Annotated in this window: 100 protein-coding genes and 1 riboswitch; of the genes, 59 read left to right on the plus strand and 41 right to left on the minus strand. The window is 60.3% G+C overall.

What is annotated here, in order from left to right:
• Positions 1–409: 409 nt before the first annotated feature.
• From RYC18_RS18535 to pilG, 6 genes are read right to left on the minus strand one after another with little or no spacing between them, the layout of a single operon-like run.
• Positions 410–880 carry a chemotaxis protein CheW gene (locus tag RYC18_RS18535; protein WP_002551743.1) on the minus strand — a complete coding sequence of 157 codons (471 nt, stop codon included), beginning with the start codon at positions 878–880 and terminating at the stop codon, positions 410–412.
• Positions 873–6,833 carry an Hpt domain-containing protein gene (locus tag RYC18_RS18540; RefSeq protein ID WP_316886584.1) on the minus strand — a complete coding sequence of 1,987 codons (5,961 nt, stop codon included), beginning with the start codon at positions 6,831–6,833 and terminating at the stop codon, positions 873–875. The genes RYC18_RS18535 and RYC18_RS18540 overlap by 8 nt, the downstream gene beginning before the upstream one ends.
• A 47-nt stretch (positions 6,834–6,880) precedes the next feature.
• Positions 6,881–8,923: a methyl-accepting chemotaxis protein gene (locus RYC18_RS18545; protein ID WP_002551741.1), complete on the minus strand. Its 2,043-nt coding sequence runs from the start codon at positions 8,921–8,923 to the stop codon at positions 6,881–6,883.
• Positions 8,924–8,971: 48 nt separating this feature from the next.
• The gene (locus RYC18_RS18550) at positions 8,972–9,511 is read right to left on the minus strand and encodes a chemotaxis protein CheW (RefSeq protein WP_002551740.1); all 540 of its coding nucleotides are present in this window, start codon (positions 9,509–9,511) and stop codon (positions 8,972–8,974) included.
• A gap of 14 nt (positions 9,512–9,525) precedes the next feature.
• Positions 9,526–9,891, minus strand: a complete 366-nt coding sequence (gene pilH / locus RYC18_RS18555) for a twitching motility response regulator PilH (protein WP_002551739.1) — start codon at positions 9,889–9,891, stop codon at positions 9,526–9,528.
• Between the two features lie 46 nt (positions 9,892–9,937).
• Positions 9,938–10,348 carry a twitching motility response regulator PilG gene (gene pilG, locus RYC18_RS18560; protein ID WP_002551738.1) on the minus strand — a complete coding sequence of 137 codons (411 nt, stop codon included), beginning with the start codon at positions 10,346–10,348 and terminating at the stop codon, positions 9,938–9,940.
• A 244-nt stretch (positions 10,349–10,592) separates the two neighbouring features.
• Between pilG and gshB the strand changes: the two genes are divergently transcribed.
• The 7 genes from gshB to RYC18_RS18595 all read left to right on the plus strand — a co-directional run bounded on the left by gshB (position 10,593) and on the right by RYC18_RS18595 (position 16,596).
• Entirely contained in the window at positions 10,593–11,552 is a 960-nt protein-coding gene (gshB, locus tag RYC18_RS18565; RefSeq protein ID WP_005743059.1) for a glutathione synthase, read from the plus strand.
• 156 nt (positions 11,553–11,708) lie between these two features.
• Positions 11,709–12,611, plus strand: a complete 903-nt coding sequence (locus RYC18_RS18570; RefSeq protein ID WP_016982509.1) for an energy transducer TonB — start codon at positions 11,709–11,711, stop codon at positions 12,609–12,611.
• Between the two features lie 75 nt (positions 12,612–12,686).
• Positions 12,687–13,259 (plus strand): YqgE/AlgH family protein, encoded by a 573-nt coding sequence (locus tag RYC18_RS18575; protein WP_002551735.1) that lies wholly within the window; start codon positions 12,687–12,689, stop codon positions 13,257–13,259.
• The gene (gene ruvX, locus RYC18_RS18580) at positions 13,259–13,699 is read left to right on the plus strand and encodes a Holliday junction resolvase RuvX (RefSeq protein WP_002551734.1); all 441 of its coding nucleotides are present in this window, start codon (positions 13,259–13,261) and stop codon (positions 13,697–13,699) included. Before RYC18_RS18575 ends, ruvX begins: the two co-directional genes overlap by 1 nt.
• A 99-nt stretch (positions 13,700–13,798) precedes the next feature.
• The gene (gene pyrR, locus RYC18_RS18585) at positions 13,799–14,311 is read left to right on the plus strand and encodes a bifunctional pyr operon transcriptional regulator/uracil phosphoribosyltransferase PyrR (RefSeq protein WP_002551733.1); all 513 of its coding nucleotides are present in this window, start codon (positions 13,799–13,801) and stop codon (positions 14,309–14,311) included.
• A 12-nt stretch (positions 14,312–14,323) separates the two neighbouring features.
• Positions 14,324–15,328, plus strand: coding sequence for an aspartate carbamoyltransferase catalytic subunit (locus tag RYC18_RS18590; protein ID WP_004666454.1), 1,005 nt, complete (start codon positions 14,324–14,326; stop codon positions 15,326–15,328).
• The gene (locus tag RYC18_RS18595) at positions 15,325–16,596 is read left to right on the plus strand and encodes a dihydroorotase (protein WP_316886585.1); all 1,272 of its coding nucleotides are present in this window, start codon (positions 15,325–15,327) and stop codon (positions 16,594–16,596) included. The genes RYC18_RS18590 and RYC18_RS18595 overlap by 4 nt, the downstream gene beginning before the upstream one ends.
• A 193-nt stretch (positions 16,597–16,789) precedes the next feature.
• On the opposite strand, the gene RYC18_RS18600 is transcribed toward RYC18_RS18595, so the two are convergent.
• Positions 16,790–17,194 (minus strand): NINE protein, encoded by a 405-nt coding sequence (locus RYC18_RS18600; protein ID WP_004666455.1) that lies wholly within the window; start codon positions 17,192–17,194, stop codon positions 16,790–16,792.
• Positions 17,195–17,444: 250 nt separating this feature from the next.
• On the opposite strand from RYC18_RS18600, the gene RYC18_RS18605 reads away from it, so the two are divergent.
• The gene (locus RYC18_RS18605) at positions 17,445–18,122 is read left to right on the plus strand and encodes a C40 family peptidase (protein WP_002551729.1); all 678 of its coding nucleotides are present in this window, start codon (positions 17,445–17,447) and stop codon (positions 18,120–18,122) included.
• Positions 18,123–18,216: 94 nt separating this feature from the next.
• Here the strand turns inward: RYC18_RS18605 and RYC18_RS18610 are convergent, their stop codons facing one another.
• Positions 18,217–19,251 carry a type IV pilus twitching motility protein PilT gene (locus tag RYC18_RS18610; RefSeq protein ID WP_002551728.1) on the minus strand — a complete coding sequence of 345 codons (1,035 nt, stop codon included), beginning with the start codon at positions 19,249–19,251 and terminating at the stop codon, positions 18,217–18,219.
• A gap of 55 nt (positions 19,252–19,306) precedes the next feature.
• Here RYC18_RS18610 and RYC18_RS18615 point away from each other — a divergent pair, with 55 nt between their 5' ends.
• The 8 genes from RYC18_RS18615 to RYC18_RS18650 all read left to right on the plus strand — a co-directional run bounded on the left by RYC18_RS18615 (position 19,307) and on the right by RYC18_RS18650 (position 25,581).
• Positions 19,307–19,993 (plus strand): YggS family pyridoxal phosphate-dependent enzyme, encoded by a 687-nt coding sequence (locus tag RYC18_RS18615; protein WP_005731051.1) that lies wholly within the window; start codon positions 19,307–19,309, stop codon positions 19,991–19,993.
• Between the two features lie 22 nt (positions 19,994–20,015).
• Positions 20,016–20,834 carry a pyrroline-5-carboxylate reductase gene (gene proC / locus RYC18_RS18620; protein ID WP_004654392.1) on the plus strand — a complete coding sequence of 273 codons (819 nt, stop codon included), beginning with the start codon at positions 20,016–20,018 and terminating at the stop codon, positions 20,832–20,834.
• A gap of 25 nt (positions 20,835–20,859) precedes the next feature.
• Complete coding sequence (locus RYC18_RS18625) at positions 20,860–21,450, plus strand: YggT family protein (RefSeq protein ID WP_057431881.1); 591 nt, start codon at positions 20,860–20,862, stop codon at positions 21,448–21,450.
• Between the two features lie 192 nt (positions 21,451–21,642).
• The gene (locus RYC18_RS18630) at positions 21,643–22,782 is read left to right on the plus strand and encodes a homoserine O-succinyltransferase MetX (RefSeq protein ID WP_002551724.1); all 1,140 of its coding nucleotides are present in this window, start codon (positions 21,643–21,645) and stop codon (positions 22,780–22,782) included.
• A gap of 7 nt (positions 22,783–22,789) precedes the next feature.
• Positions 22,790–23,410 carry a methionine biosynthesis protein MetW gene (gene metW, locus RYC18_RS18635; RefSeq protein ID WP_002551723.1) on the plus strand — a complete coding sequence of 207 codons (621 nt, stop codon included), beginning with the start codon at positions 22,790–22,792 and terminating at the stop codon, positions 23,408–23,410.
• A gap of 33 nt (positions 23,411–23,443) precedes the next feature.
• A complete protein-coding gene (gene rdgB / locus RYC18_RS18640; protein WP_316886586.1) occupies positions 23,444–24,037 on the plus strand; it encodes an RdgB/HAM1 family non-canonical purine NTP pyrophosphatase in 594 nt (197 codons plus the stop codon).
• The gene (hemW, locus tag RYC18_RS18645; protein WP_003366127.1) at positions 24,034–25,248 is read left to right on the plus strand and encodes a radical SAM family heme chaperone HemW; all 1,215 of its coding nucleotides are present in this window, start codon (positions 24,034–24,036) and stop codon (positions 25,246–25,248) included. The genes rdgB and hemW overlap by 4 nt, the downstream gene beginning before the upstream one ends.
• 9 nt (positions 25,249–25,257) lie before the next feature.
• Complete coding sequence (locus RYC18_RS18650; RefSeq protein WP_002551720.1) at positions 25,258–25,581, plus strand: DUF3392 domain-containing protein; 324 nt, start codon at positions 25,258–25,260, stop codon at positions 25,579–25,581.
• Positions 25,582–25,650: 69 nt separating this feature from the next.
• Here the strand turns inward: RYC18_RS18650 and ilvD are convergent, their stop codons facing one another.
• Positions 25,651–27,498 carry a dihydroxy-acid dehydratase gene (gene ilvD / locus RYC18_RS18655; protein WP_003422455.1) on the minus strand — a complete coding sequence of 616 codons (1,848 nt, stop codon included), beginning with the start codon at positions 27,496–27,498 and terminating at the stop codon, positions 25,651–25,653.
• 325 nt (positions 27,499–27,823) lie between these two features.
• On the opposite strand from ilvD, the gene alaC reads away from it, so the two are divergent.
• The 7 genes from alaC (at position 27,824) to otnI (ending at position 35,133) form a co-directional block, all read left to right on the plus strand.
• Complete coding sequence (alaC, locus tag RYC18_RS18660) at positions 27,824–29,032, plus strand: alanine transaminase (protein ID WP_002551718.1); 1,209 nt, start codon at positions 27,824–27,826, stop codon at positions 29,030–29,032.
• A gap of 173 nt (positions 29,033–29,205) precedes the next feature.
• Positions 29,206–29,661, plus strand: coding sequence for a YkgJ family cysteine cluster protein (locus tag RYC18_RS18665; protein WP_003422458.1), 456 nt, complete (start codon positions 29,206–29,208; stop codon positions 29,659–29,661).
• A gap of 227 nt (positions 29,662–29,888) precedes the next feature.
• Positions 29,889–30,794: an L-threonate dehydrogenase gene (gene ltnD, locus RYC18_RS18670; protein ID WP_005778759.1), complete on the plus strand. Its 906-nt coding sequence runs from the start codon at positions 29,889–29,891 to the stop codon at positions 30,792–30,794.
• A gap of 10 nt (positions 30,795–30,804) precedes the next feature.
• A complete protein-coding gene (gene otnK, locus RYC18_RS18675; RefSeq protein WP_005778757.1) occupies positions 30,805–32,094 on the plus strand; it encodes a 3-oxo-tetronate kinase in 1,290 nt (429 codons plus the stop codon).
• On the plus strand, positions 32,094–32,732 hold the full coding sequence (locus RYC18_RS18680; RefSeq protein WP_005778755.1) for an aldolase: 639 nt from the start codon (positions 32,094–32,096) through the stop codon (positions 32,730–32,732). The genes otnK and RYC18_RS18680 overlap by 1 nt, the downstream gene beginning before the upstream one ends.
• A 135-nt stretch (positions 32,733–32,867) precedes the next feature.
• A complete protein-coding gene (locus RYC18_RS18685) occupies positions 32,868–34,325 on the plus strand; it encodes an SLC13 family permease (protein ID WP_005743069.1) in 1,458 nt (485 codons plus the stop codon).
• A 22-nt stretch (positions 34,326–34,347) separates the two neighbouring features.
• Positions 34,348–35,133 carry a 2-oxo-tetronate isomerase gene (gene otnI, locus RYC18_RS18690; RefSeq protein WP_005743070.1) on the plus strand — a complete coding sequence of 262 codons (786 nt, stop codon included), beginning with the start codon at positions 34,348–34,350 and terminating at the stop codon, positions 35,131–35,133.
• Positions 35,134–35,282: 149 nt separating this feature from the next.
• Here the strand turns inward: otnI and RYC18_RS18695 are convergent, their stop codons facing one another.
• Positions 35,283–35,678, minus strand: a complete 396-nt coding sequence (locus RYC18_RS18695) for an acyl-CoA thioesterase (protein WP_005778753.1) — start codon at positions 35,676–35,678, stop codon at positions 35,283–35,285.
• A 220-nt stretch (positions 35,679–35,898) separates the two neighbouring features.
• Positions 35,899–36,009, plus strand: a riboswitch (S-adenosyl-L-homocysteine riboswitch).
• Between the two features lie 23 nt (positions 36,010–36,032).
• On the opposite strand from RYC18_RS18695, the gene ahcY reads away from it, so the two are divergent.
• The 3 genes from ahcY (at position 36,033) to RYC18_RS18710 (ending at position 40,669) form a co-directional block, all read left to right on the plus strand.
• Complete coding sequence (gene ahcY / locus RYC18_RS18700; protein ID WP_316886587.1) at positions 36,033–37,442, plus strand: adenosylhomocysteinase; 1,410 nt, start codon at positions 36,033–36,035, stop codon at positions 37,440–37,442.
• 192 nt (positions 37,443–37,634) lie between these two features.
• Positions 37,635–38,480: a methylenetetrahydrofolate reductase [NAD(P)H] gene (gene metF, locus RYC18_RS18705; protein ID WP_003346344.1), complete on the plus strand. Its 846-nt coding sequence runs from the start codon at positions 37,635–37,637 to the stop codon at positions 38,478–38,480.
• A 311-nt stretch (positions 38,481–38,791) separates the two neighbouring features.
• Positions 38,792–40,669: a DEAD/DEAH box helicase gene (locus RYC18_RS18710; protein WP_316886588.1), complete on the plus strand. Its 1,878-nt coding sequence runs from the start codon at positions 38,792–38,794 to the stop codon at positions 40,667–40,669.
• Between the two features lie 646 nt (positions 40,670–41,315).
• Here the strand turns inward: RYC18_RS18710 and RYC18_RS18715 are convergent.
• The 3 genes from RYC18_RS18715 to RYC18_RS18725 form a co-directional block, all read right to left on the minus strand.
• A complete protein-coding gene (locus tag RYC18_RS18715; protein ID WP_002551707.1) occupies positions 41,316–41,894 on the minus strand; it encodes a YceI family protein in 579 nt (192 codons plus the stop codon).
• A gap of 27 nt (positions 41,895–41,921) precedes the next feature.
• A complete protein-coding gene (locus tag RYC18_RS18720; RefSeq protein WP_002551706.1) occupies positions 41,922–42,470 on the minus strand; it encodes a cytochrome b in 549 nt (182 codons plus the stop codon).
• Between the two features lie 356 nt (positions 42,471–42,826).
• Positions 42,827–44,686: a flavin monoamine oxidase family protein gene (locus RYC18_RS18725; protein WP_316886589.1), complete on the minus strand. Its 1,860-nt coding sequence runs from the start codon at positions 44,684–44,686 to the stop codon at positions 42,827–42,829.
• A gap of 209 nt (positions 44,687–44,895) precedes the next feature.
• Here RYC18_RS18725 and RYC18_RS18730 point away from each other — a divergent pair, with 209 nt between their 5' ends.
• Both RYC18_RS18730 and RYC18_RS18735 read left to right on the plus strand, forming a co-directional pair.
• On the plus strand, positions 44,896–46,302 hold the full coding sequence (locus RYC18_RS18730) for an adenosylmethionine--8-amino-7-oxononanoate transaminase (RefSeq protein ID WP_316886590.1): 1,407 nt from the start codon (positions 44,896–44,898) through the stop codon (positions 46,300–46,302).
• 142 nt (positions 46,303–46,444) lie between these two features.
• Complete coding sequence (locus RYC18_RS18735; RefSeq protein ID WP_005743076.1) at positions 46,445–47,164, plus strand: 16S rRNA (uracil(1498)-N(3))-methyltransferase; 720 nt, start codon at positions 46,445–46,447, stop codon at positions 47,162–47,164.
• Between the two features lie 21 nt (positions 47,165–47,185).
• Here the strand turns inward: RYC18_RS18735 and trhA are convergent, their stop codons facing one another.
• Complete coding sequence (trhA, locus tag RYC18_RS18740) at positions 47,186–47,800, minus strand: PAQR family membrane homeostasis protein TrhA (RefSeq protein ID WP_002551702.1); 615 nt, start codon at positions 47,798–47,800, stop codon at positions 47,186–47,188.
• Positions 47,801–47,954: 154 nt separating this feature from the next.
• On the opposite strand from trhA, the gene RYC18_RS18745 reads away from it, so the two are divergent.
• Positions 47,955–48,881 (plus strand): LysR substrate-binding domain-containing protein, encoded by a 927-nt coding sequence (locus tag RYC18_RS18745; protein WP_005778741.1) that lies wholly within the window; start codon positions 47,955–47,957, stop codon positions 48,879–48,881.
• Between the two features lie 10 nt (positions 48,882–48,891).
• Here the strand turns inward: RYC18_RS18745 and madM are convergent, their stop codons facing one another.
• The 9 genes from madM to mdcA all read right to left on the minus strand — a co-directional run bounded on the left by madM (position 48,892) and on the right by mdcA (position 56,213).
• Positions 48,892–49,656, minus strand: a complete 765-nt coding sequence (gene madM / locus RYC18_RS18750; RefSeq protein ID WP_004666470.1) for a malonate transporter subunit MadM — start codon at positions 49,654–49,656, stop codon at positions 48,892–48,894.
• 1 nt (position 49,657) lies between these two features.
• The gene (madL, locus tag RYC18_RS18755) at positions 49,658–50,086 is read right to left on the minus strand and encodes a malonate transporter subunit MadL (protein ID WP_002551699.1); all 429 of its coding nucleotides are present in this window, start codon (positions 50,084–50,086) and stop codon (positions 49,658–49,660) included.
• Positions 50,087–50,155: 69 nt separating this feature from the next.
• A complete protein-coding gene (gene mdcH / locus RYC18_RS18760) occupies positions 50,156–51,091 on the minus strand; it encodes a malonate decarboxylase subunit epsilon (RefSeq protein WP_005778739.1) in 936 nt (311 codons plus the stop codon).
• Entirely contained in the window at positions 51,088–51,726 is a 639-nt protein-coding gene (locus RYC18_RS18765) for a malonate decarboxylase holo-ACP synthase (RefSeq protein ID WP_005743079.1), read from the minus strand. The genes mdcH and RYC18_RS18765 overlap by 4 nt, the downstream gene beginning before the upstream one ends.
• A complete protein-coding gene (gene mdcE, locus RYC18_RS18770; protein ID WP_117140333.1) occupies positions 51,720–52,520 on the minus strand; it encodes a biotin-independent malonate decarboxylase subunit gamma in 801 nt (266 codons plus the stop codon). The genes RYC18_RS18765 and mdcE overlap by 7 nt, the downstream gene beginning before the upstream one ends.
• On the minus strand, positions 52,517–53,368 hold the full coding sequence (locus RYC18_RS18775) for a biotin-independent malonate decarboxylase subunit beta (RefSeq protein ID WP_005743081.1): 852 nt from the start codon (positions 53,366–53,368) through the stop codon (positions 52,517–52,519). Before RYC18_RS18775 ends, mdcE begins: the two co-directional genes overlap by 4 nt.
• A complete protein-coding gene (locus RYC18_RS18780; protein WP_004654333.1) occupies positions 53,361–53,660 on the minus strand; it encodes a malonate decarboxylase subunit delta in 300 nt (99 codons plus the stop codon). The genes RYC18_RS18775 and RYC18_RS18780 overlap by 8 nt, the downstream gene beginning before the upstream one ends.
• Before the next feature lies 1 nt (position 53,661).
• Positions 53,662–54,537: a triphosphoribosyl-dephospho-CoA synthase gene (locus RYC18_RS18785; protein WP_005743083.1), complete on the minus strand. Its 876-nt coding sequence runs from the start codon at positions 54,535–54,537 to the stop codon at positions 53,662–53,664.
• A complete protein-coding gene (gene mdcA, locus RYC18_RS18790; RefSeq protein ID WP_316886591.1) occupies positions 54,537–56,213 on the minus strand; it encodes a malonate decarboxylase subunit alpha in 1,677 nt (558 codons plus the stop codon). Before mdcA ends, RYC18_RS18785 begins: the two co-directional genes overlap by 1 nt.
• 262 nt (positions 56,214–56,475) lie before the next feature.
• On the opposite strand from mdcA, the gene RYC18_RS18795 reads away from it, so the two are divergent.
• The gene (locus tag RYC18_RS18795) at positions 56,476–56,868 is read left to right on the plus strand and encodes a PAAR domain-containing protein (RefSeq protein ID WP_005743086.1); all 393 of its coding nucleotides are present in this window, start codon (positions 56,476–56,478) and stop codon (positions 56,866–56,868) included.
• Between the two features lie 221 nt (positions 56,869–57,089).
• Here RYC18_RS18795 and RYC18_RS18800 read toward each other — a convergent pair whose 3' ends face one another.
• Positions 57,090–57,869 (minus strand): ParA family protein, encoded by a 780-nt coding sequence (locus RYC18_RS18800; RefSeq protein WP_004654324.1) that lies wholly within the window; start codon positions 57,867–57,869, stop codon positions 57,090–57,092.
• A 308-nt stretch (positions 57,870–58,177) separates the two neighbouring features.
• Here RYC18_RS18800 and RYC18_RS18805 point away from each other — a divergent pair, with 308 nt between their 5' ends.
• The 19 genes from RYC18_RS18805 to RYC18_RS18895 are packed head-to-tail and all read left to right on the plus strand — an operon-like array spanning position 58,178 to position 75,099.
• On the plus strand, positions 58,178–58,897 hold the full coding sequence (locus RYC18_RS18805; RefSeq protein WP_002551689.1) for a beta-ketoacyl synthase chain length factor: 720 nt from the start codon (positions 58,178–58,180) through the stop codon (positions 58,895–58,897).
• Positions 58,873–59,685: a lysophospholipid acyltransferase family protein gene (locus tag RYC18_RS18810; RefSeq protein ID WP_054994611.1), complete on the plus strand. Its 813-nt coding sequence runs from the start codon at positions 58,873–58,875 to the stop codon at positions 59,683–59,685. Before RYC18_RS18805 ends, RYC18_RS18810 begins: the two co-directional genes overlap by 25 nt.
• Positions 59,660–59,920: a phosphopantetheine-binding protein gene (locus RYC18_RS18815; protein ID WP_002551687.1), complete on the plus strand. Its 261-nt coding sequence runs from the start codon at positions 59,660–59,662 to the stop codon at positions 59,918–59,920. Before RYC18_RS18810 ends, RYC18_RS18815 begins: the two co-directional genes overlap by 26 nt.
• A gap of 9 nt (positions 59,921–59,929) precedes the next feature.
• Complete coding sequence (locus RYC18_RS18820; RefSeq protein ID WP_005752598.1) at positions 59,930–60,184, plus strand: acyl carrier protein; 255 nt, start codon at positions 59,930–59,932, stop codon at positions 60,182–60,184.
• Positions 60,181–60,726, plus strand: a complete 546-nt coding sequence (locus RYC18_RS18825) for a membrane protein (RefSeq protein ID WP_004654313.1) — start codon at positions 60,181–60,183, stop codon at positions 60,724–60,726. The genes RYC18_RS18820 and RYC18_RS18825 overlap by 4 nt, the downstream gene beginning before the upstream one ends.
• A gap of 10 nt (positions 60,727–60,736) precedes the next feature.
• Positions 60,737–62,419 carry an AMP-binding protein gene (locus RYC18_RS18830; RefSeq protein WP_316886592.1) on the plus strand — a complete coding sequence of 561 codons (1,683 nt, stop codon included), beginning with the start codon at positions 60,737–60,739 and terminating at the stop codon, positions 62,417–62,419.
• Complete coding sequence (locus RYC18_RS18835; protein WP_316886593.1) at positions 62,412–63,146, plus strand: glycosyltransferase family 2 protein; 735 nt, start codon at positions 62,412–62,414, stop codon at positions 63,144–63,146. Before RYC18_RS18830 ends, RYC18_RS18835 begins: the two co-directional genes overlap by 8 nt.
• Positions 63,143–64,090: a glycosyl transferase gene (locus RYC18_RS18840; RefSeq protein WP_316886594.1), complete on the plus strand. Its 948-nt coding sequence runs from the start codon at positions 63,143–63,145 to the stop codon at positions 64,088–64,090. Before RYC18_RS18835 ends, RYC18_RS18840 begins: the two co-directional genes overlap by 4 nt.
• On the plus strand, positions 64,074–65,618 hold the full coding sequence (locus tag RYC18_RS18845) for an aromatic amino acid ammonia-lyase (protein ID WP_316886595.1): 1,545 nt from the start codon (positions 64,074–64,076) through the stop codon (positions 65,616–65,618). The genes RYC18_RS18840 and RYC18_RS18845 overlap by 17 nt, the downstream gene beginning before the upstream one ends.
• On the plus strand, positions 65,608–66,033 hold the full coding sequence (locus tag RYC18_RS18850) for an acyl-CoA thioesterase (protein ID WP_002551680.1): 426 nt from the start codon (positions 65,608–65,610) through the stop codon (positions 66,031–66,033). Before RYC18_RS18845 ends, RYC18_RS18850 begins: the two co-directional genes overlap by 11 nt.
• On the plus strand, positions 66,030–66,644 hold the full coding sequence (locus tag RYC18_RS18855) for an outer membrane lipoprotein carrier protein LolA (RefSeq protein WP_005778722.1): 615 nt from the start codon (positions 66,030–66,032) through the stop codon (positions 66,642–66,644). Before RYC18_RS18850 ends, RYC18_RS18855 begins: the two co-directional genes overlap by 4 nt.
• Positions 66,628–68,991, plus strand: coding sequence for an MMPL family transporter (locus RYC18_RS18860; RefSeq protein ID WP_162882941.1), 2,364 nt, complete (start codon positions 66,628–66,630; stop codon positions 68,989–68,991). The genes RYC18_RS18855 and RYC18_RS18860 overlap by 17 nt, the downstream gene beginning before the upstream one ends.
• A gap of 54 nt (positions 68,992–69,045) precedes the next feature.
• Positions 69,046–70,293 (plus strand): NAD(P)/FAD-dependent oxidoreductase, encoded by a 1,248-nt coding sequence (locus tag RYC18_RS18865; protein ID WP_316886596.1) that lies wholly within the window; start codon positions 69,046–69,048, stop codon positions 70,291–70,293.
• A complete protein-coding gene (locus RYC18_RS18870) occupies positions 70,290–71,024 on the plus strand; it encodes a class I SAM-dependent methyltransferase (protein ID WP_016980628.1) in 735 nt (244 codons plus the stop codon). Before RYC18_RS18865 ends, RYC18_RS18870 begins: the two co-directional genes overlap by 4 nt.
• Positions 71,021–71,503: a hypothetical protein gene (locus tag RYC18_RS18875; RefSeq protein WP_057424268.1), complete on the plus strand. Its 483-nt coding sequence runs from the start codon at positions 71,021–71,023 to the stop codon at positions 71,501–71,503. Before RYC18_RS18870 ends, RYC18_RS18875 begins: the two co-directional genes overlap by 4 nt.
• Entirely contained in the window at positions 71,500–72,696 is a 1,197-nt protein-coding gene (locus RYC18_RS18880; RefSeq protein WP_316886597.1) for a beta-ketoacyl-[acyl-carrier-protein] synthase family protein, read from the plus strand. The genes RYC18_RS18875 and RYC18_RS18880 overlap by 4 nt, the downstream gene beginning before the upstream one ends.
• Positions 72,693–73,148, plus strand: a complete 456-nt coding sequence (locus tag RYC18_RS18885; protein WP_002551673.1) for a hotdog family protein — start codon at positions 72,693–72,695, stop codon at positions 73,146–73,148. Before RYC18_RS18880 ends, RYC18_RS18885 begins: the two co-directional genes overlap by 4 nt.
• Entirely contained in the window at positions 73,145–73,873 is a 729-nt protein-coding gene (gene fabG / locus RYC18_RS18890; RefSeq protein WP_057403619.1) for a 3-oxoacyl-ACP reductase FabG, read from the plus strand. The genes RYC18_RS18885 and fabG overlap by 4 nt, the downstream gene beginning before the upstream one ends.
• The gene (locus tag RYC18_RS18895) at positions 73,873–75,099 is read left to right on the plus strand and encodes a beta-ketoacyl-ACP synthase (RefSeq protein WP_316886598.1); all 1,227 of its coding nucleotides are present in this window, start codon (positions 73,873–73,875) and stop codon (positions 75,097–75,099) included. The genes fabG and RYC18_RS18895 overlap by 1 nt, the downstream gene beginning before the upstream one ends.
• A gap of 155 nt (positions 75,100–75,254) precedes the next feature.
• Here RYC18_RS18895 and RYC18_RS18900 read toward each other — a convergent pair whose 3' ends face one another.
• Positions 75,255–76,148, minus strand: a complete 894-nt coding sequence (locus RYC18_RS18900) for a LysR family transcriptional regulator (protein WP_005731006.1) — start codon at positions 76,146–76,148, stop codon at positions 75,255–75,257.
• Positions 76,149–76,264: 116 nt separating this feature from the next.
• Between RYC18_RS18900 and RYC18_RS18905 the strand changes: the two genes are divergently transcribed.
• The 4 genes from RYC18_RS18905 to RYC18_RS18920 all read left to right on the plus strand — a co-directional run bounded on the left by RYC18_RS18905 (position 76,265) and on the right by RYC18_RS18920 (position 81,437).
• Complete coding sequence (locus RYC18_RS18905; protein WP_316886599.1) at positions 76,265–77,521, plus strand: MFS transporter; 1,257 nt, start codon at positions 76,265–76,267, stop codon at positions 77,519–77,521.
• A 241-nt stretch (positions 77,522–77,762) separates the two neighbouring features.
• The gene (locus tag RYC18_RS18910; protein ID WP_004654277.1) at positions 77,763–79,112 is read left to right on the plus strand and encodes a gluconate:H+ symporter; all 1,350 of its coding nucleotides are present in this window, start codon (positions 77,763–77,765) and stop codon (positions 79,110–79,112) included.
• Positions 79,113–79,973, plus strand: coding sequence for a MurR/RpiR family transcriptional regulator (locus RYC18_RS18915; protein ID WP_005752558.1), 861 nt, complete (start codon positions 79,113–79,115; stop codon positions 79,971–79,973).
• A gap of 3 nt (positions 79,974–79,976) precedes the next feature.
• A complete protein-coding gene (locus tag RYC18_RS18920) occupies positions 79,977–81,437 on the plus strand; it encodes a D-aminoacylase (protein WP_316886600.1) in 1,461 nt (486 codons plus the stop codon).
• A 75-nt stretch (positions 81,438–81,512) separates the two neighbouring features.
• Here the strand turns inward: RYC18_RS18920 and hemE are convergent, their stop codons facing one another.
• From hemE to RYC18_RS18985, 13 genes are all read right to left on the minus strand, one after another.
• Positions 81,513–82,577 carry a uroporphyrinogen decarboxylase gene (gene hemE, locus RYC18_RS18925; RefSeq protein WP_004666485.1) on the minus strand — a complete coding sequence of 355 codons (1,065 nt, stop codon included), beginning with the start codon at positions 82,575–82,577 and terminating at the stop codon, positions 81,513–81,515.
• Between the two features lie 142 nt (positions 82,578–82,719).
• Complete coding sequence (locus tag RYC18_RS18930) at positions 82,720–85,932, minus strand: dermonecrotic toxin domain-containing protein (RefSeq protein WP_117140321.1); 3,213 nt, start codon at positions 85,930–85,932, stop codon at positions 82,720–82,722.
• Between the two features lie 328 nt (positions 85,933–86,260).
• Positions 86,261–87,808, minus strand: a complete 1,548-nt coding sequence (locus RYC18_RS18935) for an amidase family protein (protein ID WP_316886601.1) — start codon at positions 87,806–87,808, stop codon at positions 86,261–86,263.
• 165 nt (positions 87,809–87,973) lie between these two features.
• A complete protein-coding gene (locus tag RYC18_RS18940; protein ID WP_002551661.1) occupies positions 87,974–89,392 on the minus strand; it encodes an FAD-dependent oxidoreductase in 1,419 nt (472 codons plus the stop codon).
• 122 nt (positions 89,393–89,514) lie between these two features.
• Complete coding sequence (gltB, locus tag RYC18_RS18945) at positions 89,515–93,960, minus strand: glutamate synthase large subunit (protein ID WP_005743114.1); 4,446 nt, start codon at positions 93,958–93,960, stop codon at positions 89,515–89,517.
• 360 nt (positions 93,961–94,320) lie between these two features.
• Positions 94,321–95,940 carry an SPOR domain-containing protein gene (locus RYC18_RS18950; RefSeq protein ID WP_005778690.1) on the minus strand — a complete coding sequence of 540 codons (1,620 nt, stop codon included), beginning with the start codon at positions 95,938–95,940 and terminating at the stop codon, positions 94,321–94,323.
• Between the two features lie 10 nt (positions 95,941–95,950).
• On the minus strand, positions 95,951–97,054 hold the full coding sequence (aroB, locus tag RYC18_RS18955; RefSeq protein WP_002551658.1) for a 3-dehydroquinate synthase: 1,104 nt from the start codon (positions 97,052–97,054) through the stop codon (positions 95,951–95,953).
• A gap of 115 nt (positions 97,055–97,169) precedes the next feature.
• Entirely contained in the window at positions 97,170–97,688 is a 519-nt protein-coding gene (gene aroK / locus RYC18_RS18960; RefSeq protein ID WP_002551657.1) for a shikimate kinase AroK, read from the minus strand.
• A gap of 4 nt (positions 97,689–97,692) precedes the next feature.
• Positions 97,693–99,798, minus strand: a complete 2,106-nt coding sequence (pilQ, locus tag RYC18_RS18965) for a type IV pilus secretin PilQ (RefSeq protein WP_005743117.1) — start codon at positions 99,796–99,798, stop codon at positions 97,693–97,695.
• Between the two features lie 47 nt (positions 99,799–99,845).
• Positions 99,846–100,373, minus strand: a complete 528-nt coding sequence (pilP, locus tag RYC18_RS18970) for a type 4a pilus biogenesis lipoprotein PilP (RefSeq protein ID WP_002551655.1) — start codon at positions 100,371–100,373, stop codon at positions 99,846–99,848.
• Positions 100,370–100,993: a type 4a pilus biogenesis protein PilO gene (pilO, locus tag RYC18_RS18975; RefSeq protein WP_002551654.1), complete on the minus strand. Its 624-nt coding sequence runs from the start codon at positions 100,991–100,993 to the stop codon at positions 100,370–100,372. Before pilO ends, pilP begins: the two co-directional genes overlap by 4 nt.
• Positions 100,990–101,589 carry a PilN domain-containing protein gene (locus RYC18_RS18980; protein ID WP_004654254.1) on the minus strand — a complete coding sequence of 200 codons (600 nt, stop codon included), beginning with the start codon at positions 101,587–101,589 and terminating at the stop codon, positions 100,990–100,992. The genes pilO and RYC18_RS18980 overlap by 4 nt, the downstream gene beginning before the upstream one ends.
• Positions 101,589–102,653, minus strand: coding sequence for a pilus assembly protein PilM (locus RYC18_RS18985; protein ID WP_002551652.1), 1,065 nt, complete (start codon positions 102,651–102,653; stop codon positions 101,589–101,591). Before RYC18_RS18985 ends, RYC18_RS18980 begins: the two co-directional genes overlap by 1 nt.
• 209 nt (positions 102,654–102,862) lie before the next feature.
• Here RYC18_RS18985 and RYC18_RS18990 point away from each other — a divergent pair, with 209 nt between their 5' ends.
• Positions 102,863–105,304 carry a penicillin-binding protein 1A gene (locus RYC18_RS18990; RefSeq protein WP_373561872.1) on the plus strand — a complete coding sequence of 814 codons (2,442 nt, stop codon included), beginning with the start codon at positions 102,863–102,865 and terminating at the stop codon, positions 105,302–105,304.
• A gap of 290 nt (positions 105,305–105,594) precedes the next feature.
• Here RYC18_RS18990 and RYC18_RS18995 read toward each other — a convergent pair whose 3' ends face one another.
• The 3 genes from RYC18_RS18995 to rpmE form a co-directional block, all read right to left on the minus strand.
• A complete protein-coding gene (locus tag RYC18_RS18995; protein ID WP_002551650.1) occupies positions 105,595–106,863 on the minus strand; it encodes a malic enzyme-like NAD(P)-binding protein in 1,269 nt (422 codons plus the stop codon).
• Between the two features lie 183 nt (positions 106,864–107,046).
• Complete coding sequence (locus RYC18_RS19000) at positions 107,047–107,850, minus strand: thermonuclease family protein (RefSeq protein ID WP_316886602.1); 804 nt, start codon at positions 107,848–107,850, stop codon at positions 107,047–107,049.
• A gap of 13 nt (positions 107,851–107,863) precedes the next feature.
• On the minus strand, positions 107,864–108,085 hold the full coding sequence (gene rpmE, locus RYC18_RS19005; RefSeq protein ID WP_002551648.1) for a 50S ribosomal protein L31: 222 nt from the start codon (positions 108,083–108,085) through the stop codon (positions 107,864–107,866).
• Between the two features lie 169 nt (positions 108,086–108,254).
• On the opposite strand from rpmE, the gene RYC18_RS19010 reads away from it, so the two are divergent.
• The 5 genes from RYC18_RS19010 (at position 108,255) to hslU (ending at position 115,316) form a co-directional block, all read left to right on the plus strand.
• On the plus strand, positions 108,255–110,474 hold the full coding sequence (locus RYC18_RS19010; protein WP_005752528.1) for a primosomal protein N': 2,220 nt from the start codon (positions 108,255–108,257) through the stop codon (positions 110,472–110,474).
• 97 nt (positions 110,475–110,571) lie between these two features.
• Positions 110,572–112,308 (plus strand): arginine--tRNA ligase, encoded by a 1,737-nt coding sequence (gene argS / locus RYC18_RS19015; RefSeq protein ID WP_010194656.1) that lies wholly within the window; start codon positions 110,572–110,574, stop codon positions 112,306–112,308.
• Position 112,309: 1 nt separating this feature from the next.
• A complete protein-coding gene (locus RYC18_RS19020; RefSeq protein ID WP_002551645.1) occupies positions 112,310–113,005 on the plus strand; it encodes an SPOR domain-containing protein in 696 nt (231 codons plus the stop codon).
• Between the two features lie 376 nt (positions 113,006–113,381).
• Positions 113,382–113,912 (plus strand): ATP-dependent protease subunit HslV, encoded by a 531-nt coding sequence (gene hslV, locus RYC18_RS19025; protein ID WP_002551644.1) that lies wholly within the window; start codon positions 113,382–113,384, stop codon positions 113,910–113,912.
• Positions 113,913–113,978: 66 nt separating this feature from the next.
• Complete coding sequence (gene hslU, locus RYC18_RS19030) at positions 113,979–115,316, plus strand: ATP-dependent protease ATPase subunit HslU (protein WP_002551643.1); 1,338 nt, start codon at positions 113,979–113,981, stop codon at positions 115,314–115,316.
• Positions 115,317–115,343: the final 27 nt, after the last annotated feature.

Raw genomic sequence — 115,343 nt, forward strand, 5'->3', positions numbered from 1 at the left:
AGATCTGTGATGCGGAGCGTCACGCACGGCATTCCCACGCTGGAGCGTGCGGAACGATAATCCTGTAACTATCGTGCGGCGGTCCGCGTCGCATGCAGTTCTGGACGCTCTGCGTCCGATCCTGACTGTGCGGTGCGGCGCAGATTTGTGACGCGGAGCATCACACCCGGCATTCCCACGCTGGAGCGTGCGGAACGATAATCCTGTAACTATCGTGCGGCACTCCGCGTCGCATGCCGTTCTGGACGCTCTGCGTCCGATCCCGACTGTGCGGCGCGGCGCAGATTTGTGACGCGGAGCGTCACGCCGGCATTCCCACGCTGGAGCGTGCGGAACGATCACCTCAACTATGACTATCGTGCGACGCTCCGCGTCGCATGCCGCTCTCGACGCTCTGCGTCCTCTTTACCTATGACAGCCCTGCATCCACCAGCCACTGCTCCAGCCCTTCCAGGTCGGGGATGCGCGCGACGGTTTCGCCGATCTGTACGGCAGCCAGCTCCAGTTCGGCCAGTGGGACGTCGACGTAGCTCAACTGGCTGTCGACTTTGCACGAGCGCGGAATGCCTTGGGTGAGCAACGCGATGAACCTGACGTCGTTACGCCCGCCCAGTGCATTGAGCACTACAATCCGGGCCCGGCCACCCACGCGGGTGCGGCCTCCGCAGGCGGCTTCGAAACTGAGCAACGGCAAGGTCAGCTCGCGCCAGCTGATCGGTCCCAGATACCACTCGGGAGCGCCCGGCTCTGCGCTGCAGTCCTGGTAGTCGATCAACTCGGCGACCGCGACGTTGGGCAGCAGCAAATGCCGGTCACTCAACGGCAGCAGCAGGCCGGTCAGGCTGGTCAGGCGACTGGTCTGGAACGTACCTTCAGACATGCACCTGACTCCAGTAAGCAATACTCTCCAGCAACACGGTTTCCTGATAAGGCTTGCTCAGGTACTCGTTGACGCCCACCGCCATGGCCCGATCCCGGTGCTTCTGGCCCGAGCGGGAAGTGATCATGATGATGGGCAGTTCCTTGAGCTGTTCGTCCTGGCGGATCTGGCTGGCTACTTCAAAGCCGTCCATGCGCGGCATTTCGATATCCAGCAGCATGATGTCAGGCGTGTGCTCCTGCAACAGGGTCATGGCGTCAATCCCGTCCTTGGCGGTCAGCACATGCATGCCGTGGCGCTCAAGCAATCGGCTGGTGACTTTGCGTACCGTCACCGAATCGTCCACCACCATCACCAGCAACGGCCTGGCGTGCTCGGCTTCGTGGTAGACAGGCGCCAACCCTCTGAAAGGCAAGCCCTGCAAGGTACGAATCTGCGCCATCAAGTCGAGAATCAGGACCACACGCCCATCACCCAGAATAGTCGCACCGGAAATGCCCTGCACCCTTGAGAACTGCGTACCAAGGCTCTTGACCACAATTTCGCGTGAACCTGCCAGCGCATCGACCTGCACCGCCACCCACTGATCCTGCAAATGCACCAGCAATACAGGCAGCGGCTGCAATTGCCCGGCCAGTCTGGGCGGGCTGCTGCCCAGCAATTCGCCCAGATAGCGCAGCTCGTAACTGCGTCCGCCATATTGATAGCGCGGCGGGGTGGTCTGGTAATAGCCGTCCAGCTCATTGGCCATGACACGCACGATGCCATCGACGGTATTGAGCGGTACCGCATACTGTTCTTCGCCGCACGTCACCATCAACGCCCGGTTGACCGACACCGAAATCGGCAGCCGGATACGGAAGCGCGTGCCCTTGCCAGGCACCGAGTCGATGACCATCGAGCCGCCCAGTTGTTTGACCTCGGCATGCACCACATCCATCCCGACGCCACGTCCGGAAATCTGGGTGATGATCTCGCTGGTGGAAAACCCCGCCTGCAGAATGAACGGCAAAACCTCATGGTCGGACAGATCGGCATCCGGATGGATCATGCCGCGTTTGATGGCCTTGCGGCGCACGGCCGCCAGGTCGACACCCGAGCCGTCATCGCTCAACTCGATCACCATATCGCCGCCTTCGTACATCAGCTCAAGGCTGATATGGCCCTGCTCCGGCTTACCGGCAGCGATGCGTTTTTCGGTGCTTTCCAGGCCATGATCAACAGCGTTGCGCAGCATGTGCTCCAGCGGCGCGACCATCCTTTCCAACACATTTCGGTCCATTTCACCGTCGGCATTGCCGACCTCGAAATGGACCTTCTTGTGCAGTTCCGAGGCAACCTGGCGCACCACGCGACGCAAACGCGGCACCAGGCGTTCGAACGGCACCATGCGCGTACGCATCAGGCCTTCCTGCAACTGGGTGTTGACCCTGGCCTGTTGCGACAGCAGCGTTTCAGCGTCGCGGGCCCGCGCACCGAGGGTTTCCTTGAGGTCCATCAGGTCGGAGGCAGACTCGAAAAGCGCACGCGACAACTGTTGCAACTGCGAATGGCGGTCCATTTCCAGCGGGTCGAATTCCTCATAACCCAGCCGCTCGGCCTGAACCTGCTCGCGACTGAGAATACGGCCTTGGGTTTCCATATCCAGGCGACGCAATTGATCGCGCATCCGCTCGATAGTGGTTTCAACTTCCAGCAGCGCGACCTGCGAATCCAGAATCTGCTGTTCGATCCGCCCACGGAAAATAGACGTTTCACCGGCCAGGTTGACCAGGTCTTCCAGTTGCTCGGCGGGCACCTTGACCATTTCCGGCCCACTGCGCTCGACCTCGCCGTCAGCAGCAGGCGCGACGGCCACCACGGACTCAGAAGCGACTTCAAAGGCTTGCGCAACCACCGGCTCGCCCACCGGTTGATCGCTGGCCAGTCTGCGGATGCTTTCAATCAGCAGCGAGGCATCAGGCAGCGGCTTTTCGTTACGCACTGCGTCGAGCATATCGGCCAGTACATCGTGACCGCTCTGCAACAGGCTGATCGTCAATGGCGCAGGCTGCAGGTTGCCGGCAGAAAGCCCTTCATAAAGCGTTTCCAGCTCGTGGGCCAGATCGCCTATCGGGGCGATTTCGACCATCCGCGCGCCGCCCTTGAGGGTGTGCAGGTCACGCAACAGGTTTTCGACTTCCAGCAGGTTGTGCGGATCAGCCTGCCAGCGGGCCAGTGCCGCGCCCGAGCTTTCGATAATGTCGAAACCCTCCTCAAGGAAGACTTCACGCAGCTCGGTGTCATGTTCAGGAGGATCTTCGCTGGCCGCTGGCGGTGCCTGCACATCAGACCCTGAGCTCTCGAGCGTGCGGCAGCGGCCCAGCGCTTCGATCAAGGCCGAGGGGTCACTGAGCGCTTCCTGCCGATACAACTGCTCCAGCAGAATCGCCAGGTGGTCGTGACTCTCATGCAGCAGCTCGGCCAGCGCTGGCGAATGGTTGAAGCGCCGGTCGATCAAGCCTTCGTAGAGGTTTTCCAGTTCGTGGGCAAGGTCGCCCACCTCGGCCACCTCGGCCATCCGCGCGCCGCCCTTGAGGGTGTGCAGGTCGCGCTGCAGTGAGGCCAGCGGCGCGGAGTTTTCCGGATCAGCCAGCCAGCGCTGTAATGCCTGACCGGCGCTGTCGAGGATATCGACAGCTTCTTCCAGAAATATCTCGACGATCTCGTCGTCAGGGCCAGCAGTTTCAGCATGCTCAGCCTCACTGGCCAATTGCTCGGTGGCCGCGTTGAGTTCGGTAACGCTCAGGGTCCGATGGCCATCGCTCTTGACCAGACCGGTCGCCGAAGGGTCCAGCGCCTGATCCAGCAACTGGTTCAAGGCTCGCACGCACTCGGGACGTGGTTCGACGTCCTGACCGGCAGCCACCTGATCAAGCATATTGATCAACGCTTCGTGGGCGCTCTCTGCTGCATCGAAAAAGCGTTCGCTGACCGCCAGGCTGCTTTCCTCGACCGCCCCGTATAGGTCGAGCAAGGCTTCGCAGAGCTCATCGACCTGCGGCAGATCGGCCAGATGCGCGCCATGCCCCAGCGTAGTCAGTTCATCGAGCAACGCGCTCAGCTCCTGACGTTCGCCCGGGTGCTGACGCCAGCGCCGCAACAGGTTTTCCGCGTCCAGCACGATATCCATGCCTTCGGCCAGAAAGCCGGCAAGCAGCGTGGGATTACGCTTGATCCGTAGGCCACTGTCCGACTCGCGCAGCACCACAGTGAGCCGCTCGTTGAGTAGCGCCAGGGCCGCTTCGATCAGCTGCGCAGCACCCGCAATGGCTGCCAGCGGGGTTGTGTCGAGTTGCTTGAGCCCGTCGTGCAACAACGGTTCTGCGCTGCGCAGCAGAGCGAGTTCGGGCGCGCCGATGTCGATAAGGTTGGCTTTGTATTCACGCACCAACTGGTCGAGCGGGCTGGCCAGTTCGGCAATCGGCAACACACCGGCCATGTGCGCGCTGCCTTTGAGGGTGTGCAGCGCACGCAGCACTGCGTCGCTGATTGAAGGCGATGCCGATTGTTCGGCGTTGTCGAGGAAGCGACCCAGGGTATTCAGATGCCCGAGCGCTTCCTGACGGAAAATTTCCAGCAATTGCGGATCAAGCGCTTCGACCGGCACAGATTCACCGGTTGCGGGCAGTGCCGGCAGCTCAAGTCCATTGGCCAGCGCATGGGCACGGGCCGCCAGCAGGTCGACATCGTTACGCTGGCGCTGCGCATCCTCGGCGAAATCGCGAATCACCGACGGCAGCAGCGTCAGCACTTCGCTCATCAATTGCTGAACTTCAAGACCCGCCAGCACATCGCCTTCCAGCACCCGGTTGAGCAGGTTCTCCACCGACCAGGCCAGTTCGCTGAGAATCAGCGCACGCACCATCCGGCCGCTGCCCTTGAGGGTATGAAACGCCCGGCGCACTTCGGTCAGTGCGGTGCTGTCCCAATGGCCGCCGCTGCCCAGCGAGGCAAACCAGCGCGGCAGATACTCGCGCAATGCGTCGAGCACCTCGTCTGCCTCTTCCAGAAAGACTTCGCGCAACTCGTCGTCCACCGCCTCTTCGTCTGCCGAGGGCGGCAACAGGCTGGTGGGCACGTTGCGGGCAGGCGGATTGACTGCCGACACCGGGCTGGCGAGGACCTGGGCAATGGTTTGCGCAGGGCTGACCAGCGCCTTGCGATCATCCAGTTCCAGCAACTCATCCTGGGTGATGATTTCTTCCAGCAGCGGCACTTCAAGGGTGTCGGCAGCGGGCGTATAGCCCAACCGCGCCAGGCTTTGCTGAGCCATGTCGAGGACCTGATCACCCGGCGCTTCATGGTCTTCGAGCATGCGCTCCAGGTAATACTCGATGCCAGTAATTGTATCGGCCAGGCAATCGAGCTGAACCCAGCTGGGACGGGTTTCGTCCACCAGCAGGTGTTCCTGAATGTATTCGTTGCAGGCGGCCAGCAGGCTGGCAGCACGGGCCAGCGGGATCATCGCCAGCGCACCGCGAACCTGCACGATCAGCGCGCAAAGCGGGTCGAGCCGCTGGCGGTCCCACTCACCGTCGATGTAATCGAGGATCACGTCCTTGGCCTGCTGCAACACCGTGCGGGCTTCGCGAATCACCAGTTGATGAATTTGCGTCAGGTCAGTGGTCGGCAGGCGGCTTTCTTCACGGCTGGTCTGTTCGTTGCTCCCGGCCATGCCCGCGAGGGTCGATTCGACGTAGAGCAAGGCGCCCGCGACATCCATCAGCGCGCCGTCGCTGGGCTCGCGCTGCCCCTGCGCCAGCCCCAGAACGACAGAAAGCTGATCGATGATCACCTTGCGCGGCTGGCCGAAGCCAAGCACTGCAAGGGTATCGGCGATCTGCCGCAGCGGCGGCAGCAGCGCGTTGAGTTCACTGACATGCTGGCGGTCACCGCGCACGAACACGTCAAGCCGTTCCTTGACCCGGACCAGCCCTTCGCACAGGGCTACGATTACCGAGCGCATGGCGTCGCGGTCCGGCCCGGCCATGCGTGCGCGTTCTTCATTGACCACATCGTTGCCGGGCAAGGCATCGGCCAGCGCGTACTGGTCTTTGAGGTCGAGCATCTTCGGTGCCAGGCTGTCGGACTTGGCGATGTAGAACAGCAGGCTTTTCAGCAGCTCTTCGGGGGCCGGCTGATTGATGCCGGTCACGCCCTGCTCGGCCAGCCGCTTGAGTTCCTTGTCGGCATCCTTCAGCAGGCTGCGCAGGGCCGGGCTGTTGGTGAAGTTGCCGTTGAGCATGGTTTCGACCAGCGCCGAGGCGATTCGCCAGAGCGGACCGAGCGGCGCGTCCTCGCATAACTGCTCCAGCCGGGCAAACACCTTGGCCATGTAACCGAGCTGGGTCTGAACACCCTGCTCGCGCATCAGGCCCGCCAGCGCCGCCTGCAAGGTCTGACGCAGCTTGCGCAGCAGGTTGGGCAATTCAGGGGTATTGCGCCGCGCCAGTTCCTGGTCATCGAGCGCAGGAACGACGACCAGTTGCGGGGCGAACAGGCTGGTTTCCGAGAGCAGACTTTCGCCCCGCGCACTGCGCAGGTCATTGAGCAACGGCAACACCACCAACGGCAGGTCCCGGCGCGCAGAGTGGATACGTTCCAGATAAACCGGCAACTGACTCATGGCCTGAATCAGCAGTTGCTCGGACTCCACCGGATGGCTGACACGGTTCTGCTGGACTGCCAGCGCCAGTTGCTCGATTTCCTCGGCCAGCAACGCCGCGCCGTAAAACTCGATCATCTGCAGGCTGCCGTGAACCTGATGCACCAGGTTCAGACATTCGGCCATCGCCGCGCTGTTGGCCGGGTCTTCAATGAAGGCATCCAGCTCGTTGCGGGCCTGGCGCAGCGTTTCGGCGATTTCGCCCTTAAGCCATTCAAGGGCCACGTAATCGTGACGATCAGCCATGACGAGTACCGCCTGTTACCCAATCAAGGTTGTTCATTGGTTGTACATCATCCGGCTTTCTTCGATGACGGCAGGGCAAAACCCGATACCGAGCGCCGCATTTCGCTGGCCATTTTTGCCAGATTGCCGATGCTTTCGGCCGTGGCCGAGGTGCCCGAGGTGGTCTGCGAGGTGGTCTGCTGAATGACAGTCATGATCTGTGAAATCTGACCGGCCGACTCGGCCTGCTGGTGAGCGGCATCGGTGATACTTTCGATCAGTTCGGCCAGCACTCGGGAAACACCTTCGATTTCGCCCAGCGCCACCCCGGCGTCCTGCGCCAGTCGTGCGCCGCGTACCACCTCGCTGGTGGTCTGCTCCATGGAGATGACCGCCTCGTTGGTGTCGTTCTGAATGGCCCGCACCAGCGTTTCGATCTGCTTGGTGGCAGACGACGAGCGCTCGGCCAGCCGCTGTACTTCGTCAGCCACCACGGCAAAGCCACGTCCGGCATCACCGGCCATCGAAGCCTGAATGGCCGCGTTGAGGGCCAGAATATTAGTCTGATCGGCAATATCGTCGATCAGACTGACAATATCGCCGATTTCCTGAGAAGACTCACCCAGGCGCTTAATACGCTTGGACGTGTCCTGAATCTGTTCGCGAATGTTGTCCATGCCGTGGATGGTGTTGTGTACGACCTCGTTGCCCTTGTTGGCAATCGCTACGGAGCGCTCTGCCACCGCCGAGGATTCCGATGCATTGGTCGATACCTGATCGATGGACGCTGCCATGTCGTTGATTGCCGTCGAAGCCGCGCTGATCTGCAGCGCCTGATGCTCGGAGGCGGCAGACAATTGCATGGCCGTGGCCTGCGTTTCGGTAACGGCAGCAGCAACCTGTTCGGCCGTCAGGTTGATGGTCACCACCAGCTCGCGCAACTGGTCGATGGAATAATTGATGGAATCGGCAATCGCGCCGGTGAAATCTTCGGTCACCGAGGCCGTCACCGTCAGATCACCGTCAGCGAGGTTTTCGATCTCGTCCAGCAAACGCATGATCGCGGTCTGGTTACGCTCGCTCTTCTGTGCGGTTTCGCGCAACTGGCGGTTGGTCTCGCGGACCATGACCAGACCGATAAGGATGATCGACATCAGCGCCAGCAAGCCCAGTACATAGCCACCGATGGTATTCACAGTACGGCGCTTGGCCATGTTTTCCAGGCTGTTGGTGAGTACCGAGGTTTCATCCAGCAGGGTCTGTGAGGTGTTGAAAATGTTTCCGGACGCCTCACGCACCTGATACAGCTCGGGCGAGGTTTCAAGAATCTCGTCCACCGAGCCGGACACAAACTCGAACAGCTCGGCAATTTCCGCCAACCGTGCACGGGCATCGCGGTCTTCGACCTGGGAGATTCGCAGCGTGGCGTTGCCCTCCAGCATGCCGTTGAGCACACGACCAAACTGGCTGGCGTCGCGGCCAAACGCATCGGCTGCCTGCACCGCTGTTTCGTCACCGGCCAGCACGGTATTGACCGAGCCGAGGATTCGTTCTGCGAGCAGCGCCTGACGCTGCGCAACCACCACCTGCGCAGCCGGCGCACGGCTTTGCAGAAGGCTTTCCACGACTTTTTCGTATTCGGCCTGCAATTGCGGGATGGTTTCGGCCAGTGTCGCAGCCACCTGATGCAGCGACAAAACCGTCTGTTCGCTGGCCAGAATCACATCGGTACTTTTGCGCAGCCCTTCCCAGTCGCGCTGAACGGTGCGCAATTCGTCGCGTATCAGATCAGGAGCCGCAGGCAGCCCGGTGGCCGGATCGCCTTTTCTCAGGTAGCCCCAGCGCACGTCGAAATCGTTGCGCGCATCGGCCAGCAGCTTGAACGCCTGGGTTTTACCGGCGGCCGCTTCGGTGGCGTTTTTCGCGATGCGCTGGGATAACACGCGTAGCTCACCAGCATGCCCGATGTACTGTTTGTCGTAGTTCGATTGAGTGTTGAGATAGGCGAAGTTGGCGAACAGCAACATGATGAAAACGATGAGCGCGACAAACAGCAGAATAATCTGCGTCCGGCTACGCGCGCCTTCCCTTGATCTGCCTGTATTACTCATTAATCAGGCCCCCGCCTGGATCAATTGTGAAACAAAACAAACCAGAGCCTAAGATGCCAGGTCCATGAAGTCTGCAGACTGCACCAGCGCCCACGGACTGAATATCTGCCACGCCTGCTCGCGAATGAACTGCCCGCGCAAGAACGGCGCGATACCTTGATCGATGTCTTGTGATGTCTGGGGTATGAGGCTCAACTGACTGAAACGTTGCATGCCGAACACCTCATCGACCAGCAGACCGGCGAACACATCGTTGTGCTCGACAACCAGCACCCGGCGCTGTTTGCGCGCGGGGGTCAGTTCGTGGCCGAAAAACCCGCATAAATCCATGAGTGGTAACAATCGGCCGCGCAGATTGGCGATACCCGCCACCCAGAACTTCACGCCCGGCATCACTGCATGATGAGGCTCGTGAAGGATTTCGGCGATTTCGCCGATAGGTGCCACGAAGCGCTGCTCACCCATCCGGAAACCGATGCCGACCCAATCCTGCTGATGAGCTTCCTGCAGCGGCAGGCCCGCCGCCAGCGAACGACAGCGTCGATCCATATCAAGAAGCAGTTCAAAGGCGGTACGTGGCTCGGCCATGGCGATTCCGGCAATCAGCCGGCCAGCACCGCATTCAGGGTTTTCATCAGGGTTTCTTCATCCACCGGTTTGGTCAGGTAATCCCGCGCGCCCTGGCGTTTGCCCCAGACCTTGTCGGTCTCCTGATCCTTGGTGGTGATCATGATCACCGGGATCATGTTGGTGTCGGCATCCTTGGTCAGCTGACGCGTAGCCTGAAAGCCGTTGAGCCCGGGCATGACGATGTCCATCAGCACTGCATCGGGTTTTTCCTGACGGGCCAGAGCCACGCCATCAGCGCCATTTTCGGCCTTGAGCACTTCATGACCGTGCTTTTCCAGCATGCCGGTGAGTTTGTACATTTCAGTCGGCGAGTCATCGACGATCAATATTCGAGCCATGGGTGTTCCCCGTCAGGTTACGAGCGTGCCACATCGGGCGCGGGCGTCATGATATGTGTTGTTCTGCTGCGACGAAGCCCGGCACATGAGCCTTGATCGCGCTGAGCAGTTCTTCCTTGCTGAAAGGCTTTGTCAAAAACTGATCGGAACCGACAATCCGCCCCTTGGCCTTGTCGAACAGACCGTCCTTGGAGGACAGCATGATGACCGGCGTGGACTTGAATGCGCGGTTGTTCTTGATCAGCGCACACGTCTGATAACCGTCCAGACGCGGCATCATGATATCTACGAATATGATTCGTGGGTGGTTATCGGCAATCTTGGCCAGCGCGTCGAAACCGTCTATCGCAGTGATGACTTCACAACCTGCGTTTTTAAGCAGTGTTTCGGCGGTGCGGCGAATGGTCTTCGAGTCATCGATGACCATGACTTTCAAGGCGGAGGCGTGTTGTTCCATAGCTGCTCTTCCATCGCCGCAGCGAATTTTTGCGCATTCTGCGAGGCACTGGGAGCCTGACGGTATCGCTTCATTGATCCCCAAGGATCGAAAACCGGATGCCGAGCCTTTTTAGCATACTCTCCAGACTCAATCCATAAAGCGCACCGTGGCGGGCCTGCCCCTTGACCCGGAGCAAACGGAACGCCACCCTGATGCCAATTTTACGGCCGTTGCGGCCCTTACCGATCAGAGGATATTGCCCATGAGCGTTCGCCTAGGGATTGTCATGGACCCCATTGAGCGCATTTCCTATAAAAAGGACAGCTCGCTGGCCATGCTGCTTGCCGCCCAGGAACGCGGTTGGTCACTGTTCTATATGGAACAGAAAGACCTGTATCAGAACGCCGGCCAGGCCCGCGCGCGCATGAAGCCGCTCAAGGTGTTTGCCGATCCGGCCAAATGGTTCGAGTTCGAAGCCGAAGTCGACGCAGGTCTCGACGACCTGGACGTGATCCTGATGCGCAAGGACCCGCCGTTCGACATGGAATTCGTCTACGCCACCTACCTGCTGGAGCAGGCCGAGCGCGCTGGCGTGCTGGTCGTCAACAAGCCGCAGAGCCTGCGTGACTGCAACGAGAAGCTGTTCGCCACGCTGTTCCCCCAATGCACCCCGCCGACTCTGGTCAGCCGCCGCGCCGACATCATTCGCGAATTCGCCGAAAAGCACGGCGACGTCATCCTCAAGCCGTTGGACGGCATGGGCGGCGCGTCGATCTTCCGCCATCGGGCGGGCGATCCGAACCTGTCGGTGATCCTTGAAACCCTGACCGCTCATGGCACACAGCAAATCATGGCGCAGGGCTACCTGCCCGCCATCAAGGACGGCGACAAGCGCATCCTGATGGTCGATGGCGAACCAGTCCCGTATTGCCTGGCGCGCATCCCTGCCGCAGGTGAAACACGTGGCAACCTGGCCGCAGGCGGGCGTGGCGAAGCCCGTCCGCTGAGCGACAAGGACCGCTGGATCGCCGAGCAGATCGGCCCCACCCTGCGCGAAAAAGGCCTGTTGTTCGTCGGCCTCGACGTGATCGGTGAGCACCTGACCGAAATCAACGTCACCAGCCCGACCTGCATCCGCGAAATCGACAATGCTTTCGGCACCAATATTGGTGGCCTTTTAATGGATGCGATCGATAAGAAGCTGCAGGCGCGCAAGGGCTGATCAACGACTGACGCCGCTGGCCACGGATCAAACCGTGCGCCGCGGCGTCCCTTCGTCTGATCCGCAACAGAGCTTCGCCGTACATTGCGTTATCATGCGCCACCTGTAACACGACACGGATTTTGACATGCAGGCTGACGAGATGCTGAACCGCCAATGACATCCATGGCCAGAAACGACCTTCCCCTCGAACTCGCCAATGTGGGTGTGCGTCCTGCCGATCGCCTGGGCTTCACCATGATGATCGCGGCGCTGATCCACCTCGCGGTGATCCTTGGCGTGGGTTTCACTTATGTAAAGCCGGAGCAGATCTCGCAGACCCTGGAAATCACCCTCGCTACGTTCAAAAGTGAAGAAAAGCCTAAACAGGCGGATTTCCTGGCACAGGACGATCAGCAGGGCAGTGGCACGCTGGACAAGGCCGAAACGCTCAAGACCACCGAGCTGGCGCCGTATCAGGACACCAAGGTCAACAAGGTTACCCCGCCTCCGGCCAGCAAGCCGGTGGTCAAGCAGGAAGCGCCAAAGACTGCCGTCGCGACCACTGCGCCCAGCCAGCAGAAAACCGTCGCCAAGCGCGATGAAGTCAAGCCCGAGCCAACCACCAAGGCCGCACCGACCTTTGACAGCTCGGAGCTGAGCAATGAAATTGCCAGCCTGGAAGCCGAACTGTCGACCGAGCAGCAGCTTTACGCCAAGCGTCCGAAGATCCACCGCCTCAATGCGGCCTCGACCATGCGCGACAAAGGTGCCTGGTACAAGGACGACTGGCGCAAGAAGGTCGAGCGGGTCGGAAACCTGAACTATCCTGAGGAAGCACGGCGCAAGCAGATCTACGGCAATTTGCGACTTCTTGTGTCAATCAATCGCGACGGCTCGTTGTATGAAGTGCTGGTGCTTGAATCATCAGGGCAACCTTTGCTGGATCAGGCAGCACAACGAATCGTGCGTCTGGCGGCACCTTTTGCGCCGTTCACCGGCGATCTGGCCGACATCGACAGGCTGGAGATCATCCGCACCTGGAAATTTGCACGCGGCGACAAGCTGTCGAGTAATTGAATTTTTTGCAAACTGACACTCGACACGTACAAGTGTCAGTTGTCAGGCGCGCAAGGCAACGCCAAACTAGGACTCATGAAAAAAGTCTCCCCGAGTTATCTAAAGCACCAGTTCCTGATCGCCATGCCGCACATGCACGACGAGAACTTTGCTCAGACCTTGACCTACGTTGTCGAGCACAACGCCAATGGCGCAATGGGGCTGGTGATCAACCGCCCGCAAAGCCTGACCCTGGCGGATGTACTCGAACAACTGCGACCGGAGCTTCCTGCGCCCAAACGCTGCCAGGAAATCGCCATACATTCGGGTGGCCCGGTGCAGACAGATCGCGGCTTTGTCCTGCATCCCAGTGGCCAGACGTTTCAAGCCACAGTCAATCTTCCCGGCGGGATTTCGCTGTCGACCTCACAGGACGTGCTGTTTTCCATCGCCGATGGCTACGGGCCTGATCAAAATGTGATCACCCTCGGCTACGCAGGGTGGGACGCAGGCCAACTGGATGCGGAAATGGCCGATAATGCCTGGCTGACCTGCTCGTTTGACCCGGCCATCCTGTTCGATGTCGACAGCGAGCAACGCCTGGATGCGGCAGCCAGACGCCTGGGCATCAATCTCAACCTCATATCGACCCAGGCAGGACACGCTTGATGGCCGCTTTACGGCTGCTGCTGGGGATTGATTACGGCACCAAACAGATCGGCGTTGCGGTCGGTCAGGCCATTACCGGTCAGGCACGTGAACTCTGTACGCTCAAGGCGCAGAATGGCGTGCCGGACTGGGACAAGGTTCAGGCACTGATCAACGAATGGAAACCTGACGCCATCGTGGTCGGCCTGCCGTTGAACATGGACGGCACGCCCAGCGACATGAGCGCGCGCGCGGAAAAGTTTTCGCGCAAGCTCAACGGCCGCTTTGGTGTAACCGTCTACACCCATGATGAACGCCTGACCACCTTCGAAGCCAAGGGCGAGCGCATGGCTCGCGGCGGCCAGAAAGGCAGCTACCGTGATAATCCGGTGGATGCCATTGCTGCTGCGCTTCTTCTGCAAGGCTGGCTGGACGAGCACCCCGAGCTGTTGAATGTGTGACTTTTTCTGCCTTTATCGCTTCGAGATACCCGGATTCCACGTTATCGCTTGAGCATTGCGCCACGGACCGACGCTGCCCGAGCCTCTGAAGGAGCAACCATGAGCCTGCCCGATCCCGCCGAATTGATTCGTCAGATGGCCACTGACCTGAACGCTCACCTGAGCAAGCGCGGCATCAGCGATCCTCGTTTCATTGGTATCCGCACGGGCGGTGTATGGGTTGCCCAGGCGCTGCTCAAGGCACTGAACAACCCCGCTCCGCTCGGCACCCTGGACGTTTCTTTCTATCGCGATGACTTCAGCCAGAACGGCCTGCACCCTCAAGTGCGACCTTCGGACCTGCCGTTCGAAATAGAAGGGCAGCATCTGGTGCTGATCGACGACGTGCTGATGAGTGGCCGTACCGTCCGCGCCGCCCTCAATGAACTGTTCGACTACGGCCGCCCGGCCAGCGTTACGCTGGTCTGCCTGCTGGACCTGGACGCCGGTGAACTGCCGATCCGCCCGAATGTGGTTGGCGCGACTCTGTCGCTGGCACCCGATGAACGCATCAAGCTGTCCGGCCCCGAGCCGCTGGCGCTCGAACTTCAAGACCTCTCCACCGCCCTTTAAGAGTCCATTGCGATGACGCCTCTCGACGCCAAGCGCCCACTGCAGCTCAACCACCAGGGCCAGCTGCGCCATTTTCTGTCTCTGGACGGCCTGCCCCGCGAGCTGCTTACCGAAATTCTCGACACCGCTGACTCGTTCCTTGAAGTTGGCGCGCGGGCGGTGAAAAAAGTCCCGCTGTTGCGCGGCAAGACGGTGTGCAACGTGTTCTTCGAGAACTCCACCCGTACCCGCACCACCTTTGAACTGGCTGCGCAGCGGCTGTCGGCCGACGTGATCACGCTGAACGTCTCGACCTCGTCCACCAGCAAGGGCGAAACGCTGTTCGATACCTTGCGCAACCTTGAGGCGATGGCCGCCGACATGTTCGTTGTGCGTCACGCAGATTCGGGCGCTGCGCACTTCATCGCCGAACACGTATGCCCGGATGTCGCGATCATCAACGGCGGCGATGGCCGCCACGCACACCCGACACAGGGCATGCTCGACATGCTGACGATTCGTCGGCACAAGGGCGGCTTTGAAAACCTGTCGGTGGCCATCGTTGGAGACATCCTGCATTCACGGGTAGCGCGCTCCAACATGCTCGCGCTCCAGGCGCTCGGCTGCCCGGACATCCGCGTGATAGGGCCGAAAACCCTGCTGCCGGTCGGCGTCGAACAATATGGGGTGAAGGTCTACACCGACCTCAACGAAGGTTTGAAGGACGTGGACGTGGTCATCATGCTGCGCCTGCAACGCGAACGCATGACCGGTGGGTTGCTGCCCAGCGAAGGCGAGTTCTACCGTCTGTTCGGCCTGACCACCGCGCGCCTTGCGGCCGCGAAGCCGGATGCGATTGTCATGCACCCCGGCCCGATCAACCGCGGCGTGGAGATCGAATCGGCAGTGGCCGACGGCGCGCATTCGGTGATTCTCAATCAAGTGACCTACGGCATCGCAATCCGCATGGCAGTGCTGTCCATGGCCATGAGCGGGCAAAACGCACAACGTCAATTCGAACAGGAGAACGCCCAGTGAAGCTCAGCATCCTCGGCGCTCGCGTCATCGACCCGGTCAGCGGGATGGATCAGGTTACCGACGTGCATGTTGAAGCAGGCAAGCTCACCGCTATCGGTGCCGCCCCGGAGGGTTTCGAGCCCACCCAGATCATCGATGCTGCCGGACTGGTCGCAGCACCCGGTCTGGTCGACCTCAACGTGTCCCTGCGCGAGCCGGGCTACAGCCGCAAAGGCAGCATCGCCAGCGAAACCCGCGCGGCGGTGGCAGGCGGCGTGACCAGCCTGTGCTGCCCGCCGCAGACCAAACCGGTGCTCGACACCTCGGCGGTGGCCGAACTGATTCTGGACCGCGCCCGTGAAGCCGGTTTCAGCAAGGTGTTTCCTGTCGGCGCACTGAGCAAGGGCCTGGAAGGCGAACAACTGGCAGAGCTGATCGCCCTGCGCGACGCTGGCTGCGTGGCGTTCGGCAACGGTCTGAGCAGCTTCAGCAACACCCGTACGCTGTGCCGGGCGCTGGAATATGCGGCCACCTTCGACCTGACGGTGATTTTCAATTCGCAGGATCGTGATCTGGCCGAAGGCGGTCTGGCGCACGATGGCGCGACGGCGGCGTTTCTGGGTCTGGCGGGCATCCCCGAGACGGCCGAGACAGTGGCGCTGGCTCGCGACCTGTTGCTGGTCGAGCAAAGCGGTGTGCGCGCGCACTTCAGCCAGTTGACCAGTGCGCGTGGTGCGGCGCTGATTGCCCAGGCGCAGGCACGTGGTCTGCCAGTGACAGCGGATGTGGCGTTGTATCAGTTGATTCTGACTGACGAGGCGCTGATCGACTTCTCCAGCCTCTATCACGTCCAGCCACCGCTGCGCACCCGCGCCGATCGCGATGGCCTGCGTGAGGCAGTGAAGTCGGGTGTCATACAGGCGATTTCCAGCCATCACCAGCCACATGAGCGTGACGCCAAGCTGGCGCCATTCGGTGCCACGGAACCGGGAATCAGCAGCGTTGAGCTGCTGCTGCCGCTGGCCATGACGCTGGTGGATGACGGCCTGCTCGACCTGCCGACCCTGATCGCCCGCCTGAGCAGCGGCCCTGCCGCCGCCTTGCGCCTGCCAGCCGGCAAGCTCAGCGCAGGAGCGCCAGCGGATATCGTGCTGTTAGACCCTGCCGCCTCGACGGTTGCGGGCGAGACCTGGCTGTCAAAAGGCGAGAACTGCCCCTTCATCGGCCACTGCCTGCCCGGCTCGGTACGCTATACGCTGGTGGATGGACGGATCAGCTACAGCCGTTGAGGCACTACGCTCAGACCAACGAAGGATAGCGAGACCTCTGTAGGAGCGGACCGGGCGACGCTTCGCTTGTCCGCGAAGACAGTGTGTCAGTCGATGTATTCTCGGCGATCATAAAGCCCCCTTCGCGAACAAGTTCGCTCCCACGCCCTGCGGGCAGAAGCCCTGACGCTCTGCGTCCGCCGCTGAGCAAGCCTCACCCGCGCTGGGCGTTCTTCATCGAGATCTGGTCATTCAGGGTCCAGAAGTCATACAGAATCCCCAAGAGAAACAACCCGCCCGTGCACAGGTAGATAATGCCGGTGATCCACTTGCCCTGATACATGCGGTGTACACCAAACAGGCCCAGGAAGGTCAGCAGGATCCACGCCAGGCTGTAATCGGTGGAACCCGAGGTAAAGCGCAGGTCGGCTTCGCGGTCCATCGAAGGGATCAGAAACAGGTCAATCAGCCAGCCGATACCAAACAGACCGAACGTGAAGAACCAGAGGGTCCCGGTCACCGGCTTGCCGTAGTAAAAGCGATGCGCCCCCAGGAACCCGAAAATCCACATCAGGTAGCCCATGACCTTGCTGTGCGTGTCCGAACGATAGGCGTTCATTTTTACCCTCTTTGCGCTGATAGAAAAAAATACATAACAAATTTGTGACTTGGTTTCCCTCTTCCGACGTATGGCACACGAGGCGGTTTTATGCCGCCAAGCCCTTGTCGTTAAAGGGATTAGCAAGAAAAAAGAAAGAGTCTGTCGCATAAAACGCAATGATACCAGTGTGATGCGCTCGACAAATGGGGTCAGATTTTCCGAAAAAGCTGTTATAAAGTTGCGCGCTGACCACTACGAGCCCTGCCGAATGCGTCCTTTTTTCAAGACATGGCTAACCATTTGCCTTTTTATGCCACTGGCCGCCCACGCCACCAATCGTGAGCAACAACTTCCTGCGAGCTTCACGGGCTACACCGCCAAAAGTCACTCTTCACCGGCACTCGCGACTCGCAATGCACCTCAGGAAGCCACACCAGTATCCGTTCACCCCAAAAATGCCCGCGCCTCCAAGCCGGTTTCACGCAAGAACGCCAGCAAGGCCACCTTGCAGGCGTCGGCTGCTGTACCTGCCAAGCAGGGCAATGCCGTCGTGAAACGCGCCTTGCAGGCTGTCGGTACGCCTTACCGCTGGGGCGGCACCACGCCCGGCAAGGGACTGGACTGCAGCGGGCTGGTCAAATATGCCTACACGGATGTCCGTGAGGTCGACCTGCCACGCACCTCCAATGCCATGGCCCAGGGTCATGGTCAGACGGTGGATCGCAAGGATCTGAAACCCGGTGACCTGCTGTTCTTCAATATCAAGAGCCGCAACATCAACCACGTCGCCATTTACCTGGGCGACAACAAGTTCGTTCATGCGCCGCGCCGTGGCAAGGCGGTAACTGTCGATACGCTGAACAAACCGTATTGGAACAGTCACTACAAGATCGCCAAGCGCGTTCTGCCAAAACAGCCCGGCCAGATGCGTGTGGTTCAGCGCTGATACTGGCGTGAATCCGCAGTCCGCAAGCTGCATCTGAAAAAGGGGTCTTGAACGCGTTCAAGACCCCTTTTTCGTTCCTGCAGCCTCCCTGCGATCAGAAGTTATCCGGCACCTTGGCACGTTCGCGCGCGCTTTCGCGGGTGATCAGCCCCTTCTTCACCAGATCGGCCAGGCACATGTCCAGCGTCTGCATACCCAGCGAACCGCCGGTCTGGATAGACGAATACATCTGCGCCACCTTGTCCTCGCGAATCAGGTTACGGATGGCCGGGGTGCCCATCATGATTTCATGCGCTGCCACGCGTCCGCCGCCGACCTTCTTGAGCAGCGCCTGCGAAACCACGGCGTGCAATGACTCGGAGAGCATCGAGCGAATCATCGATTTTTCCTGCGCCGGAAACACATCGACGATCCGGTCGATGGTCTTGGCTGCTGACGTGGTGTGCAGCGTGCCGAATACCAAGTGGCCGGTTTCAGCGGCGGTGAGCGCCAGGCGAATGGTCTCCAGGTCACGCATCTCACCGACCAAAATCACGTCCGGGTCTTCACGCAACGCCGAGCGCAGCGCCTCCGAGAAGCCCAGTGTGTCGCGGTGCACCTCGCGCTGGTTGACCAGGCACTTCTTCGACTCGTGAACGAATTCGATCGGGTCCTCGATGGTCAGGATGTGGTGATGCTTGTTGCAATTGAGGTAGTCAATCATCGCCGCCAGCGTCGTCGACTTGCCTGAGCCGGTCGGCCCGGTGACCAGAATCAGGCCGCGTGCCACGTCGGTAATCTTCCGAAACACACTGCCCATCCCCAAGTCTTCCATGCTCAGGATTTTCGAGGGAATGGTACGAAACACCGCGCCTGCGCCGCGATTCTGGTTGAAAGCGTTGACCCGAAACCGCGCCACGCCCGGCACTTCGAAAGAAAAGTCGGTTTCCAGCCGTTCTTCGAAGTCCTGCCGTTGCTTGTCGTTCATGATGTCGTAGATCAGCGCCTTGACCTCTTTGGCGTCCAGCGGGGGCAGGTTGATACGCCGCACATCGCCGTCGACGCGGATCATCGGTGGCAGACCTGCAGAGAGGTGCAAGTCCGACGCGCCCTGTTTGGCACTGAAGGCCAGCAGCTCGGTAATATCCATACAGCTCCTCAATCACATAGAATGCCGCAGACTTTAGCCCTGCTGGCGCAAATCAATGTCCACGATAGCAGCGAACATTTCAACGCTCGAACAACGAATTCGCGACGCAGCCCTCGCCGCCAACCGCGAACCGGCGTCCGTCGGCCTGCTGGCGGTGAGCAAAACCAAGCCCGCCGGCGACTTGCGTGAAGCTTACACCGCAGGCTTGCGCAACTTTGGCGAAAATTATTTACAGGAAGCATTGGGCAAACAGCTCGAACTGAGCGACCTGCCCTTGTGCTGGCACTTCATCGGCCCCATTCAATCGAACAAGACGCGCGCTATCGCCGAGAACTTCGCCTGGGTACATTCCGTGGACCGCCTGAAAATCGCCCAACGCCTGTCCGAGCAACGCCCCGAGGCGCTTGAACCACTGAACATCTGCATTCAGGTGAACGTCAGTGGCGAAGCCAGCAAGTCGGGCTGCACGCCTCAGGACCTGCCGGCACTGGCCGCCGCCATCATCGCCCTGCCGCGACTGAAGCTGCGCGGCCTCATGGCGATCCCCGAGCCCACAGACGACCCTGCGGCTCAGCATGCCTCGTTCGCCGCTGTGCGCACGTTGCAGGAGCAATTGAACCTGGCGCTCGACACACTTTCCATGGGCATGAGCCACGACCTGGAAGCCGCCATTGCACAAGGCGCAACCTGGGTGCGTATCGGCACAGCTCTCTTTGGCGCCCGCGACTATGGTCAGCCATAACCTTCCCCATAAGGACCCCTTCATGAGCAAGACTCGTATTGCCTTCGTCGGTGCCGGAAACATGGCTGCCAGCCTGATCGGCGGCCTGCGCGCCCAAGGCGTGGACGCGGCACTGATCTGTGCCAGCGCGCCGGGTGCCGAAACCCGCGAACGCATCGCCAACGATCATGGCATCCAGGTATTTGCCGACAACGCCGAGGCGATCAAGGGCGCAGATGTCGTGGTGCTGGCGGTCAAGCCGCAGATGATGAAAAACGTCTGCCAAGCGTTGAAGTCCAGCCTTGAAGCCAATCAGTTGATTGTTTCGGTCGCAGCCGGCATTACCTGCGCCAGCCTGACTCAATGGCTTGGCGATCAGCCGGTGGTGCGCTGCATGCCCAATACCCCATCACTGCTGCGTCAGGGTGCCAGCGGGCTGTATGCGACCGACAAGGTCACTGCCGAACAACGCGAGCAGGCCGAGCAACTGCTGTCGGCCGTCGGTGTGGCAGTCTGGGTCGAGCAGGAAAAACACATGGACGCTGTAACAGCGGTGTCCGGCAGTGGCCCTGCGTACTTCTTTTTGATGATGGAAGCGATGACCGCGGCAGGTGTAAAACTGGGCCTGCCGGAAGACATCGCGAAAAAGCTGACCCTGCAAACCGCACTGGGCTCGGCACTGATCGCGACCGGCAGTGATGTGGGTGCGGGCGAGCTGCGTCGTCGTGTCACCTCGCCGGGCGGGACCACCGAGGCGGCCATCAAGGCATTTCAGGCAGGCGGCTTCGAAGCACTGGTGGAAACGGCACTGACTGCCGCAGATCACCGTGCAGCCGAGCTGGCGGAGCAACTGGGCAAATAATTTTCGGGTTTTCTGGAGCAGATCGATGATCGGATTGAACACCGCTGCAATTTACGTCCTGCAAACGCTTGGCAGTCTTTACCTGCTGATCGTGCTGTTGCGCTTTGTGCTGCAACTGGTGCGGGCCAATTTCTACAACCCGCTGTGCCAGTTCATCGTGCGCGCCACCCAGCCGCTGCTCAAACCGCTGCGGCGCATCATCCCCAGCCTGGGCGGGCTGGACATGTCTTCGCTGGTACTGGCGATCGTCGTGCAGATGATCCTGATGGCCCTGACCCTGCTGCTGATGTTCGGCACCACGGGCGATCCGCTGCACCTGCTGCTCTGGTCGATCATCGGCGTCACCGCACTGTTCCTGAAGATATTCTTCTTTGCCCTGATCATCAGCGTGATTCTGTCGTGGGTAGCACCGGGTAGCAGCAACCCCGGCGCAGAGCTGGTCAACCAGATCTGTGAACCTGCCCTGGCACCGTTCCGCAGGATCGTCCCGAACCTGGGCGGGCTGGATATCTCGCCGATCCTGGCGTTTCTGGTGCTCAAGCTGCTGGACATGCTGGTCATCAACAACCTCGCCGCCATGAGCGGCATGCCGGATGTGCTGCGGTTGCTGATGTAAGCACTCTTGTTCCACGCTGGAGCGTGAGGAACGATAACCTCAACTATCGTGCGACGCTCCGCGTCGCATGCCGTTCTGAACGCTCTGCGTCCTGTCCCGAGGTGCAGCTGATTTGTGCCTCACAACATCGCTTATTGCCGCTGCACCCCGCGGTCTTTAGACTTACGCCTCATTTATGCGAGAGCAGGGTCGATGCCCACGGTATTCCCTCACGATTCTGTCGGACTGGTCACACCGCAAACGGCGCATTTCAGCGAGCCTCTGGCGCTGGCCTGTGGTCGTTCGTTGCCAGCCTATGACCTGATTTACGAAACCTACGGTCAACTCAACGCCGCACGCAGCAATGCCGTGCTGATCTGTCATGCGCTGTCCGGGCACCACCATGCCGCAGGCTTCCACAGTGCCGATGACCGCAAACCCGGTTGGTGGGACAGCTGTATCGGTCCCGGCAAGCCTATCGACACCAACACGTTCTTCGTCGTCAGCCTTAACAATCTGGGCGGCTGCAATGGCTCCACCGGGCCTAGCAGCATTGACCCGGACACCGGCAAGCCGTTCGGTGCCAATTTCCCGGTGGTGACCGTGGAAGACTGGGTCAACAGTCAGGCCCGGCTGGCGGATCTGCTCGGCATCGACACGTGGGCAGCGGTCATTGGCGGCAGTCTGGGTGGCATGCAGGCGCTGCAATGGACCATCAGCTACCCGGATCGCGTGCGCCACTGCCTGGCGATCGCCTCGGCGCCCAAGCTGTCGGCACAGAACATCGCGTTCAACGAGGTAGCACGTCAGGCCATTCTCACCGACCCTGAATTCCACGGTGGCTCGTTTCAGGAGCGCGGAGTGATCCCCAAACGCGGCCTGATGCTGGCACGGATGGTCGGGCACATCACCTACCTGTCGGATGACTCGATGGGCGAGAAATTCGGCCGTGGTCTGAAGAGCGAAAAACTCAACTACGACTTCCACAGCGTCGAGTTTCAGGTCGAAAGCTATCTGCGCTATCAGGGTGAAGAGTTTTCCGGGCGTTTCGACGCCAATACCTACCTGTTGATGACCAAAGCGCTGGATTACTTCGACCCTGCCGCCAACTTCAACGACGATCTGGCCAAGACCTTCGCCAATGCCACCGCCAAATTCTGCGTGATGTCGTTTACTACAGACTGGCGCTTCTCGCCGGCCCGCTCGCGGGAACTGGTTGACGCACTGATGGCCGCGCGCAAGGACGTCTGCTATCTGGAAATCGACGCACCTCAAGGCCACGACGCCTTTCTGATCCCGATTCCGCGCTACTTGCAGGCTTTCGGTAATTACATGAACCGAATTTCGTTGTGAGGACGTCATGAGAGCCGATCTGGAAATCATTCAGGAATGGATTCCCGCGGGCAGCCGCGTGCTCGACCTTGGCTGCGGTGACGGCGAATTGCTGACCTGGCTGCGTGACCACAAGCAGGTCACCGGTTACGGACTGGAAAACGACGCTGCCAACATTGCCGAGTGTGTCGCCAAGGGCATCAACGTCATCGAGCAGGACCTCGACAAAGGGCTGGGCAACTTTGCCAGCAACAGCTTCGATGTCGTGGTCATGACCCAGGCCCTGCAAGCTGTGCATTACCCGGACCGAATCCTCGACGAGATGCTGCGCGTCGGGCGTCAGTGCATCATCACCTTTCCGAACTTCGGTCACTGGCGCTGCCGCTGGTATCTGGCGAGCAAGGGCCGCATGCCGGTGTCCGAATTCCTGCCGTATACCTGGTACAACACGCCGAACATCCACTTCTGCACCTTCGGCGATTTCGAAGAACTGTGCCGTGAACGCGATGCAAAGGTGCTCGACAGGCTGGCCGTCGATCAACAGCATCGCCACGGCTGGGCTAGCAAACTCTGGCCCAACCTGCTCGGTGAAATCGGCATCTACCGGGTCACCAGCCCAGGGCTGACGGACCACAGGATTGCCGTTTAACCGACCGTTTTCAAGCACCACGACAGGCCAACCATGAACCTCACACAACTCGTACTGGCCAGCCACAATGGCGGCAAACTCAAGGAACTCCAGGCCATGCTCGGCGGCAGCGTAACGCTGCGCTCGGTCAGTGAGTTCAGCCTGGTAGAGCCGGTAGAAACCGGCCTGTCATTCGTCGAGAATGCAATCCTCAAGGCACGCAACGCCGCGCGTCTGTCCGGCCTGCCTGCGCTGGCCGACGACTCGGGGCTGGCGGTGGACTTTCTCGACGGTGCGCCGGGTATCTATTCCGCACGCTACGCCGAGGGCAAGGGCGATGCCGCCAACAACGCCAAGCTGCTGGAAGCGCTCAAAGACGTGCCGGACGAGCAGCGTGGCGCACAATTTGTCTGCGTATTGGCACTGGTGCGTCACGCCGACGACCCGCTGCCGATTCTGTGTGAAGGCCTGTGGCATGGGCGCATCCTGCACGCAGCCAGCGGCGAACACGGTTTTGGCTACGATCCGCTGTTTTGGGTACCGGAGCGCAATTGCTCCAGCGCCGAACTCGGCCCGAGCGAGAAAAACCAGCTCAGCCATCGCGCTCGCGCCATGGTCCTGTTGCGGCAACGCCTGGGTCTGCAATGACCCACGATTCGCCTGCGCAGCCGCTGTTTCTCGGCGAGAGCGGTTTCTCGTCAGAAAGCCCACGCCCTGCGCTGCCGCACCTGCCACCGCTGTCGCTGTACATCCATATTCCGTGGTGCGTGCGCAAATGCCCGTACTGCGACTTCAACTCGCACACTGCCAGCCCGGTGCTGCCGGAACAGGAATACGTCGACGCCCTGCTCGCCGACCTGGACCTGGACCTGCCGCACGTCTACGGCCGCGAGCTGCAATCGATCTTCTTTGGTGGCGGTACGCCGAGCCTGTTCAGCGCCGATGCGCTGGGGCGCCTGCTGCAAGGCGTCGAACAGCGCATCCGCTTTGCCAGCGATATCGAGATCACGCTGGAAGCCAACCCCGGCACCTTCGAGCAGGTCAAGTTCAGCGCCTATCGCGGCCTGGGCATCAATCGACTGTCGATCGGCATTCAGAGCTTTCAGGAATCCAAACTCAAGGCGCTGGGCCGCATTCACAATGGCGACGAAGCAATTCGTGCCGCCGATATGGCGCGTCAGGCTGGTTTCGACAACTTCAACCTGGACCTGATGCACGGCCTGCCGGATCAGTCCCAGGACGAGGCGCTGGCCGATCTGCGCCAGGCCATTGCCCTCGCGCCGACCCACCTGTCCTGGTATCAACTGACCCTGGAGCCCAACACGGTGTTCTGGAATCAGCCACCGGTGCTGCCCGAAGACGACATTCTTTGGGACATTCAGGAAACCGGACAGCAGTTGCTGGCCACTCATGGCTACGCGCAGTACGAAGTGTCAGCTTATGCACAGCCCGGAAAACCGGCGCGGCATAACCTCAACTATTGGGCGTTCGGTGATTTCATCGGCATCGGCGCAGGTGCACACGGCAAGCTGAGCCACCCGGACGGGCGCATCATGCGCACCTGGAAAACCCGGCTGCCCAAGGATTACCTGAACCCGGACAAGCCGTTTCAGGCCGGTTCCAAGCTGTTGCCGCTGGATGAATTGCCGTTCGAATTCCTGATGAACGCACTGCGACTGACAAATGGTGTGGACGCTGCGTTATTTCGCGAAAGAACCGGTCTAAGCCTCGATTCGCTGGCCGAGGCGCGTCGACAGGCTGAACAAAAGGGGTTGCTGCACCAGGACCCGACACGCCTGATCGCCACGCCACAAGGCCAGCTGTTCCTCAACGACCTGCTGCAATACTTTCTGATCTAAGGACCCTGCATGGATTTCGTACTCGATTTGCTCGCCACCGTCTCGCGCTGGAGCCGCAGCAATCTCTCGGAAATCGCGCTCGCGCTGGTGGGCTGCCTGCTGGTGCTGTTCGGCTCGGACATCAAAGGCTGGCTGGAACAGCGAATCAGCGGCATTACCGGTGCCCTGCGCATCCCGCTCATCGCCCTGCTGTGCGCCGTGGGCAGCGGCGCGGCGCTGATCTATGCCACGCCTTGGGTAGTGCGCGGCCTGAGCCAGTTCAACAACTACAGCCTGGCACCGGTGCTGTTGGTGGTGCTGGTGCTGATCGGGGTAATTGCGGACCGCAAGTAAGCGCTGCTTTTTCAAACGCAGCAAAAAGCCCGGCATCTCTGCCGGGCTTTTTAGTGTTGCCGATGCAGATCAAGGCACCAGTTTGTCCAGCAACGCCTTGTCACGCACCGCGCCCTTGTCAGCGCTGGTCGCCAGCAGGGCGTAGGCCTTGAGGGCGGTGGTCACTTTGCGTGGACGCGACTCGACAGGTTTCCAGCCTTTCTTGTCCTGTTCGGCGCGGCGCTCGGCCATTTCCGCATCGTCGATCAGCAGGTTGATCGAGCGGTTGGGGATGTCGATCAGCACTTTGTCGCCATCGCGCACCAGACCGATCGCTCCGCCTGCCGCCGCTTCCGGTGAGGCGTGACCGATGGACAGGCCGGACGTACCGCCCGAGAAGCGGCCGTCAGTCAGCAGTGCGCAATCCTTGCCCAGCCCTTTGGACTTCAGGTACGACGTCGGGTAGAGCATTTCCTGCATGCCCGGACCGCCTTTCGGGCCTTCGTAACGGATGATGACGATATCGCCAGCCTTCACTTCGTCAGCAAGAATCCCGCGTACTGCGCTGTCTTGGCTTTCGAAGATTTTGGCGTTGCCTTCGAAAACGTGAATCGACTCGTCGACACCGGCAGTTTTCACTACGCAGCCATCCAGCGCGATGTTGCCGTACAACACGGCCAGGCCGCCTTCTTGCGAATAAGCGTGCTCTACGCTGCGGATGCAGCCGTTTTCACGGTCATCATCCAGACTGTCCCAACGGGTCGACTGGCTGAACGCGGTCTGCGTCGGGATGCCCGCCGGGCCTGCCTTGAAGAAGGTGTGCACGGCCTCGTCGTCAGTCTGGGTGATGTCCCATTTGGCGATGCCTTCGGCCAGGGTCTTGCTGTGCACGGTCGGCAGGTCGGTGTGCAGCAGGCCGCCACGGGCCAGCTCGCCAAGGATGCTGAAGATCCCGCCAGCGCGATGCACGTCTTCCATGTGGTACTTCTGGATGTTCGGCGCGACCTTGCACAGCTGTGGCACCTTGCGCGACAGACGGTCGATGTGGCGCAGGTCGAAATCGATCTCGGCTTCCTGAGCGGCGGCCAGCAAGTGCAGGATGGTGTTGGTCGAGCCGCCCATGGCGATGTCCAGCGTCATGGCGTTTTCGAACGCCTTGAAGTTGGCGATGTTGCGCGGCAACACCGAATCGTCGTTTTCCTTGTAGTACTGACGGCACAGGTCAACGATGGTGCGGCCAGCCTGCAGGAACAGTTGCTCGCGGTCGCTGTGGGTGGCGAGAGCCGAGCCATTGCCCGGCAACGCCAGGCCCAGTGCTTCGGTCAGGCAGTTCATCGAGTTGGCGGTGAACATGCCGGAACACGACCCGCAGGTCGGACAGGCGCTGCGCTCGTACTCGGCGACTTTTTCGTCACTGGCGGTCGAGTCAGCAGCGATGACCATCGCATCGACCAGATCCAGGCCGTGGCTGGCCAGTTTGGTCTTGCCCGCTTCCATTGGCCCGCCGGAGACGAAGATCACCGGAATGTTCAGGCGCAACGACGCCATCAGCATGCCCGGGGTGATCTTGTCGCAGTTGGAAATGCACACGATGGCGTCGGCGCAATGCGCATTGACCATGTACTCGACGGAGTCGGCAATGATCTCGCGGCTCGGCAGCGAATAGAGCATCCCGTCGTGGCCCATGGCGATGCCATCGTCGACCGCAATGGTGTTGAATTCCTTGGCCACGCCACCGGCGCGCTCGACTTCACGCGCGACCAGCTGGCCCATGTCCTTGAGGTGGACGTGGCCGGGTACGAACTGGGTGAAGGAGTTGGCGATGGCGATGATCGGTTTTTTGAAGTCTTCGTCCTTCATGCCCGTGGCGCGCCACAGGGCACGGGCGCCGGCCATGTTGCGGCCGTGGGTGGACGTTTTCGAGCGGTAATCAGGCATTGAAACACTCCGGCAAAAATAAGGCTGATCAGGAAGGGAGTGAGCTTCTATTGACGTCGCGAACGAGCGGCAGTGACCGCAGGCAGCGAAGAAACCGAACACCACGGGATCACCGTGTATTCGGCCTGAGCTCATAAACCCGCCGGGGATGACTGGCGATGAATAGCGCCGATTCTACACCGCCGGGTGGTTTGGTGGGGTCCGAATATCGCCATCGGTGCCGCGCTGGACAAAATGCTATCAGGGCATTTATCTTCCTCGGCAGGCCGCCTCATGTGGCCACGTCGCTCGGACGGTTCCGGGCGCTTACGTTTGCGAGATACTCATGGCTGACCAAGGTTCGCCGCGCCGCTTTGCGCGCATCGATCGACTCCCCCCTTATGTGTTCAACATCACCGCCGAGCTGAAAATGGCTGCTCGTCGTCGTGGTGAGGACATTATCGACCTGAGCATGGGCAACCCCGACGGGGCCACACCGCCGCACATTGTCGAAAAACTGATCACCGTCGCCCAGCGCGAAGACACCCACGGTTACTCCACCTCGCGGGGCATTCCGCGCCTGCGCCGGGCCATTTCCAACTGGTACAAGAAGCGCTACGAGGTCGACATCGACCCTGAAAGCGAAGCGATCGTGACCATTGGTTCCAAGGAAGGCCTGGCCCACCTGATGCTCGCCACGCTGGATCAGGGCGACACGGTGCTGGTGCCCAACCCCAGTTACCCGATCCACATCTACGGTGCCGTGATTGCCGGCGCCCAGGTGCGATCGGTGCCGCTGGTGCCAGGCGTGGACTTCTTCGACGAGCTGGAAAAAGCCATTCGCGGCTCGATTCCCAAGCCGAAGATGATGATTCTGGGCTTCCCGTCCAACCCGACTGCGCAATGTGTGGAGCTGGATTTCTTCGAGCGCGTGGTGGCGCTGGCCAAACAGTACGACGTGCTGGTGGTGCATGACCTGGCGTACGCCGACATCGTCTACGATGGCTGGAAAGCCCCGTCGATCATGCAGGTGCCCGGCGCCAAGGACATTGCCGTGGAGTTCTTCACCTTGTCCAAGAGCTACAACATGGCAGGCTGGCGGATTGGCTTCATGGTCGGCAACCCCGAACTGGTGAATGCACTGGCGCGGATCAAGAGTTACCACGACTACGGCACCTTCACGCCACTGCAGGTGGCGGCGATTGCCGCGCTGGAAGGCGATCAGCAGTGCGTGCTCGACATTGCCGAGCAGTATCGCCAGCGCCGCAACGTACTGGTCAAAGGCCTGCACGAACTGGGCTGGATGGTCGAAAACCCCAAGGCGTCGATGTACGTCTGGGCGAAGATTCCCGAAGCCTACGCGCATCTGGGCTCGCTGGAGTTCGCCAAGAAGCTGCTGGCCGAAGCCAAGGTGTGTGTCTCGCCGGGCATCGGTTTCGGTGAGTACGGCGACGATCACGTGCGCTTCGCGCTGATCGAGAATCAGGACCGCATCCGTCAGGCCGTGCGCGGCATCCGCAGCATGTTCAGGGCTGACGACAAGCTCAAGTCCTGAGTTCCTTCTGAGACACCGCGCCTGCTGACCGACTGCGCTCGGCAGGCGTGGACGCTGCAACCAACCCCCTCTCCACACCTGACCGACAGTCGCCTCGGCAATTTTTGATTTCTGCAAATCGCTGCAGACCGGTATGATCGCGCGCCCCGATACACCCGGAAGCCTGACCTAAAATGAAACCCACCTTGATCGCCGCCGCAGAACTCGATCGTATCGACACCTGGGCCAAATACTCCAGCCACATGTGCGGGGGCTGCGTGTCCAGTTGCTGCACGTTGCCGGTAGAAGTGAAGATCAAGGACCTGATTCGCATCGGCATCGTCGATGAGTTCGAGCGCGGCGACCCGGCGAAGAACATCGCCAAACGTCTGCAGAAAGAAGGCATCGTCGAGCGTTACAACCAGAAGTCGGAAATCTTCACGTTGCAGCGCATGAGCAACAACGACTGCCTGTATCTGGACCGTAAAAGCCGCCTGTGCACCATCTATGACAAGCGCCCGGACACCTGCCGCAACCACCCGAAAATCGGGCCGCGCCCAGGTTATTGCGCGTACAAACCCAAAGAAGTCGTGCGTCAGGAAAGCGGCTCACTGAGAAACGCCACCAGCGCGCCAGTGCCGAAGTTCTGACCCCTTGAAGGGCTGCGCAACGCGCAGAATATCGGCTCACATCAATCAAGCCCCGCACAGGGGCTTTTTTGTGGGCGATGGAAAAAGCCTATCGATGTTAATTTTTGTGAAAAATAAAAATACTTCACATTATTTACTCATTGATTCACTATCCGATTCACAGATCAGAACAATAACGCTCGAATGCCAGCGACACAGGCATCGGCACTGACTTTGAGGATTACTGCATGACCAGCAAAAACGTTGGCGTTATCGGCCTGGGTGCGATGGGTCTGGGCATTGCCCGCTCGTTGCTGCGTAGCGGCTTCACTGTGCATGCCTGCGATGTGCGCAGCAGCGTGACCGAAGCGTTTGCCCAGGAAGGCGGCGTTGCCTGCCAATCCCCAGCCAGCATGGCCGCTGCCTGCGATGTGATCATTACCGTCGTGGTCAATGCCGAGCAGACCGAAACCGTCCTGTTTGGTGAAAACGGCGCGGTCGCGGCGCTGCGTCCGGGCAGTCTGGTCATCGGTTGCGCCACTGTCGCACCGACCTTCGCCGTCGAACTGGGCGAGCGTCTGGCCGCACAGAACCTGCTGTACCTCGATGCACCGATCTCCGGCGGCGCCGCCAAGGCCGCCGCTGGCCAGATGACCATGATGACCTCCGGCCCGGCCGAGTCTTACGCCAAGGCCGAAGCCATCCTCAATGGCATGGCCGGCAAGGTCTATCGCCTGGGTGACGTCCACGGGCTGGGCTCGAAAGTCAAAATCATCAATCAGTTGCTCGCTGGCGTACACATCGCCGCCAGCGCCGAAGCCATGGCCCTCGGCCTGCGTGAAGGCGTCGATGCTGACGCGCTGTACGAAGTGATCACCAACAGTGCCGGTAACTCGTGGATGTTCGAAAACCGCGTGCCGCACATCCTCAATGCCGATTACACGCCGCTGTCGGCTGTGGATATCTTCGTCAAAGACCTCGGCCTGGTACTGGATACCGCACGCAGCAGCAAATTCCCGCTGCCGCTGTCGGCCACCGCACACCAGATGTTCATGCAGGCCTCCAGCGCCGGTTTCGGCCGCGAGGATGACTCGGCGGTGATCAAGATTTTCCCGGGCATCGAGTTGCCGAAAGCCAAGCCAGAAAAAGCCTGAGGAGCGACTGATGAGCCTGAACAACGCTCGCCCGCTGCTGGGCTGCATTGCCGATGACTTCACCGGCGCGACCGACCTTGCCAACATGCTGGTGCGCGGCGGTATGCGCACCGTGCAGAGCATCGGCATCCCCAGCGCCGAAATGGCTGCCGGCCTGGACGCCGACGCGATTGTCATCGCCCTGAAATCGCGTACCACACCAAGCGCCGACGCGGTGGCTGAATCCCTCGCTGCGCTGGAATGGCTGCGCGAGCGCGGCTGCGAGCAGATCTTCTTCAAATACTGCTCGACCTTCGATTCCACCGCCGCGGGTAACATCGGCCAGGTCAGCGAAGCACTGCTGGAGCAACTGGACAGCGACTTCACCCTCGCCTGCCCGGCCTTCCCGGAAAATGGCCGCACGATTTTCCGTGGACATCTGTTCGTACAGGACCAGTTACTCAGCGAATCGGGCATGCAGAACCACCCGCTGACGCCCATGACCGACGCCAATCTGGTGCGTGTGCTGCAAGCGCAGACCCGCCACAAGGTCGGCCTGTTGCGCTATGACAGCATTGCCCAGGGCGTCGAAGGCGTGCGCAACAGAATTGCCGAGCTGCGCGCCGAAGGTGTGAGCATGGCGATCGCCGATGCCCTGTCGGATGCCGATCTGTACACCTTGGGCGAAGCCTGCGCCGACTTGCCGCTGCTGACCGGTGGCTCGGGTCTGGCGCTGGGCCTGCCGGGTAACTTTCGCAAGGCAGGCAAGCTGCGCGATATCGATGCCGCCAAACAGGTCGCCATCAGTGGCGGCGAAGTGGTGTTGGCGGGCAGCGCTTCGGTTGCCACCAATGGCCAGGTCGCGGCCTGGCTGGAAGACAATCGCCCTGCACTGCGCATCAATCCGCTGGATCTGGCCGCAGGCAAGCCGGTGGTCGAGCAGGCGCTGGCCTTTGCCAGAGACGCCGGGCAGACCGTATTGATCTACGCCACCAGCACGCCGGATGAAGTCAAAGCCGTGCAGAAAGAGCTGGGTGTTGAACGCTCCGGTGCAATGGTCGAAGCCGCGTTGGGCGAGATCGCCAAAGGGCTGCTGAACGCTGGTGTGCGCCGCTTTGTGGTCGCCGGTGGCGAAACCTCCGGTGCCGTGGTTCAGGCGCTGGGCGTGCAACTGTTGCAGATCGGCGCACAGATTGATCCGGGCGTTCCGGCCACGGTGAGCAGCGGCGCACAACCGCTGGCTCTGGCCCTCAAATCCGGCAATTTCGGTGCGCGCGACTTCTTCGCCAAGGCGCTCAAGCAACTGGCGGGGGCGGCTTGATGATCGACGAAAACGCATTGCGTCAGGAAATCTGCGACGTCGGCCGTCTGCTGTATGGCCGTGGCTATACGGTGGGCAGCGCCGGCAACATCAGCGCACGACTCGACGACGGCTGGCTGATTACCCCGACCGACGCCTGCCTGGGCCGCATGGACCCGGCCGATATCGCCAAGGTCAATCTGGCCGGTGAATGGGTGTCCGGCAGCAAGCCGTCCAAGACCCTGGCCCTGCACCGCGAAGTCTACGACCGCAACCCGCAGGTCGGCGGCGTGGTGCATACGCACTCGACGCATCTGGTCGCCCTGACCCTGGCCGGAGTGTGGCAGGAGGACGACATTCTGCCGCCGCTGACGCCGTATCAGGTCATGAAGGTCGGGCATATCCCGCTGATCCCTTACGAGCGTCCGGGCTCGCCGAAAGTCGCCGAGCGCGTGGCGGAGCTGGCCAACAGCGTGCGCGGCGTGATGCTCGAGCGGCTCGGCCCGGTGGTCTGGGAAAGTTCGGTGGCCAAGGCCTGCTACGCACTGGAAGAGCTGGAAGAAACAGCGCGTCTGTGGCTGATGAGCAATCCCAAACCTGCGCCGCTGGACCCGGCGGCGCTTGAAGAACTGCGTCAGGTGTTCGGCGCGAAGTGGTAACGGACACACATTGATCGGGGGGCGCGCTGCGCCTCCCGGACGAAAAACAATAACAACAGGAATCGAGAGCATGACTCACCCCTATCCCGCTGTTTCGTTGTTCCTCTTTACCACCATCGACCGGAGTGCACGGGCATGACGCCGCTCATGTTGATGATCGTGGCCGGTGCGGGCATCGCACTGCTGTTGTTCCTGGTGCTCAAGTACAAATTCCAGCCCTTTGTCGCCCTGATGCTGGTCAGCATTATCGTGGCGCTGGTCGCCGGTGTTAAACCGGCCGATCTGGTTACCACCATTGAAGGCGGCATGGGCAAGACCCTTGGCCACATCGCGATCATCATCGCTTTGGGCGCGATGATCGGACGCATCATCGAGCTGTCCGGCGGGGCCGAGGCGCTGGCCAAAACCCTGATCAACCGCTTCGGTAACAGACGCACGCCACTGGCGCTGACCGTTGCAGGCTTCATGGTCGGTATTCCGGTGTTCTTCGAAGTCGGCGTGATCATCCTCATGCCGTTGGCATACGGTGTGGCACGGGCGGCACGCAAGCCGCTGCTGATCTTCGCGCTGCCAATGTGTGCAGCCTTGCTTGCCGTGCACGCGTTCCTGCCGCCGCATCCCGGCGCGGTAGCCGCTGCCAGCCAGTTGGGCGCGGACCTTGGCCGGGTGCTGATGCTGGGCATTCCGATCGTTGCTGTACTGTGCATGATCGGCTATTTCGTCGCGGGGCGCATGACCCGCAAGACCTACCCGATGACCGACGATATTCGCGCCGAAGTCTACGGCCCGCACGTTACCAACGAAGACCTGGAAGCCTGGGCGCGCAACGATTATTCCGCTGTGCGTGAAGCCACTGAAACCAGAACAATGGGCATCGAAGAAAGCGCCAGCAGCCTGGCGAGCAAACTGCCGCCAGCGCCTGCACCGGGTTTCGGGCTGATCATCGCGCTCATTCTGTTGCCGATCGTGCTGATTCTGATGGGCACCCTGGCCACCACCATGCTGCCAGCCACGTCCACGCTGCGTGCAGTGCTGACCGTTCTCGGTGCGCCGCTTGTGGCATTGCTGATCGATACCCTGCTGTGCGCCTGGCTGTTGGGCTCGCGTCGTGGCTGGAGCCGCACTCAGGTGTCCGATGTGATCGGCTCGGCCTTGCCGGGTGTGGCGATGGTGATCCTGATTGCCGGCGCCGGTGGCGTATTCGGCAAGGTGCTGGTCGACACCGGCATTGGTGCAGTGGTCTCCGAGGCGCTGCGTAACACCGGTCTGCCGGTACTCGCGCTGGGCTTCCTGCTGACCCTGCTGCTGCGCGCTGTTCAGGGTTCGACCACCGTTGCACTGGTGACCACTGCAGGCATTCTCAGCCCGCTGATCGCAACGCTGGACCTGAGCGCCAACCACCTGGCTCTATTGTGCCTGGCGATGGGCGGTGGCGGTCTGGCCATGTCGCACATCAATGATGCCGGTTACTGGATGTTCACCAAGCTGGCAGGCCTCAACGTCGCCGACGGCTTGCGCACCTGGACCGTACTGGTCACGCTGCTCGGCACACTGGGCTTCGTGATCACCCTGCTGCTTTGGCCATTCGTCTGACCCTTTGAAGACTGGAGTTAACATGCCTCGTTTTGCCGCCAACCTCAGCATGCTGTACCCGCAGCATGACTTTCTTGAGCGCTTTGCCGCAGCCGCTGCCGATGGTTTCGGCGCGGTCGAGTACCTGTTCCCCTACGCCTACAGCACTCAGGAACTCAAGCAGCGCCTGAGCGACAACGGTCTGGTGCAGGCGCTGTTCAACGCCCCGCCAGGCGACTGGGAGGCAGGCGAGCGAGGCATTGCCACGCTGCCGGGCCGTGAAGCGGAATTTCGCAGCGGTATCGAGCAGGCGTTGGAATATGCGCAGGTGCTGGGCAATGACCGAGTGCATGTCATGGCTGGCTTGCTGGCCGATGAAAGCTTGCGTGAGCGTCATCAGGCGGTCTATCTGGAAAACCTCGCGTTCGCGGCTGAGCAAGCCAAGGGCGCAGGCGTCACGATTCTGATCGAGCCGATCAACACCCGCGACATGCCGGGCTTCTTCCTCAATCGTCAGGATCAGGCACAGGACATCTGCAAGCTGGTGGGTGCCGACAACCTGAAGGTGCAGTTCGACTGCTACCACTGCCAGATCGTCGAAGGTGACCTGACCAGCAAGCTGCGTCGCGACTTTGCGGGCATTGGTCATATTCAGATCGCCGGGGTACCGGATCGCCATGAGCCGGACTTGGGCGAACTGAACTACGAGCACCTGTTCAACGTCATCGACGAGCTGGGCTACAGCGGCTGGATCGGCTGCGAATACCGCCCCAAAGGCGATACCAGCGTGGGTCTGGCGTGGTTGCGCAAGCTACAAGCCAAGAGCTGAAAAACGCGGGATAGACGACGCGGAGCGTGAGGAACGATCACTCTGTAACTGTCGTGCCCAGGCACGCCAGGCTTGCGCAAGAACACTATCGTGCGACGCTCCGCGTCGCATGCCGTTCTGGACGCTCTGCGTCCGATCTTGAAGAGGTATCAGTCCTCTAAGTCGAACTGGTCCTTTATATAGCGGATTTCAGTCCGGCCATGCGGCGCTGGCTGGCCGTCTTCGTCGAGGTTGACGAAGACGATCTTGTCGACAGTCAAAATGCTTTTGCGGGTTATCTTGTTGCGCACCTGGCACTTGAGGGTGATCGAGGTGCGGCCGAATTCTGTGGCGGTGATGCCTAGCTCAATGATGTCGCCCTGACGCGAGGCGCTGACAAAGTTGATTTCAGAGATGTACTTGGTCACCACCCGCTGATTACCCAGTTGAACGATCGCGTAGATCGCCGCTTCTTCATCGATCCAGCGCAGCAGGCTACCGCCGAACAACGTGCCGTTGGGGTTGAGGTCTTCGGGCTTGACCCACTTGCGGGTGTGGAAATTCATGTTCACTCCTGAGCGTCTGGCCGGTAGAGACGTGCATGATGGCAGAGCCGACGGCCCGCGCCCATGCCTGTGTCATACCGAATGTGCATCGACTCGATTACAGACAGATGGCAATTGTATGGCCCTTAAACCGACAGAAAGCCTTGGGAAGAATCGCGAGCGCAGCTATACTGCCCAACGTTTCAAAACGGTCATCCACGCTTGATACCGTTCCCGCCACCTGTCCGAGGGGCGCTGCAGCAGGTTTTCCCTGTCAGGCTCGGATGGGGCGTTGTTTGCCAGGACGATCCTCGACCGGCAAACCTTAAACGCACAACGGCGCCCATTCGCATTTTTATGGAATGGAGACTCTCAATGAGTGCTGTAATCACGCCCGCAGAATTTAATGACTACAAGGTTGCCGACATTTCCCTGGCCGCCTGGGGTCGTCGCGAAACCATCATTGCCGAATCCGAAATGCCTGCCCTGATGGGTCTGCGCCGCAAATACGCCGGTGACCAGCCGCTCAAGGGCGCGAAAATTCTCGGCTGCATCCACATGACCATTCAGACCGCCGTGCTGATCGAAACCCTGGTTGCCCTGGGTGCCGAAGTTCGCTGGTCGTCGTGCAACATTTTCTCCACTCAGGACCAGGCCGCCGCTGCCATTGCCGCTGCCGGCATTCCTGTGTTCGCCTGGAAGGGCGAAACCGAAGAAGAATACGAGTGGTGCATCGAGCAGACCATCCTCAAGGATGGCCAGCCATGGGACGCCAACATGATTCTCGACGACGGCGGCGACCTGACCGAGATCATCCACAAGAAATACCCGGCGATGCTGGACAAGATCCACGGCGTTACCGAAGAAACCACCACGGGTGTTCACCGCCTGCTGGACATGCTGGCCAAGGGCGAGCTGAAAATCCCGGCCATCAACGTCAACGACTCGGTGACCAAGAGCAAGAACGACAACAAGTACGGCTGCCGTCACAGCCTGAACGACGCCATCAAGCGCGGCACCGACCACTTGCTGTCCGGCAAGCAGGCACTGGTGATCGGCTACGGTGACGTGGGCAAGGGCTCGGCTCAGTCGCTGCGTCAGGAAGGCATGATCGTCAAAGTGACCGAAGTCGACCCGATCTGCGCCATGCAGGCCTGCATGGACGGTTTCGAGCTGGTTTCGCCGTTCATCGACGGTGAGAACGACGGCACCGAAGCGAGCATCGACAAGGCACTGTTGGGCAAGATCGACCTGATCGTGACCACCACCGGTAACGTCAACGTTTGTGATTCGAACATGCTCAAGGCGCTGAAAAAGCGCGCTGTGGTGTGCAACATCGGTCACTTCGACAACGAAATCGACACCGCTTTCATGCGCAAGAACTGGGCATGGGAAGAAGTGAAGCCACAGGTTCACAAGATCCATCGTACCGGCCCAGGCTCGTTCGACGCACAGAACGACGACTACCTGATCCTGCTGGCCGAAGGCCGTCTGGTAAACCTGGGTAACGCCACTGGCCACCCAAGCCGCATCATGGATGGCTCGTTCGCCAACCAGGTTCTGGCGCAGATCTTCCTCTTCGAGCAGAAGTACGCTGACCTGACACCGGCCAAAAAGGCCGAGCGTCTGACCGTTGAAGTGCTGCCGAAGAAACTCGACGAAGAAGTGGCCCTGGAAATGGTCCGCGGCTTCGGCGGCGTTGTGACCAAGCTGACCAAGACCCAGGCCGATTACATCGGCGTGACCGTCGAAGGTCCGTTCAAGCCGCACGCTTATCGCTACTGATTGATCTTCTGTGAAGAGTGCGCGGCGTTCCTGACGCCTCTCACTCTCTCAGTTGGCAATTATCTGTGGGAGCGGACTTGTCCGCGAAGGGGCCTGTGCATTCAATCAAGATGCAGCGTCTGAAATAAAGCCTTCGCGGACAAGTCCGCTCCTACAAAGTATGTGTTCGTTTCTATATCGAGATCGGCCTCCATGAGCCAAGAACGCCGCTTCAGCTTCGAGTTCTTTCCTACCAAGACCGACGCTGGACATGAAAAGCTGCTGACCGTTGCTCGTCAGCTCGCTACGTACAACCCCGATTTTTTCTCCTGCACCTATGGTGCCGGTGGCTCGACCCGCGACCGCACGCTCAATACCGTGCTGCAGCTGGAAAACGAGATCAAAGTCCCTGCTGCGCCGCATTTGTCCTGCGTGGGCGACAGCAAGGACGACCTGCGCAACCTGTTGGCGCAGTACAAGGATGCGGGCATCAAACGCATCGTGGCACTGCGCGGCGACCTGCCTTCCGGCATGGGTATGGCCAGCGGTGAGTTGCGTCACGCCAATGACCTGGTGAGCTTCATTCGCCAGGAAAGCGGCAGCCATTTCCACATCGAAGTCGCCGCCTACCCGGAAATGCATCCGCAGGCGCGCAACTTCGAGGACGACCTCAAGCACTTCGTCAACAAGGCCAACGCCGGCGCCGACAGTGCAATCACGCAGTACTTCTTCAACGCCGACAGCTATTTCAACTTCGTCGAGCGGGTCGAGAAAATGGGCGTCAGCATTCCGATCGTGCCGGGCATCATGCCGATCACCAACTACAGCAAGCTGGCGCGTTTCTCGGATGCCTGCGGTGCGGAAATCCCGCGCTGGATCCGTAAACAGCTGGAAGCCTACGGCGATGACGTGCAAAGCATCCAGGCGTTTGGCGAAGAAGTCATCACGCAGATGTGCGAACGACTGCTGCAAGGCGGCGCCCCCGGTCTGCATTTCTACACGCTGAACCAGGCAGAACCGAGCCTGGCGGTGTGGAACAACCTGCAACTGCCACGCTGAAAACGGCTGCGGCACCGCGGTCCGACCGGTAATTTCCGGGGGATCGCGGCCTCATACACCGTTGGGCAGCAGGAAAGCGGCGTATTGCGCTCGCTCTGTTATACTCCAGCCTTCCCGCCAGGCTTACGCCCGGACGCCCGGTCTTGCAATCGTCATCCGTTCACGCCAACAGCGCAATTTTCATCAAGCGCAGGCGTCACGGAATGCACTGAAGACCCGGCAGGACCGGACGGGATCGCGTTGTCTTTACACGCCATTCGCGCCAGGCAAGACATCCCTTGAGCTTAAGCTCCAACAGAACAGGATTACTCATGTCCTTTGCTTCCCTCGGTCTCTCCGAGGCTTTAGTCCGCGCCATCGAGGCAGCGGGCTATACCCAGCCTACCCCCGTGCAACAGCGGGCCATTCCCGCCGTGTTGCAAGGTCGCGACCTGATGGTTGCGGCACAGACCGGTACTGGTAAAACCGGTGGTTTCGCCCTCCCTATTCTGGAGCGGCTGTTTCCCAATGGTGTTCCGGACAAATCCCAGCGTCACGGCCCGCGTCAACCACGCGTTCTGGTCCTGACCCCGACCCGCGAACTGGCCGCACAAGTGCACGAGAGCTTCAAGCTCTATGCCCGCGACCTGAAGTTCGTCAGCGCCTGCATCTTCGGTGGCGTCGGCATGAACCCTCAGGTTCAGGCCATGTCCCGTGGCGTGGACGTCCTGGTGGCCTGCCCCGGCCGCCTGCTCGACCTGGCCGGTCAAGGCAGTGTCGATTTGTCCCACGTCGAAATCCTGGTGCTCGATGAAGCAGACCGGATGCTCGACATGGGCTTCGTCCATGACGTCAAGAAGGTCCTCGCGCGGCTGCCGGCCAAGCGCCAGAACCTGCTGTTCTCGGCTACCTTCTCCAATGACATCACGTCGTTGGCCGGCAAGCTGCTGCACAACCCAGAGCGCATCGAAGTCACGCCGCCGAACACCACGGTCGAGCGTATCGAGCAACGGGTTTTCCGCCTTGCCGCCAACCACAAGCGTTCACTGCTGGCGCACCTGATTACCGTCGGTGCCTGGGAACAGGTGCTGGTCTTCACCCGCACCAAGCACGGCGCCAACCGTCTGGCCGAGTACTTGGACAAGCACGGCCTTGCGGCGGTCGCGATCCACGGCAACAAGAGCCAGAACGCACGTACCAAGGCACTGGCCGACTTCAAGGCAGGTGATGTACGCATCATGGTCGCGACCGATATCGCCGCACGCGGCCTGGATATCGACCAGCTGCCGCATGTCGTCAACTTCGAGCTGCCAAACGTCGATGAAGACTACGTTCACCGTATCGGTCGTACCGGCCGGGCCGGTCGTTCGGGCGAAGCCATTTCCCTGGTTGCGCCGGACGAAGAGAAGCTGCTCAAAAGCATTGAGCGCATGACTAAACAGAAGATCGCCGATGGCGACCTGATGGGCTTCGACATCACCGCAGTCGAGGCTGAAAAACCGGAAGTGCGTGAGCGTCCGGATGTTCGCAACTCTCGTGGTGCACGTCCTGCCGGCGACAAGAACAACGGCGGTCGTCGCGACAAGGGCAAGGACAAAGGCAAGGAAAAACCTGCCACTGCAGCCGCCACTGGCGAACGCCCTGCAAGGCAGCCACGCGAAAAAAAACCTCGTGAGGGCACGCCTCGCAGCGAACAGCGTGCATCGCAGCCATCCATACCGCGCCCGGCAGCCGATCGTGCGCCGGACGAGTTCCGCGACGACGAAGTAGACAACTTCGGCAATCGTGCTGACTACGTCAGCCCTTATCAGGGCAAAGGCCAGAACCGTGGTCGTCGCCCTGCTGCCGCGCCTGGTGCAGCACCGGCTGCTGGCGGCGCAGCTCGCCCAGCCAATTCGGGTCGACCTGCGGGCGGCGCTCGTAACGGTTCCGGTACTAGCGCGCCAAAGCGCAACGGTTCGGGTTCGTCGGCTCCGCGTTCGCGTGATGGCCAGCCGCGCGGTCGTCGCCCGGCACGTGAAGATCAGCCCTTGCCGCGTGAAGGTCAGGAGCCAGCCGTGCGTGCCCCGCGCGACGGTCAGCCTCAGCCGAAGATCGTGCACAAGGAATCCAAGATCGACCGTTTCCCGTCTGCCGAGCAACTGGACCAGTTGCCAACACGCCCACGCGGTGAAAAACCGGCCCTGCTGACCCGCAATCGCGACAGCTGATAGCCACGCAACACTAAAAACGCCCCGACCTGCTCGGGGCGTTTTTGTTTGTGGCCCTGGAGGATGTTGATCATCGCTCCCACGCTCCGCGTGGTAGCGCAGTTCTGGACGCTCTGCGCCCTCTTTGTGGCGCTCCGCGTCACACAAGGGCTCTGCGATGTCAGTTAAATATATTCCAGACTCAAGCCCCCTTTTCGCCCCTCGGCGACCTACTTTGATGGGGCCAAAGTAGGCAAACCCCCTCGCTCCTGTTTCCGGCCCGACTTCGTCGGGTTCCTTCGCCCTGTCACTGATCCGGGGGCCCGCCGCAACGGGCCATCCATGGCCCGGTGCGGCTTGCTCGGCGTCCTGCCGAGCATCCCCCGGATCAGCGTCAGGACTCAGCCGTCACTAAGGTCGCAATCTGAGTCGTCAGTGCCATTGTGATAAAAAAGCGCTTTATCCATCTCCACGCTCTGCGTGGTAGCGCAGTCCTGGACGCTCCGCGTCCGATCTTGAGACGGCAGCGCGGCGCCGATCTGTGACGCAGTGCGTCACGAACTGCATGTCAACGCAGAGCATTGGCACGATAGACATCTCAGGAAGTTTCATCGCACCAACAAAAACGCCGACCCAAGGGTCGGCGTTTTTTCGATCAAGCGTGCAATTACTTCTTCTGTACGCCTTCGAAGCTGATGTCCAGATCCAGCGTCTGCGACGTCGGGCCTGGGCCCTTGATGCCGAAGTCGTTCAGGTTCAGCGTCGAAGTACCGTTGAAGCCGGCACGGTAGCCGCCCCACGGATCCTTGCCTTCGCCGTTGAAGGTTGCCTTGATGACGATTGGCTTGGTCACGCCGTGCAGGGTCAGGTCGCCAGTGACGTCAGCCGTTTTCTCGCCAGTCGATTTGACTGCGGTGGAAACGAATTTGGCTTCCGGGTATTTGGCAACGTCCAGGAAATCCTTGCTGGAGATGTGTTTGTCGCGCTCGGCGTGGTTGGTGAACAGGCTGGCGGTTTTCAGCTCGACATTGATTTTGCTGGCTTCAGGCTTGGCAGCGTCGAAGCTGAACGTGCCGTCCCAGTCCTTGAAGGTACCGTGAATGAAGCTGTAGCCCAGGTGGCTGATCTTGAAGTCAACGAATGCGTGTTGACCTTCCTTGTCGATAACGTAGTCGGCGGCCATGGCCTGGCCAGCAGACAACAGTGCGGTACCCAGAGCCAGAGCGGCGAGAGACTTCTTCAACATGCTTTTATTCCCGTTTTGGTTGAACAATCAATTACGACCCAGCATGCGCTTGAGGGTCACATCGCGATCGATGAAGTGGTGTTTCAATGCAGCAAGACCATGGAGCCCCGCGAATATCACGATGACCCAGGCCAGATACAGGTGAATCCAGCCCGCCGTTTCTGCCTGATCAGGAAGGCCCGAAACCAGCGCGGGCACATCGAACAGGCCGAATACCGGAATCCCCACGCCGTCGGCGGTGGAAATGAGATACCCGGCGAACATCACGGCAAACAGTGCGACGTACAAAAACAGATGGCCGAATGCAGCACCGATGCGCGTCAACTTACTGTAGCTGGTCAACGGCGGCGGTGGCGGACTGAGCAGACGCCAGACCACGCGGATCAGCATGATCGCAAACAGCGTGATGCCGATGCTCTTGTGCAGATCAGGGCCCGCCTTGCGCCACGTATCGTAGTAATCCAGCCCGACCATCCACAGCCCCAGCGCAAACATTCCAAACACGACAGCAGCCACACCCCAGTGCAGCACCATGCTGACCAGACCGTAGCGAGAGGATGAATTACGTAGCTGCATTACCAGTACCTTGTCAGAAGTGTTACCAGACTAGCTTTTTATCTATCGAATGAAAGCGCAAAATTTCGCTCGGACGTATCGAACAATACGATAGGTCTGCTTGACCTTTCGTAAGCCGGTTCTGCTGGTTACACCAACACCTGATAGGCTTTACAGCATCTCAGGCTGTCCTCGCTGCGGCAGCATCTCGATAATTTGTCGTCAGTAATACTTTGCAATGACCATCGGCCGTTCGATACCGATGAACGGCATGATCCGCTCAGATATCCCCAGCCCACACAGACAGAACGAATTCAGCGCGCATAAAAAAAGGACGCGGCATACACCGCGTCCTCTTTCGCTCAGCTATTGCCCGGTCAGTTGTTAACGTCTGCGGGCGCTGTTTCAGCAGGGGTTTTGGCAGGAGCCGGTTTGCTCTGAGCCTTTTTCGCAGCTTCCTTTTTTGCTGCTTCTTTCTTCGCCGCTTCTTTTTTGGCGGCTTCCTTGCTCTGCGGCTTTTTCTCAGGCTCAGCCTTGGTCGCCGGTTTCTTCGCAGGCTCGGCTTTTACCGGCGGCTTGGCAGGCTGGACAACCGGCGCAACCACGGGTGCTGGCGCGGCAACAGGTGCTGGAGCTGCAGCCGGTTCCGGGGCCTTCTCTACCGGAGCAGGTGCCGGGGCCGGTTCTTCACCACCACCAAACATGCGCGAGAAGAAGCCTGGCTTGTCGGCCTGCGGCTTGGCAGGTTCAGCCGGTTTGTCGGACGAACCACCGAACAGGTTGCTGAAGAAATTGCCTTCGGACTTCTGCGAAGCCGGGGCCGGTGCTTTCGGCGGTGCAACCTTGACCGGTTCGAACGACTTGCCAGCCGCCAGATCCTGTACTTGACCGGCCGCACGCTGACCGCTGCGCAAGGCACCTTCCAGAGTGCCGGGGTACAAGGTGTCGGTGTGCTCGCCAGCGAAGGCTACACGCAGAATCGGCCGCTCCCACAGACGCCAGTATTTACTGATCTGACCGGGGCCGAACGCCAGGTAGGAACCACCCGTGGACGGGTCGACGCTGTAACGGCGGATTTCATAGCCGGTGTAAGCGCCACGTGCTTCAGGGTAGAACGCATGCAGACGGATCAATACCTGATCAACCATCTGCTTGTCGCCGAAGGCCTGCATGATGCGTGCGTTGTCGCCGGACAGGTTGATCACCACGTTGGCGCCGCCCTTGAGCGCGGGCTCTACCCACAACATGCCCAGACCGGTGTTGCTGAACACTTCACCGGACATGCGTGCCTTGCTGTCCCAGACCGGGGTCTTGAACTTGAGCATGATCTGGTCGCGCCAGCCGTAGTTGGTGCTCTTGATCGCGCCCATGTGCTGAGCGTCCAGCGCAGGCGTCATCTGGATCTTGCCCAGCGAGCGCAGCGGTACGGCCATGACCACGTAATCTGCGGTGTAGCTGGTTGCGCCAGCCTTGACGGTGACCTTGTCCTTCTCCTGAACGACTGCCGTCACCGGCGAGTTGGTCTTGACGGTCTTGAGCTGCTTGACGAACGCCTGGGTCAGCACCGCACTGCCACCGGGCAGGCGCGCAGCACGCAAGTCACGCTCGTCGACCGAGCGATAAACCCGCGATTGCTGGGCAAGGTACAGCAGCGACAGGCGCGAAGGCTCGTCGTAGCGGGTGCGGATCTGCTGGTTGATCAACTGACGCGCCGTGGCAGGCAGGTTCAGACGGTCCAGCCAGTTGGCGACGTTGATCTGGTCCAGCGCGAACAAGGTGCTGTTGGACGCCGGGTTTTCCGGGTCGTCAACCGAGCGCGCAAGGTTGTCCAGCGTGTCGTTGTAGCGCTTGATGGCTTCGGCGGTCGCAGGCTGTTTGACGGCCAGGTCAGCCTGAGTGAAGTACACTCCGTCGATCAGGTAGCTGGGCGTGCGAACAAATTCAGGCGCGGGCACGGTAGTCAGCTTGAAGCTGTCCAGGTAGCGGTTCAGCACAGGCTGAGCCTTGGTGTTGCCGATCCACTCGCTGGTCGCCAGACCGGAACGTCCGCCCAGGCTGGGCTTGGCTTCCAGTAGCGTCACCTGCCAGCCTTTGGCCTGCAGTTCATAGGCAGCGGTCAAGCCTGCCAGACCACCACCGACGACAATGGCGGTTCGTTGTTTTTCATCGGCGAGCGTAGAAACGCTGACCAAACCTGCCACTATCAGCGCACAGGCGCGCAGCCACCCAGAAAGCATTCGGCGAACTCCAGAAAACATAGGGAAGATTGGGCAAGTCAGCCCGGCATATCGACTTGCTGCGCAGGATACGCGAGCCATCAAATAGCCGCCAGCAATGTCCATCAGCTGTTAAAACTGCATCAAAGGTTGTTCCGCAGCCGGGCATTGCATAGGCTTGCGCGATTGTTCGTCCTCGCATCAGGCGAGTCGCTACCCGGAGATTGAAAATGGGCCTCAATGACCAGTGGATGCAACGTGACCTGAAGGTCCTGTGGCACCCCTGCACCCAGATGAAAGACCACGAAAATCTGCCGTTGATACCGATCAAGCGCGGTGAAGGCGTATGGCTTGAAGACTTCGAAGGCAAGCGTTATCTGGACGCTGTCAGCTCCTGGTGGGTCAACGTTTTCGGACACGCCAACCCGCGCATCAACCAGCGCATCAAGGATCAGGTCGACCAACTGGAGCACGTGATTCTTGCCGGTTTCAGTCATCAGCCGGTCATCGAGCTGTCCGAACGGCTGGTCAAACTGACCCCTGAAGGCCTCAACCGCTGCTTCTACGCCGACAATGGCTCATCGTGCATTGAAGTCGCGCTGAAGATGAGCTTTCACTACTGGCTCAATCGCGGCCAGCCGGACAAGAAACGCTTCGTCACCCTGACCAACAGCTACCACGGCGAGACCATGGCGGCGATGTCGGTCGGTGACGTACCGCTGTTCACCGAAACCTACAAGGCGCTGCTGCTCGACACCATCAAGGTGCCGAGCCCCGACTGCTATCACCGCCCGGAAGGCATGAGCTGGGAAGAGCATTCGCGCAACATGTTCGCCGCCATGGAGCAGACCCTCGCCGAACACCACGCCAGCGTTGCGGCAGTGATCGTCGAACCGCTGATTCAGGGCGCAGGCGGCATGCGCATGTATCACCCGGTCTACCTCAAGCTGCTGCGCGACGCCTGCGACCGCTATGGCGTGCACCTGATCCACGATGAAATCGCCGTAGGTTTCGGCCGCACCGGAACCATGTTCGCCTGTGAACAAGCGGGTATCCGTCCGGATTTCCTCTGCCTGTCCAAGGCACTGACCGGTGGCTACCTGCCGCTGGCGGCCTGCCTGACCACCGATGATGTGTACGACGCGTTCTACGACGACTACCCAACGCTGCGCGCGTTTATGCACTCACACAGTTACACCGGCAACCCGCTGGCCTGTGCGGCGGCGCTGGCGACACTGGATATCTTCGAGCAGGACAACGTCATCGAAAACAACAAGGCACTGGCGCAGCGTATGGCGACAGCCACGGCGCATCTGGTGGACCATCCACATGTGGCGGAAGTGCGTCAGACCGGCATGGCCATCGCTATCGAAATGGTTCAGGACAAAGCCAACAAGACCGCCTACCCGTGGCAGGAACGGCGTGGCATGAAGGTCTTTCAGCATGCGCTGGAGCGCGGTGCATTGCTGCGACCACTGGGCAGTGTGGTGTATTTTCTGCCGCCGTACGTGATTACCCCGGAGCAGATCGACTTTCTGGCCGAGGTGGCCACCGAGGGCATTGATATCGCTACGCGCAGCAGTGTCAGTGTTGCCGTGCGCGAGAACTTTCATCCGGATTTCAGGGATCCGGGCTAGGGCTGGAATTTGCGGCGCCGCGACTGACGCCTTCGCGGACAAGTCCGCTCCCACGAGCGGACCGGGCAACACCGCATTAATGTGGGAGCGGACTTGTCCGCGAAAGGGCCATCACAAAACAACACCGGAACCGAGACACACCATGAGACTCTCCCGCTTTTTTACTGAAGCGCCGCTTAGCCTGGGCGAGCACGAACTGCCCGAGGCCCAGGCGCATTACATCAGCCGCGTGCTGCGCATGACCGAAGGTGACGCGCTGCAACTGTTCGACGGATCGGGCCAGGAGTTTCGCGGCACCTTGCTGGAAGTCGGCAAGAAGCGCGTGCATGTGCAACTGACCGAAAGCTTTGCCGGGCAAGTCGAGTCAGGGCTGCGTATTCATCTGGGCCAGGGCCTGTCGCGTGGTGAACGCATGGACTGGGCTATTCAGAAGGCTACCGAGCTGGGCGTCAGCGAAATTACCCCGATTGTCAGCGAGCGCTGTGAGGTGCGTCTCAAGGACGAGCGCGCCGAGAAGCGCCAGGCGCATTGGCAACAGATCGCTATCAGCGCCTGCGAGCAGTGCGGTCGCTCGGTGGTGCCGGTGATTCATGCGCCGATGCCGCTGGCCGAGTGGATCAAGCATACCGAGGCCGACCTGAAACTGGTCCTGCACCCGGTGGCCGAGCCGCTGACCAGCCATGACAAGCCAGCCAGCCTGGCCTTCCTGATTGGTCCGGAAGGCGGCTTGAACGACGCAGAAGTCGATCAGGCGCAAGCCGCTGGATTCCACGCCGCGCGCCTCGGCCCGCGCGTTCTGCGCACTGAAACCGCCCCGGTGGTCGCGCTCAGCGTGGCGCAACAGCTGTGGGGCGATTTCTGACTACTGATGCTCGTCCCCTCCTCACAGCACATAAAAACAAATCGCCACGAAGTGCATCAAACTGCCGCCGATGACGAACAGGTGCCAGATGCCGTGAAAGTGGCGGATCTGGTCGTAGGCGAAGAACAGAATGCCGACGGTGTAAAGCACGCCGCCGCCGGCCAGCCAGATGAAGCCCGCCAGGCCGAGCGCAGCAATCAGTGGTTTGACCGCCACGAGGACGATCCAGCCCATCACGGCGTAGATCACGATGGACATGATTCGCGCTTCAGAGCGGGGTTTTATCTCCTGCACAATGCCGATCAGCGCCAGCCCCCAGACGATACCGAACAGGGTCCAGCCCCACGCGCCGCGCAATGTCACAAGACAGAACGGCGTGTAGCTGCCCGCAATCATCAGGTAGATCGAAAAGTGATCGACCTTCTGCATGATCGATTTCGAACGGCCCTTGACGCTGTGGTAGATCGTCGAAACGCTGTACAGCGTGACCAGACAGGCGCCATAGATCGCAATGCTGACCACCTTCCAGACATCGCCGTGCAGACTCGCCATCACCAATAGCCAGATTGCGCCGACACCTGCCAGTACTGCACCCACCAGGTGGGACCAGGCGTTGAATTTTTCTCCGTAATACATCCGCTCAATACCCTCTTGTGGCAAAACACTGGGAGCAGAGGCTCGCGGTTATTGAAACAAATCGCAACACCCTGTTTCAGTGACGGATATTTTAAGCAGCTATCGGCGCACGACTTGTGCACAATCAGCGCACATCAATAACCAGCGCCACGACATGCAGATCGATGACGAACTGACGCTCAAGAAACTGGAAATATTCCTGGCCTTCATGCGCACCGGCAATCTGGCGCGGGCGGCGGAGGAGTTGCAGACCAGCAACGTCAGCGTGCACCGCGCCATTCACTCGTTGGAAAGCGCCCTGCGTTGCCCGCTGTTCAAACACGAAGGCCGCAACCTTACGCCGCTGGAAAGCGCGTATGTGCTGGAAGAGCGTGCGCAGAAGCTGGTGCAGGATGTGCTCGCCACCGTAGAGCTGACCCGTCAGGCGGCAGGCTTTTCGGCGGCACGCTTCCGCCTTGGGGCTTTGTATTCACTGACCGTCAAGACGGTGCCGCAGCTGATCATGGGCCTGAAAATCCGCCGCAGCGAGCTGAATATCGATCTGATTCTGGGTTCGAACATGGACCTGCTGTACAAGCTCAAGAACATGGAAGTCGACGCCATGCTGGTGTCGCTGGATGAAAGCACCCATGACCCGGACTGCGAGCAGTTGGCGTTGTTTTCCGACGATATCTTCCTGGCTGTGCCCACCGACTCGCCGTTTGCCGAGCACAGCGAGGTGGATCTCAGCGACCTGCGTGAAGCGACATTTATCACCCTCACCCAAGGCTTTGCCACTCATCGCGATGGCATACGGGTGTTTCAGCAGGCCGGGTTCGAGCCCAAAGTGGCGATGCAGGTCAATGACATCTTCACCCTGCTGAGCATGGTCAGTTCCGGCGTCGGCTATGCGCTGCTGCCGGGGCGCATAGCCGCAGTGTATGAAAACCGCGTGCGGCTGATTCCATTGCAGAGCCGCTACCGGATGCAGCAACACATCGGCATGGTCTTTCTCAAGTCCAAAGAGCGAGACCCTAACCTGCTGGCGCTGCTGGCCGAGTGTCGGATGTATGCGAATCGCCTGCTGGAGCAGGCGACCTGATCGAAGGGATCTAACCGACGATTGCGCGCACGATGAAATACAGCACCGACGGCCCCAGCAGACAGCCCAGTCCGGTATGAAAAGTGGCGGTCAGCGCACCATAAGGCACCAGACGCCGATCCGTTGCCGCCAGCCCTGCGGTAACGCCGCTGACAGTACCCGCCAGACCACCGAAAACCATCGCCGAACGCGGGTTGTCCAGCCCCATCCAGCGCGCCGCCATGGGCGTACCGACCATCACCAGAATCGCCTTGATCAGGCCGGTGGCAATCGACAGGGCCATCACGTCGGAGGTCGCACCCAACGCAGCACCGGTCACCGGGCCGACGATGTAGGTCACAGCACCCGCGCCAATGGTGGTCATGCTGATTGCATCGCGGTAGCCAAACACCCAGGCAATGCTCGCGCCCACGATAAACGGCAGAATCGTGCCCAACAGCAAGGCAATTGCTCCGATCAGCCCGGCCTTGCGTGCTTCGGTGGCCTGCACTTCAAAGGCAGTCGCCACGATGGCGAAGTCACGCAGCATCGCCCCGCCCATCAGGCCGATGCCTGAGAACAGCGCCATATCGGCAAGCCCCTTCTGGCCGCCGGTCAACGTGCCGCCGACCCAGGCCAGAATCAGCCCGATGACAATCGCGATGGCCGAGCCATGCACCCGGCCGAAGGTCAGGCGCTTTGAAAGCACCACCGAGACCCACATGATGATACCGACGAAGGCAAATGCGGTGATCAGGCCGTTGTGTTCAAGTCCTTTCTCGATGAGGTCCCACATATCAGCGACCTCCAGCCGGGGCTATTTCAGGCTTGATCACAGGCGTCAGCAGCGGCTCTTCCTTGGGTAAAGGCTCGCCGCGATTGGTGCGGCTGATCACTGCGATGGTGCAGGCGCAGAGCACCACTGAACCGACAGCGGCCAATACCGCCACCGGCCCGCCCTTGAGTGCGGTCACAACGTTTTGTTGCGCGGCCATCGCCACCACGACCGGTATGTACAGCGCGCCCCAGAAACCCACGCCCATTTCGCAGTCCTTGGTCATGCCGCCGTGTTTCTGCATCCACAGGCGTGCGCAGATCAACAGGATCATGGCGATCCCGACCCCGCCCACATTGGATTTCACGCCCAGCAGAACGCCGAGCATGTCACCGAGAATCACGCCCGCGAGCGTGCAGATAGCCAGTAGTGCAACACCATAGATAATCATTGTTGTTATTCCTCTGTTTGCATTGCTGAAGTTGTTGTTTTTGTCCTTCGTAGCAGCTGCACGGCGGCTCTATGGAGTGCGGCGACCCTCCTCGTGCGACAGCGCGATCAGGCTGTCCAGACGCGCAGCCTGAAAGGCCAGCGCTGTTCCTTGCTGAAAGACTTTGCGCGCCAGCCCGGTCAGCACGGCACCGGGCGGCAATTCGATGTGCAGGCGCACGCCTCGCTCCCAGGCAGTTTCCACGGTGCTGCGCCAATCGATGACCCGGCACATGTTGAAGGCCAGGTCGTCACGCAGTTTTTCGGCATTCAGCAGCGGACGCGCCGTACTGCCGCTGAGGTAACGTATCTTCGGTGCCTGCAACGCAATCCTTGAAAAGGCTTCTGCCAGTTGCTGCGCGGGAGCTTCCAGCAAGGCGCAATGCGACGGCACGCTGACCGCAAGACGCTTGACCGCCGCGGCCCCCGACGCCTTGGCCAAATGACTGACCTGCTGCATCGCCTCGACGCTGCCCGAGATCACCATCTGGTTGTCGGCGTTGATATTGGCGAGAAACACCGGCATTTGCGGGCTGTGTACTTGCCTGATCAACGCCTCGACCTGTGTCTGGTCCAGACCGATCACCGCAGTCATGCCATAACCTTCGGGCCAGGCGCTCTGCATCAACTCGCCGCGCAACGCCACCAGACGCACGGCATCGGCGAAGGCCAGCGCCCCGGAAATCACCGCTGCCGGATAAGCGCCGATGGACAACCCTGCAACGTAGTCCGGCACACAGTCGCGCGCCTGCAACAGGCGGGCGCAGGCGACACCGGCGATCAACAGGCAAAGCTGGACGGCGCGGGTCGCTTGCAGCGCCTGAGTGCTGTCCAGCGCCAGTACGTCTTCGCCCAGAGCATCGGCAGCTTCCTGCAGGCAATCGTGGACGACAGGGTCGTCGGGTAATTGATGCAGCATGCCGGCCTGCTGCGCGCCCTGACCGGGAAACACCCACAGGCTGCTCATGCGCACGCCCCGATCAGATGCCACGGATCTGCAACCAGCCGCGCCCCTGCTGCGGTCTTGAGCAACACCCGCCCCGCTGGGCGCGCCCATTCACGCAACGCCACAGCGCCATGATCGAGTTGCAGCTGCACATCGACCCGGCAGACCGATGTTTCCAGCGCCTCGACCAATTCGGCTGCGCAACTGCGACTTAACGGCTCAGGCGTGCGCAAAATCAGGTCCAGATCGCTGTCCTGATTCAACGCCGCAATACCACTGGCCAATTCGAACCCGGCGCTGCCGCCAACGCCCCAGACCAGTTCCAGCGCATCCATCACCGGGCGGACCTGACGCAAGGCACGCAATGCGGGCCAGTCCTGAATATTCTCGACCGGGCACAAGACCAGTTGTTCGGGGGTTACCCGCCGATAGACATCCGCCAACAGCATGCTCGCGGCATAGCGCTGCTCACGACCGTAGCCGCGCAACCCTACGGCCACCTGACCGGCTGGCATGGCCTGCCGACGCACCACGACCGGCTGCCCGGCCAGCACCGTTTCAACCGCCCATTTGGGCGCATCGTCCGACAAGGCAGACAGTGGCATGCCCCACAGCAAATCATGGGGCAGTACTGCGCAAGCGCTGTCGATCACCATTGCGCCCGCAGCAACTGGCGCACGGTAGCCGATGCCGCACGATTGCTCGCGCCCAGACGGCTGCTCAGGTCGACCCCGCTGGCCTGCACGTCGTTGATCGCACTGCTCAGAACATTGCGGACCTGAGTCAGGTCGTCCGCAGTGGGCTGCTCGATCTGGCTGACCGAGAGGGTTTCCCACAGCAGACCAAGGCTGGCATAGCTGTCAATGTCGTAGGCCATTGGCGGAATGCTGGCGGCGAGCTTTTCCAGGTCTTCGACACTGCGCAGTGTTACCCGAGCGGCGGAAGCCTTGCCCATCGCATGCACCATCACGCCGGGATCACGCAGTGCAATCAGCCGATTGGCCTGATACCCATGGGCCAGAAACGCGCCGGACATAGCCTTGCCAACCAGCAGACCAATCACCGCATGCCCGGCAAGACGCGCCCGTGCATAGCTGTCCACCGCCCCAGCCAGCGCCTGATGAATGCCCAGCGCTTCTTCGCGGCGGCCATAGGCCTGGCTCGGCACATCGACAATCGCAATCAATGCACGCTTTTCGGCGCGGTCGCGGTCCTGCTCGATGGCATCATCCACAGCTTTGGCCAGGCCCCAGCCTTCCAGCAGACCGACCTCGCCCTGACGCGCCCGAGGGAAACGATTGCCGGTATCGGCAACCACCGCCACAAAGCGCACCGGCTGCTCGCCCAGCAAGCCATCGGCGACCTTGAGCGAGGCAGGCAGACCGTCAACTTGCGTAGCACCTGCGCTCAATGCGTTGAACCAGTGCAAACCCCGTTGTGAATAGCTCATGACCGGGCTCCTTGATAAAGGGTACGTACACTCTGCGGATCGATTTGCGCTCCGGTGTCGAGGCTGGCGAGGCGCTGCAAAAACAGTTCGTACTGGCTGCTGCGATGCGCTGCCGGTACGCCCTGCTTGAGCCAGCCGCTGACCTGCTGCCGGACATCGGCCACATCGTCTGCGGCAAAACCGTCCACCAGATCACTGGCAAACCGCTGTTCGCCACCGGTCAGGCTCCAGATAAACGGGCGGTCACGGGAGTCGTATTCTTCGATGCCGGCTTCCTGCTCGATCACCTGCGGGCCGTTCAGGCCCAAGCGGGCTTCCTGGGTCACCAGTAGATAACTGCACAAGCCCGCAGCGATGGACATCCCGCCAAAACAGCCGACGCTGCCTGCAACCACGCCGATCACTGGCTGGTACTGACGCAAGTCGACCATCGCGGCATGAATCTCGGCAATCGCCGCCAGGCCCAGATTGGCTTCCTGCAAACGCACACCGCCGGTTTCCAACAGCACGATGGCAGCGGTGGGAATACCGTTGCGGTTGTCTTCGGCAGCCAGCTCCAGCGCGCCTGCCATTTTTGCGCCGCCGACTTCGCCCATGCTGCCGCCCTGAAACGAGCCTTCAATGGCCGCAATGACTACCGGCCGCCCATCAACAGTGCCCTTGGCAACCACCACGCCATCGTCGGCTTGAGGGACAACGCCTTGTCTGGCAAGCCAGGGCGACATGACGCGATCAAACGGGCCAAGCAATTCGCGGAAACTGTCGGCATCCAGCAGAGCGCGGGCGCGCTGCCGTGCACCGAGCTCGATGAAACTGTGCTGGCTCAGCAAACGTGCGTTATCAGTCATGACCGATCTCCTCGAAGCCCTGCTCCAGACGCAAGCGCACCACGCCGGGCGTGGCCCCGAAGTCGTGGATGTCGATGCTCAGCGCAGGCGGGGTCTGGCCGTCGAACATGCGCTCGAAAAGATGTTTCCAACGCAGCGAAGCACCGTTGACCGAGGTCACCACCTGAATTGATAGCTTGCCTGGCGAACCGGGCTCCAGCAGCACTTCCAGATCGCCCGAGCCAACCACACCTACCAGCGCGCGGCCTTTGGGCGGCTGTCCGGCAGGGAATTCAAAAGACAGGGTTTCCATTTCAGACACTCCTCGAAACACGGCCGAGCGCAGGCTCCAGGCCGTCGATAAACAGGCAGGCAGCCAGCAGATCAGCCGCGCCGCCAGGCGAAGCATTCAGCGCCAGCAGTTGCTGATCCAGTTGGTTCAGTGCGCGGCGCCCGGCAAGGCTGGCACTGCCGCCAACGTCCAGCACGTGCTGAGCGCCGCGCTGCATGGTGTGCAAGCCTTCGATACCGGCACGATGCAGCACGCAGGTGTCGGACAGGGTGGTCATGATCGCCAGCAGCGCATCCAGCCGGGCGTTCTGCTCGCCACTGCCCGCCGCGCGACTGCGTTGCAGTTGCGGCAAGGCGAAATCCCTGACTGCCGGGAAGCCTTGCTGCGCCTGTTCCCGGGCACCCATTACACCGTAACGGCGAACCACTTCATTACCGTGACTGCCTTGCACGAGCACCTGGCGGTCCTTGATCTGCGCCAGGCTGGCAGCCCGCGCGAAGACGGCTTCGGGTGCGCAGTTGCGGGCATCCAGCGCGGCAGCTGTCACCAGCAGGCCCAGCGCCCAGATCGCACCTCGATGAGTATTCACACCCTGGGTGGTGCGCAGCATCGTTGCTTCGCCATCACGACCGAGACGGCCGAGCGCCTCACGTAATGGCTGGCCCACTGTATTGAATTGCCCGGCGGCGTCAGCCATTAACTTGAAGGTCGGCCACAGTGAAAGAGCCGAGGAATGCATCAGGCCCAGGTGCAGGTCGGTGTGTGCGCCGCTGCCACGTCGGTCCACCAGTGCAGGTTTGGGCGACAGGTCGGCTTCGGCGATCAGGGCATCGACGGCCAGATCGGCCAGTCGCTCGGCAAGCGAAGCAGCTTGCGGTGTCAATTGAAGTGCGCTCATCACCAACTCCTGAATTTGGCAGGCGGGGTGTACAGACCACCGGACCACTGAACCAGATCGGCAATGCTCTTGGCCGCAAGCAGTTCACGGCTGGCATCGGTGCGCCGGATGCCGAGGTCTTCCGGCAGCGCGATCAGCCCTTCACGACGCATACGTGCGGTGTCTTTCGGGTTATGGCGCAAGCCAATCACGGTCACGCCCGCCACGGCGGCAATCATCGCCTGACGCTCTTCCAGGCTGCGCGCCTTGTAGAGGTAGGCGATGCCTTCTTCGGTCAACAAATGGGTGACGTCGTCACCGTAGATCATGATCGGTGCCAGCGGCATGCCGCTTTTCTTCGCCACTTCTACAGCGTCCAGCGTTTCAACGAAGGTCGGCTTGCCGCCCTCCTGAAACGTCTCGACCATCTGCACCACGAGCTTTTTGCCGCGCTCCAGATAGGCATCCGGGCCGCTCTCGTTCTGTTGGCGCATGTCCAGCCATGCCGGGGTGGCATGACGTCTGCCGCGCGGATCATGGCCCATGTTCGGTGCGCCGCCAAAACCTGCCAGCCTGCCACGGGTGACGGTCGAGGAATGCCCGTCTCCATCCACCTGCAGGGTCGCGCCGATAAACAGGTCAACGGCATATTGGCCAGCCAGCTGACAGAGTTGGCGATTGGAACGCAGCGAGCCATCGCGCCCGGTGAAGAACACATCCGGGCGCGCAGCAATGTAGTTTTCCATGCCCAGTTCGGTGCCGAAGCAATGCACGCTCTCGACCCAGCCGCTTTCGATGGCCGGGATCAGCGTCGGATGCGGGTTAAGTGTCCAGTTACGGCAGATCTTGCCCTTGAGGCCCAGCGACTCGCCGTAAGTCGGCAGAATCAGTTCAATGGCTGCGGTATTGAAGCCAATGCCGTGGTTCAGCGACTGAACGTTGTGTTTTTCGTAGATGCCGCGAATCGCCATCATCGCCATCAATACGTGCACCGGCTTGATGTGGCGTGGGTCGCGGGTGAACAGCGGCTCGATGTAGAACGGCTTGTCGGCTACCACCACAAAATCGACCCACGAGGCCGGAATGTCCACGCGAGGCAGTTCGCTGACGTCATCCACCAATTGATTGACCTGAACGATGACGATGCCATCGCTGAACGCAGCCGGCTCGATCAGCGCGGGGGTGTCTTCGGTGCTCGGGCCGGTGTAGATGTTGCCTGCCCGGTCGGCCATGAAGCCTGCGGCCAGCACCACGTTGGGGATCAGGTCCACCACCAGCCGCGAATACAGTTCGATGTAGGTGTGGATCGCACCGATTTCCAGCAGGCCGTCTTCCAGCAACTGGCTGATGCGCAGGCTCTGCGTGCCAGCAAACGAGAAGTCCAGTTTGCGTGCGATGCCTTGCTCGAAAAGGTCGAGGTGCTCTGCGCGGCCAACGCTTGGCATGATCATGTGCAGGTCATGGACCTTGCCCGGATCGACTTTGGCCAGCGCGCGGGACAGGAAGTCCGCCTGTTTCTGGTTATTACCCTCAAGCACCACCCGATCACCGGAAACCAGCAAGGCCTCCAGCGCCGCGACAATCTTGTCGGTCGGCAGCACTACGCCATCGGCCAACGCCCGCACCTGCTCCAGACGCCGCTGCTTCTCGGTGCGACGACGTGTCCAGCGTGCGTCGGGGGAAGTTGTTGTTGTCATGATCGCTCCACGATTTTGCTGTCGTGGGCCACCTTAGGAGCGATAGGGGCAAGCATCAATCAAGCAGCGAGGTGAATCGTTACGGCTAGAGTAACGATAGTAGAAGTGATCATTTTTTGATCACCTTTATTGATACCCGTAACATCCGCGAAACGCTCTGCTGATCTTTGCGTAGGACCGGTCTTTAACAGGGCTTCTGCGCACCTGAGTAGCGGTTTTACGCCTAGCCTTCAGGCTTCCAGAACTCAAAGGAAGCACTGCCATGTCGTTCATAGTCAGGGAAGGCGATCTCACCACCACGGGCGGCTTTGTGCTGGCCGCATCGGCAAGCGAGGTCATTGACCTGCGTCGCGTGGCCCGCATGGGCGACCCGGTGTGGTGTCCGGCATGCGGGGAAATTGGTTTCATTGCCCAGGGCAACCCGACATATGTAGACGAACTTGTTGCGGTCGCCACTCAAGGTCATGAGGTGCGGTGTGGCTGCGCCCCCGGCAGCAACCGCCTGACCGCATCACAGCAAGAAATCCAGGCCGATATGGACGCAGCTGTCACCATATCCACAGAACTGGCATCTACAGCGAGGCTGCATGCCGAACAGCTTGCGCGCTCACTGAGAGACGGCAGCTATACGCCCGAGGTGCTCAGGCCACGATGATTCCTGCGCCCCAGCGTTATGCATAAGTCTTGAGATGCTCACAGATTGGCTTCTGCCCGCAGGGCGTGGGAGCGAACTTGTTTGCGAATACGGTAGTTCAGACGATACATTTTCTGTGACTATACCGGCCCTTTCGTGAACAAGTTCACTCCCACGGCCTTCGGCCAGAATCAAAAGCGGACTTGTGTGCGAAGCTGAGTGCTACGCGCGGTGCATACCCATCACGGATGGGCATTGGTCTCCAGCAAGTGATGCAGGTCCACGAACTGCTGCGTCAGCTTGTGGCGGGGGTCCAGGTGGATCAGCGGCAGGCTGGCCTGATGCGACTCGCGCATTTTCACCGATGCGCCCAGGTAGACCGGCAACACCGGCAGCCCCTCGGCTATCAGCTCGTCGAGCATCTGCTGCGGCAGGCTGGCTCGGGGCTGGAACTGGTTAACGATGATGCCTTCAACCTGAAGATCTTCGTTGTGATCCTCTTTCAGCTCCTCGATCTCGCGCATCAGTCCGTACAGCGCCTGTCGGGAAAAGCTGTCGCAGTCGAACGGAATCAATACACGATCAGACGCAATAAGCGCCGAAACCGCATAAAAGTTCAGTGCTGGCGGCGTATCCAGATAAATCCGCTCGTAATCCTCACTCAGTTCGTCGAGCAGTTTGCGCAGCTTGTTGATCTTGTGCTTTGCCTCAAGTTTGGGCTGCAAGTCGGCAAGCTCGGCAGTGGCCGTGACCACATGCAGGTTATCGAAAGGTGTTTCATAGATATCAACGTGGTTTTTCTTGGCGAACGGTGCTGCTGACAATGTGTTCTTGAAGAACTCGGCAATACCCATCGGAATATCCTGACCGGTAAGGCCGGTGAGGTACTGAGTCGAGTTGGCCTGGGCATCGAGATCGATCAACAACGTCCGATAGCCTTCGTGAGCGCTGACTGCAGCCAGATTGCAGGCGATGCTCGATTTGCCTACACCGCCCTTCTGATTGAATACCACGCGACGCATGCTTTGGGTTCCTTGAAAGATGAAGAAACAGCAGGTGTGGCCGATAACGACCTTAAGAGGTGTAGAGTCTAGGCAGTACATATGACAACAGCGAGCTTATCGCAAAACGGCACGTACCTGCCTGTCATCCTAAAGCCAGACTTGAACTTTAAAATACACGTCTGTAAACGATTTTTATGTAACAAATTTGCTAGTAATGACCCCCATCGGGATAATGCGCGCACTCGGTCAAATTACCGCACCCAGGCTGATATCTACCTGATATCGATGTAGCGAGAAACAAGCCCGCAGGGGCGGGAAGAGAAGTCTTGATCACCTTCAACATTGCACGATGGCACGCCTGGGCTCCGGGCCTGGCGAGCGCGGACGACTGGCTGCAATGGAGCCGCAATCCGACGCTACTGGAAACCAGTGATGCCGCGCCAGACGTGTCTTTCCTGCCTGCCATGCAACGTCGCCGCCTGGGCCGCATGGCCAGAATGGCATTTGCCGTCGGCTGGCCATTGACTGAAGGTTTGGGGCGCGTACCGCTGGTGTTTGTCTCGCGCCACGGAGAAACCCCGAGAACGTTTGAAATTCTGCGCGATCTGGCTGCGAACGAGCCGGTTTCACCGACCCAGTTCAGCCTTTCAGTGCATAACGCAGTGATTGGCCTGTGGTCGATCATGCGCGGTGAAACAAGTGAGATGACAGCCCTGGCCGCCGCAGGCGACGGGCTGGAGTATGGAGCGTTCGAGGCCGCAGCGTTGCTGGCCGAGGGTGCAGAAGCAGTATTGCTTGTGGTGACTGAAGAGCAGCCACCACACGCTTATGCACAATGGATTGATGACGTGCCCTTTCCCTACGCGGTCGGCTTGCTGCTGACGCCCGGCAACGAGTGGGAATTGTCTTTGCACAGCGACACACAAGGGAACCCGCAGACTCGATGGCCCCACGCATTGAATCTGCTGCAAGCCTTGCACACTGATCAATCCGTCTGCCTGCACCCCTGGAATAACCGGTTATGGAACTGGCAACGCAAGAACTGAAAAAACGTCAGGATGCTTATTACTGGCGTTTGCTGGCAACCGCCTTCAGCTTTGCCCTCTTCGGGCTCAGCGGCCTGTGCCTGCGCTTGTTCGTTTTTCCGGTACTGAGTTGCCTGCCCGGCAGTGTAGCCAGTCATCAGCGCCGCGCCAGGCGGACCATCAGCCGCCTGTTCTGGCTGTTCATCCGCATCATGGCGCGCATGGGCGTGTTGACCTACGAGGTACAGGGTGCCGAAAAGCTTGGCCGCCCCGGGCAGATGATCATTGCCAACCACCCGTCATTGATCGACGTGGTGTTCCTGATCGGGCTGGTGCGTGACGCCAATTGCGTGGTCAAGCGCAGCCTGTGGGAAAACCCGTTCACCCGTGGCCCGGTGCGCTCCACAGGTTACATCAGCAACGACGGCAGCATGGACATGCTCGATGCCGCCGTGGAGCGCCTGCAAAGCGGCCAGACACTGATTATTTTCCCCGAAGGCACCCGCACCCAGCCGGGTCAGCCGCCGGTCTTTCACCGGGGCGCGGCCGCCATTGCACTGCGTGGCGCGAGCATGATCACTCCGGTGACCATCAAGGTCCAGCCGACCACTCTGACCAAGGCCGAGCCCTGGTATCGCATCGCACAACGCCGCGTGCACTTCAGTTTGCGCGTCGGTGCCGATATAGACCCCACCGCCTTCAGTTCGCTGGGTCCGCCGCCCGTGGCGTCCCGCAAGCTCAACGATTACCTGCATGACTATTTCACCAAGGAGCTCGCCTCAGATGAGCGATCTGCACCAGGACATTAAATTGTTGATCATCGATGCCCTGGGCCTCGAAGACATCACCCCGGAAGATATCGGCAACGATATGACGCTGTTCGGCGAAGGACTGGGACTGGACTCGGTGGATGCGCTCGAACTGGGCCTGGCCATCCAGAAGCGCTATGGCATCAAGATCGATGCCGATGCAAAGGACACCCGTAACCATTTCGCCAGCGTCGACAGCCTTGCGGCCTTCGTCAGCGCCAGACAACCGGCCTGAGAATTGAACATGCAAACCCGTGAAGACATCTTCGAAATCCTGCGCGCCGCAATGGTGGAACTGTTCGAACTGGAGCCTGAGAGGGTCACACTTGAAGCCAACCTGTATCAGGACCTGGAAATCGACAGCATCGATGCCGTGGACCTGATAGACCACATCAAACGCAAGACCGGCAAGAAGATTGCCGCTGAAGAGTTCAAGTCAGTCAGAACCGTGAGCGACGTGGTAGAGGCCGTCTACAAACTGGTCAACGCGGCCGAATGAAGCGGCTGATTGGCCTGATTCTGGTGCTGGCCGGTGTGCTGTATCCGTTTGCCGTCTACTGGGGAACCGAACACTTCGCCCCGTGGCAGTTCGCGCTGCTGCTGGGCAGCCTGTGGCTGGCGCGCGCACTGACCGGCGAGCGCAAGCCCGGCAGCCTGGCGATGGCGCTCGTCGCCCTGGTTTTTTGCGTGGCGCTGGGCGTAATCGACAGCCACCTGATGCTGCGCTGGTATCCGGTACTGGTCAGCGCGTTCATGCTCGGCCTGTTCGGTTCAAGCCTGATCTACGGCCCGCCTATCGTAGAAAGAATGGCGCGCATAAACCGCCCTGAACTGCCCGAGTCCGGCATCCGCTACACCCGTAAAGTCACACAGATCTGGTGCCTGTTCTTCCTCGCCAATGGCCTCACGGCAGCCATACTGACGCTCTGGGCACCGTTGTCCTGGTGGACGCTGTACACCGGCCTGGTTTCCTACGGATTGATGGGCCTGTTGTTCGCTGTTGAATGGATCGTCCGCCCACCCTCTGCGGGCGGCAAATGAAATGGATCGCATGAACTGGTTGAACCTTGAACACCTGCTGCTCGACGCCCTGCCCGACCGGCCGCTGACACTGGCCCCGACCCTGGACCACGCGCAATTTCGTGATCAGGCATTGAGTGTGGCCGCAGGACTGCAAGCCCGTGGTGTCAAAAACCTCGCGGTACACCTTGAAGATGCCGCTGACCTGGCCGTCGCCTTGTTCGGTGCCTGGCGCGCCGGTGTGCACGTGTTGCTGCCCGCGGACTTGCAAGGCCAGACCCGCGAGCGCTGGGCCAATCGGGTCGACCTGTGGCTGACCGACCTAGCGCACGACACGCATTTAAGCGATCTGCACGCCGCGCAGCTGGCTCCGGCAGCGCTCGACCTTGACCAGTGCCGATTGAGCCTGTGCACCTCGGGTTCCAGCGGCGAGCCCAAACTGATTGAAAAACGCCTGCGCCAGCTGGCCAACGAAGTCTGCGGGCTGGAACAGCTGTGGGGCGCGCAGCTTGGTTCGGCATGCATGATCGGCAGCGTTGCGACGCAACATATTTATGGGCTGCTGTTCCGTTTGCTATGGCCGCTGTGCGCCGCGCGCCCGTTCATGCGCCGCCAGTTGCCGTTTGCCGAAGACCTGCAACGCGCCAGCCGCGAATACCCGTCCTTTGCCTGGGTCGCCAGCCCGGCACTGCTCAAGCGCATGGGCGACAACCTCGACTGGAGCAGCCTCAGTGCCGTGCGCCGGGTGTTTTCATCCGGCGGCGCATTGCCAGCCGAAGCGGCGCAAAGCCTGCAACAACGTCTTGGCCAGTGGCCGACGGAAATTCTCGGCAGTTCGGAAACCGGTGGCATCGCCTGGCGGCAGGGCAAACAGCACTGGCAAGCCTTCGACGGCGTAGAGCTGAGTCAGAACAACGAAGGGGCGCTGCGCATCAGCTCGCCCTATCTGCCGCCCGGTCACGTAGAGCAGACCGCCGATGCCGTGCAGATTGGCAATGATGGACGATTCGAACTGCTGGGCAGGCTGGACCGCATCGTCAAACTCGAAGAAAAGCGCGTGTCGTTGCCGCTGATCGAGCAGGCCCTTACGACTCATGAATGGGTAAATGAAGCGCGCCTTGGCGTGGTTCAGGAAAACCGTGCGTCGCTTGGCGCGCTGCTGGTGCTGAGCGATACGGGCTTGCTGGCCCTGCGCAATCAGGGCCGTCGAGCGCTTACCGAAGCCTTGCGCCAGCATCTGCGACCGCACTGCGAAACCATCGCCCTGCCGCGGCGCTGGCGTCTGCTGCGGCAGATGCCGCTCAACGCCCAGGGTAAGCTGCCTCAGGCAGAGGTCGAGGCGCTGCTGCTGGCGCCACGCTCGAAACAGCCAGAAGTGCTTGAGCAACAGAACGTCGAAGGCGAGCTGCACCTGCAATTGAGCGTCCCGCCAGATCTGGCATTTTTCAGCGGCCACTTTCCCAAGGCACCGGTCTTGCCCGGCGTGGTTCAGGTCGAATGGGCGATCAGTCTGGGTCAGCGCCTGTTGAATCTGCCAACCGACTTTGCTGGCATGGAAGTGCTCAAGTTTCAGCAACTGGTGCGCCCCGGCGACCGCCTGAAACTGACCCTGCGCTTCGATGCCGCACGCTCAAAGCTGCATTTCGCCTTTCACAACAGCGAAAACGCACCCTGCTCCAGTGGCCGGATTGTGCTGGAGGGCGGCCATGCATAAGCCTTGCGTGATCATTCCGGTGTTCGACCACGAGCTGGCCGTGCCCAACGTGGTCAAGGCCGTCCGCAATGCAGGCTTGCCCTGCATACTGGTCGACGATGCCAGCAGCCCGGCTTGCGCCGCAGTGTTACAGCAGCTGGCGCAGGGTGAGGGTATTTACCTGTTGCGCCTGCCGGTCAATCAAGGCAAGGGCGGCGCGGTCATGGCCGGGTTCCGCGAGGCGGCACTCCTGGGTTTCAGCCATGCGTTGCAGGTCGATGCCGATGGTCAGCATGACCTGAACGATATTCCGGTGTTTCTGGAGCAGTCACGCCAGTACCCGCAAGCGTTGATCTGTGGCTATCCGCAGTACGACGAGAGCGTGCCCAAAGGCCGCCTGTACGCCCGTTATCTCACCCACGTCTGGGTATGGATCAACACCCTGTCACTGCATATTCGCGATTCCATGTGCGGCTTTCGGCTCTACCCGCTGGCCCCGGTTCTGGCGCTGATCGACAGCGTGCAGATCGGCAGGCGCATGGACTTCGACTCGGAAATTCTCGTGCGCCTGTCATGGCGTGGCCAGGAGATGCGCTGGCTGCCGACCCGCGTTCACTATCCGCAGGACGGCCTGTCGCATTTCCGCCTGTTTCACGACAACGCCCTGATCTCGAAAATGCACGCCAAGCTGTTCTTCGGCATGCTGATGCGTCTGCCGGTGATCCTCTGGCGGCGATGGCGCTCATGACCATTGAAAAATCGCCCAAGGAACATTGGGCCAGTCACGAAGAGCGTGGCAGCTTCCTGCTCATGAAGCTTACCGCCTGGGGCATGCGCGTGCTCGGTCGTCGCCTGCTCAGCCCGGTGCTGTATGGCATCGTTCTATATTTCTTCGCCTTCGGCCGCCGTGCCCGACACAGCATCTGGGAATACCAGCAGCGCCTGGCGGACTGGAGCGCCAGACCCGAACTGCGCCCCAGCCAGCGGAGCGTGTTTGGCCAGTTCATGGCCTTCGCCGAGGCACTGCTCGACAAGCTTGACGTGTGGAACGGCAAGCTGGGCATCGAACAGATCGAGATCATCGACCCTGCCCTGCTGCGTCACAACCTGCGCGGCGAGCGCGGACAAATGCTGGTCGGGGCGCATCTGGGCAACCTTGAGGTGTGCCGCGCACTGGCCGAACTCGGCGAAAAAGTCACCATGAACGTGCTGGTGCACACCAAGCACGCCGAACGCTTCAATCGCCTGCTCGGTGAAGCCGGAGCGACTAACCTGCGGCTGATTCAGGTCAGCGAACTGGACCCGGCGATCATGCTGCAACTCAGCCAGCGTCTGGACGAAGGCGAGTGGCTGGCCATCGCCGGTGACCGCGTTGCCCTGCACGGCGGGCGCAATGTGCGGGTCGACTTTCTGGGCAAGCCCGCGACGTTTCCGCAAGGCCCGTGGCTGCTGGCCGGTCTGCTCAAGTGCCCGGTCAATCTGTTTTTCTGCCTTAAAGGCCCGAACGGCTATCGGGTGATTCTCGAACCGTTCTCCGACGCCATCGAATGGCGACGCAGCGACCGAGCACAGGTCATCGCCCACTGGGCCACGCGTTATGCCGAGCGTCTTGGGCACTACTGCCTGGAAGCCCCGCAGCAGTGGTTCAATTTCTACCCATTCTGGAAGTCCGTTGATGATTCAAGCTCCTGACCCGATCATTTTCGGCGAGCGCGCTCTGTGTATCGAAGACGTGCTGGCCCTGGCCAATCGTCAAGCGCCGAGTGCGTTGCAAGGCGACGCTGAATTTCGCGCACGCATTGCCAGGGGCGCGCAGTTTCTCGATTCGTTACTGAACAAGGAAGGCGTGATCTACGGCGTCACCACCGGCTACGGCGACTCCTGCGTGGTGGCCGTGCCATTGGAGCATGTCGAGGCGCTGCCGCAGCATTTGTACACGTTTCACGGCTGCGGGCTGGGCAAGCTGCTGGACGCCCAAGCCACCCGCGCAGTGCTGGCGGCACGTTTGCAGTCACTGTGTCAGGGCGTTTCCGGGGTGCGCGTCAAACTGCTTGAGCGTTTGCAGGCGTTTATCGAGCAGGACGTGCTGCCGCTGATCCCGGAAGAGGGTTCGGTGGGTGCCAGCGGTGATCTGACCCCACTGTCTTACGTGGCCGCTACCCTGTCCGGCGAGCGCGACGTGATGTTCCGTGGCGAGCGCCGTCCGGCCAGCGACGTGCACCGCGAACTGGGCTGGACGCCGCTGGTGCTGCGCCCCAAGGAAGCGCTGGCGCTGATGAACGGCACCGCCGTCATGACCGGCATCGCGTGCCTGGCGTTCGCCCGCGCCGATTACCTGTTGCAACTGGCGACCCGTATCACCGCCATGAACGTGGTGGCGCTGCAAGGCAACCCGGAGCACTTCGACGAGCGCCTGTTCGCCGCCAAGCCGCATCCGGGCCAGATGCAGGTAGCCGCGTGGTTGCGTCAGGACCTGGCCATCGACGCGCCAACCGCCCCACTGCATCGTTTGCAGGACCGCTATTCGCTGCGCTGCGCACCGCATGTGCTGGGCGTGCTGGCCGACAGCCTGAACTGGCTGCGCTCGTTCATCGAGATCGAGCTGAACAGCGCCAACGACAACCCGATCATCGATGCCGAAGCAGAGCGCGTGTTGCACGGCGGGCATTTCTACGGCGGGCACATTGCTTTTGCCATGGACAGCCTGAAAACGCTGGTGGCCAATGTCGCAGACCTGCTCGACCGGCAATTGGCGCTGCTGGTCGACGAACGTTACAACCACGGCTTGCCGAGCAATCTGTCGGGGGCCAGCGCCGAGCGGGTCATGCTCAATCACGGTTTCAAGGCGGTGCAGATAGGCACCAGCGCATGGACCGCCGAAGCACTGAAAAACACCATGCCGGCCAGCGTATTTTCGCGCTCCACCGAATGCCACAATCAGGACAAGGTGAGCATGGGCACCATCGCTGCGCGTGACGCCATTCGGGTGCTGGAGCTGACCGAGCAGGTTGCCGCCGCCACGCTGATCGCCGCCAACCAAGGTATATGGCTGCGCAGCAAGGCCGCCGATGCGCGCCCGCTGCCACCGGCACTGGCGGCCATGCACCAACAACTGGGCGAGGACTTTGCCCCCGTCATCGAAGACCGGGCGCTGGAGAATGAACTGCGCCTGTGCCTGAAACATATTGCCAACCGCCGCTGGAGCTTGCATGCGCAGTAAGGGTTTTCTGCACGTCGACACCGAAATCGTGGTGCCGTTTTTCGACGTCGACATGATGAACATCGTCTGGCACGGGCATTACGTCAAATACCTGGAAGTCGCACGCTGCGCATTGCTCGACCACATTGGTCATAACTACATGCAGATGCTCGAATCCGGTTATGGTTGGCCGGTGATCGACCTGCAACTGCGCTACGTGCGCAGCGCGGTATTCGGCCAGACACTGAACGTACGCGCCAGTCTGGTGGAGTGGGAGAACCGTCTGAAGATCAACTACCTGATCACCGACGCACACACCGGCGAACGCTTGACCCGCGCCAGCACCGTGCAGGTTGCGGTCGACAGCCAGAGCCGGGAAATGCAACTGGCATCGCCCCAGGTCTTTATCGATGCAGTGAAGAGAGCTTTGCCATGAACCGTCCGTTTCGCGCCTTGCTGCTACTGGGGTTGCTGTGCCTGTCTTCACTGGCGCAGGCTTTCGATCTACAACAACTGAGTGATCAGCTCGCTAAACCTGCGGTGGTGCAAGGGCGCTTCATTCAGGAAAAACACCTGCGCGCCCTGCCGCAACCACTGCTCAGCAAAGGCCGCTTCGTGCTCGCCAGGGATTTCGGGCTGCTCTGGCTGCTGGAAACGCCGCTGAAACAGGATTACCGCATCAATGCCAGCGGCATTTCCCGCCGCGAAAGCGTGGGCGACGTCAGCACCTGGAAGCCCGTACCAAACAAGAATGCCGGGGCCGAGCAGAACCGCTTGTTCCTTGCTGTACTGCAGGGCGACAGCAGCGGCCTGCAACGGGATTTCGACTTGCAGCTCAAGGGCGACGCGAACGCCTGGCAACTCACGCTCACGCCGCGCTCGATGCTGCTGCAACAAGTGTTCAAACAGATCAACATCGATGGCGGAGAACTGGTCCAGCGTATCGAGTTGCTGGAAACCCAGGGCGACAGTACCGTCCTGAAAATGATCGACAGCAGCAGTGCTTCCTCCCTGACCGATGCGCAGCGCAATGACTTCAACGACTGAGCGGCTATTGCCGCGACTGTTCCTGCTGATTCTGGCAAGCGTGCTGGCGCTGGCCGGCTGGCAGTGGCACGACCGCTCGCCGCTGTCGGCCAACCTCATGGAACTGGTGCCAGGCACTGACAACGACGAACTGGTGGTGAGCGCCGAAAAGCGCATGCAGGAACCGCTCAATCGCGAAATGCTTGTGCTGGTGGGTCACACCGACCGCCAGCAGGCTGTGGAGCTGGCTCGCACGCTGGCGGAGCAATGGCAAGCGAGCGGCCTGTTCGAGAAGGTTCAGTGGTCGCTGCAAGCCGATCTGCCCGGGTTGCGCACCCAGTTGCTGCAAGGGCGAATCGCGATGTTGCCGGCAGCGGATCGCGCTCTGTTGATCGATGAGCCGAAGACTTTCATCGAGCAGCGCGTACAAACTCTCTTCGACCCGTTTGCCGGGTTCAGCCTGGTGCCGGGTCAGGATGACTGGCTGGGGCTGACCGGACGTATCCAGAACGGCTTGCCGAAACAGGGCTCGGTCGAGGCGGATCTGGCCAGCGGCGCGCTGATCGCCAGCGCCGAGGGCAAAAGCTGGGTACTGCTGCGTTCGCGAACCCGAACCGATGCTTTCGATCTGCACCTGCCCGGTCAGGTCGCCGACCTGCTGGCGAAAGCGCGGGGGCAGGCGCAGCAGGCCGGTGGGCAATTGCTCGCCGCCAGCGGCCTGCTGTACGCCGCCGACGGGCAGAAGCAGGCCAGCCGGGAAATCACCTGGGTCGGCGGGGGCGCCACGCTCGGTATTCTGTTGCTGCTGTTGCTGGCATTCCGACGCTGGAGCGTGCTGCTGGCGTTTGTACCGGTGGTAGTCGGCATGCTCTTCGGTGCAGTGGCTTGCGTGGCGCTGTTTGGCAGCATGCACGTCATGACGCTGGTGCTGGGTTCCAGCCTGATTGGTGTGGCGGTGGATTACCCACTGCATTACCTGTCCAAGAGCTGGAGCCTGAAACCCTGGCGCAGTTGGCCCGCCTTGCGCCTGACCCTGCCGGGCCTGACGCTGAGCCTGATCACCAGTTGTATCGGCTATCTCGCCCTGGCCTGGACGCCGTTCCCGGCGCTGACACAAATTGCCGTGTTCTCCGCCGCTGGCCTGATCGGCGCTTACCTGACTGCGGTGTGTCTGCTGCCTGCGCTGCTTGCAAAGGTCGAGATCAGCCCCGCGCAATGGCCGCTGAAACTGGCGCAACTGATGCTTGATTGCCGCGCTGCGCTGTTGCAGCGCATCAGCACGCCGATTCTGCTGGCGCTACTGTTGGCCTTCTGCGGCGGCGGGCTCTGGCACCTGACCACCAAGAACGATATTCGCCAATGGGTCTCGGCACCTCAGGCATTGACCGACGAAGCCCAGGCTATCGCGCGGATCACCGGTTATCAGCCCACCAGCCAGTTCTTCCTGGTGCGCGGCAAGGATCAACAGCAGTTGCTGGATCGGCAGTCCGAACTGACCCAACGGCTCGACCAACTGGTCAGCATGGACAAGCTGCAAGGCTACATGGCCCTCAACCAGTTGCTGGATTCGCCTGCCGAGCAGCAACTGACCCGTGATGCGCTGGGCAAATTGTCGCAACACTGGGCACCACTGATGCAGCTTGGCGTCCCGGCCAACGCGCTGAAGACCGAACTCTCTCAATTGCAGGCACTGCCAACGCAAGACATTGATCAGGCGCTTCAAGGCCCGCTCAGCGAACCGTGGCGCACGCTCTGGCTAGGCGCCAGCGAAGATGCCGAAGGCGACGCTCAGGTAGCCAGCATCGTCAGCCTGCGTGGCATGAACAGCATGGCGTTGCTGCGCGTGCAGGCCATCGGCCTGGAGGGCGTGCAACTGGTCGACCGCCTGGGTGAGCTCAACGAGGTGTTTGCCCACACGCAGATCAGCGCAGCAGAATTGAAGCTGGCTTCATGTGTGCTGATCATCCTGCTGCTGATTGTCCCGTTTGGTTTCAGCGGCGCGCTGCGCATCGTCGCCCTGCCCCTGCTGGCCGCCTTGTGCAGCCTCGCCAGCCTGGGCTGGCTCGGTCAGCCGCTGACTCTGTTCAGCCTGTTCGGCCTGTTGCTGGTCACGGCGATCAGCGTCGATTACGCCATCCTGATGCGCGAGCAGATAGGCGGCGCGGCGGTCAGCCTGCTGGGCACGCTGCTGGCAGCGGTCACCACCTGGCTGTCGTTCGGCCTGCTGGCCGTTTCCAGCACTCCGGCGATCAGCAACTTCGGCCTGTCGGTCAGTCTGGGGCTGGCCTTCAGCTTTCTTTTGGCACCGTGGGCCAGCCCGCGTAAAGCGCTTCATTCGCCAGCCAATGCTGAAGGGCCACACGCATGAGTCTTGCAGCGTTGTCGTCACTCCCTGCCACCGCCCAATCGGAAAGGAATACCTGTGCCCATCACTGATAGGGAAATTCGTCAGGTCGTCGTCATCGGTGCCGGCCCGGCCGGTTGCATTGCGGCAGCCCTGCTCAAACGCCAGGGCCACGACGTGCTGATTATCGAGCGTCAGCTGTTCCCGCGCTTCTCCATCGGCGAAAGTCTGCTGTGCCATTGCCTGGACTTCGTCGAAGAAGCCGGGATGCTCGACGCCGTGCAGGCCGCCGGTTTCCAGCTCAAGAACGGTGCTGCCTTTGCGCGCGGCGAGCAATACAGCGATTTCGATTTTGGCGATACCTTCAGCAACGGCAAGCCGACCACCTTTCAGGTGCAGCGCAGCAAGTTCGATAAATTGCTCGCTGATCAGGCCGAGCTGCAAGGCGTGGAAATCCGCTATCAGCAGGAAATCATCAGCGCCGACTTCGACAGCCTGCAGCCGGTTTTGCGTGTGAGGCGTGAGGACGGCAGCGAATACAGCGTCCAGGCAACCTTCGTACTCGACGCCAGCGGCTATGGCCGCGTGTTGCCGCGCCTGCTGGATCTGGAAGCGCCGTCGGGCTTTCCGGTGCGTCAGGCGGTGTTTACCCATATCGAAGACCATATCGAAAGCCCGCCCTTCGACCGTCAGAAGATCCTGGTCAGCATCCATCCGCAGCACAGCGATGTGTGGTTCTGGTCGATCCCGTTCAGCGAAGGCCGCTGTTCGATAGGCGTCGTGGCCTCGGCCGAGCGCTTCAAAGACAAGCCCGATGACCTGGACGCCTGCCTGCGCGCCTTTATCGATGAAACACCGCAACTGGCCAGCGTGCTGAAAAATGCGGTCTGGGATACACCGGCAAGGACCATCGGCGGCTACTCGGCGAACGTCACAACCCTGCATGGAAAGGGCTTTGCGCTGCTGGGCAATGCGGCGGAATTCCTCGATCCGGTGTTTTCGTCAGGCGTGACCATCGCCATGCGTTCGGCGAGCATGGCGGCTGGCGTGCTGAACCGCCAGTTGCAGGGCGAAAACGTGGATTGGGAAAGCGAGTTCGCGGTGCCATTGAAACGTGGCGTCGACACCTTTCGCGCCTATGTCGAGGGCTGGTACGACGGTACGTTCCAGAGCGTGATTTTCTACCCCGGCAGCGCTCCGGACATCCGCCGTATGATCAGCTCGATTCTGGCCGGTTATGCCTGGGACGAACGCAATCCGTTTGTCAGCGAGCCCAAGCGCCGCCTGCGCACGCTCTCGGAAATCTGCGCGGACGGTGACTCATGAATCGACCGTTCCTGAGTGACAGCTATGTCGAGGAAACCCGCTTCGGCCTGTGGTTTCTGCGCAGCCACACCTGGCAGTACCGCGTATTGCGTGTGGCGATAGACGATTTGCGCAGCCTGTTCGATAGCGCGCTTCCGGCCGCACCGGTTTTGCTCGACGCTGGTTGCGGGCAGGGCAAGTCGTTTCAGCACCTGAGCAGGGTTTTTCAGCCTTCAAGGCTGATTGGTGTCGATGCCGACCTGCACAGCCTGGAGATGAGCCGTCAGGAGGCACGCGCCAGAGGCATAGAGGTCGAGCTGATCGGCAGCGACTGCGCAGCCCTGCCAGTACCCGACGCCAGCGTCGATCTGCTGTTCTGTCACCAGACCTTTCATCATCTGGTCGAGCAGGAACAGGCGCTTGCCGAGTTTTATCGCGTACTCAAGCCAGGCGGTTACCTGCTGTTCGCCGAGTCCACCGAGGCGTACATCGACACCTGGGTGATTCGCTGGCTGTTCCGCCACCCCATGCACGTTCAGAAAAGCGCGGCTCAGTATCTGCAGATGATCCGCGACCAGGGTTTCGAGTTCGGCGCACAGCATGTTTCGTACCCTTACCTGTGGTGGAGCCGCGCCAGGGATTTCGGCCTGCTCGAAGCCTTGAAACTGCAAAAACCCAGGCCGTTCGGGCAACGGGAAGAAACGCTGGTCAATGTCGTGGCCCGCAAACCGCTACAAGGTGGCGCATCATGATCCGGGTATTATTTCTGGCCTTTCTGCTGCTGGGCGGCTGCGCTGCACAGGCACCGCTGCCGACTACCGCACCGACGATGCAATTGCCGGTGCAGCTGCACATCGAACGCCGACAGGCTGATCAGCGGCAAGACTGGATGCTGGTCATCCAGCGCGAAAACGCCGGGTTGCGCTGGTCGATGATGGACCCGCTGGGTATCCCCCAGGCTCGCCAGTTGCTGATCAACGGACAATGGCAAGCCGACGGTCTGCTTCCCCCCAACCCCGAAGCACGCGAGCTGTTTGCGGCAATAATGTTCGCCATGACCTCGGATCTGGAAATGCATGGCCGCTACCCCACGGCGTACCGCCAGGGCATGCAGCGGCGTCTGGATGATCGCTGGCTGGTCGAATATCAGTCAGCCAACGCCTACACCATCCGTCTCAAGGACGGGTTGAGCTACAGGGTTACACCGCTGAACGACGAGAGCATGCCATGACTGCCTATCTCAATGCGCTGGGCCTGATCTGCTCGCTGGGCGACAGCCGTGAAGAGGTGTCGCGCAGACTGTTCGCAGGCGACAGCTCGGGCATGGTGTTCGAAAGCGGCTGGGTGCCGGAACGCGCATTGCCGGTCGGCGCGGTAAAATCCGCATTGCCGCCCATTCCGCCCGCAATGCAATCGCAGCGCAGCCGCAACAACCAGTTGCTGCTGGCCGCGGCCTTGCAGATCGAAGATGACATTCGTCAGGCTATCGCGCGCTACGGAGCCGGGCGGATTGGCGTGATCGTCGGCACCAGCACCTCGGGTATCGATGAAGCAAGCGAGAGCATGGCAAGCTGGCTGCGTGATAAGACCTTCCCCGACGATTACGATTATCGCCAACAGGAACTGGGCGCACCGGCGAACTTCCTGGCCGGCTGGCTGCAATTGAGCGGCCCGGCCTATGTGATTTCCACAGCCTGCACGTCCAGCGCGCGGGCACTGCTCAGCGCACGACGGGCGCTGGACATAGGCCTGTGCGATGCGGTGCTGTGCGGCGGCGTCGACAGCCTGTGCAGGTTGACCCTCAATGGGTTCTCGGCGCTTGAAGCCATGTCGCCACAACTGTGCAACCCGTTTTCAAGTCACCGCAACGGGATAAACATCGGCGAGGCGGCAGCGCTGTTTCTGATGACCCGCGAAGCTGGCGACAGCCACTCGATTGCCCTGCTGGGCGCGGGTGCCAGTTGCGACGCCCACCACATCTCGGCCCCCGAACCTACCGGCCGGGGTGCGCAGGATGCCATGCTGCAAGCGTTGACCAACGCCCGGCTCGATGCCGCACAGATCGGTTACCTGAACCTGCATGGCACCGCTACGCCGCATAACGATGCGATGGAAAGCCTGGCCGTGCAGGCGGTATTCCCGAACGGTGTGCCCTGCTCGTCGACAAAGCCGCTCAGCGGCCACACGCTGGGTGCCGCGGGAGCGCTGGAAGTGGCGTTTTGCTGGTTGAGCCTGGCACCGGACAACAGCGAACAGGCCCTGCCCCCGCACCTGTGGGACGGCGAAGCTGACCCGCTATTGCCTGCACTGCAATGGACACTGCCAGGTTCGCGCCTGGCACCTGCAAATGCTCGTTACATGATGAGCAATTCGTTTGCCTTCGGTGGCAACAACATCAGCCTGATTATCGGAGATGCCCCATGACCGAGTGGTCGCTCGCCGAACTCATACCCCATGCTGGCGACATGATTCTCATCGATCAGGTGCTGAGTTTTGACCAAGAGCAGATTCAAACCCGCCTGACCGTGCGCGCCGATGGTCTGTTCAACCAGCCGGACGGCAGCCTGCCCGCCTGGCTTGGCATAGAGCTGATGGCCCAGAGCGTCGCGGCCTATGCCGGTTGCCAGGCGCGCACCAAGGGTGAAGCGGTCAAGCTGGGGTTTCTGCTCGGCAGCCGCAAGTTCGAATGCAACGTAGCGCGCTTCCCGCTGGGCAGCGAACTGCATATCCATGCCGTGCGCTCCTTGCAGGACGACAGCGGCATGGGCGTGTTCGAATGCACCCTGACCGGACCGGATATCAAGGCTTTTGCCCGACTCAATGTATATTGCCCGCCCAACACTGCTGACTATCTGGCTGAAGGAGCCCCGGCATGACTGAATCGATACTGGTCACCGGCTCCAGCCGTGGCATCGGCCGCGCCATCGCTCTGCGTCTGGCCCAGGCCGGATACGACCTGATCCTGCATTGCCGCACCGGCCGCAGCGAAGCCGAAGCCGTGCAGGCCGAAGTCGTTGCGCTGGGCCGTCAGGCACGCGTTCTGCAATTCGATGTCTCGGACCGTGCCGCCTGCAAGGCAATTCTGGAAGCTGATGTGGAAACCCACGGCGCCTATTACGGCGTGGTACTCAACGCCGGGCTGACCCGCGACGGCGCGTTTCCGGCACTCAGCGATGATGACTGGGATCAGGTGCTGCGCACCAACCTGGACGGTTTTTATAACGTTCTGCACCCGCTGACCATGCCGATGATTCGTCGTCGTGCGGCGGGCCGTATTGTCTGCATCACCTCGGTTTCCGGCCTTATCGGCAACCGTGGCCAGGTCAATTACAGCGCCTCCAAGGCAGGGCTTATCGGTGCCGCCAAGGCGCTGGCCATCGAACTGGGCAAACGCAAGATCACCGTCAACTGCGTCGCGCCGGGGCTGATCGATACGGCCATGCTCGACGAGAACGTGCCCGTTGACGAACTGATGAAAATGATTCCGGCACAACGCATGGGCACGCCCGAGGAAGTGGCGGGGGCCGTGAATTTTCTGATGTCGGCCGAAGCGAGCTACATCACTCGTCAGGTGCTGGCCGTCAACGGAGGGCTGTGTTGATGAAGCGTGTGGTCGTCACCGGGATGTCCGGCATTACCTCGGTGGGCAGCGACTGGCCGACTATCGATGCGAGCTTCACCGCCAATCGCAGCGGCATTCGCCGAATGGACGAGTGGAACCGTTTCGCCGAGCTGAATACCCGACTGGCTGGCCCCATCGACGATTTCGTCGTGCCGGGGCACTGGACGCGCAAGCAACTGCGCAGCATGGGCCGCGTATCGCGACTGGCAGTGGCTGCTGCGGAACAGGCGTTGATCGACGCCGGGCTGCTGAATGATCCGCTCATTCGCGATGGGCGCATGGGCACCGCCTGCGGCTCGTCAACCGGCAGCACCGACGAGATCAAGGCCTTCGGCAACATGCTGATCAACTCGGTGGCAGTAGGCCTGAACGCCAACTCCTACGTGCGGATGATGCCGCACACCACCGCCGCGAACATCAGCATTTTCTTCGGCCTGACCGGACGCCTGATTCCGACTTCCAGCGCCTGTACCAGTGGCAGCCAAGGCATTGGCTATGCCTACGAGTCGATCAAGTTTGGCCGTCTGCCGCTGATGCTGGCGGGAGGGGCCGAAGAGCTGTGCCCGACCGAGGCGATGGTGTTCGACGCGCTGTACGCCACCAGCCTCAAGAATGACGCGCCACACACCACGCCACGCCCCTACGACAGCGGGCGAGACGGACTGGTGATCGGTGAAGGCGGCGGCATGCTGGTGCTCGAAGAACTTGAGCACGCTCAGGCACGTGGTGCACACATCTACGCCGAAATCGTCGGCTTCGGCAGCAATGCAGACGGCGCCCACAGCACTCGTCCCGAGCAGGCCACCATGCGTCGCGCCATGGAACTGGCCCTGGAAGATGCCAACCTGCCTCCCGAAGCCATCGGCTACGTCAATGGCCATGGCACCGCCACCGAACAGGGCGACATCGCCGAAACCCTGGCCACCAGCAGCCTGTTCGGCCCGCGCATGCCGCTCAGCTCGCAGAAAAGCTTCCTCGGCCACACGCTGGGAGCCTGCGGCGCGCTGGAGTCATGGTTCAGCATCGAAATGCTCAACAGCGACCGCTACATTCATACGCTGAATCTGGTCGACATCGATACCCAATGCGGCGAACTGGACTACATCGTCGGCGAACCCCGGTGGATGAGTAACGAATATGTGATGAACAACAACTTTGCCTTTGGCGGTGTCAATACGTCATTGATATTCAAGCGCTGGGGGTGAGGCCACGCACGTCTCAACTCTCGTACGTCGCTCCACGTCGCATGCCGTTCTGGACGTTCTGCGTCCGGTCTTGAGTCTGCGGCGCGGCGCAGATTTGTGACGCAGAGCGTCACGACAGGCATTCCCACGCGGAGCGTGCGAAACGATAATCTCAACTATCGTGCGACATTGCGCGTTAAAAGCTCGGTAAACGCCTTGGCCATCGGTGACTGTTCGTCCTTGCGCTGTACCAGCCACACCGCGCTTGTCGCGCCGGGGTCGAGGACATTGCGATAGACCACGCCGTCGATGCGCATTCGGCGGTAGGACGCTGGCAGCACGGTGACGCCCAGTCCAGCCGCCACCAGGCCGATGATGGTCATCACTTCACCCGCTTCCTGAGTGATCAGCGGGCTGAAACCCGCGGCGCGCGCCAGACTCAGAACCTGCGCGTAAATGCCGCTGCCATAAGTGCGCGGGAAGAACACGAACGGCTCAGCGGCCAGGGCCGACATATAGATCCCGTTTTCGCTTTCTGCCGCCAGTGGATGGTCAGCACGCATGATCGCCACCAGCGGCTCGTTCAGCAGCTCAAACACCACCAATGAGTCGGGTAACGCCAACGGGCGCATGATGCCGACCTGAATGGTCTTGTCCTCAAGCCCTGCTGCCACTTCCTGGCTGGTGATTTCGGTCAGAGTCAGGTGCACATCCGGATAAGCCTGACGGAAGGCAAAAATCGCCTGTGGAATGCTGGAAGTGAACGGTGCCGACGAAGTAAAGCCAATCTTCAGCTCGCCGATTTCACCCAGTTGCGCACGCCGGGCAACATCAGTGGCTTTATCGACCTGCGCCAGCACCAGACGCGCCTCATCGAGAAAAAGCCTCCCGGATTCACTCAGTTCGACACGCCGGTTGGTGCGGTCAAACAGACGCGTGCCCAGCTCCTGCTCCAGCGTCTGGATCTGCTGACTCAGCGGCGGCTGGGAGATACCCAGCGCCTGTGCCGCACGACCGAAATGCAGCTCTTCGGCAACCGCGATGAAGTAACGCAGATGACGCAATTCCATGCGGCCTCCATTAAGTCGTTTTACCTATCAAACAGGTCGAACAATATATTGGATGGAATGATTGTCGGGCTATATGATTTTTTCATTGCCTGCCCAATCGTGCTCCGAGGTCTCCTTTGAATCCTGCCGTCGCCCCGCCCACCACAGACTTGAATGCCTCCGCTAAACCGTCTGGCGACACTTACATCGAGAAAAACACGCCGCTTTTCAAACGCACTGCACTGGCGCTGTTCGCTGGCGGGTTCTCGACATTCACCCTGCTGTATTGCGTTCAGCCGATGATGCCAACGCTGTCCGGCGAGTTCTCCCTTTCGGCAGCCCAGAGCAGCCTGATTCTGTCCGTCGCCACGGCGATGCTCGCCATCGGCCTACTGATCACCGGACCGATATCCGACCGGCTGGGGCGCAAATCGGTGATGGTCATGGCGCTATTCTGTGCATCGCTGTTCACCATCGCCAGCGCGCTGATGCCCAGCTGGGAAGGCGTACTTATCACACGGGCACTGGTGGGCCTGTCGTTGAGTGGTCTGGCGGCAGTGGCGATGACTTACCTGAGCGAGGAAATCCATCCCACGCATCTGGGCCTGGCAATGGGGCTGTATATCGGCGGCAGCGCGGTTGGCGGGATGAGCGGGCGGCTGATCGTCGGGGTCATGATCGATTACGTAAGCTGGCACGCGGCGATGCTGGTGGTCGGCGGACTGGCCCTGATCGCAGCCGTGGTGTTCTGGAAGATCCTCCCGGAATCGCGCAACTTCCGCCCTCGCTCACTGCACCCTCGCAGCCTGCTGGACGGCTTTGTGGTGCAGTTCAAAGACGCCGGGTTGCCGCTGCTGTTTCTGGTCGGGTTTCTGCTGATGGGCGCATTCGTCACGCTGTTCAACTACATCGCCTACCGCTTTTTGAGCGCCCCCTACAACCTGAGCCAGGCCGTGGTCGGGGTGTTTTCCGTGGTGTATCTGTCGGGAATTTACAGCTCGGCAAAGATCGGCTCATTGGCCGACCGTCTTGGCCGCCGACGGGTGCTATGGGCCGTGATCGTGATGATGCTGGCCGGTCTGCTGCTGACCCTGTTCACCCCGCTGCCGCTGGTGATCGTCGGCGTACTGATCTTCACTTTCGGCTTCTTCGGCGCACATTCGGTGGCCAGCAGTTGGGTCGGACGCAGGGCCACCACGGCCAGAGGCCAGGCCGCGTCCCTGTACCTGTTCTGTTACTACGCAGGCTCGAGCGTAGCCGGAACCGGCGGCGGCGTGTTCTGGCACTACGCGGGATGGAACGGCATCGGGCTGTTTATCGGCGTGTTGCTGCTGATCGCCCTCGGAGTAGCGCTGCGCCTGGCAAGGTTGCAGCCGCTGGGGGCGAAGGTTTAGTCACAAGTCTCCACTCCAAAGAAATTCATTTTCATATATTTGTTTATATTTCATTTTCGTGTAATTTATTTTCATCACGAAAACAGAGATAAAAATAATGAATACCTGTGATCGCCTCGAAACCTGCTTCACTCCTTCTCCTGCGTCATCCCTGCCGAGTACTCCCGAGTCGCCTTCCGGCTGACGGCTTCAGCCGTCGGTATTGCGCCCTCGCCTACCCATTCTGCAAGGAACCGCCGCTATGTCGCCGTCACCCGGTATTTCGCTGTTGGTCTACGCCGCTGTCGCCATCATTGCCTTGATCGTGCTGATTGCGCGCTATCGTCTCAATCCGTTTATTGTCATTACGCTGGTGTCGGTCGGTCTGGCGCTGGTTGCCGGGATGCCGGCCAGTGGCGTGGTCGCCTCTTACGAAGCGGGAGTGGGCAAAACGCTGGGGCATATCGCACTGGTCGTCGCGCTGGGCACCATGCTCGGCAAAATGATGGCCGAGTCCGGTGGTGCCGAGCAGGTGGCGCGCACGTTGATTGACCGCTTTGGCGAACGTAACGCGCACTGGGCCATGGTCTGCATTGCGTTTCTGGTGGGTTTGCCGCTGTTTTTCGAAGTGGGTTTCGTTCTGCTGGTGCCGATTGCCTTTACTGTGGCCCGACGTGTCGGGGTGTCGATCCTGATGGTCGGCCTGCCGATGGTCGCCGGCCTGTCGGTGGTGCACGCGTTGGTGCCGCCACACCCTGCGGCAATGCTCGCCGTTCAGGCTTATCAGGCGTCGGTAGGGCAAACGCTGTTCTATGCCATTCTGATCGGTATACCCACGGCCATCATCGCCGGTCCGGTATATGCCAAATTCATCGTGCCGCATATCCATCTACCGGCTGAAAACCCGTTGGCGAAGCAGTTTCTCGACCGCGAACCAAGAGCAAAACTGCCCAGTTTTGGCCTGACCATGGCGACCATTCTGCTGCCGGTGGTGCTGATGTTGCTGGGTGGCTGGGCCAACCTGATCAGTACGCCGGGCAGTGCGTTCAATGGCTTTTTGCTGTTCATCGGCAACTCGGTGATCGCCCTGCTGCTGGCCACCCTGCTGAGTTTCTGGACGCTGGGCATCGCTCAGGGTTTCAATCGCGACTCGATCCTGAAATTCACCAATGAGTGCCTGGCACCGACCGCCAGCATCACGTTGCTGGTCGGTGCCGGTGGCGGTTTGAACCGTATTCTGGTCGACAGCGGCGTCACCAACCAGATCGTTGGTCTGGCGCAGGACTTTCATCTCTCGCCTTTGCTGATGGGCTGGCTGTTCGCGGCGCTGATGCGTGTTGCGACAGGCTCGGCAACGGTGGCTATGACCACCGCATCGGGGATCGTTGCACCAGTGGCGATGGGCCTGGGTTACCCGCACCCCGAGTTGCTGGTGCTGGCGACAGGCGCAGGCTCGGTGATCTTTTCCCACGTCAACGACGGCGGTTTCTGGCTTATCAAGGAATATTTCAACATGACTGTAACGCAAACCTTCAAGACCTGGACGGTACTGGAGACACTGATTTCCATCGTCGCTTTCGCCTTGACGCTGGGCCTGGCGCAGGTGCTCTGAGTGGACATTCTGTACCAGATACGTGCCCGTCAGGATTCACTCAGCGCGGGAGAAGGCCGGATCGCCAGGCTGGTGCTCAGCGATATCGCCTTTGCCGCAAGTGCCAGTCTGGACGAGCTGGCCAGCCGCGCCGGGGTCAGCAGCGCGACGCTGTCACGCTTCGCTCGCAGCATCGGTTGTCGGGACCTGCGCGACTTGCGCCTGCAACTGGCTCAGGCGAGCGGCGTGGGCAGTCGTTTTCTCAACCCTGAGCCGGCCCCGGAGCAGTCGGCCTTTTTCACCCGGATTGTCGGTGACATAGAGGCCACTCTGCATCAGCACCTGGCCGGGTTTGATGAGTCGCGCTTTGCCGCAGCCGTAGCGTGCCTCAGCGATGCACGCATGATTCATGCGTTCGGCATGGGCGGTTGCTCCAGCCTGTGCAGCGAGGAGCTGCAAACCCGGATGGTACGTTTGGGCTACCCGGTGGCGGCCTGCCGCGACCCGGTGATGATGCGCATGATTGCTGCCACGCTTGGTCCGCAACACAGCCTGATTGTCTGCTCGCTCAGCGGGCGCACGCCGGAGCTGCTCGACGCAGTAACCCTGGCGCGTAGCTATGGCGCGCGCGTGCTGGCCATTACCCTGCCTGACTCCCCTCTGGCGCAACTGGCCGAGGTGGTGTTGCCGTTGCAAATTGCTGAGACCAATTTCATTTATAAACCCACCGCCGCGCGCTACGGCATGCTGCTGACCATTGATGTGCTGGCCACTGAACTGGCGCTGCTGAGCCCTGAAGACAATCAGGAACGGCTGCGTCGAATCAAGCTTGCACTGGATGAATACCGTGGTGGCGAAGACGGCCTGCCGTTGGGAGACTGAAGCATGATTTACGACCTGATCATCCGCGATGCGCTGGTCATCGATGGCAGCGATACGCCCGGAGTGCGCGCCGATGTAGCGATTAGCGACGGGCGCATCCAGCGCATCGGCAACCTGATCGATGCCACTGCGCAGGAAGAGGTCAACGCTGCCGGTCGTGTGCTGGCCCCCGGCTTTATCGACGTCCACACCCATGACGACACGGTAGTGATTCGCAAGCCCGACATGCTGCCTAAGATCAGCCAAGGCGTAACCACGGTTATCGTCGGCAATTGCGGGATCAGCGCATCACCGGTCTCGCTGCGCGGCAATCCGCCAGACCCCATGAACCTGCTGGGCGACGCGGCAGCGTTTGTCTATCCGCGCTTCGCCGACTATCGCGCAGCCGTAGATAACGCCCGGCCCGCCGTGAACGTGGCCGCTTTGATTGGCCATACGGCGCTGCGCAGCAATCACATGGATGATTTGTTTCGCAGCGCCAGCCCGGAAGAGATTGACGCGATGCGCGAGCAGTTGCGCGACAGCCTCAAAGCCGGCGCGCTGGGTTTGTCGACCGGCCTTGCTTACGCTTCGGCCTTCTCGGCCGAGACCAGCGAAGTCAAGCAGCTGGCTGAAGAGCTCAGCGCTTTTGGCGCGATCTACACCACCCACTTGCGCAGCGAATTCGAGCCGGTGCTGGAGGCGATGGCGGAGGCCTTCGACATAGGCCGCCATGCGCGCTCGCCAGTGGTGATTTCCCACATGAAATGCGCTGGCGCGGGTAACTGGGGCCGCAGCCCGCAACTGCTGGCGGCCCTGGAAAAAGCTGCGCAGGACCATCCGGTCGGTTGCGATTGTTACCCTTATGCGGCCAGCTCTTCGACGCTGGACCTGAAACAGGTCACCGACGCATTCCGTATCACCATCACCTGGTCAACGCCGTACCCGGATCAGGGCGGCCGGGATCTACAGGACATTGCCGCCGACTGGGGGCTGTCATTGCTGGACACCGCACGCAAGTTGCAGCCTGCGGGTGCGGTGTACTACGGCATGGATGAGGGCGACGTCGAGCGCATCATGTCTCACCCGCTGTCAATGATCGGCTCCGATGGCCTTCCGGAAGATCCGATCCCCCATCCGCGCTTATGGGGCGCATTCCCCAGAGTGCTTGGCCATTTCAGCCGCGACAAAGGGCTGTTTGCATTGCACACCGCCGTACACAAAATGACCGGGCTGTCGGCAGCGCGCTTTGCCTTGCACGAGCGCGGCTTTATCCGCGAGGGCTACTGGGCAGACCTGGTGCTGTTCAATCCGCAAACCGTGCGCGATGTGGCGGATTTTAAAGACCCTCAGCGAGCGGCACAGGGCATTGACGGCGTCTGGGTCAACGGCCGCTTGAGCTATGCCGAAGGCAAGCCGCAAGGCGAGCGACAGGGTAGATTCCTGCCGCGCAGCGGTTCGCTGCTGGAGGGCTTTACGGATTGAAAAGCGCCGACGTAAGCGTCGGCGCTGAAAAGAGCCGATGCGCCCTGATGTATCGACGCATCGTCAGTCGGACAATTACTGGTGATACTGCGCCGACAACTCATGTACTGCGTTGATGAACGCACCAGCATTGGCCGGGTCGACTTCAGGGGTGATGCCGTGGCCGAGGTTGAAGACGTGGCCGGTGCCGCTGCCGTAGCTGGCGAGGATGCGTGCGACTTCCTGGCGGATGGCTTCCGGGCGTGCGTAAAGCACGGTCGGGTCCATGTTGCCCTGCAGCGAAACCTTGCTGCCGACGCGCTGACGTGCTTCGCCGATGTCGCAGGTCCAGTCCAGGCCCAGAGTATCGGCGCCTATGTCGGCGATGCTTTCCAGCCACAGACCGCCGCCTTTGGTGAACACGATGACCGGCACCTTGCGCCCATCGTGCTCGCGAATCAGGCCGTTGACGATCTTGCGCATGTAAGCCAGCGAGAATTCCTGATACGCCGCCGAAGACAGGCTACCGCCCCAGCTGTCGAATATCTGCACCGCCTGGGCGCCCGCGAGAATCTGGCCATTCAGGTAGGCCGTGACTGACTGCGCCAGTTTGTCGAGCAGCAGGTGCATGGCTTGCGGGTTGTCGTAGAGCATGGCCTTGGATTTGCGGAAGTCCTTCGAGGAGCCGCCTTCGACCATATAGGTCGCCAGGGTCCACGGGCTGCCGGCAAAACCGATCAGCGGCACACGGCCGTTGAGTTCGCGACGGATGGTGCTGACCGCGTCCATCACATAGCCCAGGTCCTTCTGTGCATCCGGGATGGGCAGTGCTTCGATGTCAGCCAGCGTGCTGACGGTTTTCTTGAAGCGCGGGCCTTCGCCGGTCTCGAAGTACAGGCCCAGGCCCATTGCGTCGGGAATGGTCAGGATGTCGGAGAACAGAATCGCCGCATCCAGCGGGTAGCGATCCAGCGGCTGCAGCGTGACTTCACAGGCGAACTGCGGGTTCTTGCACAAGCTCATGAAGTCCCCGGCACTGGCGCGGCTGGCGCGGTATTCAGGCAGGTAACGGCCTGCCTGGCGCATCATCCATACCGGCGTGACGTCTACGGGTTGCTTAAGCAAAGCGCGAAGGAAACGGTCGTTCTTCAGGGCAGTCATGTCGGCATCCGCAATAAAAGTGCCGGCATTTTCTCAGAGCGCGACGCAAAAGGCACGGCAAGAGCCGTGCCTTTTGTCTATCGTGCCGATTTGCCGTGCTAATACAGCTCCGCGCCCGGTGTAAGACTGGGGCGGGCCTGCGCTATTTGTGGGGATCTATGACGTCAAACGCCTTGATAACGCTTTTTTCAGCCCGGGCAAGTATCAGGCGCCAGGCACCTCTGCCGGTGCTCCTGCCAATACCGGGAAGGTCCAGCGAGAACTGGCTTTTACCATACTTGTGCAGACTGCCATTGCCATCCAGCACATATCTATCAACTGCTTTTTTGACAGCAGCTTCAAGGTCATCGTTAGGGAGGTCATTTTCCGCATGCCTGAAACGCCGACTTTCAAAAAAGCCATCGATATCCACTTTGTATCTTTTTATCCGATTGCTATCCGAGGAATCGCCATCACTCCCCGAGCCGTTCGATGGTCTGCCTTTTAATCGTTTGTTGCCGCCGCGCAACCCTGCCGACGCATGTACCCAGACCCCTTGCCTATCAAGTTGAATCGGCAATTGATAATGCGCATCTGGCCGCCGGGGATCGATCACCCTCCATGCTGCGAAATCGGCATCGTATCTGACGGCATAGGTCTTACCTTGTTGCACAGCATAAAAGCGGCTTGGCGCACCTTCCTGGGTCTTTTCATAAACGCCGTTGTCGAGCTGTTTCAATCCACCGGGTGTTTTTGCCACTGCTGTTTTCGGATCAAGGACAGAACGGCCGATTGATGTGGTCGACGATGTCTGAACCCTTCGTGCTCTGGGCAGCGTCAAACCATCAGCCAGCAGCAACGCCGCCTGGACAAAATACAAGGGGGCACCTTTCTCTTCACCGCCAGCTTTTGCGACGCCCTGCCAGATGGCATAAAAGCTGCGCAATGCTGCAATCGGCAGCCTTACCTTGAAAGGCGCGAAGGTGAGCACGATGTCGCCAACGACTTTGGTGATTTCCCAGGCACTTTCCCAATAGATTTCCCAGTTGGTTTTGGTCTGTTCATTCACAGCAGAAATCACCCTCCCGACTTCAGAGTCATAGACTGCCTCAAGAAAACTTCCAGTGCAGGGCTGCAGTTCCATGAACAGCGTTTCACGGCGGACGGTCAGAATATGCCTGACATCGTCCTGGGAGGCCAAAGGCACCCTGCCCACCAGATAGTCCAGTAAATCCGGTTCAAGCAGTATCCGCTGCTGAAACTCCTGCGGATCGCTCATTTCCCGGAAGCATATTCCGTCAGGAGCCTGCGGGGTGAAAACCACAAAAGCGGCGACGCTGGAGCGCGACTCTGCGCCGATCACCAGTACGCCGCTCAATGACACGTCATTGATGGATAACTGGCTGACCTGAATGCGATGCCCCTCCACCGTTGCACGGTCATCACTGTCAATTGGGTGATCAAGCACGGCAGCAACCCATTTGTAGCCCCTGCTCGCCAGCTCGGGAGGAAGTCCGCCATCGCCCAGAAAGTCACCCGCCATCTTCGCCTCTATCACGTCGAGGCGCATTTGCGCGCGCATGACACGAGCATAACGTTCACGGTGCCATTGCCCTGCCGCCGACGTGGACAGTACTGTGCGGAGGTATCTTGAATAATCTTCGCCAATGTTCAGATCACGAATCAGGCCGAACAGATAACCGGCGTTGAGGAAACTGACCAGTTGCCCCTGATCGTCAAACGCGCGGCTGGTGAGCAGAAAGTTGATATTGGTGAGTGCAATGTTTTCCAGCGACAGATCTGTAAGGCTGCGCTTATGCGTTTCATAATGCGGCTCCAGTTCTGAAGGGCCGATATATTCGTAATCGGTATCAATAATAATGCCTGGATCAATCTCGATGCTGACGGTATGCACGCTGATATGGTCAGGATCCACTGCAATACCGTGGTCGAGCAAAATCCGTTCCTGCAGCTTTTGCCGCGCATATTTGCGCAATTGGTCGGGCTGTCCGTAGCCGGAAGGATCCAGCAGGTCAGGTGCCTGAGCTTCGAGCAAGGCTTGGCTGTAGTCCTGCACCGCCATTTTCCAGCTTTGTTTTTCGGCAGCCGTCGCGTTCGCGAACCAATCAGGCAGAAACCCGCTTTCGATTTCGGTTGGTTTGCCGGGGTCGAACCAGCCGCGATTTTCCTCGATCGCGTGCTGGGTCAGAACATCGCGAAAGCCCTGTACGTCCTGCTCGAATTGCATACCCAGCGATGACCGCTCGTCAGCCTTCAATTGCGAACTGATTGCCAGATAGAAGCTGTCGGTGCCCTGTTTGAATGAAGTTATCTCACCGTTGCCGGTGTCCTTTGCGCTGTAATTTCCGTAGTTGTCATGCAGCAGAATAATACGGTTATCGTCAGTATCTGCCGGGGCGTAATTGCTCGCACCAGCGTCGAAGATCAACACGTCCCGGCCCGATTCGGCCGCCAGTAATTTGCGGACGATACTGCGGGCCAGCTCATCCGTGTAGGAATTGAAGCTTCGCGTTCGCGACAGCCCGTCGATAGCCAGACTGTTGCTCCACTCATCCAGCGAAATGTTCATTGCTTCGCCAAATGCGTCCGGCAGAACAAGATTATTCAGGAAATCGGCCTCTTCCTGTTCTGTCAGCGGCATCTGCTGCAACAGCTCTTCGAGACGTCCTGCCGGAACCTCGGGGCATAAGGCGCACAGCGCGCTAAGGGCCGGAGACAGCGGCGTCTGCTGACGAACCCACAGAGGCAAGAAAGGATTGCGCGCGCGGGTATCCAGTTGGCCCTTTGAGGTGCCTTCATCAGCTGCCACCAGCGCATCGAACAACAGCGGTCTCTGGTCTTTTGCCAGCCCCGCTATTTGCTCACGCAGAGTAACGATTCGCCCGGCATCACTGCTACTGCCCGGAAAGTTACCCCCCATTCCAACGCTGGAACCTGCCGGCAACTGACTGAACACCCAGCGCAGTAACGGCTCGTCATCGGCGACCTGAACATTGTCCGGGACGATGTAAGCGTCGACATTTTGCGTCAGGACAATGCTGTCCTGAACGACGCTTTCATCACTGCCTTTCAGAAAGACTGCGAGTACTTCATCGTTTTCGTTGTGAATCCTGATGGACAGGTCTGCTGGCCAGTCTGGCAACTGAACCAGCAAGGAGAACAGCGCGTCTTCACCGTCTTCAGGAAAAAAATCCTTTTCTGTAAAGCGCTCGACGAACTGGTCGATTATCCGGTCCGCGCGTTCTCGGGTCCGGTGTTCGCGCACGGCAACCGTGCTGGGCGTGAACCTGTCCGGCCCGAGAGATTTCTGCTCATTGGATCGAGCAAGTTTGCCCATGGGTGCTGCTTTCAACATGGCTATTTCCTTATAGCGACATGGATGGCGGGAGTATCTAAGGCGATGAACTCCCCAAAAGGATCAGGAGCCTAAACCTTTTTAAGAGCAGGTACAGAGGGCGGAAAACAGCTGTAAACAATCGCTTGTCGCAGACGCCGGAACAGGCCTTGATCGGGACCTGGACAAGAGGGTTGAAACCTTGATGCGCCGCCTCTGGCGGGGCGACGCAACTTAATGAAAGGCGGTTGTACTTCCGGGACCGGATTATTTCAAAACGTCACAAAACCGTTTTCCGACGCCCGTCCCTGACATCCAGGCCTGGCCTGCACCAGACAGGGATAGGGAATCAATCAGCCTGGCTGATACCCGAATGAACCGAGGCTGCCGATGTTGCAAGCGCCTGTTCAAGTGCGTAGGCATAGCTCAGCAAAGCACCTTCATCCCAGGCAGTGGAAAGAAAATATAACCCTCTTGGCAGGCCATTCTCTTCGAGCCCGACAGGCACGGTTATTCCCGGATAACCTGCGATAGCGCCAACCGCTTTGAAAGAAACCTCTGACCAGTCAATGAGCACGTCCAGCGAGTGTTGCTGCAAGAGCCCATCGATCAATTGTCGATGAGCAGCACGCAAGCTGGTTGCAATCGACAGGTAATCCTCCTGATCTACAGACACGCTGGAGGAGTCAATCAATAAATCCTGATCATAAGCTTGCGCCCCAGGAAACGCGGTGTTGAATGCAATGATCTCATCCAGCGTGCTGACACCCAGCCCGGTGCGTGTGCTCAAGTAAGCGTTAAGCTCGCGCTTGAAATCATGCAGCAGCACTAAATACTCTGAAGTGCTATCAATCGACGGAACATCGACGGGAACCAGTATCGCCCCGGCAGCACTCAGACGACTCTTCACCTTTTGGAATTCAGGATCGTCATCCATTGGCATGCCGTCATGGGTGTGGTTTGGATAGCCCAGGCGCTTGCCGCGCAAGGCGTCCGTTCTGAGGTGGTCGACATAGTTCACTCCATCGGTGGAGGCTCGGGCGGTGGCTTCGTCGAGAGGGTCGTTGCCGCTCATCGCCGTCAGCAGGATCGCGGTATCCGTGACCGTTCGCGCCATTGGGCCGGGGGTGTCCTGACGACTGGAGAGCGGAATCATACCGGTACGACTAAGCAGACCCAGCGTAGGCCTAAGCCCTATGACACCACTCGTGGCGGCAGGTTGAATGATCGAACCATTGGTCTCGGTGCCTACCGCCAAAGGTGAAAATCCAGCTGCAAGACCCACTGCCGAACCTGAGCTGGAGCCAAGCGGATCAGCGCTCAAGTCATAGGGATGACGCGTCTGCCCGCCTCGGCTGCTCCAGCCGCTAGGTACCTCGTACCCACGGAAATGCGCCCATTCGCTGAGATTGGCCTTGCCGATAATGATCGCGCCGGCATCGCGAAGCCGCTGCACCACAAAAGCATCGCGTGGAGCAGGCAATCCGACCATTGAGAGAGCGCCCGCAGTGGTCTGCATCTGATCGCCCGTATCAAGATTGTCTTTTACCAGTATGGGGATGCCATGCAGCGGCCCACGTTTCTCCCCGCGAGAACGCTCCCCGTCCATTTGCGCGGCTATCTGCAGAGCGTCGGGGTTGATTTCAATGACAGCGTTGAGCGCCGGGCCATTTTTGTTCAGCACTTCGATGCGCTGAAGCAAGTCTGTCACCAGCCCGACAGAGGTCAGGTTGCCTGCACTCATGCGTCGCTGAAGCTCGACACCGGATTCAAAGTAAACAGCCTTGTTTTCGATGATCGAACCGAAAACGGGTCCATCGAAGTTGGCGGGTGTCTGGCTGGCAAATGCAAAGGGCGCTATCGAGAGCGCGAGGCAGAAACCAAACTGATTTTTCATGATGTCCTTCCCTGGTTGATAAAACGCTCGTCTTGAGCGAGTTACACCGAGCTTAGGAAGGAGGGCGCAGAAGGGATGTCAGAAAAGTCGGTAAATCACCCGTGATGGGTAGACGCCTGTTGTCAGAGCGCGCCTCAGTAACGGCGCGCTCTGGCAACACAAGGTTTAGACGCCCAGGTAATCCAGAATGCCTTCAGCCGCATTACGGCCTTCGAAGATAGCGGTCACCACCAGGTCGGAGCCGCGCACCATGTCGCCACCGGCGAAGATCTTCGGGTTGCTGGTCTGGTGCTTGTACTGCGCCTGTTCCGGGGCCACGACACGGCCCTGGCTGTCAGTACTGATGGTGAACTGCTCGAACCATGGTGCCGGGCTTGGGCGGAAGCCGAAGGCGATGACCACGGCTTCGGCCGGGATGATCTCTTCGGAACCCGGAATCGGCTCCGGGCTGCGACGACCACGAGCATCAGGCTCGCCGAGACGCGTCTCGACCACCTTCACGCCTTCGACCTTGCCATCGCCCACGATGGCGATAGGCTGACGGTTGTAGAGAAACTTCACGCCTTCTTCCTTGGCGTTCTTCACTTCCTTACGCGAGCCAGGCATGTTTTCTTCGTCGCGACGATAAGCGCACGTCACCGACTTGGCACCCTGACGGATCGAGGTGCGGTTGCAGTCCATCGCCGTGTCGCCACCGCCCAGAACCACAACACGCTTGCCTTTCATGTCGACAAAATCTTCCGGGGCCTTTTCAAAGCCCAGATTGCGGTTGACGTTGGCGATCAGGAAGTCGAGCGCATCGTGCACGCCCGGCAGATCCTCACCGGGGAAGCCGCCTTTCATGTAGGTGTAGGTGCCCATGCCCATGAATACAGCATCGTATTCTTCGAGCAGTTGATCGATGGTGACGTCCTTGCCGACTTCGGTGTTGAGCCGGAACTCGATGCCCATGCCGGTGAACACTTCACGGCGATGGCTGAGTACGGATTTTTCCAGCTTGAACTCGGGGATGCCGAAGGTCAGCAGACCACCGATTTCCGGATTCTTGTCGAACACCACCGGCGTCACGCCGCCGCGCACCAGCACGTCGGCACAGCCCAGGCCTGCAGGCCCTGCACCAATGATGGCGACGCGTTTGCCGGTTGGCACGACTCTGGACATGTCCGGACGCCAGCCCATGGCAAACGCGGTGTCGGTGATGTACTTCTCGACCGAACCGATGGTGACCGCGCCGAAACCGTCGTTCAGCGTGCAGGCACCTTCACACAGGCGATCCTGCGGGCACACGCGGCCGCAGACTTCCGGCAGAGTGTTGGTCTGATGAGACAACTCCGCCGCCGCGAGAATATTGCCCTCGGCGACCAGCTTGAGCCAGTTGGGAATGAAGTTGTGCACCGGGCACTTCCACTCGCAATACGGGTTGCCGCAACCCAGGCAGCGATGCGCCTGATCGGCGGACTGCTGGGGCTTGAACGGTTCGTAGATTTCCACGAACTCCTTCTTGCGTTGACGCAGCAGTTTCTTCTTCGGGTCTTTACGTCCGACGTCGATGAACTGGAAGTCGTTACTGAGACGTTCAGCCATTCTCTGGAGCCTCTTTACGGCAGCTTCAGGTTACAAGCCTGAAGCTGCAAAAAATCGTGATCGCAGGCAATTAGCGCACTGCCGTTGGCTTGCGGTTTGAAGCTCACCGCTAGCAGCTGCTTTTATTGCGGATTCGCCCGAGTGCTGGAGAGCAGCGATTTCAGGTTGGCAGCCTTGGGTTTGACCAGCCAGAAACGACGCAGGTAGTCGTCCAGGTTTTCCGCAAGATTGCGGCCCCATTCGCTGTCGGTTTCAGCCACGTACTCGTTGAGAACGCTCTGCAAGTGTGTGCGATAGGCTTCCATCGACTCGCCGCTGATGCGCTGGATCTCGACCAGCTCATGGTTGACGAGGTCAACGAAGGTGTTGTCCTGGTCGAGCACGTAAGCGAAACCGCCAGTCATACCGGAACCGAAGTTGTAGCCGGTCTTGCCCAGTACGCAGACGAAACCACCGGTCATGTATTCGCAGCAGTGATCACCAGTGCCTTCCACAACGGTGTGGGCACCCGAGTTACGCACCGCGAAACGCTCGCCCGCCGTGCCCGCCGCAAACAGCTTGCCGCCGGTTGCGCCGTACAGGCAGGTGTTGCCGATGATCGCGCTCTCGTTGGTCTTGAACGGGCTGCCCTTGGGCGGCACGATCACCAACTTGCCAGCGGTCATGCCCTTGCCGACGTAGTCGTTGGCATCGCCTTCCAGATACATGTTCAGGCCACCGGCGTTCCACACTCCGAAGCTCTGACCGGCAGTGCCTTTGAAGCGGAAAGTGATCGGTGCCTTGTTCATGCCCTGGTTGCCGTGCAATCGGGCGATTTCGCCGGAAATCCGTGCGCCAATGGAACGGTCGCAGTTGCAGATGTCCAGTTCATACTCGCCACCGCTGAGCGATTCAATGGCCGGCTTGGCCATCTCCACCATCTGCTCGGCCAACAGACCCTTGTCGAACGGCGGGTTGCGATCCACCAGGCTGAACTGAGGCTTGTCAGCCGGAATGTGGTCGCTGCCCAGCAACGGTGTCAGGTCCAGATGCTGCTGCTTCTCGGTTTCGCCCGGCAGGATATCCAGCAGGTCGGTACGGCCGATCAGTTCTTCCAGCGTGCGAACGCCCAGCTTGGCCAGCCACTCACGGGTTTCTTCAGCCACGTAGGTGAAGAAGTTGATCACCATATCGACGGTGCCGATGTAGTGGTCCTTGCGCAGCTTTTCGTTCTGCGTCGCAACGCCGGTAGCGCAGTTGTTCAGGTGGCAGATACGCAGGTATTTGCAGCCCAGCGCGATCATCGGCGCGGTGCCGAAACCGAAGCTTTCAGCACCGAGAATGGCCGCTTTGATCACGTCCAGTCCGGTTTTCAGGCCACCGTCGGTCTGCACCCGGACCTTGCCGCGCAGGTCGTTGCCGCGCAGGGTCTGGTGAGTTTCGGCCAGACCCAGCTCCCACGGCGCGCCAGCGTACTTGATCGAGGTCAGCGGCGATGCACCGGTGCCGCCGTCGTAACCAGAAATGGTGATCAGGTCGGCATAGGCCTTGGCCACGCCAGCGGCAATGGTGCCAACGCCTGCTTCTGCCACCAGCTTGACCGAAACCAGCGCCGCCGGGTTGACCTGTTTCAAGTCAAAAATCAGCTGCGACAAATCTTCGATGGAATAGATGTCGTGGTGCGGCGGCGGCGAAATCAGCGTCACGCCCGGTACGGCATAGCGCAGCTTGGCGATCAGGCCATTGACCTTGCCACCCGGCAGCTGCCCGCCCTCGCCCGGCTTGGCACCCTGTGCAACCTTGATTTGCAGCACATCGGCATTGACCAGGTATTCGGGCGTTACACCAAAGCGGCCCGTGGCGATCTGCTTGATCTTGGAGCTGCGGATGGTGCCGTAACGCGCCGGATCTTCGCCGCCTTCACCGGAGTTGGAACGCGCGCCCAGGCGGTTCATTGCCTCAGCCAGCGCTTCGTGAGCCTCCGGCGACAAGGCACCCAGAGAAATACCGGCCGAATCGAAGCGCTTGAGGATTTCGCTCAGCGGCTCGATCTCGTCGATGCTCAGCGGCTGGTCAAGCGTTTTGACCTGTAGCAGGTCGCGAATCATCGACACCGGACGCTGGTCTACCAGCGAGGTGTACTCCTTGAACTTGCTGTAGTCGCCCTGCTGCACGGCGGCTTGCAGGGTGCTGACCACGTCCGGGTTGTAGGCATGGTATTCGCCACCAAACACGAACTTGAGCAGACCGCCTTGCTGGATCGGCTTGCGCGTGCTCCAGGCTTCGGCTGCCAGCGCTTTCTGTTCGGCTTCAATATCGACGAAACGCGCGCCTTTCAGGCGGCTCGGCACACCGCGGAAACTGGTGTCGCAAACTTCCTCGGACAGACCGATGGCTTCAAACAACTGCGCGCCACGGTAGGACGCAACGGTCGAGATACCCATCTTCGACAGGATCTTGAGCAGCCCCTTGGTGATGCCTTTGCGGTAGTTCTTGAAGACTTCGTACAGATCGCCAAGAACTTCGCCAGTACGGATCAGATCGCCCAGCACTTCATAGGCCAGGAACGGATAGACCGCCGACGCGCCGAAGCCGATCAATACGGCGAAATGGTGCGGGTCACGCGCGGTTGCGGTTTCGACCAGGATGTTGCTGTCGCAGCGCAGGCCCTGTTCGGTCAGACGGTGGTGAACCGCGCCGACCGCCAGCGAAGCATGCACCGGCAGTTTGCCCGGTGCGATGTGTCGGTCGCTCAGCACGATCAGGGTACGACCGGCACGCACAGCCTCTTCGGCCTGATCGGCAACGCTGCGCACAGCGGCTTCAAGACCCAGGCTTTCATCGTAGTTCAGGTCAATGATGTGGCGTTCGAAGCCCGGACGCTCCAGGTTCATCAGCGAACGCCATTTGGCTGGCGAAATGACCGGCGAACTAAGGATTACGCGTGAGGCGTGCTCTGGCGATTCCTGGAAGATATTGCGCTCGGCACCGAGGCAGATTTCCAGCGACATGACGATGGCTTCACGCAGCGGGTCGATCGGTGGGTTGGTGACCTGCGCGAACTGCTGGCGGAAGTAATCGTAGGGCGAACGCACACGACGCGACAACACCGCCATCGGTGTGTCGTCACCCATCGAGCCCACAGCTTCCTGGCCCTGTTCACCCAGCGGGCGCAGCACCTGATCGCGTTCTTCGAACGTGACCTGATACATCTTCATGTACTGCTTGAGCTGCTCGCTGTCGTAAAAAGCCGAGCCGTGGTCGTTGTCTTCCATGGTGGCCTGAATGCGCAGGGCATTCTTGCGCAGCCATTGCTTGTACGGATGACGCGACTTGAGACGGTTGTCGATGGCGTCGGTGTCGAGGATCTGACCGGTTTCAGTGTCCACGGCAAAGATCTGCCCAGGACCAACGCGGCCCTTGGCGATAACGTCTTCAGGCTTGTAGTCCCACACGCCGATTTCCGACGCCAGGGTGATGTAGCCGTTCTTGGTCGTGACCCAGCGCGCCGGGCGCAGGCCATTGCGGTCGAGCAGGCAGACGGCATGACGACCTTCGGTCATCACGATGCCGGCCGGGCCGTCCCACGGCTCCATGTGCATGGAGTTGTATTCATAGAAGGCGCGTAGATCCGGGTCCATGGTCTCGACGTTCTGCCACGCAGGCGGAATGATCATGCGCACGCCACGGAACAGGTCGATGCCGCCGGTCACCATCAGCTCAAGCATGTTGTCCATGCTCGATGAGTCCGAACCCACGCGGTTGACCAGCGGGCCCAGCTCGTCCAGATCCATCAGGTCGTTGGTGAACTTGGTGCGGCGCGCCTGTGCCCAGTTGCGGTTGCCGGTGATGGTGTTGATCTCGCCGTTGTGGGCAAGAAAGCGGAACGGCTGCGCCAGCGGCCATTTCGGCAGGGTATTGGTGGAAAAGCGCTGGTGGAACACGCAAATGGCAGTCTGCAGACGCTCGTCGCTCAGGTCCGGGAAGAAGGCCGTGAGATCGGCCGGCATCATCAGGCCTTTATAAATGATGGTCTTGTGCGAAAAGCTGCAGATGTAATGATCGGTATCTGCGGCGTTGGACACTGACGAACGGCGGCGCGCGCTGAACAGTTTGATGGCGAATTCCTGATCGCTCAGGCCTTCACCACCAATGTACACCTGCTCGATTTTCGGCAGGCGCTCCAGTGCCAGACGGCCCAGGACGCTGGTATCGATCGGCACCTGACGCCAGCCGACCAGTTCCAGGCCCTCGGCGAGGATCTCGCGGTTCATGTTTTCGCGTGCGGCGTCCGCCTTGGCGTCGTCCTGATTAAGGAACACCATGCCCACAGCATATTGGCGGGGCAGATCGGCACCGAAGTGCTCTTTGGCCATCGCACGCAAGAAGCCATCGGGCTTCTGAATCAACAGACCGCAACCGTCACCGGTCTTGCCGTCGGCGTTGATACCGCCACGGTGGGTCATGCAGGTCAGGGCCTGAACGGCCGTCTGCAACAGGTGATGACTGGGCTCGCCCTGCATATGAGCGATCAGGCCGAAGCCGCAGTTATCCTTGAATTCATCTGGTTGGTACAGACCTGCTTTCATAGACACTTTCTCACCAGGCTGCCTCTATGCGAGGCAAATTTCCTTTTAATTCAACCAATTACCTGTCACGCCGAACGCACGCCAGCTTCGGACAGGCAAAACGGAGGTCATTGTACACAGCGACACAAGGGCTAACAAATTTAACGACGACTGGTTGATAATCAATGTCGCAATTATGAAAGTTTTAAAACGGGTCGCTGTGCTAGTCAAAGCATTTCTTCAAGTATCTGACTGACGCGACGGGAGACTGTAAAGCGCTTGTAACGCAGACGCCGCAAGGCGCGCACCAATCAGGTGGCGCGCTTTGCGGGTTAAGTCAGGCTGGCTGGGTGAAGCGGCCCGGATAAGGCCGCTGCGACTTCAGCGACTGGCACCAAGCTCTTGTTGGACGCTGGCGACAGTACGGGGCCAAGGTTTACCAGCCTGAACCTTGGCTGGCAATACTTTGATGGCTGCCAGGGCGGCAGCACGGTCAGGAAAGTTGCCATACGTGATGACGTACAGCGGCTTGCCCTGCAGGGTTTTCTTGAAATAACGGTACTCGCCACCTTGCTCTGCGATGTAGGCCTGAGCGGTCGCTTCGGAGCTGGTGCCCAGAATCTGTACCACATAATGGCCTGGCGCCTGACTGCTGTACCAATTGCTACCGGCAGCCGGTTTGGCGGCTGCTGGCGCAGGTTTTTCCGCAGGCTTGGCAGCCGGGGCCGGAGCGGGCTTGGCTGTGGCGACCTGAGCAGGCGCAGGTGCAGGCGCTGGCGCCGGCTTGGCGGCTGGGGCAGGAATAGACGAGCGTGGCGTCTGGGCGGCAGCCTGACCGGCAGGCACGCCCGCAGGCGGCGCAGTGGTGGTCACGGTCGGCGGCTGGGCAGGAGAACCTGTCGGCACCGCGTCTTCGTCGGAATCACTCGACCCGGCTGCTTCAGCCAGCGGGCCGCGCATCACCGGTTGCGAGTTGCCATTCATCGGCAGCGGCATCGGCTGGGAATTGCCCGCGAACTCGATGGCCGGGCTACCGTTGTTCGATTGCTGAGCAGTTGGCTTGCCCTCGCCCAGCGGCAATTGCGCCTGAGCAGAAGCAGGGGCATTGGCTGGCGTGCCCGTTTTGTCACCGCGACCCGGGATCAGCACTGCTGCTGCCACGGCCACTATGACGACGGCACCCAAGGCCAATACGTGTTTTTTCGGCATGTTGAACCCCACACTTGGACGCTTGACCGCGGAACGACTCGCGATCATCGCCTCGATCATTGAATCGCGGGCTACCTGGTTGATTGCCCCAGGCCAGCCATCGGACTGTTCATGAATATCGGTGATCTGGTCGGCAGTGAACAACGCGATTCCTTGCCCTGCACCCTCCAGACGCTGAGCCAGATACTCTCGGGTTTCCTCTTCCGTATAGGGTTGCAGCTCGATGACGTGAAAGCGTTCGCCTTCGACATCGCCCTGCAGGTCGGCACACATCTGATCAAGACGATCGAGCAGCGATGGCTCTCCGAACAGGAATACATGCGGACGCCCTTCAGGCGTTCCCGCAGCAAGACCCAGCAACGCTTCGAGCGCCGAATCGCCCAGTTGTTCCGCGTCGTCAACCAGCAAGTAGACTTCCTGGCCGGTCAGCCCGAGCTGCACGACCTGCGACAGGATCGCCTGCATTTCAGCCTGGGCAACGCTCAGCGCCTGGGCAACCTGCTGCAGCACACCTGCCGCATCGCCAGCGCCGCGCGCAGAAACCACAACGCTTTGCACCGACTGCTTGTTGGTGCTTGCTACCAGCGCCTGACGCAGCAGGGTCTTGCCGCTGCCCTGCGGCCCGGTCACTGCCAGCAACAACTGGCTGTAACGCGCCAGATGATGAAGCTGACCCAGTACAGGCTTGCGCTGGGCAGGAAAGAATTTGAAGCCAGGTACCCGCGCTGCAAAGGGGTCATGACTCAACTGATAATGGCCGAGGAAGGCCTCGTCGGCATGCAAACTAGTCATGGGTTTTCCGTTAACCTCTAAGCTGATCCACCAGGGCGCGATAGTCCGCAACCAGAGTGGCCTGTAATACTTCTTTTGGATAATCGTCCGTGATAACCGCTTCACCCATCTGGCGCAACAGCACCAGACGCAAGCGACCGTCGATGACTTTCTTGTCGATCGCCATGTGTTCGAGGAAATTGTCTTCCGTCATGTCCTGTGGTGGCACCACCGGCAGCCCGGCGCGCTGAAACAGGCGAATACCGCGATCCCGATCCTGCGTGCTGATCCAGCCCAGACGCGAGGACATTTCCAGCGCCATGACCGTACCGGCAGCTACTGCCTCGCCATGCAGCCAGACACCATAGCCCATATGCGTCTCGATGGCGTGACCGAATGTGTGACCCAGGTTCAATGTGGCGCGGACACCGGACTCACGCTCGTCGGCGCCGACCACCAGCGCCTTGGCTGCACAGGAGCGTTCGATGGCCACGGTCAGCGCCGCCTGATCCAGTCCGCGCAGCGCGTCGACGTGCTCTTCAAGCCAGGTCAGAAACGGCTCGTCGCAGATCAGGCCGTACTTGATGACCTCTGCCAGCCCGGCGGACAGCTCACGCTCGGGCAGGGTATTGAGCGAGGTGGTATCGATCAGCACGACGCTTGGCTGATAGAAGGCCCCCACCATGTTCTTGCCCAGCGGATGATTGATGCCGGTCTTGCCGCCCACCGAGGAGTCCACCTGGGACAGCAACGTGGTGGGGATCTGGATGAAATTCACGCCGCGCTGATAACAGGCGGCAGCAAACCCGGCCATGTCGCCAATCACACCGCCACCCAGGGCGATGACCGTGGTGCGGCGATCATGACGAGCGGTCAGCAGGCCATCGAAAATGGTCTGCAGGGTTTCCCAGTTCTTGAACGCCTCGCCATCGGGCAGAACAATCGGAAGAACGTTGTAACCGGCCAGGGTCTGCGTCAGACGCTCCAGATACAGCGGTGCCACTGTCGTGTTGGAAACGATAGCCACCTGACGCCCGACGATATGCGGGGTCAGGAGCTCTGGCTGATCCAGCAGGCCTTCGCCAATATGGATCGGGTAGCTACGCTCACCAAGCTCGACCTTAAGTGTCTGCATGTGTCCCCACATTGATTACCGGTTGGACGGTTTGTGCTTCAGCAGGTCATGACGCAAGGCCATGCACCGTCGCTGTTTTGCTGGTCGACGAGAATAGCGCATTTTCGCCTGCGCTTTAACGGGGAGGAAGCTCTGCAAGGCGCGCCAATATCTCGAGAACCACCATTCGGGGTGGCCGCTCATCGGTTTCAATCACCACGTCGGCGATTTCCCGATAAAGCGGGTCGCGGATAGCCAGCAATTCACTGAGCACCCGGGCCGGATCAGCGGTACGCAACAAAGGACGATTTCGGTCACGCGCGGTGCGCCCGACCTGCTGTTCTATGGAAGCATGCAGATACACCACGCGCCCACCGGCACGCAACGCCTGACGGTTTTCACCGCGCATGACGGCACCGCCACCGGTGGCCAGAACCAGGCCATCGGCTTCGCACAGCTCGGCAATCATGGCCTGCTCGCGCTCACGGAAACCCGGCTCGCCTTCCTTGTCGAAGATCCACGGGATATTGGCGCCCGTGCGCAACTCGATTTCCTTGTCGGAATCCTTGAACGGCAGTCGCAACTCTTTGGCAAGCAAACGGCCGATGGTGCTTTTGCCAGCACCCATCGGCCCCACAAGTATTAAATTTCGCACAAAATCAACGACTCACAGAAATCGCCTGGTTGTTCATGATACGCGGAGTCAAAAATACCAACAGCTCGGATTTGGACTCGGATACCACATCGCGCCTGAAAAGCCGGCCAAGATACGGTACATCGCCAAGAAATGGCACTTTATCGACAACTTTACTTTGCGTATTTGAGAACACACCACCAATGACGATGGTTTCGCCATCGGAAATCAGCACTTTGGCGTTGACCTCGTTTTTCTTGATCGGTGGTACACCAAGCACCGCATTCAGGTAGTCCGGCTCATCCTTGGTGACCTTGACCTCCATGATGATGCGGTTGTCCGGCGTGATCTGCGGCGTTACCTCAAGCGACAGCGAGGCTTCCTTGAAGCTCACCGTGGTTGCACCGCTGGAGCTGGATTCCTGATACGGGATCTCGGTGCCCTTGAGGATCTTGGCGGTCTCCTTGTCGGAAGTGACTACCTTGGGCTGGGAGACGATTTCACCGTTACCGGTCTTCTCCATCGCGCTCAGCTCAAGGTCCAGTAACGTATTGTTGGTGACGAAGCCCAGGCCAATGCCTGAGGTTGCACCAGATGCGCCCATATCGACAAACGGCACGTTGGAGGTCACGTTGCTGCCAGTGTTACCTGCCTCATCGCCATTATTATCAAGGCCATAGGTTGTCCATTTTCCATTGCCGCTGGTGTTGGTCGAGCCGCCCCAGCGCACACCCAGTTGCTTGTTGTAATCGACGTTGGCCTCGACGATGCGCGCCTCGATCATCACCTGACGCACCGGAATGTCCAGTTGCGAGACGATGCGACGCAGTTCGTCGAGCCGGTCCTGGGTTTGATAGGCAATGATGTTGTTGGTCCGGTCGTCCACAGTGATCGAGCCACGCTCGTCGGTCTTGGACTCGGCGCTGGTCACCGACTGGAACAGCTTGGCGATATCGGCAGCCTTGGCGTAATTGACCTGCAACAATTCACGACGCAGGGGCGCCAGCTCGGCGATCTGCTTGAGCGATTCAAGCTCCTGACGCTCGCGGGCAGCAATTTCATCGGCGGGCGCGACCAGCAGAACGCTGCCGACCTTGCGCTTGTCCAGGCCCTTGGTTTTCAGCACCAGGTCCAGCGCCTGATCCCATGGCACGTTCTGCAGACGCAGAGTAATACCGCCCTGAACCGTGTCGCTGGCTACCAGATTGAGGTTGGTGAAGTCGGCAATCAGTTGCAGCACCGAGCGTACGTCGATGTCCTGGAAGTTCAGCGACAGCTTTTCACCGGTGTACACCGGTTTGTCAGCGGCGCGGCGGTCCAGATCCTCATTGGTCAACGGCCGCACACTGATGGTCAGCTTGTTTTCGGTCTGAAACGCCGAGTAGTCGAAGGCACCCGACGGCTCGATCAGGATACTGGCCTTGTCGCCCGTAGCCGACGCACTGACAAACTGCACCGGCGTGGCGAAGTCCTTGACGTCCAGCCGCACGCGCAGCGGTTCGGGCAGTTGGGTCTTGGCGAAGTCGACGCGAATCTTGCCGCCCTGCTCCTGAATATCCGGGGCAATGCCGGGGTTGCTCAAATCTATGATCACATTGCCTTCACCCAGCTCGCCGCGCTGGAAATCGACATTCCTGATGGCCTTGACGCCCGCAGGGATAAACGGTTTGGCAGATGCCGGAGTGGGTGGCGGCACCGCTACCCGTTGCGCGCCCATCGCGGTGGTTGGCTGGGAAGCCTGCGCAGCGGCTGCGCCCTGACCGATAACCACGTAAAGGTTGTTACCGTCGACGCGGGAGCTGTAGGGCGAAAGCGTGGTCAGGTTAATGATTACCCGCGTGCGGTCCTGAGCCTGTACAACGACCACGCTGCGTGCGTTACCGTTACCGAGTTCACGGCTTTTGGTCGCCAACTGACTGGTCACGCCCGGCAGGTCCAGCGCAATACGCGCAGGTTGCGCCGTGGTGTAACCGCGCGGCGCAGGCACCGGCGAGTCGAATGCCAGCTTGAGCTCGATGCGATCACCCGGCAGGGCGGCGACATCCAGGGTCTTGAGGTTGGCAGCCTGGAGAACCGGCGAAAGCATCGCGATGCATAACGACACGCCGATAATCGAGAAAATCCGGGTCATGATCAATTTCCGTTGAGCGCTACTGTGCATACTTGGCCTTGCCCACTTCATGAGCGTTCTTTGAGGGCGATAGTGCGCGGCCTTTCCAGCCAGGCCCCCTCTCCATCAGGAACAATTTCAATGACATCTACCTGCGCATCACCGATTGACACTACCCGGCCGTTGTTACGGCCCAGGTAATCTCCCACCTTGACGCGATGAACGCCTCCCGCACCGCGCAACAGGGCAAATGTCCCTGACTCGTTGCCAATCGTGCCGACCATCTCGAACGACTCGATATTGAACCCTTCCAGGAACTGCCTGACCCGGTGCTCGTCCGGTGCTACCAGCCGCGAGCCCTTCTGGCGGTTGAGCAGGTCGATCTTGACCGGCGGCTGAAAAGGACTGCGCAGCGTAGAGGCGTTGTAGGTGAACGCTTCATACGGACGAAACTTTGGCAGGGCCTCGATAGTGCCGCTCGGGCGCGCTCTGGCCTGATCCATGAACGCCGACAGGTCGGCAAAATCATTGTCATTACCGCAACCGGCCAACCCTGTCATAACCACACTGACGCACAGCAATCGCGCCGCCCTCATTTCTTCAGCCCTTCATCGTTGTAGCGGTAGGTCTTGGCCAGAATGCTCATGCGCAACTTGGTCGGCACCTTCGGATCGACCGGTTTGATCTCGAAATCATGCAGCGTGACGATGCGCGGCAGGCTGGCGACACCGCTGACGAAGGTTGCCAGGTCGTGATAACCACCGACTACCGTGATCTGTATCGGCAGCTCGATGTAGAACTGCTGAACCGCCTCGGGCAGCAGTTTGATTTCCTCGAACTCAAGCCCGCTTCCCAGTCCGGTCCGGGTTATATCCTCAAGCAAGCCAGGCACTTCGGTGTCGCTGGGCAATTGCCGCAGCAGAGCACCGAAGGTGTTTTCCATTTCTTCCATCTGCTTCTTGTAAGGCTCAAGGTTGGCAGCCTGGAAGGCCTTGTTGGAAAACTGCTCCTTGAGCGTCACTTCACTGTTCTGTGCGCTTTCCAGCTGGGTTTCCAGGTCCTGAATAAAGAAGAAGTAGCCCAGTGCGAAAATCAGTACCGCGACCAGCACGCCGGCAATGGCCTTGACCGCTGCTGGCCAGGAACCCAGGTTGTTCAGGTCCAGCTCGCTCAGGTCAACCTTGCGAAGCCCTTCCAGCCATTCAGACATATTCATGGCTTGGCTCCTGTAGCGGGCGTGGTTGCAGCGGGTGCAGCCGCGGCAACCGGCGGCTGGGTCTGACGCACTGTCAACTGAAAGACGTTGGCCTGATCCACAGCCCCTGCAGTCGTGGCCTTCACTTCAGTCAGGCTCGGCGCTTCCAGCCAGTCAGAGGCTTCAAGGTTGCGCATCAGGTCGGAAACCCGGTTATTCGATTCGGCAGCGCCACTGATGGCAATCAGCTTGTCGGTCATTTTGACCTGCGAGAAATAAACGCCATCCGGAAGAGTGCGCGCCAGTTGATCGAATACACGCCCCGTGATCGGGCGGTTGCCTTGCAGGTCCTGAATGATCTTCATGCGCTCAAGTAACTGTTTGCGACGCGCCTTCAGGTCGCTGATCTCCTTGATGCGTATATCGAGCTGAGCGATCTGCGTCTGCACAAACGCGTTGCGCGCCATCTGATGCTCAATGGCGTTGCTGACGTAACGATCAATCAGAAACAGAATACCGACTGACACCACCAACACGCCGACCAGCGCGGTCAGGAAGCGCTTTTTACGTTCTTCGCGAAGCTCTTCGCGCCACGGTAATAAGTTGATCCGCGCCATCAGTCGAAGCTCCTCAACGCCAGACCGCACGCGATCATCAACGCGGGAGCGTCACTGGCCAGCGCCCCGGCATTGACCTTGGAGCTCAGGGCCATGTCGGCAAACGGGTTGGCGACCATCGTCGGGGTGCCAATGCGTCGTTGAATCAAATGCTCCAGCCCTGAAATCGAAGCCGTGCCGCCTGCCAGCATGATGTGATCCACGGAGTTGTATTGACCGGCCGCAAAGAAGAACTGCAAAGAACGGGAGACCTGCTGCACCAACGCATCCTTGAAGGGGTCCAGCACCTCGCTGACATAGTCGTCGGGCAACCCGCCCTGCTTCTTGGCAAGCCCGGCCTCCTCCATGGAAAGCCCATAGCGGCGCTGGATTTCGTCAGTCAGCTGGCGGCCACCAAACAGTTGCTCGCGGGTATAGATGATCCGGCCATGATGCAGCACGCTGAGGGTGGTCATGGTGGCACCGATATCGACCACCGCCACGGTAAGCTCGTCATGACCGTTACCCAGTTGCGCAGCCAGCAGGCCGAACGAGCGCTCCAGGGCATAGGCCTCGACGTCCACCACGCGCGCAGTCAGCCCGGCCAGAGCCAGCGCCGCCTCACGCACTTCGACGTTCTCTTTGCGGCAGGCAGCCAGCAATACTTCGACGCGTTCGGGATTGCGCACCGAGTAGCCCTGCACTTCGAAATCGATGGCGACTTCTTCCAGCGGATAAGGGATGTACTGGTCAGCCTCAAGCTTGAGCTGGTTTTCCATGTCGTCGTCGGAAAGACCGGCGTCCATTTCAATCGTCTTGGTGATCACGGCGGAACCGGCTACGGCGACCGCCACGATCTTGACGCTGGTCTTGGCCTTGGCGAGCACGCGAGACAGCGCCTGACCAACCCCTTCGAGCTCGGCAATATTCTTTTCGACGACAGCGTTGGCCGGCAACGGCTCGACTGCGTAAGACTCGACCTTGTAACGAGTGCCGGAACGACTCAATTCCAGGAGTTTTACCGAGGTGGAGCTAATATCGATCCCTAGAAGGGTGTTGGCCTTCTTACTGAAGAGTTCGAACACAACCTGATTCCTATGAGTTTCCGCCACTTACGGAGTTATTTCGGGCCAACGTCACTGTCGACAGCCTTGACAGTAGCGCAAATCACGCTCGTGGACGAAAAATGCTTATAATGCCCAGCGATTTTTTCATTTAAGAAAGCTTCAAGGCGTGTTCATTTGTAAATGCCTGCGCTTAACCCATTATTTTTTCTGGAAATCCAAAAGCCTTGATACGCCTGCTGAAGTTTTTCTGGTGGTCCCTCGTCGCGGTATTCTGCTCGCTGTTGCTTGGCCTGAGTGGCGCGTTTCTCTACCTGAGCCCGACCCTGCCATCGGTTGAAGCGCTGCGAAGCATTCAACTGCAAATCCCCCTGCGCGTATTCAGCAGCGACGGCAAGCTGATTGCCGAGTTTGGCGAGATGCGCCGCACGCCGATTCGCTTCGCGGAAATTCCACCCAATTTCATCAACGCCCTGCTATCGGCCGAAGACGACAACTTCGCCAACCACTATGGCGTCGACCCGAGCAGCCTGATGCGTGCTGCCACACAACTGGTAAAAAGCGGCCATATTCAGTCAGGCGGCAGTACCATCACCATGCAGGTCGCGAAAAACTTCTTCCTGACCAGCGAAAGAAGCTTTTCACGCAAAACCACCGAGATTCTGTTGGCCTTGCAAATCGAGCGCCAACTTACCAAAGACGAGATTCTCGAGCTGTACGTCAACAAGATTTATCTGGGTAACCGCGCCTACGGAATCGAAGCCGCGGCGCAAGTCTACTATGGCAAATCGATTCGCGATGTAAGCCTTGCGCAAATGGCCATGATTGCCGGTCTACCCAAGGCGCCGTCACGCTTCAACCCGCTGGCCAACCCGACCCGCGCCAAGGAACGCCGCGACTGGATCCTCGGCCGCATGTATCGCCTGGGCAAGATTGACCAGACCGCTTACCAGACAGCCTTGAACGAACCGCTCAACGCCAGCTATCACGTGCCGACGCCGGAAGTGAACGCGCCGTACATCGCTGAAATGGCGCGGGCTGAAATGGTCGGCCGTTACGGCAGCGAGGCCTATACAGAAGGCTTCCGCGTTACCACCACCGTGCCGAGCGACCTTCAGGAACACGCCAACAAGTCCATCCAGCAGGGCCTGATCGATTACGACCAGCGCCACGGCTATCGCGGCCCGGAAAGCCGCTTCCCGGGCATGACGCGCGCCAACTGGGTACAGGAACTGACCAAGCAGCGCATGATCAACGGCCTCGAGCCCGGCATCGTGACGCAGGTCGACAAGACCGGTCTACGCGTTCTGACCCGCAACGGCGAGAAGGAAGAAACCGTCGACTGGGCCACCATGAAGTGGGCGCGTCCTTACCTGAATACCAACAGCCTGGGCGCGAATCCGAAGCAGCCAGGCGATGTTGCGAAGGTGGGCGACCTTGTTCGGCTGTTGCGCCAGGACGACGGTTCGCTGAAATTCAGTCAAATTCCCGTCGCGCAGAGCGCCCTGGTCTCGCTTGACCCGCAAAACGGCGCCATTCGTGCACTGGTCGGCGGCTTCGCTTTCGAGCAGAGCAACTACAACCGCGCCATGCAGGCCAAGCGTCAGCCGGGCTCCAGCTTCAAACCGTTCATCTACAGCGCTGCACTGGATAATGGCTACACCGCCTCCAGTCTGGTGAACGACGCACCTATCGTGTTTGTCGACGAGTATCTGGACAAGGTATGGCGTCCGAAAAATGACACCAACACCTTCCTTGGGCCGATCCGCCTGCGCGAGGCGCTGTACAAGTCTCGCAACCTGGTCTCGATCCGCCTGCTCCAGGCCCTCGGTATCGACAGCACCATCGACTACATCACCCGCTTTGGCTTCTCCAAGCAAGACTTGCCGCGCAACCTGTCGCTGGCACTGGGCACGGCTACATTGACCCCGATGGAAATCGCCACCGGCTGGGCCACCTTTGCCAATGGCGGTTACAAGGTCAGTCCTTATCTGATCCAGACCATCGAGAACCGTGACGGGCAGACCCTGTTTGTGGCCAATCCGCCAAGCGTTCCGGCCAACGACGTCAATACTGCGCCCAACACGTCGACCTTTGCCGTGCATGACAGCCCGAGCGTGATCGCAGGCCCACCAGGGACACCGGCCCAGCCGCAAGCGCCCGCCGTTGCAGAGCGCGTTGTGGATGGCCGCACGACCTACATTCTTAACAGCATGCTGCAGGACGTAATCAAGCGCGGCACCGGGCGGCGCGCTCTGTCGATGAACAGGCCGGATATCGCCGGCAAGACCGGTACGACCAACGATTCCAAGGATGCGTGGTTCTCCGGTTACAACGCAGACTATGTGACAACTGTCTGGAGCGGCTTCGATCAGCCTGAAAGCCTTGGTCGTCATGAATTTGGCGGTACGGTCTCCCTGCCGATCTGGATGGACTACATGAGCGCTGCACTCAAGGACAAGCCACCGCATCAGCAGGCAGAACCGCCGGGCATCCTCAGCCTGCGCGTAGACCCACTGAGCGGCCGCGCTGCCACGCCCAGCACGCCGAACGCGTTCTTCGAACTGTTCAAAAGCGAAGACACACCGCCAAGCGTCAACGAACTGGGCGGCAGCAGCGCACCGGGCAGCCCGTTGCCAGCGGATGAGTCAGCACCGATCGATTTGTTCTGATAGCACTGCGCAGGTGGGTGACGCAGAGCGTCACCCAAGGCATTCCCACGCGGGAGCGTGAGGAAAGATGATCCCAACTATCCTGTTAATCCCAACTATCGTGCGACGCTCTGCGTCGCATGCCGTTCTGGACGCTCCGCGTCCTCTTTTGATTCAGCGGCGCGGCGCAGATTTGTGACGCGGAGCGTCACCCAGGGCATTCACACGCCGGAGCGTGAGGAACGATAATCTCAATTCCAGGCATAAAAAAACCCCTGCATCGCTGCAGGGGTTTTTTATTGCATCAAGGATCAGCCCTTGAACACATCGTCCACGCTGGTCAGCGGGTAGTGCTTCGGATACGGCAGGGTGGCAACACCGCTCTCGATGGCTGCCTTGGCCACTGCATCGGCGATCAAGCCCAGCAGGCGGGTGTCCATTGGTTTCGGGATGATGTACTCACGACCGAATTCCAGTTTGATGCCGCCGTAGGCATCGCTGACTTCCTGAGGAACAGGCAGTTTGGCCAGTTCGCGCAGGGCGTTGGCTGCAGCGATTTTCATTTCTTCGTTGATGCGCTTGGCACGAACGTCCAGAGCACCGCGGAAGATGAACGGGAAGCCCAGAACGTTGTTGACCTGGTTCGGGTAATCCGAACGGCCGGTCGCCATGATCACATCGCTACGGGTGGCGTGAGCCAGCTCCGGGGAGATCTCCGGATCAGGGTTCGAGCAGGCGAACACGATCGGGTCCTTGGCCATCAGCTTGAGGTTTTCAGCGCTCAGCAGATTAGGACCTGACAGGCCCACGAATACGTCAGCGCCATCCAGCGCATCGGTCAGCGAGCGTTTCTCGGTCGCGTGAGCGAACACAGCCTTGTACTGGTTCAGGTCGGTACGGCCAGAGTGAATGACACCGGTACGGTCGACCATGAAGATGTTTTCGATCTTCGCGCCCATGCTCACCAGCAGCTTCATGCAGGAGATGGCTGCAGCGCCAGCGCCCAGGCAGACGATCTTCGCGGAATCGAGGGTTTTACCGACAATTTCCAGTGCGTTGATCATGCCGGCAGCAGTCACGATAGCGGTGCCGTGCTGGTCATCGTGGAAAACCGGGATGTCGCACTGTTCGATCAGTGCCTTCTCGATTTCAAAGCACTCAGGTGCCTTGATGTCTTCCAGATTGATACCACCGAAGGTGATGGAGATACGCTTTACGGTGTCGATGAACGCCTGCGGGCTTTCGGAATCGACTTCGATATCGAAAACGTCGATACCGGCGAAACGCTTGAACAGAACCCCTTTACCTTCCATGACCGGCTTGGAGGCCAATGGGCCCAGATCGCCGAGGCCGAGAATAGCGGTGCCATCGGAAATAACTGCTACCAGGTTGCCTTTGCCGGTGTACTTGTAAGCCAGCTCGGGGTCACGGGCAATTTCACGCACGGGTTCAGCAACGCCAGGGCTGTAGGCCAGAGCCAGGTCACGAGCGGTTGCAGTCGGCTTGGTGAGTTCGACGCTCAGCTTCCCCGGACGAGGATTGGCATGGTATTCGAGCGCGGCAGTTTTCAAATCTGACATGTATTGGATTCCGCTTTTTTTACTGTGGGACAGACGGACCGCCGAGGATACGCAAGATGCATAGTCCTAACAAGACTGACCAGTCACTGCTGTCAATAGGCACAGGATTAGACTTTACGCTTAGATGCCTGAAACGTGAACAACCGGCCACCCATCACCAGACAACTGGCCAAAAGGCAGTATCTATCGACCTGACGGGCTCAGCATCGCGGGGTGGGTCAGTGGCAGCAGCCAGCGTGCCTGCCCTGATTTCAGAGCACCGCGCCGGGACCGATCGACCACCCAGCCGCGCGCCTCGACCTGCCGGCCCTTGAGGCGCTCCAGCATTGCCGTGTCGAATGAGTTCACGCTAGCCGGGGCAACACGCAGGACCAGCGAGCCTTGCAACTCGATCCAGATACCGCCGCGATTGCGCTGCACGCTCTTGACCTGACCGGACACAATCGCAAAGCCGCTTTTGCTCAGCCTGGTCGAGGGCTGAACCGGCGAGTCGCGCCACACACCCAATTGCGCCTGCCGCGCCGCACGTTCGGCAACTTGCTGGCAATCGACCAGCGCAACGTTAGGCGCAACGGCCACCAGATACCCCAGCCCTTCGCTAAGCAACTGCGCCTCAAGGTTTGCACCCTTGCGATCGTAAACGTTGGCCAGAGTACGACCGTAATGGTCCTTGCCCTGCTGACCGACACGCAAACCGACCTGACCGCCGCTTTCATCCACCAGTGCCTGCAAACGTCTTTTCGCAGCCTCGGCAAACGGCTCGGCAGACTGGCCTTTCTTGCCGGTCTCAGGCGTGTTGAGCCCAATCATCCGCACGCTGCGACCATCACTCAGACGCAACGTGTCGCCATCGACCACGCGCTGCACCTGTGCAACCGGCAACGAAGCAGGCGCAGGACAGAAGGCCTGCACGCCGGACACCCAAATCGCGGGCATAAAAAAGACGCCCACAAGGAGCGCCTTTTCAAGCAGTCTGGAGATGCCCATGGGGCAGCCAGTCTTACTTCGCTTTGGTAGCGCCGAACGCACCGAAACGGGATTTGAACTTGTCGACACGGCCGCCAACGTCAAGCGTCTTCTGCTTGCCGGTGTAGAACGGGTGGCACTCGTTGCACACGTCCAGGCTCAGTGGAGCGGCCAGGGTGGAACGAGTCTTGATGACATTGCCGCAGCTGCAGGTAGCGTCAATGGCTTCGTAAACTGGATGGATATCAGCTTTCATCGGTACTTCCTCGGTCTAACGCGCCGCCATCCAACACTATTGTTGAATACCGCACGGAAATAGGCTGCGGATAGTACCAGACAATTGCAACGACGCAAGCGAACCTTCACACCGGTCGTCTGCTAAGATCGCGCCTCCGTCATCACTCATCATCACAGGGAAACACCGCGTGCCCGACGCCATCCTGCGCCTTGCCCTGCCCTCGCCGCTTCGCCGCCTGTTCGACTACCGCGCTCCTGCGGGCGTGTCGCGTAGCGCCTTGCAGCCTGGCATGCGTCTGCGGGTGCCATTCGGGCGACGGGAAATGATCGGCATTCTGGTGGAAGTGGTCGATCACAGCGAAGTGCCTGCCGACAAGCTCAAACCGGCCATCGCCCTGCTCGACAGCGAAGCGCCATTGCCGCCCGCGCTGTTCAAGCTGTGCCTGTGGACCTCGCAGTATTATCAGCACAGCCTGGGCGATACGCTGAGCTGGGCCTTGCCGGTGCTGTTGCGTCAGGGCGAACTGGCCGAAAGTCGCCAGGAACGCTTCTGGCACGTTGCACCGGGCGCCAGCGTCGGCGACCCGCGCATCGCGCGAGCGCCCAAGCAACGCGAAGCGCTGACCACCCTCGCCCAGCACCCGCATGGCGTGGCGCATCAGTTGCTGAGCAAGCTGATGCTTAATAAAGACAGCCTCAACCTGCTGCTGGCCAAGGAGCTGGTTTATGTCGAGGTTCGCAGCCACGCACCCAGCGCACGCCATGAACACTGGCTGGCCCAGCCTGAATTGCCGCTCAACACCGAGCAACGCGCTGCTTACGAAGCCATCCGTGCCGGGTTCGACAGCTTTCATGCGTTTTTGCTGGCTGGTGTCACTGGCAGTGGCAAGACTGAAGTCTATCTGCAACTGATCCGCGAAACGCTTGAGGCCGGTAAACAGGCGCTGGTGCTGATTCCGGAAATCAACCTCGGCCCGCAGACCCTGGCGCGTTTCGAACAGCGCTTCAATGCCCGCATCGCGCTGCTGCATTCGGCAGTCAACGACCGCGAACGACTGGATGCCTGGCTGGCAGCCCGCGATGGCGAAGCCGACATTATTATCGGCACGCGCTCGGCACTGTTCACGCCGATGAAGAACCCCGGCCTGATCATCATCGACGAAGAACACGACGGCTCCTATAAACAGCAGGAAGGTCTGCGCTATCACGCCCGTGATCTGGCCCTGGTGCGAGCCCGTCAGGAAAACATCCCTATCGTCCTCGGCTCGGCCACGCCTTCGCTGGAAAGCCTGCACAACGCCTACACCGGCCGCTACGGCCTGTTACGCCTGAACCAGCGTGCAGGCGGTGCGCAACAGCCGCGTTTCATGCGCCTGGACGTCAAGAGCAGGCCACTGGACAGCGGCATTTCCGGGCCGATGCAGCAAGCCATCGGCCAGACGCTTGCGGCAGGTCAGCAGGTGCTGGTCTTCCTCAACCGTCGCGGCTTCGCACCCACCTTGTTGTGCCACGACTGCGGCTGGATGTCTGGCTGCCAGCGCTGTGATGCGCGCATGACCGTGCACCAGCGCTCGGGCGAACTGCGCTGCCATCACTGCGGGTATGTCGAACGTGTACCGCGCCAGTGTCCGTCCTGCGGCAAGGTGGATTTGCGCCCGGTAGGCGCGGGCACCGAACGTGCCGAAGAGCGCCTGGCGATCCTGTTTCCGGACTTTCCCGTGCTGCGCGTGGATCGCGACAGCACCTCGCGCAAGGACGCCATGAATCAGTTATTCGCGACCATCCAGCGCGGCCAGCCGTGCATTCTGGTGGGCACGCAAATGCTCGCCAAAGGGCATCACTTCCCACGGGTAACGCTGGTGTCGATTCTGGATGCCGACGGCGGGCTGTTTTCCGGTGACTTCCGGGCCAGCGAGCGCATGGCGCAGTTGATCGTGCAGGTTGCAGGTCGTGCCGGCCGCGCGGAAGAGCCGGGCAAGGTGATCATCCAGACTCATCTGGCCGATCACCCACTGCTGATCCAACTGACCGAGCAGGGTTATTTCGCCTTCGCCGAGCAGGCCTTGAGCGAGCGTCGTTCGGCTGGCTTGCCACCGTTTTCACACCTCGCCCTGCTGCGCGCCGAAGCGCACAAGCCGGGGCAGGCCGAAGCCTTTCTCGATCAGGCCTGCAGTGACGCCGAGCAACTGGTTGCGCAAATGGGCCTGGGCGGCATCGAGCTGCTGGGGCCGGTTCCGGCACCTATGGAACGCCGCGCCGGGCGTTACCGGGCACAGCTGCTGATACAGTCCAGCGCACGCGCGCCACTGCACAAATTGCTTGCCACCTGGCTGCTCGCGCTGGAGCAGATGCCCAGCGGACGACAGGTCAGATGGTCGCTGGATGTGGACCCGGTGGATCTTTATTAAGTCACGCCGTTGGCAAGCACGCTTGAGCAACGGATAATGCGGAGTTTTTCCACCCGCGCATCGAAGCGCCACCGCGCTTGCGGTCGAAGAGAGCACAATGAAAGACACCATTCGCCAGCTGATTCAACAAGCCCTGACCCGTCTCGTCACCGAGGGCGTCTTGCCAGAAGGGCTGACGCCGGCGATCCAGGTGGAAAACGCCCGTGACAAGACCCACGGCGATTTCGCCAGCAATATCGCGATGATGCTCGCCAAGCCTGCCGGCATGAAGCCGCGGGACCTGGCTGAAAAGCTGATCGCCGCCCTGCCTGCCGACGAGCAGGTCAGCAAGGTCGAAATTGCCGGCCCGGGCTTTCTGAACTTCTTCCAGAACACTGCGGCGCTGGCCGCACGCCTCGACGCTGCACTGGCCGACGCGCACCTGTCAGTCCGCAAGGCGGGCGCTGTACAGCGCGTGGTCGTCGATTTGTCGGCACCTAATCTGGCCAAGGAAATGCACGTAGGCCATTTGCGCTCGACCATTATTGGCGACGGCGTGGCGAACGTTCTGACGTTTTTGGGCGACACAGTCATTCGCCAGAACCATGTGGGCGACTGGGGCACCCAGTTCGGCATGCTGCTGGCCTATCTGCAGGAAAAACCGGCGACCAGCGACGAGCTGTCCGACCTGGAAAACTTCTACCGCGCCGCCAAGCAGCGCTTTGACGAATCCGAAGAGTTCGCCGAGCGGGCGCGAGGCCTGGTGGTCAAGTTGCAGGCAGGCGATGCCGAGTGTCTGGCCCTGTGGACACGCTTCAAGGACATCTCGCTGTCGCACTGCCAGGAAACCTATGAGCGCCTCAACGTCAAGCTGACCCCGGCAGATGTGATGGGCGAAAGTGCCTACAACGATGACCTGGCCAACGTGGTCAACGATCTGAAAGCCACTGGCCTGCTGGTCGAGAGCAACGGTGCGCAATGTGTGTTCCTCGAAGAATTCCGCACCGCCGATGACACGCCTCTGCCGGTGATCGTGCAGAAGGCCGGCGGCGGCTACCTGTACGCCACCACCGATCTGGCCGCCATCCGCTACCGCAGTAAGGTGCTCAAGGCCGACCGTGTGCTGTATTTCGTCGACCAGCGTCAGGCCCTGCACTTCCAGCAGGTGTTCGAAGTCGCTCGCCGCGCCGGTTTCGTCCACGACGGCATGCAGCTGGAACACATGGGTTTCGGCACCATGAACGGCGCCGATGGCCGCCCGTTCAAGACCCGCGACGGCGGCACGGTCAAACTCATCGACCTGCTCGATGAAGCCGAAGAACGTGCCTACACGCTGGTGAAGGAAAAGAACCCGGAAGTCGCCGAGGTCGAGCTGCGCAGCATTGCCAAAGCCGTGGGCATCAGCGCGGTGAAATACGCTGACCTGTCCAAGCACCGCGCCAGTGATTACAGCTTCAACTTCGATCAGATGCTGAGCTTCGAAGGCAATACCGCGCCTTATCTGCTATACGCCTACACCCGTGTGGCCGGTGTATTCCGCAAGCTGGGCACGCCGTTCGACGCCAGCAAGGGGCAGATTGTCCTGGCAGCACCGCAAGAGCAGGAACTGGCTGCACGTCTGGCGCAGTTCACTGAAACACTGAATAACGTCGCAGAAAAAGGCACACCGCACGTACTTTGTGCTTACCTGTATGACCTTGCGGGTCTGTTTTCGAGCTTTTACGAAAACTGCCCGATCCTTGGTGCGGAAAATCCCGATCAGCAGCAAAGCCGTCTGCGTCTGGCTGCCCTGACCGGCCGCACCCTCAAGCAAGGCCTGGACCTGTTGGGTCTGGAAACTCTGGAGCGTATGTAAGTTGGCAGTTGCGAAGAAGAAACCGGCACCCAAGCGGGGCGCCAGCCGTTATCAGGCACCCGCGAAGAAGCCGATTCCAGGATGGTTGTGGCTGGCGATTGGCTTGACCGTGGGCGCGTTCGTGGTCTTTCTGATGAAGCTTGAACCGGGCGGCGAAGACGTCAAGCGGGTCAAGGCGGACGCCAAGGCCGCGAAGATCGCCGAGGCGAATAAAACACCACCGAGCCCGACGGCTCCGGTCAAGCCGAAGTACGACTTCTACACATTGCTGCCGGAATCGGAAGTGATCGTGCCGAACGAAGCCGTGCCGGAGAAGACCCCGCCGCCTGTGGCACCGACCGCACCGGTCTCGCCGGAGCAGGCAGCCAAGATCGACACGGCACGTGCCCAGGCAGCCCTCAGCGGCCTGACGCCTCCGCCGGCGCCACCGGTTGCCACGACCAAGCCGGCAGCAGTCACGACGTTCTTCCTGCAGGCGGGCTCGTTCCGCAAACAGGCTGACGCCGAGAAGGTACGCGCGCAAATCATCCTGCTGGGCCAGACGTCTACCGTCGAGTCAGGCACTGTGAAAGATGAAACCTGGTACCGCGTACTGGTCGGCCCGTTCAGCAACCGCGAACAACTGACCACCGCCCAGAAACAACTGGCAAGCGGTGGATTTAGTAACCTGTTGTTGCAACAGCGTCAGAGCCGTTAGTCAAAGCACCTCTGTTTCCGTGCTAATCGCGATGTTTCGATGAGTACGAAGAACGGAGCTTCTGCCCGGTCGTCGTAGGAGCGGACTTGTCCGCGATCTGCCGGGAACCGGCAGCAAAACCAGCCGCATCGGTTTATCAGGCGCAGCCGAGGCAGCCTATTCTGGGGCCGCTTCGCAGCCCGTCGCGGACAAGTTCGCTCCCATAAAAGCAGGGAGATCGCGGACAAAAGAAGCGTCGTCCGGTCCGCTTAAAGGGTTGGGACAAGAATCGTACGATCATTTCCCCCCGATTTACCCCCAAGGTTGAAATACTCACCCACACCCCCATATGAGTTTGCATCAGGGCATTTTCGCCCCGCAGTGTGGAGACTCTCCCTTGACCACCATCGTTTCAGTGCGCCGCCACGGTAAAGTCGTCATGGCTGGCGACGGCCAGGTTTCTCTGGGCAACACCGTCATGAAAGGCAACGCCAAGAAGGTGCGCCGTCTTTATCACGGTGAAGTAATCGCCGGGTTCGCTGGCGCAACCGCCGATGCATTCACGCTGTTCGAACGCTTTGAAGCCCAGCTGGAAAAACACCAGGGGCATCTGGTTCGTGCAGCTGTCGAGCTGGCCAAGGACTGGCGTACCGATCGCTCGCTGAGCCGTCTTGAAGCAATGCTGGCCGTCGCCAACAAGGACGCCTCGCTGATCATCACCGGCAACGGCGATGTGGTCGAGCCCGAGGACGGCCTGATCGCCATGGGCTCCGGCGGCGCATTTGCTCAGGCCGCCGCACGCGCCCTGCTGCTCAAGACCGACCTGTCGGCACGCGAAATCGCCGAGACCTCGTTGCATATCGCTGGCGACATTTGCGTGTTCACCAACCACAACATCACCATTGAGGAGCAGGACCTCGTCGGCTAAGCCCTTGCCGGGCCGCACAGTCTGCGGCCCCTTCGGCTTGACCGTACCAGAGGACCGTGAATTACCATGTCCATGACTCCCCGCGAAATCGTCCACGAACTTAACCGCCATATCATCGGCCAGGACGATGCCAAGCGCGCCGTCGCCATTGCCCTGCGCAATCGCTGGCGCCGCATGCAGCTGCCTGAAGAGCTGCGCGTTGAAGTGACACCCAAGAACATTCTGATGATCGGCCCGACCGGTGTCGGCAAGACCGAAATCGCCCGTCGCCTGGCCAAGCTTGCCAATGCGCCGTTCATCAAGGTTGAAGCGACCAAGTTCACCGAAGTGGGCTATGTAGGTCGTGATGTAGAGTCGATCATCCGCGACCTGGCCGATGCGGCTATCAAGCTTCTGCGTGAACAGGAGATCATCAAGGTCCGTCATCGCGCCGAAGACGCGGCCGAAGACCGTATTCTCGATGCCCTGTTGCCGCCTGCGCGTGTCGGTTTCAATGAAGACCCTGCGCAAAGCAATGATTCCAACACCCGTCAGCTGTTCCGCAAGCGTTTGCGCGAAGGCCAGCTGGACGACAAGGAAATCGAGATCGAGATCAACGAAGCCGTAGGTGTGGATATCTCCGCGCCACCCGGCATGGAAGAAATGACCAATCAGCTGCAGAGCCTGTTTGCCAACATGGGCAAAGGCAAGACCAAGAGCCGCAAACTCAAGGTCAAGGACGCGCTCAAGCTGGTACGCGAAGAAGAAGCGGGCCGTCTGGTCAATGACGAAGAGTTGAAGGCCAAGGCGCTGGAAGCGGTCGAGCAACACGGCATCGTGTTCATCGACGAGATCGACAAGGTTGCCAAGCGCGGTAATTCGGGCGGTGTCGATGTGTCCCGCGAAGGCGTACAGCGCGACCTGCTGCCGCTGATCGAAGGCTGCACCGTGAATACCAAACTGGGCATGGTCAAGACTGACCACATCCTGTTCATTGCATCTGGTGCGTTCCATTTGAGCAAGCCAAGTGATCTGGTCCCCGAGCTGCAAGGTCGTCTGCCGATCCGCGTTGAACTCAAGGCGCTGTCGCCGCAGGACTTCGAACGCATTCTCAGCGAGCCACATGCGTCGTTGACCGAACAGTATCGCGAGCTGCTCAAGACCGAAGGCCTGAAGATCGAGTTCAAGCCTGAAGGCATCAAGCGTCTTGCCGAGATTGCCTGGCAGGTCAACGAGAAAACCGAGAACATCGGTGCCCGTCGCCTGCACACGCTGCTTGAGCGTCTGCTTGAGGAAGTCTCGTTCAGCGCTGGCGATTTGGCTATCAGCCCTGACGCAGCACCGATTGAAATCGATGCAGAATACGTCAACAGCCACTTGGGCGATCTGGCCGAAAACGAAGACCTCTCGCGGTATATCCTTTAAGGCTGCAAGCGGTTAGCTACAAGCTGC

It is taken from the genome of Pseudomonas syringae group sp. 247E2 (assembly GCF_032587795.1).
Taxonomy (GTDB): Bacteria; Pseudomonadota; Gammaproteobacteria; order Pseudomonadales; family Pseudomonadaceae; genus Aquipseudomonas; species Aquipseudomonas amygdali.

Coding starts and splice junctions, on each gene's coding strand:
- RYC18_RS18535 (WP_002551743.1), bottom strand. CDS start 880: ATGTCTGAAGGTACGTTCCAGACCAGTCGCCTGACCAGCCTGACCGGC.
- RYC18_RS18540 (WP_316886584.1), bottom strand. CDS start 6,833: ATGGCTGATCGTCACGATTACGTGGCCCTTGAATGGCTTAAGGGCGAA.
- RYC18_RS18545 (WP_002551741.1), bottom strand. CDS start 8,923: ATGAGTAATACAGGCAGATCAAGGGAAGGCGCGCGTAGCCGGACGCAG.
- RYC18_RS18550 (WP_002551740.1), bottom strand. CDS start 9,511: ATGGCCGAGCCACGTACCGCCTTTGAACTGCTTCTTGATATGGATCGA.
- pilH (WP_002551739.1), bottom strand. CDS start 9,891: ATGGCTCGAATATTGATCGTCGATGACTCGCCGACTGAAATGTACAAA.
- pilG (WP_002551738.1), bottom strand. CDS start 10,348: ATGGAACAACACGCCTCCGCCTTGAAAGTCATGGTCATCGATGACTCG.
- gshB (WP_005743059.1), top strand. CDS start 10,593: ATGAGCGTTCGCCTAGGGATTGTCATGGACCCCATTGAGCGCATTTCC.
- RYC18_RS18570 (WP_016982509.1), top strand. CDS start 11,709: ATGACATCCATGGCCAGAAACGACCTTCCCCTCGAACTCGCCAATGTG.
- RYC18_RS18575 (WP_002551735.1), top strand. CDS start 12,687: ATGAAAAAAGTCTCCCCGAGTTATCTAAAGCACCAGTTCCTGATCGCC.
- ruvX (WP_002551734.1), top strand. CDS start 13,259: ATGGCCGCTTTACGGCTGCTGCTGGGGATTGATTACGGCACCAAACAG.
- pyrR (WP_002551733.1), top strand. CDS start 13,799: ATGAGCCTGCCCGATCCCGCCGAATTGATTCGTCAGATGGCCACTGAC.
- RYC18_RS18590 (WP_004666454.1), top strand. CDS start 14,324: ATGACGCCTCTCGACGCCAAGCGCCCACTGCAGCTCAACCACCAGGGC.
- RYC18_RS18600 (WP_004666455.1), bottom strand. CDS start 17,194: ATGAACGCCTATCGTTCGGACACGCACAGCAAGGTCATGGGCTACCTG.
- RYC18_RS18605 (WP_002551729.1), top strand. CDS start 17,445: ATGCGTCCTTTTTTCAAGACATGGCTAACCATTTGCCTTTTTATGCCA.
- RYC18_RS18610 (WP_002551728.1), bottom strand. CDS start 19,251: ATGGATATTACCGAGCTGCTGGCCTTCAGTGCCAAACAGGGCGCGTCG.
- RYC18_RS18615 (WP_005731051.1), top strand. CDS start 19,307: ATGTCCACGATAGCAGCGAACATTTCAACGCTCGAACAACGAATTCGC.
- proC (WP_004654392.1), top strand. CDS start 20,016: ATGAGCAAGACTCGTATTGCCTTCGTCGGTGCCGGAAACATGGCTGCC.
- RYC18_RS18625 (WP_057431881.1), top strand. CDS start 20,860: ATGATCGGATTGAACACCGCTGCAATTTACGTCCTGCAAACGCTTGGC.
- RYC18_RS18630 (WP_002551724.1), top strand. CDS start 21,643: ATGCCCACGGTATTCCCTCACGATTCTGTCGGACTGGTCACACCGCAA.
- metW (WP_002551723.1), top strand. CDS start 22,790: ATGAGAGCCGATCTGGAAATCATTCAGGAATGGATTCCCGCGGGCAGC.
- rdgB (WP_316886586.1), top strand. CDS start 23,444: ATGAACCTCACACAACTCGTACTGGCCAGCCACAATGGCGGCAAACTC.
- hemW (WP_003366127.1), top strand. CDS start 24,034: ATGACCCACGATTCGCCTGCGCAGCCGCTGTTTCTCGGCGAGAGCGGT.
- RYC18_RS18650 (WP_002551720.1), top strand. CDS start 25,258: ATGGATTTCGTACTCGATTTGCTCGCCACCGTCTCGCGCTGGAGCCGC.
- ilvD (WP_003422455.1), bottom strand. CDS start 27,498: ATGCCTGATTACCGCTCGAAAACGTCCACCCACGGCCGCAACATGGCC.
- alaC (WP_002551718.1), top strand. CDS start 27,824: ATGGCTGACCAAGGTTCGCCGCGCCGCTTTGCGCGCATCGATCGACTC.
- RYC18_RS18665 (WP_003422458.1), top strand. CDS start 29,206: ATGAAACCCACCTTGATCGCCGCCGCAGAACTCGATCGTATCGACACC.
- ltnD (WP_005778759.1), top strand. CDS start 29,889: ATGACCAGCAAAAACGTTGGCGTTATCGGCCTGGGTGCGATGGGTCTG.
- otnK (WP_005778757.1), top strand. CDS start 30,805: ATGAGCCTGAACAACGCTCGCCCGCTGCTGGGCTGCATTGCCGATGAC.
- RYC18_RS18680 (WP_005778755.1), top strand. CDS start 32,094: ATGATCGACGAAAACGCATTGCGTCAGGAAATCTGCGACGTCGGCCGT.
- RYC18_RS18685 (WP_005743069.1), top strand. CDS start 32,868: ATGACGCCGCTCATGTTGATGATCGTGGCCGGTGCGGGCATCGCACTG.
- otnI (WP_005743070.1), top strand. CDS start 34,348: ATGCCTCGTTTTGCCGCCAACCTCAGCATGCTGTACCCGCAGCATGAC.
- RYC18_RS18695 (WP_005778753.1), bottom strand. CDS start 35,678: ATGAATTTCCACACCCGCAAGTGGGTCAAGCCCGAAGACCTCAACCCC.
- ahcY (WP_316886587.1), top strand. CDS start 36,033: ATGAGTGCTGTAATCACGCCCGCAGAATTTAATGACTACAAGGTTGCC.
- metF (WP_003346344.1), top strand. CDS start 37,635: ATGAGCCAAGAACGCCGCTTCAGCTTCGAGTTCTTTCCTACCAAGACC.
- RYC18_RS18710 (WP_316886588.1), top strand. CDS start 38,792: ATGTCCTTTGCTTCCCTCGGTCTCTCCGAGGCTTTAGTCCGCGCCATC.
- RYC18_RS18715 (WP_002551707.1), bottom strand. CDS start 41,894: ATGTTGAAGAAGTCTCTCGCCGCTCTGGCTCTGGGTACCGCACTGTTG.
- RYC18_RS18720 (WP_002551706.1), bottom strand. CDS start 42,470: ATGCAGCTACGTAATTCATCCTCTCGCTACGGTCTGGTCAGCATGGTG.
- RYC18_RS18725 (WP_316886589.1), bottom strand. CDS start 44,686: ATGCTTTCTGGGTGGCTGCGCGCCTGTGCGCTGATAGTGGCAGGTTTG.
- RYC18_RS18730 (WP_316886590.1), top strand. CDS start 44,896: ATGGGCCTCAATGACCAGTGGATGCAACGTGACCTGAAGGTCCTGTGG.
- RYC18_RS18735 (WP_005743076.1), top strand. CDS start 46,445: ATGAGACTCTCCCGCTTTTTTACTGAAGCGCCGCTTAGCCTGGGCGAG.
- trhA (WP_002551702.1), bottom strand. CDS start 47,800: ATGTATTACGGAGAAAAATTCAACGCCTGGTCCCACCTGGTGGGTGCA.
- RYC18_RS18745 (WP_005778741.1), top strand. CDS start 47,955: ATGCAGATCGATGACGAACTGACGCTCAAGAAACTGGAAATATTCCTG.
- madM (WP_004666470.1), bottom strand. CDS start 49,656: ATGTGGGACCTCATCGAGAAAGGACTTGAACACAACGGCCTGATCACC.
- madL (WP_002551699.1), bottom strand. CDS start 50,086: ATGATTATCTATGGTGTTGCACTACTGGCTATCTGCACGCTCGCGGGC.
- mdcH (WP_005778739.1), bottom strand. CDS start 51,091: ATGAGCAGCCTGTGGGTGTTTCCCGGTCAGGGCGCGCAGCAGGCCGGC.
- RYC18_RS18765 (WP_005743079.1), bottom strand. CDS start 51,726: ATGGTGATCGACAGCGCTTGCGCAGTACTGCCCCATGATTTGCTGTGG.
- mdcE (WP_117140333.1), bottom strand. CDS start 52,520: ATGAGCTATTCACAACGGGGTTTGCACTGGTTCAACGCATTGAGCGCA.
- RYC18_RS18775 (WP_005743081.1), bottom strand. CDS start 53,368: ATGACTGATAACGCACGTTTGCTGAGCCAGCACAGTTTCATCGAGCTC.
- RYC18_RS18780 (WP_004654333.1), bottom strand. CDS start 53,660: ATGGAAACCCTGTCTTTTGAATTCCCTGCCGGACAGCCGCCCAAAGGC.
- RYC18_RS18785 (WP_005743083.1), bottom strand. CDS start 54,537: ATGAGCGCACTTCAATTGACACCGCAAGCTGCTTCGCTTGCCGAGCGA.
- mdcA (WP_316886591.1), bottom strand. CDS start 56,213: ATGACAACAACAACTTCCCCCGACGCACGCTGGACACGTCGTCGCACC.
- RYC18_RS18795 (WP_005743086.1), top strand. CDS start 56,476: ATGTCGTTCATAGTCAGGGAAGGCGATCTCACCACCACGGGCGGCTTT.
- RYC18_RS18800 (WP_004654324.1), bottom strand. CDS start 57,869: ATGCGTCGCGTGGTATTCAATCAGAAGGGCGGTGTAGGCAAATCGAGC.
- RYC18_RS18810 (WP_054994611.1), top strand. CDS start 58,873: ATGGAACTGGCAACGCAAGAACTGAAAAAACGTCAGGATGCTTATTAC.
- RYC18_RS18815 (WP_002551687.1), top strand. CDS start 59,660: ATGAGCGATCTGCACCAGGACATTAAATTGTTGATCATCGATGCCCTG.
- RYC18_RS18820 (WP_005752598.1), top strand. CDS start 59,930: ATGCAAACCCGTGAAGACATCTTCGAAATCCTGCGCGCCGCAATGGTG.
- RYC18_RS18825 (WP_004654313.1), top strand. CDS start 60,181: ATGAAGCGGCTGATTGGCCTGATTCTGGTGCTGGCCGGTGTGCTGTAT.
- RYC18_RS18830 (WP_316886592.1), top strand. CDS start 60,737: ATGAACTGGTTGAACCTTGAACACCTGCTGCTCGACGCCCTGCCCGAC.
- RYC18_RS18835 (WP_316886593.1), top strand. CDS start 62,412: ATGCATAAGCCTTGCGTGATCATTCCGGTGTTCGACCACGAGCTGGCC.
- RYC18_RS18840 (WP_316886594.1), top strand. CDS start 63,143: ATGACCATTGAAAAATCGCCCAAGGAACATTGGGCCAGTCACGAAGAG.
- RYC18_RS18845 (WP_316886595.1), top strand. CDS start 64,074: ATGATTCAAGCTCCTGACCCGATCATTTTCGGCGAGCGCGCTCTGTGT.
- RYC18_RS18850 (WP_002551680.1), top strand. CDS start 65,608: ATGCGCAGTAAGGGTTTTCTGCACGTCGACACCGAAATCGTGGTGCCG.
- RYC18_RS18855 (WP_005778722.1), top strand. CDS start 66,030: ATGAACCGTCCGTTTCGCGCCTTGCTGCTACTGGGGTTGCTGTGCCTG.
- RYC18_RS18860 (WP_162882941.1), top strand. CDS start 66,628: ATGACTTCAACGACTGAGCGGCTATTGCCGCGACTGTTCCTGCTGATT.
- RYC18_RS18870 (WP_016980628.1), top strand. CDS start 70,290: ATGAATCGACCGTTCCTGAGTGACAGCTATGTCGAGGAAACCCGCTTC.
- RYC18_RS18875 (WP_057424268.1), top strand. CDS start 71,021: ATGATCCGGGTATTATTTCTGGCCTTTCTGCTGCTGGGCGGCTGCGCT.
- RYC18_RS18880 (WP_316886597.1), top strand. CDS start 71,500: ATGACTGCCTATCTCAATGCGCTGGGCCTGATCTGCTCGCTGGGCGAC.
- RYC18_RS18885 (WP_002551673.1), top strand. CDS start 72,693: ATGACCGAGTGGTCGCTCGCCGAACTCATACCCCATGCTGGCGACATG.
- fabG (WP_057403619.1), top strand. CDS start 73,145: ATGACTGAATCGATACTGGTCACCGGCTCCAGCCGTGGCATCGGCCGC.
- RYC18_RS18895 (WP_316886598.1), top strand. CDS start 73,873: ATGAAGCGTGTGGTCGTCACCGGGATGTCCGGCATTACCTCGGTGGGC.
- RYC18_RS18900 (WP_005731006.1), bottom strand. CDS start 76,148: ATGGAATTGCGTCATCTGCGTTACTTCATCGCGGTTGCCGAAGAGCTG.
- RYC18_RS18910 (WP_004654277.1), top strand. CDS start 77,763: ATGTCGCCGTCACCCGGTATTTCGCTGTTGGTCTACGCCGCTGTCGCC.
- RYC18_RS18920 (WP_316886600.1), top strand. CDS start 79,977: ATGATTTACGACCTGATCATCCGCGATGCGCTGGTCATCGATGGCAGC.
- hemE (WP_004666485.1), bottom strand. CDS start 82,577: ATGACTGCCCTGAAGAACGACCGTTTCCTTCGCGCTTTGCTTAAGCAA.
- RYC18_RS18930 (WP_117140321.1), bottom strand. CDS start 85,932: ATGTTGAAAGCAGCACCCATGGGCAAACTTGCTCGATCCAATGAGCAG.
- RYC18_RS18935 (WP_316886601.1), bottom strand. CDS start 87,808: ATGAAAAATCAGTTTGGTTTCTGCCTCGCGCTCTCGATAGCGCCCTTT.
- RYC18_RS18940 (WP_002551661.1), bottom strand. CDS start 89,392: ATGGCTGAACGTCTCAGTAACGACTTCCAGTTCATCGACGTCGGACGT.
- gltB (WP_005743114.1), bottom strand. CDS start 93,960: ATGAAAGCAGGTCTGTACCAACCAGATGAATTCAAGGATAACTGCGGC.
- RYC18_RS18950 (WP_005778690.1), bottom strand. CDS start 95,940: ATGACTAGTTTGCATGCCGACGAGGCCTTCCTCGGCCATTATCAGTTG.
- aroB (WP_002551658.1), bottom strand. CDS start 97,054: ATGCAGACACTTAAGGTCGAGCTTGGTGAGCGTAGCTACCCGATCCAT.
- pilQ (WP_005743117.1), bottom strand. CDS start 99,798: ATGACCCGGATTTTCTCGATTATCGGCGTGTCGTTATGCATCGCGATG.
- pilP (WP_002551655.1), bottom strand. CDS start 100,373: ATGAGGGCGGCGCGATTGCTGTGCGTCAGTGTGGTTATGACAGGGTTG.
- pilO (WP_002551654.1), bottom strand. CDS start 100,993: ATGAATATGTCTGAATGGCTGGAAGGGCTTCGCAAGGTTGACCTGAGC.
- RYC18_RS18980 (WP_004654254.1), bottom strand. CDS start 101,589: ATGGCGCGGATCAACTTATTACCGTGGCGCGAAGAGCTTCGCGAAGAA.
- RYC18_RS18995 (WP_002551650.1), bottom strand. CDS start 106,863: ATGTCAGATTTGAAAACTGCCGCGCTCGAATACCATGCCAATCCTCGT.
- RYC18_RS19000 (WP_316886602.1), bottom strand. CDS start 107,850: ATGGGCATCTCCAGACTGCTTGAAAAGGCGCTCCTTGTGGGCGTCTTT.
- rpmE (WP_002551648.1), bottom strand. CDS start 108,085: ATGAAAGCTGATATCCATCCAGTTTACGAAGCCATTGACGCTACCTGC.
- argS (WP_010194656.1), top strand. CDS start 110,572: ATGAAAGACACCATTCGCCAGCTGATTCAACAAGCCCTGACCCGTCTC.
- hslU (WP_002551643.1), top strand. CDS start 113,979: ATGTCCATGACTCCCCGCGAAATCGTCCACGAACTTAACCGCCATATC.